This window comes from Novosphingobium sp. B1 (assembly GCF_900176395.1).
GTDB lineage: Bacteria > Pseudomonadota > Alphaproteobacteria > Sphingomonadales > Sphingomonadaceae > Novosphingobium.
This window is the reverse complement of record NZ_FWXL01000005.1, coordinates 172855-282554: the sequence shown is the minus strand read 5'-3', so window position 1 is coordinate 282554 and position 109700 is coordinate 172855. Positions and strand designations below refer to the sequence as shown.

Below are 109700 nucleotides of genomic sequence, written 5' to 3'. Positions count from 1 at the left end.
CGGGGACTGCGCCTGAGGTTCGCGCGGCGAGGACCGTGGCGTGAGCGAAGGCAAGCGGCTGATCGGACATTGGAAAACTCCTTCGCCCAATCGTATAATGTAAATCTAATATAAGGCAATAGCGATCTAAACGGCGCGCCGGTCTTGTGCGTCGCGCTTTCGGCGCTATCTCGTTCGCACCATGAAGCCTGCCAGCCTTGCCGACCTCAAGTCGAACGCCGCCGCAATGGCGGGCCGGATGCGCTCGTTGAGCCATCCCGAACGTCTGCTCATGCTTTGCCGCATGGACGAAGGCGAGGTTTCGGTGACGGAACTGATCGAGCTGACCGGCCTCTCGCAATCGGCTGTCTCGCAACATCTCGCCCGTCTGCGCGACGAGGGAGTGGTCGACAGCCGGGTCGCGGCACAAGTGCGCTTCTACAGCCTCAAGGACGAGGTCGTCCGGGCGATCATTCACGCCCTTTGCGAAATCTGCGAAAAGCGCTAGATTAAACACTGCTCAATAAAAAGTCGTGCCAGCCTGAAGCCTCTTGCGCCCGGCTTTCAAATTAGAGTATTTATTCTATATTGAGTGCGCGCGAAGCAATCGCACGCAGGGAGAGCGGGTTTTCGATGCAGCAAAGTCCTCAGCGCGGCTGGAATCGCCGCGAATTCCTCAGTGCAACCGCGCTCGTCGCGCTTGCGTTGGGCGTGCCTGCCGCAGCTGTCAGCCTGACCAGCCTTGAATCGGAAGACGCGCCGACCGACCGGCAGCGCTTCGTGATGAAGGACGTAAGCCAGCTCGTGATCCCGCGTTCGGCAACGCCCGGGGGGGGTGACGTCGGCGCGGGCGACTTCGCCATCCTTGCACTTGCCCACGGGCTCGATGGGTCGCGTTCGCTGCTCAAGGACGCCGCCGCCTATGCCCGCTTTGCCCGCAACGATGGCTCGATCCGCCATGTCGCGTGGCTCGAGAAGGAACTCGATACCCGCGCCGGCGGCGATTTCCTCAAGGCTCCTGCGGGGCAGCGCCTCGCCGCCCTCAAGGCGCTCGATGCCGAGGCATTTGCCAGCCGCGAGAGCGAAAGTCCGTGGAAGGCGATCAAGGGCCTGATCCTCACCGGATATTACACCAGCGAAGTCGGCGGCAGCCAGGAGCTTCGCTACGAGCCGGTGCCGGGGCGCTTCGATCCCGACCTGCCGCTGACCCCCGATTTCCGCGCCATTTCCAACGACTGGACCGCCGTCGATTTCGGCTGAGACACAGGGACTGACTGACATGCAATTCGACGCAATCGTGGTCGGCTCCGGGATCACCGGCGGCTGGGCGGCCAAGGAACTGACGCAGGCGGGCCTCAAGGTCCTGATGATCGAGCGCGGGCGCGAGATCGTCCACGGCGAATACGAGACCGAGAACAAGGCGCCGTGGGAAATGCCGTTCCGCGGGCTTGGCGATACCGCACACTACGTGCGCGAATATCAGGTCCAGATGAAGAACAGGCACTTCAACGAGTTCACCCAGGGGCACTTCGTCAACGACAAGGAAAACCCGTACTCGACCGGCCCGGATACCGATTTCACGTGGTTCCGCTCCTATCAGCTGGGCGGCCGCTCGCTGACCTGGGGGCGCCAGTCCTATCGCTGGTCGGACTATGATTTCGGCGCGAACAAGCGCGACGGCCACGGCACCGACTGGCCGATCCGCTATGCCGATATCGCCCCGTGGTACGACAAGGTCGAGGAGTTCATCGGCGTTTCGGGCAGTCCCGAAGGCCTGGCCCAGCTGCCCGACGGCAAGTTCCAGCCCGGCATGAAGCTGAACGTCGTCGAAGAGCATGTGCGCAAGGTCGTGGCCGACAAGTACGGCCGCTGCCTCACCATCGGGCGTACCGCCAACATGACCGTGGCCAAGCCCGAAGAGGGCCGCTCGGAATGCCAGAACCGCTCGATCTGCGCCCGCGGCTGCTCGTTCGGAGCCTACTTCTCAACCCAATCGAGCACGCTTCCCGCCGCCAGGGCGACCGGCAACCTGACCGTGGTGACCGACGCCATCGTCGAAGGTGTCGACTACGATCCGAAGACGAAACGCGTCACGGGCGTGCGTTATGTCAACACGAAGGACGGAACGCAGGCGGCTGCTACGGCGCGGCTGGTGTTCCTCAATGCAGGAGCCTTCAACTCGGTCCATCTCCTGCTCAAATCGCGCAGCGAGGCGATGCCGACCGGCCTTGCCAATTCGAGCGGCGTGCTCGGCACCCAGATCATGGATCACGCCAACACGCTGTCCACCATCGCGCTGTTCCCGCAGTTCAACGATCGTACCACCTTCGGCAACCGGCCCACCGGCGCTATCATCGCGCGCTATCGCAACATGGATGCGATGGACGGCTCCGGCCACACCCGCGGCTATTCATTTCAGGGTGGTGCGCTGCAGAGCAACTGGGGCGCGGGCAAGCGCGAGGCCGGGATCGGCGCAGAGCTCAAGGACAGGCTGCACCAGCCCGGCATGTGGCGCTTCGTTCTGGTCGCCTTTGCCGATTGCGTCCCGCGTGACAGCAACCGCCTGACGCTCGACCGGACGAAGACCGACCGTTTCGGGATCCCGCAGCTTCACGTCGATTTCGCCTTCGGCAAGGAAGAGCAGGCCGCGCTCGCACAGGCCAAGGCCGATGCTGCCGAAATGATGACGGCGGCGGGCGGCACGGTGATCATGGGCCTCGACCAGCCGGGCGCTGGCGGCACCGCGATTCACGAGATGGGCGGCGCGCGCATGGGCAACGATCCGAAGTCTTCGGTGCTCAACAAGTGGAGCCAGGCGCACGATATTCCCAACCTGTTCGTCACCGATGGCGCGCAGATGGCATCGTCAGCCTGCCAGAACCCGTCGCTGACCTACATGGCGCTGACGGCGCGGGCCTGCGATGCAGCAGTGAAGATGCTCCGCGAAGGCGTCATCTGAGGTGACGACAATTGCCGGCATGACCGAGAGGCAGAAGAGCCTCGCCTTCTTCACCCTGATCACCGCACTGGTGCTCGAGATCGTGGATGTCACGATCATCAACACCGCGCTCCCCGCAATGCAGGCAGACTTTGCCGCAAGGGGGCAGGACCTCGGCGGGAGTGCGGCGCAGTGGATCGCGGCAGGCTATTCGCTCGCGTTCGGCCTGCTGCTCATCCTCGGCGGGCGGCTGGGCGATATCTTTGGCGGGCGGGCGATGTTCCTTGCCGGGGTGGCGGGCTTCACCGCCGCTTCGCTGCTGTGCGGCGCTGCGGCGGACCCGCACCTGCTGATCGCGGCGCGCGTGCTGCAAGGCGCTGCCGGCGCCATCATGGCACCGCAGGTCATGGCGGTCATCCAGATCCTCTACGATCCGGTCGAGCGCATCGGGCGGCTCGCCTGGTTCGGCGTGATCGGCGGCCTTGCCGGCATTGCCGGGCCGATCATCGGCGGGTTGCTGATCTCGGCGGATATCGCAGGGCTTGGCTGGCGCACCGTGTTCCTGATCAACCTGCCGATAGGTCTCGCGGCGCTGGCGGCCGGATGGCGATACCTGCCGCGCGAGGTTGCGCACAAGGGTGCCAAGATCGACGTGATCGGAACGCTCGCCTTCGGTGCGGCACTGGCGGCGATGCTGTTTCCGCTCGTGCGTGGCGAACACGCCGGGCTGGACGCAGGCAGCATGGCGCTGCTCGCCGCTTCGCCGCTGCTGATGTGGGCTGCGTGGGCAGGCCTCAACCGGCGGGCAAGGGCGGGCCGACCGACAATCTTCGACCCTGAATTGCTGCACAACCGCCTGTTCCGCACAGGCGCGCTGATTGGTCTCATCTTCTCTGCGGCCAATACCGGCTTCCTGTTCGTCTTCGCCCACGCGCTGCAATCGCGGCTCGGCTATTCTCCGTTGCAGACCGGCCTCGTCCACATCCCGTTCAGCGCGGGCGTGATGCTGGGCATGGGATTTCTCGGTCGCCGTTATCTTGCCCGCTACGGCAAGTGGGTGATGGTCAGCGCCGCGATTGCCCTGATTGTGGCGGACAGCGCGGCGCTCGGATGGCTGGCGCTGGGCAATCTCGCCCTGCCGCTCCTGCTTCCGGCGCTGTTGCTGGCGGGCGTCGGTATGGGCTGTCTTTCCGGCCCTGTCTCGCCCGTCGCCCTGGCGCGGGTCGACCGGAGCCACGCCGGCGCTGCCAGCGGCATTCTCAAGACCGTGCTGCAGACGGGCAGTGCGTTCGGCATCGCCCTTGTTGGCAGCGCCTATTTCGCGCTGGGCGGTCCCGATGCTCATGCCGGCGCCGCGGGCCTCTACGCCGCATTGGCCGTGATGCTGTTGCTGCTGCTGGGCTGTCTTGCGCTCGCGCTTTCGCTGCCCGGTCAGATCTTTGCGCCGCAAGCCTCTTCCCAACCGGCGTAATCGCGATACACTCTCCGGCAATGACAGCGCCGAACAGGCGCGCGGGAGAGGATCAGCGCAATGGAAGACCTGCCAACCGCCAAGTTCCACAGCATGACCGAAGGCACCCAGCAGGATTGGGACGCGATCATGACTCATCTCGTACCCCATTCCCGCAACGGCGGCGCGCGCGTTCTGGCGCATCTGCGCCTGCTTGAAGGCGATTGCGGCGGCTTTGCGGTGGATCGGCTGACCCACTGCCTGCAGACAGCGACCCGCGCCCACCGCGACGGGCGGGACGAAGCCTATGTCGTCATGGCCCTGCTGCACGACATCGGCGATACGCTCGGCGCCTACAACCACCCCGATATCGCCGCCGCCATCCTCAAGCCGTTCGTCTCGGAAGAACTGCTATGGATCGTGCAGCATCACGGCATCTTCCAGGGGTACAACTTCTTCCACTTCATCGGCCTCGATCGCAACATGCGCGACAATTTCGCCGACCACCCTTACGCTGCGGCAACAGCGGAGTTCATCGAGAAGTACGATTGCCCGGCCTTCGATCCCGAATACGACACGCTGCCACTGGAATTCTTCGAACCCATGGTCATGCGCCTGTTCGAAATGCCGATGAACAGCGTCTACAAGAAAGCCATGGCCGAGGCTTGATCGCCGCCTCGCCACAAGGCGGGCCCAAGCGATACACTCTGTCACGATTGCCGGGCTTGCATCTTCTCTTAATTGCGTGATTAATTCGGTCAAACGCTTGGGAGAGCAAGCCATGGCCGAAGTAGCCGTCAAGCAGAGCACCGCCGAGCGTACCGCCGACCTGTTCACTTTCGACGAGTTCCTGCGCTTCTGGGCAGGTGACCGCCCGCAGTGCGTGGCGCTGGATGGGCCGGACCGTTTGCTCACCTACGGCGCCCTGGCCGATACCACGGCGCAGGTCATCGCCGGCCTTGCCGACCTCGGCATCGGCAAGGGCGATCGCATTGCGTGGTTCGGCAAGAACAGCACCCTCTACTTCACCCTGTTCTTTGCCGCCGCAAGGCTCGGCGCAGTGACGGTGCCGATCGGCTGGCGCCTCGCTCCGGCAGAGGCGACCTGGATCGCAGGCGACGCGCAGGCAAAGGCCGTCTTTCTGGGTGCCGGCTTCGAAGGGCTCGCCAGCACCTTTGCCGACTTGCCGAGCGTGCACATGGCGCTGACGCAAGCCGAAGCCTGGCGCTGGATCGATGCGCAGCAGCCCGCCGCCTTCGCGCCCGCCGGGCCGGACGATGCCGTGCTGCAGCTCTATACTTCGGGCACCACCGGCAATCCCAAGGGGGCGGTCCTGTCCAACCGCAACCTGTTCGGTTTGCGCAAGCAGTCGCTGGGAGCGCCGCAACCCTATACGCAGATGACCGACGACGAGGCGATCCTCGTCGCCATGCCCTGCGCCCACATCGGTGGTACGGGCCTTGGCGTCATGGCCATCGGGGCGGGGTTGCCGGGCATAATTCTCGCCGAGTTCGAGCCGCGCGCCGTCTTTGACGCGGTCGAGCAAAAGGGTGTCACCCGTTTCTTCATCGTCCCTGCGGCGCTGCAGATGCTGCTCAACCATCCCGATTGCGCCAGCGTCGATTTTTCCCGCGTGAAGTACATCATCTATGGCGCATCGCCGATCCCGCTGGTGCTGCTGCGCGAATGCATTGCCATGTTCAGGGCCGAGTTCATCCAGGCCTATGGCATGACCGAGACGACCGGCACCATCTGCATGCTTCCCCCGGAAGACCATTGCGTCGAGGGCAACCAGCGCATGCGCTCGGCCGGAAAGCCGCTTCCCGGCGTCGAGGTGCGCGTGGTGGGAGAGAATGGCGAGGACCTCGGGCCCAACGAGATCGGCGAGATCCAGACGCGCTCGTCCAACAACATGCTCGGGTACTGGAACCTGCCCGATGCCACGGCGAAGACGATGACCGCGGACGGCTGGATCGCCACCGGCGATGCCGGCTATCTCGACGATGATGGCTACGTCTACATGCACGACCGCATCAAGGACATGATCATCTCAGGGGGAGAGAACGTCTATCCCGCACAGGTCGAAAGCGCGATCTATGGCCATCCGGATGTGCTCGAAGTCGCCGTGATCGGCGTGCCAGACGCCACCTGGGGCGAAGCGGTCAAGGCCGTCTGCGTGCCCAAGCCGGGGCACGGTATCGACCCGCAATCGATCATCGACTGGACGCGCGAACGGCTCGCCGGCTTCAAGGTGCCCAAGTCGGTCGACGTGATCGCAGCCCTGCCGCGCAACCCCTCTGGCAAGATCCTGCGCCGCACCTTGCGCGAACCCTACTGGGCAGGTCTCGAGCGCCAGGTGAATTGAGGAGCGCGCGCAGGCAGTTGCGTTGACAGCACGGATTGGCCTGCTCATAACGGCCCAAATCCGAGAGTTGTGGCGAGCATGGCGGTGCCTGAAACGAATATGCGCCAGACAAGGCTTGCGCGCTTGGCAATCATCTCGCTCGCCACTGTAGTGCTGAGCTGTGCGTTATACGTAGCTCTCAATATCCAGAAGCTGGCAGAAAAGTTCTTCTGGGATTTTTTCGTGTATTCCGGCGCGTTGCGAGCGGCGTCCGCTGGAATGAACCCCTATCAACCGGGGGCCATCCAGACGTTTGGCGTACCTGCCCACTTCAACTTCACATCGCCCCCTGTGTTCATCTGGACAATGCAGGGTCTCGATCACTGGCTTGGGAGCGCTGTTCTGGCGGGTGGTTATGTGGCGTTGTTCTGTGTCGCGTTCTTCGGGACATTCTGGACGCAATTGAAGCTGCTTGCTGACGGAGCTCATGGAAAATCCATGATCTCTTACGTCGTGGCGGCGTTTGCAGTGTTCAATATCGCGGGTCTAACGTCGCTTATCTCGGGCAACATAGGAATAATTCTGAATTTCCTCATCGCCACGGGGATCTGGTATGGAGCAAGGAAGAGCAACTGGATTCCGCTTTTTCTTGCCGTTTCCATAGCGGCGACGCTGAAGCCGTTTTATCTCGAGTTCCTGATCCTGCCGGTTTTCCTCTCCGCCGACTGGCGTAGAATGATCGCTCTCAGCGCTTTGTGCGTATTATTCGTCGCCGGCGTCTATGCGCTCAGCTGGAACATTTCACCAGACACGTTCCTTGATTGGCGAGAAAGCCTGGCCGATCAATCCATCACGCGCGGCGATGCCGGATCGAACCTTTTCGCCTTCGTCATGAGCTCGGCTGTTTTTGGCAGTAACGCCATGATCGCAGCTGCAGTCCAGGTTGGATTGTCCTGCGTTCTCTTGCTCATCGTCCATCACGGCCTGCCGTGCCATGACGAACGCAGGTTGGCTGCGTTGTGGGTGGTCGCCATTTTCGCCAACCCGAGGTTGATGGCTTATGACGCCGCGCTTGCGGCATTGCCTGTGCTGAGCCTGTTGGCAGGATGGGCTGCGCAGCGCTTCGACCTTCCGCGCTTTGCCAGCAGCGCCTTCGTCTCCGCATCGCTTTACAGCCTTGGCGTCCTGTCGCTGGCAAATCCGCTGATACCCCGGAGCATCGTCTTTCCGCTGGTCGCGGTGGTATCGATCGTGCTCGCTTGCCGCGCCGCCAGAATTGCCGGGACAGGGCGCATCGAGGCGGTGAGGCTGAACCGCAATGCCGGACCGGGCTAGCACTCCACTTCAGCGCTCAATTGTACTGCACCGTGACCGTCAGGGTGCCCGTCAGCGTTCCCAGCGCGCTCGCGCCTGTCAGCGGCACCGTGCCGCCCACGTTCACCTGCACCGTCCCCGCCGATCCCGTTGATCCGCTCAGCACCTGCGCGCCGCTGCCCGTCGCCGAAAGCGTTGCCGACACCGAACCGCTGCTGCCCGAAAGCGTCATCGTCGTCGGCACCGATACCGTCACCGCCTGACCGCCTTCGCCGCTGACGGTGAACTGCGCCGGCGTTGCAGCGGGCGTGGGAAAGCGGCGGACGTTCGTGCCCGTCACCGAAGCCACGCCGCCGGGCGTCAGCGTCAGCGAACCCGATCCGCTGCTTGGCCGGGTCACGCTGCCAAACTGCAGGTCCTGTGTCTTGGCGATGTTCACCGGACGGATCACTTTCGCCAGGATATTGCCGACCAGCGAGTCCGATCCCCCGCCGAACTGACGCTGCGCGGTGATCAGGTAAGATGTCACGGCGTTGCCTGTCGGGTCGGCAGAATCGTTGCCGTCCACAGTCAGGTCGAAGCCGATCAGGAACGTGCGCGCCGAATTGCGCGGGATCGGGGCAAGGTTGATCACGATATAGCTGCCCGCGCTGTAGGCCGAATTGATCGTGGCGCTGCCGTTGGCAAGGTTGATCGAGGTGATGTAGCTGAGCCGCCCCGTCGGTGTCCCGGCCAGCGACAGTTGCGCCTGCACGTTCGTGGAATTGCAGGCATTGGTGTTGCTGCACGATATCGTCACAACGGCATTGGCCGAACTGGCCGAAAGCCGCACCGCGCTTCCCGATTGCAGGGTTACCGAACCCGACGAGGCGTTCGAACGGAACACCGACTGGCCGCTGGCAGCAGAAACGATGTCACCGAAATTCGCATCGGTGATCGTGTCGACAGAGTAGCTCTGGGCCCGCGCCACGTTGCAGCCCACCAAAGCCAGCAGGATCACAAGAACCGCGCGCATCATCAGCGTGTCACCATCTGCACAGGATCCCTGAACGCCACTTCACCCGCCGCGTCAATGCTGCGCCCATCGGCGCCCACGGCGACGAAGATCGGCTCGACCAGCCGCATGCCCAGCCTTGCCGCCTGATCGGGGTCGATCTCGATCGCATACTTGCCCGGCTTGACCTCGTCGAACACCACCGTGCCATCGAACTCGGTCATGCCGTGCGCCACTTCGCCGCCTGGAGATACGAGCCGCACCTTCACGGCGGAAAGACCGCTCATCCCCCCGTCCTTGCGGCGGAAGCGCAGGCGCGCAACCAGTTCCGAGGTCGGCACCAGCGGGTAGGCGATCGTCGTCATCCCGCCCGCACGTGCGGCGAAGACGATATTCTGCGGCGGCGGCGCAACGAACACGGTGTCAGTGCCGGCAATGTCGGCGCGCAGCGCCGCGTTGTTGCCATCGCCAAGGCCGGTGATGAAGGCACGGCCCTGTGCGTCGGTCACGCTCCTGATGCCGCCGCCGGTGACGACCACGCCGGGCACAGCTTCTTCCCCTGCGTCCTGGCGCCCGTTGGCATTGGCATCGATGAAGGCGAGCAGGGCCGCGCTGGCGCCGTTGGCCGGTCCGGGAGGCGTCATGCGGTATCGACCCTTCAGCGGGTCCCGCGCGAGGCCGAAGTTCAGTTGCAGGCCCACGCGCCAGCGGTTCTGGCTGGTCGACCAGTCCCCGCCCAGCGTGGCCGAAGCGAAGGGCAGGCGTGCGGTGACCGCTGCCTGCAAGGCGGTGTCGCTTGCCGAAAAGTTGCGTGTGGCGCCAAGGCGCAGGCTGTAGCGTTCGCCGATCACGCGGTCGGCAGCAAGGCCGAGCGTTTCAAGGCGCGCGGCCGGCTTGAGGGCAACGTCAGCCGTGGCGCGCAACTGCCACTTGTAATCGATCAACCGCATCGCCGCAAAGTTGGCGTTCACCCGCGTGTCCCTGAACCCGGGCTGCGTGCGCCGGCTGTAGTCCGCGCCAATCGCCACCAGCGTGTCGCCGACATTCGCAGTGGTTCGCGCCCGTGCAGTCATGGTCGAGCCGCCATCGAGGTATTTGGCCCGGTCGAACCGCCCGGACAGCGGCAGGCCGAGCGAGCCGGGCAGCGGAACTGCCAGATCGAACACCAGTTCGCTGTAGCGGCGCAGCGGCCGGCTCGCGTCGAATGCGGTGTTGGCCTCGTCGGCAAAGCGCCCGCCGTATTCGACATGGCGGCCAAGGAAGCTGATGCCGCCGATGCGTCCGGCAAGGCCGAGCGAGGCCGCGATGCCGCCGCCGAAATCGGAAGCGAGATCGCTCTGCACGGCCATTCCCAGCAGCGAACTGCGCGTGCCCACGCTACCGACGGTATGCGCCACGCCGCCAAAGTCGGTAAAGCGCGAAAGACCGCCTGCCAGCGTCAGCCCTTCGGTCAGCCCGTGGGCCACGCTGAGGACAGCGCGCAGATCGCCCTTGGCCTTGCCGAAGCCGCTGAGGTTGGCATCCGAAAGGTTGATCAGCGTGCGGTCCTGCGCAACGATGCCAAGATCGACGGTGGTCTTGCCCGCTGCCAGTTGTCCGCCGCCAACATTGACGACCCGCGTCCGTTCGATCCGCTCGCCGCGCGGTCCGTAAAGCACGATGCGGATCGCATTGCGCCCACGCACCAGCGGAATGTCGTTGAATTCATAGCGGCCTTGCGCCGTCGCCCCGCGCTGCGCCGAGCGCAGGATGTCGTTGATGTATAATTCGGCGTCGTAGCCCAGCGGCAGTTCGCCGCGAAGGTTGATGCGCTGGAACACGCTCGCCTCGTCGATGCGCGACGAGGTGACGACCAGTCCGGCCCCGCCAACGCTCCTTGCGCCGATCACTTGCGGCGGCGTGAACACGTCGCCGGCCGAGGCCATCGAGCCGCCAAGATCGCCAAGCAGGCGGCCATCTTCCGAACGCCGCGTGAATGCGACCCGTGCCGATACCGGATCGCCGCTGTCATCGGTCGCCATCCAGGCAGAAAGCCCGGTCTTGAGCAGGTCGCCAGCAACGCGCCCCTCGAACCGCGTGATCGAACGTCCGCGGCCGGCAGTGCTGCCCTCGCTGTTGTATCCCAGTTCGCTGGTGAAATCGAAGGCCGGCGCGCTGATCCAGCGGTAGGGCGTGGCCACGCGCAGCGCATCGTCCTGCTGCTGCGGCTCGCCGGCCAGCCCGGCCATCCGCGCCAGACGTTCGCGCTGGGCCTGCACCGGCAGCTTCTCGGTCGCCTCCAGCGTCAGCACCATCTCGTCGCTGGCAGCGGTGATGTGCAGCGGCAGCAGCTTGGCGATCAGCGACGCGCGCAGGTAAATGTCTGTTTCGGTGATCAGGCTGTCGGGCGGGATCAGCGCCACGACCTTGCCGCCGATCAGGGCCTGCCCGGATTTCAGGTCGATGGTGATCGGGCGCTGGCTCTCGCCCATCCGGCCCGAGGCGACGCCGTTGGCCACGTCGAGATCGAGCGGCAGTTCAAGCAGCCGCGAAAGTTCGCCCAGCGGCAGCAGCGGATCGGCCGGATCGCCATATCCGGTCAGCGCCTCGCTGATGGTCGCTCCGTCAAGCTGCACGGAAAAAAGCAGCAGATCGTCGCGGTTGGCTGAAACGCCGTTGCCAGGCGAGCCGATGGCCTCGGCCGCCATGGGTTGCGATGGCGCAACCGGTCCTTCTGGCGCGCCGTGCAATCCGGCGGCCAGGGCCATCAGGGCCTGCAGTAGGGCCATGTCAGGGCGCGGTGTAAGTCCCGCTCGCGATCGGCGCGCTCTTTCGAACGTCGTCTGATGTGTAGAGGGCAGTCACGGTCTCTCCCTTACGCAGAGGGCGCAGCAACGGCACCACGGCGGTGCGCTCATCGGTTTCGGCATAGACCGCCACGCCGCGCACGATGCCGACGACTTCCTTGGCCGTGCGCAGCTCGATGTTGCCGTAAAGCGAGGTGGATCCCTTGCGCTGCAGCGGCACCAGCAGGGCAGGGCCCTCGCGCGAGGTGGTTGCGCTGATGGTGCCGATGCTGCCGGTGGCGTTCGGTTCGCCGCCCCGCACGATCAGCGGGATGGAAATGCCGAAGACCGACTGGATCCGCAATACGAGTTCGCCCTTCTCAGCCGCCGCTGCCTGTTCGGCGGTCAGGCCTGAATCGGCAGCGGGAATGGTCGTCACGGTCAGGTGCGATCGATATTCGGCCGCATTCCCGCCGTCGGGCAAGGTCGCCCGAACCCGCACCGTCCTGCCCTGGCCCGGCGGCAGCGTCAGCCGGCTAGGCGCGGCAAGCAGCCAGGGGCGTGCCGACTGCACTCTTGCCGCAAGCGCCTGCGCACCGCGTTCGCCAAGACGCGCGACGGGCACGATCTCACCCGACGGCAGCATGGCGTTGTCGACCAGCGCTACGTCGACCGTGACCGGTGTCGTTCCCTGGTTGAAGACATATACGGCTTCAGTGCGCTTGGTCCGGTCAAAGATCACGCGGCGCGGCGTGATGTTGATGTTGGCGCCCACAGCCTGCACCGGAAGGCTGGCCTGCGTCTCGGTCCTGGGCGGCGTGATCGCGAGCGTCGCTTGTTGTGCGGCAGCGGCCTGACCGTACGCCAGCGTCCCGACCAGCAGGGGCAAGGCCAACCTGGCAATGGTGGAATTTCGTTTCATGGCCGTTCCAGCTTTCATCGTTTGCACCGTGCCCTGCCGCTCAGTTGAACTGGGCAAGGAACAGGATCGAACCGCCGCCGGGCACCGAAGCGCGCATGAGCGGTGGCAGCGGCCGGCGCAGTTCGCTGCTGACCGGCGTAAGCAGATCGATGCGATAGACGCCGCTCGCCATGACGATTACGCCGCTGGCAATGCGGGTGTTGGGTGCCGCCTCGGTAGGGGCGGGCTTGCGGCGCGACAGCAGCATCGATGCCGAATCCCCATTGTCACCCACCAGGAAAACGGCCGAAACCGCATCGTTGGCGATGTCGTAGGAAAAGCCGGCGCCCACCGGTTCGACGATCGCCAGCGAGGCCGAAGCGTCGCTGGTCGCGATCTCATCGGCAGCAGCACTGACCGGTGCAAGGCTGAAGAATGCGAATGCTCCAAAACTTGCGGCAAGGTGTTTCCGCAGGCGTCCGGTCAGCGCTTCGTGCAATTCCACAGGTCCCCTCCATGCACCGGTCATGCCGTCCCGCCCGAAGAACCCCCCGTCCTCCGGGCAATCCCATCATGTCACTGATAGGCGACAGTGACGGTGAAGTTGCCGGTATAGGCGCCCGAGGCCTGCGTGTCGGGCAGGCTGAACGAGCCGCCGACGTTGAGCGTCGAGGAGCCGGCAGCCGCCAGCGCGCCCGAAAGCGTCACCGTGCCACCGAAATCGGGCAGCAGGTTGACGGTGAGGGTGTTGGTGCCGCTGCTCAGCGTTGCCGTCGACGGGATCGAGGTCGTGACGACCTGGCCGCCTTCGCCATCGACGGTGAACTGCGCGCGGCTGGTCGTGCTGGCCAGCGCGACCGCACCGGCCGAGGCGACCACCGAGTTGCCGCTGTTGGCGAGGGTTACGGTGCCCGTGCCACCGGTACGAGGGCGCACGATGCGGCCGAAGGCAAGGTCTGTGTTCTTGGTGATGGTCAGCGGGCGGACGATCGTGACCGATCCCGACGCCGTGGCATTGCTGGTATTGGCGGCGGTCTGGGCGAAGGCAGATCCTCCGGCCAGAAGCCCGGCGGCAATGGCCGCACTGGCAAGCAACTTCTTCATCTCGGTTCCCCTTTCCAAGTTCCCTGCGGCTAGACAGGGCATCCCGAACCGGACGAAATCCTTGGAAATTCCGCCCGGACCGCCCGGCACGAAGGCTGGACTAGGGTTTCCTCTAAGTGCGGACACCTAAGCAGTGGTTAACGCTGTTTGCGGGCGACAGTGACGGCCTTGCACTGACCACTTCGCGGTCGCTAGTATCAAGATACTGATAAAGCGAAGTATTATGGCCCAAGATCCAGTATTCGATCAGCCAATATTCAACCCATTTTAATGCAGATTTCCCGCAGCGCCGGCTTAACATATTAACCAAAGTTGGTGGCGATCCTTGCCGTAAGGCGTCGTCGTTGCGATGCCAAAGCGGAATGCCGTGACCACTTGCGTTATAGCTGTGCCAGCCGGCGCGCTTTGCGTCGGGGCGGAAGGCGGGGCAGAGCGAGCTGCGGCAAAGTCGGCAGGCAACAAAAAAGGCCCCGAAGGACCTGCACTGCAAAACAGCCTCATCGTGCCGACATCGCCGGGGGGTGCGATTCACCCGGTTGGCGTGGCGCGGATCGCGTGAACCGGCGCCTGCGCATGGGCAGGCGCCGTGCCACGAACGGATCAACCGTTGAGCTTGTCCTTGACGGCCTTGGCGGCAGCGAAGGTGAGCTTGTTCGAGGCGGCGATCTGGATGGTCGCGCCGGTCGAGGGGTTGCGGCCTTCACGGGCCGGGGAGTTCTTCACCTTGAACTTGCCGAAGCCGTTCAGCGAGACTTCTTCGCCCTTTGCGGCTGCTTCGGCGATCGCGTCGAACACGCTGTCGACAGCCTTGCGGGCGTCGGCCTTGGTCAAGCCATGGTTGGCGGCGATTACGTCGGCGAGGTCGCTGTTGTTCATTGTACTCTTGTCCTCTGCTGGAAAGGGATGGAACGGCTAACGCAACGCTGGCGGCGAAAGCCATGGGGCCAGACCGACTTTCCACCGTTATTCCGCACGGACCAGCGTTTTTGCGTCGATTTTGGGGTTGCGTGGCCACGAATCAGCGCAATCGGCAAGTCCGGCAGCATTTGTAACTTTGTGTCGCAGCCTTGAAACTGGGCCATCAAGGAAGGTGCGCAGGTGCAGCAATCTGCTAGAGACGCGCGAACACGATTGCCCGAAGGGGCACGGATCGCGCGTGACGCTCAGGCGTTCAGGCATCCGGCTTCTTCGTCGACGAACGTAAATGCCCAGTCCTTGCAGCGAGAATACCCTTGCCGATCAGCAGCCGCCAAATCCTGCCAATTGCCTTTCTGGTCACCACCTCGCTCAGCATTGCCGCCTGCGGATCTGCCGATGCCGAAAAGGCCAAGCCCGTACCCGTCGTCGGCGTCATCATCGCCAAGGAACAACCTGTCGAGGTTACGACCGAACTGTCCGGCCGCACCGAAGCCTCCGAAATCGCTGAGGTGCGCCCGCAAGTTGCCGGCATCGTCATGTCGCGTCTGTTCCAGGAAGGCACCTACGTTCGCGCGGGGCAGCCGCTCTACCGGATCGACTCGCGCATCTATGCAGCCAGCCAGGCGCAGGCCGCAGCGTCACTCGCCTCGGCCCAGGCAACCGTCGAGGCCAACCGCCTCAAGGCCGAACGGTTTGCCCTGCTGGCCGAACAGGGCGGCGTCAGCCGGCAGGACGCCGCCGATGCCCGTGCAGCCTATAACCAGTCGCGTGCCCAGGTCGGGCAGGCTCGCGCCGCGCTTTCGGCGGCCCAGGTCAATCTCGGTTTCACGCGCGTCAGTTCGCCGATCAGCGGCCGGATCGGGATTTCGATGGTGACCAAGGGCGCGCTCGTCACCAATGCGCAGGCCACCCCGATGGCCAAGGTGCAGCGGCTTGACCCGATGTACGTCAACATCCAGCAGTCGGGCAGCGATTTCATCGGCCTGCGCCGTGCGATCGAAAGCGGCAAGCTCGCCCGTGCCGAAGCGCCTGTCACGATCATTCTTCCCGATGGCAGCTCCTATCCGATTTCCGGCAAGCTCAATCCGGCCGACATCGACGTGAATCCGGAAACCGGCACGATCACCGTGCGCGCTGTGGTCCCCAATCCGCGAGGCGAGTTGCTTCCGGGCCTCTTCGTGCGCGCTCGCGTCGGGCAGGGCGTCGTGCCCAACGGCATCCTTGTCCCGCAGATCGCGGTTGCCCGCGATCCGCGTGGCCGCGCCAGCGTTCTGGTCGCCAATGCCAAGGATGAACTCGAAAAGCGCGATATCGTCGCCGACAACCCCTATGGACAGAGCTGGCTCGTCACCTCAGGCCTGAAGCCCGGCGATCGGGTCGTCGTCGAAGGGCTCAACAATGCGCGCGAAGGCCAGAAGGCCAAGGTCGTGCCGGCGGGCAGCAAGCCTGCTGCGCAAAAGTCGCCTGCGGCCCCGCGCGGGAACTGACCGGCAATGATCTCGCGCTTCTTTGCCTATCGTCCCATCTTCGCCTGGGTTCTGGCCATCGTTATCATGGCCGGCGGCCTCTTTGCCGTCAGCACCATGGGCGTGGAGCAGTACCCGGACATTGCCCCGCCAACCGTCTCGATCAACGCCAACTACGGCGGTGCCGACGCATCGACCGTGGAGAATTCGGTCACCCAGGTCCTCGAGCAGCAGCTCAAGGGCCTCGACGGGATGCTCTATTTCAATTCGAACTCGTCGAACGGTTCGGCCAGCATCACGGTCACCTTCGACAAGGGAACCGATCCCGATACGGCGCAGGTCCAGGTCCAGAACGCCATCTCGCGCGCGATCAGCCGCCTGCCTGCTGTGGTCCAGCAGCAGGGCGTAAACGTCAACAAGGCGCAGTCGGATCAGTTGATGGTGGTCGGCATTTACGACAAGACCGGCCGCGCCACCAATTCCGACATCTCCGATTACCTAACCACCCACTTCCAGGATCCACTTTCCCGCGTGGAAGGCGTGGGTAACACGCAAGTGTTCGGCGGCTCATTTGCCATGCGCATCTGGCTCGATCCGGCGCGGCTGGCTGCTGTGCAGCTCATGCCGTCAGACGTGACTGCGGCGCTTCAGGCGCAGAACACGCAAGTCGCTGCGGGCGAGATCGGTGGCAATCCATCGCCCGCCGGGCAGCGCCTCAATGCCACGGTTACCGCGCGCTCGCGTCTTGAAAGGCCCGAGCAGTTCGAGAACATCGTTGTGAAGACCAACGTCGATGGCTCGGTGGTTAAGCTCAAGGATGTCGCGCGCGTCGAACTCGGCGAGGAAAGCTACGGCTCGCTCAGCCGCTTCAACGGCATGCCAGCCACTGGCCTGTCGATAAACCTCGCCTCAGGGGCAAATGCCACCCGCACTGCCGATCTCGTCAAGGAAAAGGTCGAGGAGCTATCGGCCGATTTGCCCGCCGGCTACGCGATTGCCTATCCCCGAGACAGCTCGATCTTCGTGAAGCTTTCGATCGAGGAAGTCGTCTGGTCGCTGTTCGAAGCTATCGTGCTGGTCGTCATCGTGATGTTCCTGTTCCTGCAAAGCTGGCGCGCCACGCTGATCCCCGCAATCGCTGTGCCGGTCGTGCTGCTCGGCACCTTCGGCGTGCTGCTGCTGTTCGGCTACACGATCAACACGTTGACGATGTTCGGCCTTGTTCTGGCTATCGGCCTTCTGGTGGACGACGCCATCGTCGTGGTCGAGAATGTCGAGCGCGTGATGCACGAGGAGCGCCTTGGCCCGCTCGAGGCAACGGTCAAGTCAATGGAGGAGATCACCTCCGCCCTTATCGGCATCACCCTCGTGCTGACGGCCGTGTTCGTGCCGATGGCTTTCTTCGGCGGCTCGACCGGCGCAATCTATCGCCAGTTCTCGGTTACCATCGTCTCGGCAATGGCTCTGTCGGTTCTCGTGGCTCTCGTCTTTACGCCCGCCTTGTGCGCCACGTTGCTTCGCCCTGTCGGCGATCACGAGAAGCCCAAGGGTCGCTTCTTCAGCAAGTTCAACAGTACCTACGCTTCGCTCGAAGACCGCTACCGTTCGCGCCTTGCGCGCACCGTCGGTCGCCCCACGCCGTGGATGATCGCCTTTGGCGCGATTACCGTGGCCATGGTCCTGCTTTATATGCGCCTGCCCACCAGCTTCCTCCCCGACGAGGACCAGGGCAACATCTCGATCAGCTACCAGCTCCCCGTCGGCGCCACCTCCGAGCAGACCCGTGCGGTTGCCACCGAGATCTCGGACTACATCCAGAAGACCGAGGCAGATAACATTCAGGCCGTCTTTGCGGTCATGGGACGTGGCCAATCAGGCTCGGCGCAGAATGCAGGCCAAGGGTTCATCCTTCTCAAGGATTGGTCCGAACGCAAGGGCAAGGACCGCTCTGCCGCTGCCATTGTCGAGCGGCTCAACGCGCACTTCCGCCAATCGCGCGAGGCGCAGATATTCATCCTCAACCCGCCGCCCATCCGTGGCCTCGGCAGTTCGTCGGGCTTCGAGATGTGGCTGCAGGATTCGGGCGGCGCCGGTCGTGAGGCACTGACAGCTGCGCGCCGTCAGTTGACCAAGGCTGCGACGGAAAATCCCAAGCTTGCCCAGGTCCGCCTGAGCGGTCTCGAGGACACGAACCAGCTCAAGGTCGATATCGACGACGATGCGCTGACCGCCTTCCAGATCGCGCCGGCCAGCGCCAACTCCACCCTGTCCATCGCATGGGGCGGCCTATACGTGAACGACTTCGTCGATCGTGGCCGCGTCAAGCGCGTCTATGTCCAGGGCGATGCGCCCTATCGCGCCAAGCCCTCCGACCTCGGTCAATGGTTCGTGCGCACGGCGAGCGGGCAGATGGCGCCATTCTCGGCCTTCGCCTCCACGCGCTGGACCCAAGGGCCGGTCAGGCTCGATCGCTTCAACGGCATCGCCGCGCAGCAGCTCAATGGCAGCGGCGCGGAAGGCGTGAGTTCGGGCGATGCCATGAACATCATGGAAGACGCTGCCGGCCAGCTCGGCAAGGACTACACCGTCGCCTGGTCTGGCCTGTCCTACCAGGAACGCGCCGCCTCCAGCCAGTCGGGCCTGCTCTATGGCGCGTCGATGTTCTTCATCTTCCTGTGCCTCGCCGCCCTTTATGAAAGCTGGTCCGTGCCGGTCGCTGTGCTGCTCGTGGTTCCCCTGGGCATCATCGGCGCGGTCCTTGCCGTCACCCTGCGCGGGTATGATAACGACATCTATTTCCAGGTCGCCCTGCTCACCACGATCGGCCTTTCTGCAAAGAACGCGATTCTCATCGTCGAGTTTGCCGAGTTCGCGATGGCGCGCGGGGCGGACCCGGTAGCGGCTGCGCTCGAGGGCGCGCGCCTGCGCCTGCGTCCGATCATCATGACCAGTGTCGCCTTCATCGCCGGCGTCATTCCGCTCGTCATCGCCAGCGGTGCAGGGGCCAATGGCCGCCGCGCCATCGGCACCGGCGTCATGGGCGGGATGCTGTCTGCAACTTTCCTCGCCATCTTCCTCGTGCCGGTGTTCTTCGTCGTGGTCAAAGGCCTCGTCAGCAAGCTGCGGCGCAAGCAAGCCACGCCCGAGATGCCGCAGGGAGAACCGGCATGAACAGCCGCGCCCTTCTCGCCACGCTTCCCGCGCTTGCGCTGAGCGCCTGCAACTTTGCGCCGAAGTACGTTCAGCCCACCGCGCCGGTACCACAGTCGCTGCCTCAGGGCGGGGCCTACGCCGCACTGCCATCGGGCGAAACGACGGCGGACGCGCTGGGGTGGCGCGATTTCTTCACCGATGCGCGCCTGCAGCAGGTGATCGAACGTGCGCTTGCTGGCAATCGCAACCTGCGCGCTACGCTCGCCAACGTCGAACGCGCCCGCGCACTCTATCGCGTCAATCGCGCTGCGCTGTTCCCCATCGTCAACGCGTCGGCCACGCTTTCGGCAGTGCAGGGCACGCAAGGCCGCGTGACCGACAATTTCCTCGTCCAGGCCGGCTCCAGCGCCTACGAGATCGATCTGTGGGGGCGTCTGCGCAACCAGAGCGAAAGCGCGCTGCAAAGCTATCTCGCTACCGACGAGGGCCGCAAGTCAACGCAGATCGCGCTCGTCGCCGAAGCTGCCAGCGCCTGGCTCAGCTATGCTGCGACGTCCGATGCCCTGCGCATTGCCGAGGAAACTCTTGCCACCCGCCGCCAGACCCTGACGGTCAACCAGCGGCGCGAGGCCAACGGCATCGGCACGAAGCTGGATGTGGCCACCGCCACCGCCGCGCTCAACACCGCAGAGGCCAACGTCGCCGACCTGCGCACCAACCTTGCGCAGTCGCGCAACGCGCTCGATCTCATCGTCGGCAGCACCGTCGCGGATGATTTGCTTCCGGCCACGCTGGGGCAGGGCGACCAATTGCGCGATGCCCTGCCGATCGGATTGTCCTCCCAAGTCCTGCTGCGCCGTCCCGACGTGCTGGCTGCCGAACATGATCTGCGTGCAACTTATGCCGATATCGGTGCAGCCCGCGCAGCGTTTTTCCCCGCGCTGTCGCTGACCGGGCTGCTCGGCTTTGCCAGCGCCGGGCTGACCAGCATCTTTTCCGATGGCACCTTCCAGAAGACCGCCAATGCGGCCGTGCGCCAACGCCTGTTCGATGGCGGCGCCACTGCCGGGAACCTTGCCGCCGCCAAAGCCTCGCGCGAGGCGGCGCTGGCCACTTACGAGCGCACCATCCAGACGGCCTTCCGCGAAGTCGCGGATGCGCTCGCCCGCCGTGGCACAATCGATGAAAGCATCCGCGCCCAGACCTCGCTCGAAGCCAATGCCGCCACCGCCTACCGCCTCAGCCAGTTGCGTTACGATTTAGGTGTGGCGACCTATCTCGAACCCCTCGATGCACAGCGCACGCTTTACAATGCCCGCCAGTCGCTCGTCTCGGCACGCCTGACCAAGGCCAGCAACATGGTCGAACTCTATCGCGCCCTTGGCGGCGGTTTGGTGGAGAACACCGGGCAGCCGCCACGCTGACGCCAGCGGGCGTACGCTGACCGCACCCCCCGCAAGGCTCAATAGCTGCGCGGCAGCCCCAGCACATGCTCTGCGAGGAACGACAGGATCAGGTTCGTGCTGATCGGCGCAACCTGATAGAGCCGCGTCTCGCGCAGCTTGCGCTCCACGTCGTATTCCTCGGCAAAGCCGAAGCCGCCGTGCGTCTGGACGCAAGCGTTGCCCGCCTCCCACGAGGCATCGGCGGCGAGCATCTTGGCCATGTTGGCCTCCGCGCCCATCGGCAGCCCCGCCTCGTACATCCGCGCTGCCTCGCGCATCATCAGCTCGGCAGCACGCATGTTTGCGTAAGCCTTGGCGATGGGGAAGGCGACGCCTTGGTTCGCCCCGATGGCGCGGCCAAACACCTGCCGCTCCCCGGCGTAGTTCACCGAAGCCCGCGTGAACCACTTGGCATCGCCCACGCACTCCGCCGCGATCAGCACGCGCTCGGCGTTCATGCCGGAGAGGATATAGCGGAAGCCCTTGCCCTCTTCGCCCAGCAGGTTCGCTACCGGGATACGCATGTTGTCGAAGAACACTTCGGTCGTCGCGTGGTTCATCATCGTACGGATCGGCCGGATGGTGAGCGATTTGCCCACCACTTCGCGCATGTCGACGATGAACACCGAAAGCCCGTCGGTCTTCTTCGCCACCTCATCGCGCGGGGTAGTGCGCGCCAGCAGCAGCATGAGGTCGGAATGCTCGGCCCGGCTGGTCCAGATCTTCTGGCCGTTGACCACGTACTCGTCGCCCTCGCGCCGCGCGAAGGTGCGCAAGCTGGTCGTATCGGTCCCGCTGGTCGGCTCCGTCACCCCGAAGGCCTGCAGGCGCAATTCGCCACTCGCGATCTTCGGCAGGTACTGGCGCTTCTGCTCCTCCGAGCCGTGCCGAAGGATCGTGCCCATGATGTACATCTGCGCGTGGCAGGCGCCGCCGTTGCCCCCCTCGGATTGGATCGTCTCGAGGATCGCTGCCGCTGCCGAAAGGCCAAGGCCCGATCCGCCGTATTCCTCCGGGATCAGCACCGAAAGCCAGCCCGCCTCCGTCAGCCCATTGACGAACTCCGTCGGATATTCGCGTTTCTCGTCCAGCTTGCGCCAGTATTCGCCGGGAAACTTCGCACACAGCTTGCGCACGCCCTCACGGATCTCGCCATGGTCTTCGGAGTCGTAGGGCGAGAGGATCATCAGGCGGCCTCAAACACGGCTGCGATGCCCTGGCCGCCGCCTATGCACATCGTCTCCAGCCCATAGCGACCACCGCGCCGCTGCAATTCGCGCGTCAGGTTGGCAAGGATGCGCCCGCCGGTCGCGCCGATGGGGTGGCCCAGCGAAATCCCCGATCCGTTGACGTTGAGCATTTCGTGTCGGCTGTCGTCGTCCGACCAGCCCCAACCCTTCAGGCAGGCAAGCACTTGTGGCGCAAAGGCCTCGTTCAGTTCGATCAGGTCGATATCGCCCCATGAAAGGCCGTTGCGCGCAAACAGCCGCTGGGTTGCGGGCACCGGGCCATAGCCCATGCGGCTGGGATCGCAGCCCGCCGCGGCCCACGAATGGAACCACGCGATCGGCTCCAGCCCCAGTTCGTCCAGCTTGTCCTCGGCCACGACCAGACAGGCCGCAGCCGCATCGTTCTGCTGGCTGGCATTGCCTGCGGTGACAACGCCCTTCTCCAAAGGTTTCAGCTTGGCCAGCGTCTCCATCGTCGCATCGGCGCGATAGCCCTCGTCATGCGCGAAGGTCACAGGATCGCCCTTCTTCTGCGGAATGCTCACCGGCACCAGCTCATCGTCGAACAGGCCTCCGGCCCATGCTGCCGCCGCGCGCTGGTGGCTGCGCACGGCGTAGGCATCGCAAGCCTCGCGGCTGATGCCGAAGTCCTTCGCCAGATTCTCCGCCGTCTCGATCATGCCGGATATCACGCCATAGCGCTCGATCGGCTGACTCATCACGCGCCCGCGCGTCAGCCGGTCATGCAGGGTCAGCGAGCCTGCGCGCACCCCCTTGCGTACGTCGGTCGTGTAGTGCTCGACGTTGGACATCGATTCCACGCCGCCCGCCACGACCACGTCGGAGACCCCGGTCTGCACCATCATCGCCGCATTGACGATGGCCTGCAGGCCGGAGCCGCAACGCCGGTCGAGCTGGTAGCCGGGCACTTCCTCGGGCAGTCCCGCCAGAAGCCACGACCAGTGCGAGATGCACGGTGCCTCGCCGTTGCCATACCCTTGCGCAAAGATCACATCGTCCACGCGGGCAGGATCGATCTTCGTCCGCTCCATCAGCGCGGTCAGGATCGTGGCGCCAAGCTGCCCTGCTGTAAGCGAGGACAGCGAGCCACCGAACTTGCCAACGGCGGTACGGATCGGGGCGACGATGGCGGCTCTACGAAGAGTCATGCGGATTCCTTGTCTGAAGTGGCGACAACGCCCTTGTCGATCAGTGCGGCAATCTCGCCGGAGGCCATGCCCAGCCGCTCGGCCAGCACTTCCTCGCTATGCTCGCCAAGATAGGGTGCTGGCTGCGGATCGCCCGCCTCGCTTTGCGGAATGTTGGCAAAGCTGCGCGGCGCGGGATATTCGAAGCCGCTCGGGTTGGCGGGCGAGGGGCCGAACAGCGGGTTGTTCGTGACCAGGTCGGGATCGTGCGCCATTTCGTACATCGTGCGATAGCGCTCGAATGTCGCGCCCGCCCGGGTCAGCCGTGCAGCAAGATCGGCATAGCTGAACCGCTCCGCCGCCTCCTGGAACATCGAGAACAGCCGGTGGCGATGGACGAAGCGGTAGTGGTCACTTGCCGCAAAATCCACGCCCAGTTCGGCCTCGACTGCCGAAAGGTCGTCGGTCAGCCCGAAAGCCTCGACAGTCGCCTTCCATTGTTTCGGCGTCAGCGCGGCGACCATGAAGCGCTGGCCGTCGCCGCTGCGGAAATCTCGCCCGAACGCACCCCAGATGGCATTGCCGATGCGTTCGCGGTCATCCCCGCGATAGAGCATTTCCGCTGCCGCCCCGGCATTGAACGCCGTGCCGATGGCCACGTCGCCCAGCGGCACGCGCAATTCGCTGCCCTGCCCGGTGGCATCGCGGTGTCTCAGGCCTGCCAGCAGGGCAAAGGCGCAATAGGCCCCGGTGATGAAATCCCACGCCGGCAGGATCTGGTTCACCGGCGGTGCGGTGCGAGCGTCCCATTCCTCTGGCCCCGTCATCAACGGATAACCTGCCGCGGCGTTGACCGTGAAGTCCATCGCCTGCCGCCCGTCATGCCAACCCATGATCCGTACAGAGACAAGATCGGGCCTTCCGGCGGCGATCCGGTCATGCGCCATGAAGCTTTCCAGTGGCAGGTTGGTGATGACCTGCCCGGTCTTGCGGGCCAGTTCCACCGCCAGTTCGCGCCCTTCGCCCGTCTGCAGGTCGAGCGCCACGCTCTTCTTCGCGCGGTTCAGGTTCTCCCATGACAGCGAGCGCCCCTCGCGCGTCATCATGTAGCGCTTGTAGTCCAGCCCTCCGCGCCGATCGTCGATGCGGATCACCTCTGCGCCCATCTGCGCGCAATAGAGTCCCGCCGTCGGCGAGGCGACGAACGAGGAAACCTCGACGATCGATAGCCCGGAAAGCAGCTGGTACATCGGCTTACCAGACCGAACCTTCGGCGGCGAACTCGCGCAGCAGGTGCTTGGCGATCTGCAACTGCATGATCTGGCTGGTGCCTTCGTAGATGCGCAGGATGCGTGCATCGCGGAAGAAGCGCTCAGCCGGATATTCGGCAAGGTAGCCCGCTCCGCCGAACACCTGCACGCAGCGGTCGACCACGCGCCCGCAGGCCTCGGACGAGAACAGTTTGGCCGCTGCTGCCTTGCGCTGGATATTCTCGCCGCGGTCGGCCCGCGCACAGGCATCGGCGATCATGCATTCGGCGGCGTAAAGCTCGGCCTCGCTGTCGGCCAGCATTGCCTGGATCAACTGGAAGTTGGCGATCGGCTCACCGAAGGCCTTGCGCTCGTTGGCATAGCGGATCGCGGTATCGAGCGCGCGCCGCCCCATGCCGACGCCCATGCCCGCCACCGAAAGCCGCCCGTTGTCCAGGCTCTGCATCGCGATCTGGAAGCCGCGCCCTTCCTCGCCGCCGACCAGCGCCGAGCCGGGAATGTGCACGTCCTCCATGATCACGTCGGCAATGTGTGCGCCAGATTGACCCATCTTCTTGTCGGGCTTGCCCACAGTGATCCCGGGCGTGCTCATATCGACGATGAACGCCGATACGTGTGCGTTTTTGGGCAGGGCCTCCTTTGAAGTGCGCGCCATGATCAGCCCGATCTTCGCCCATGGGCTGTTGGTGATGTAACGCTTGGTGCCGTTGAGCCTGTAGCCATTGCCATCGCGCACCGCCGTCGTCTGCATGGCGGCACTGTCCGATCCCGAACCCGGCTCGGTCAGGCCGAAGCAGGCGATCTCGCCGCTGGCGATGCGCGGCAGCCATTCGGCCTTCTGTTCGGCCGTGCCGTAGTTCTTGATCGCGCTGCCAGTCATGCCGATGTTGATCGACACGGTGGAGCGGTAGGCGGGCGAGGCATAGGCCATGTGCATCACCGTGGTAATGTATTGGCTGATGTTCATGCCGGCGCCGCCGAACTCCTCGGGGATGGTGATGCCGAACAGGCCCATCTCGCGCATCTCGTCGAGGATCTCGTCCGGAATGCGGTCATTGGCGATGACCTCCTCTTCCGCCGGGATCAGCCGCTCGCGCACATAGCGGCGCAATTGCTCAAGAAACTGCTCGAAGATTTCGGGGTCCATACCGGGGTTCACGCTGGCCATGTCGGAAATTCCTCAAACAGGATCATAAGGGAATACGTGCGCCGAAACCTCGTCGGCACGCGCAAAAGCGGGTCTGAACGCCGGGATCAGCTCTTCGGCGATGGCGGCGGGTGTCCAGCCCTCCAGCTTGACCATCGAGCGCACCGGGCGCGGCTTGTCGAACAGCAGGATCTCGTTCTTGCGCACCGAGAAGATCTGGTTGGTGACGTCCTTCGAAAGGTCCGAGGCCAGATAGGCCACCAGCGGCGCGATCTTGTCCGCGCTCATCGTCTGCAGGCGCTCCACCCGCTCCTTCTGCTCGGGCGTTTCCGCCGGGATCGAGGCGGTCATGCGGCTCCACGCAAATGGCGCGATGCAGTTCGAACGCACGCCCCAGCGCGCCATGTCGAGCGCGATCGACTGCGACATCGCGACAAGGCCCAGCTTCGCCGCGGAATAATTCGCCTGGCCGATGTTGCCGATCAGTCCCGAGGTCGAGGTGAAGTGGATGAAGCTGCCCGAGGACTGCTCGCGGAAGTAGGGCGTCGCCGCCTTCGAGACATTGAACGCGCCGGTCAGGTTGACGTCGATCACGCTGGTCCAGTCCTCGTAGGACATCTTGTGCCAGATCGTGTCGCGCAGGATGCCGGCATTGTTGACCACTGCATCGATCCGCCCGAACCGCTGCACGGCATCCTCGACGATGCTCGCCGCACCTAGCGGGTCGGCCACGCTCGCAAGATTGGCCCAGGCCTTGCCGCCCGCAGCCACGATGTCGTTTACCGTCGTCTGCGCAGGGCCTGCATCCCCGCCATCGCCGCCTTGCGCCACGCCCGGATCGTTGACGACCACCGCAGCGCCTTCGCGCGCGCACAGCAGTGCGATCTCGCGCCCGATACCGCGCCCGGCGCCGGTCACGGCCACAACCCTTCCATCCAGCACGCCGGCCATCCGAATCTCCCAAAGGCGTCTTGTTGACACCGTTGTTAAGCGACCGGTTAAACCATTTCAACCGCTACCGCCACTCCTGTCCAAACAGGCTTTCCTATTACCGCCAATTGTGGTCTGGACGCTTTACCAATCACCGCGCGATTGATCAGGAGAGGGCAGGGCGATGCGCTTCAAGGGGCTGGATCTTAACCTGCTCGTCGTGTTCGACGCGCTGATGGAAACCCGCAGCGTCACCCGCGCTGCCGAGCGGATCGGACTGACCCAGCCGGCGACCAGCGCCGCGCTGCGCCGGTTGCGCGATTACTTCGATAACGAGATCGTTGTCGCCGTGGGCAAGCGCATGCACCCCACGCCGTTCGCAGAAGGCCTGCACCCGCAGATCCAGCTGGCCCTGCGTGGCGTGGAACGGGCAATCTCCACGCCCACCGCGTTCGATCCGGCAACCTCGAGCCGGCGCTTCCGCATCATCGGCTCGGACTACATCATGGTCGCGGTCCTGGTGCCGCTGATCGAGCGTTTTTCCCGCACCGCGCCCGGCATCCGCCTGGAAATCATGCAGCCCACCGAACACAGTGCCAACGAGCTTGAGGCGGGCAAGGCCGATCTGCTCGTGACGCCAGAGCCGTTCCTTGCCACATGGCACCCCCACGAGGTGCTGTTCGAGGAAGAGCAGGTCGTCGTCGGGTGGGCGGAGAATCCCATTTTCTCCAAGGGTCTGACGGTCGAGGACTTCTACGCCGCCGGACATGTCACCGTGGCCTTCGGCGCAAACCGGACCCCGGCATTTGCGGATTCTGCGCTTTCCCGCATGGGCCGCAAACGTCTGGTCGAGGTAACCGTATCGAGCTTCGCGTCTGCGCCCTGGTTCATCGAGGGCACCCCGCGCCTGGCCGTCCTTCACGAGCGCCTCGTCCGGCAGATCGCCCGTCGCTTCAATCTCGCATGGGCACGTTTGCCCTTCGCGTTTCCGCGCATGCAGGAAATGATGCAATTTCATGAATCCCGCGCCGACGATGCAGGACTGACATGGCTGCGCCAACAGATGCAGGAAATAGCAGCAGAAGCGGCATAAGGCGCAGTTTTCTGCCATTTACAAATGCTCGCGGACTGTCGGCACGCCGTGTGTCCAAGTGTTGCCCAGCGTCCAATTCAAGGTGGCAGGAAATAATACCTGCCCTCTAATTGTCACTTATGTTAATTAACGTACATTAAACTTCACAATACTTGCGATGAGCTTGGAACCGTTTGGCGCAACTTGCGTTGTGTTGGCGGGTGGTCACGGTCAAATGCGCGCGCTTGCGTTCTTGCAGTTCTCGATAAGGGCGCTGTGACGAGCGGAACGGGGCATTCTGGCCAATCAGATGCAGACAGGCAATTTGCGTGAGGGGACAAGAGTGTTCACCAAGGCAGAAGCAGAACAGGCGCTGGCACGCTATCTCAGTCTCAGGAAATCGCTCGACGCGGCCTTGAGCGAAGCCGAATCCCTGGCGATGGGCGCCGTTGCCGATCAGATCGCTGCTGCAAAGACTGCGCTGCTGGAAAGCACGACACAGTTGGGCCCGGTCGATTTCGGCCCTGCAAGGACAACCAGTGACTGAAGCCGGCTTGTTCCGGCCTTAGTGAGACGTCCGCCGGGCGCGCTTGATCGTGCCGGAAAAACTGAGCACGGGCTGCTCGCCGCCTTCCGTGCTTCGCAATACCGTGCCGCGCGCAAATACCAGGCTTCCGCCGGCCCGCACGCACTCGCCCCGCGCCGTCAGCACATCGCCAGCCTCGGCAGCGCTGATGAATTCGCAATTCATGGTCACCGTCACCCCGGTCACTTCGTCGCCGTTCGAGGCTGCGACCATGAACAGCGAGAAGTCCGCGAAGGTCATCAGCGATCCGCCGTGGACGATGCCGTGTCCGTTGAGGTTCTTTGCCTCAGGCTTGAATCCGGTAACAATGCCCCGCTCGTCACGCCTGACGTAGAACGGACCGGTTCCGTCCTCGAACGGATCCTTGCCCGACCATTTCCACCAACCGGCCCAGGTACCATCGGTCACCTGCTCGAAATTGCCGCGGATGGGCGACGTGCTGCGCGATGCGTCCGATGAAGTCATGGCCGCCCTCTTAGTCGCAGGTGCGAAGCGGGTCTAGGCCACTTCCTCGCGCTCGTAGGCCATCATCTGCGTTGCCAGTCTGCGCCCCGAGATCCACGCATTCTCGACCCTTGGCCCCAGCAGCCAATCGCCGCACACGCCGATTTTCGATTGCGTGCTCCACAGTGCACCAAGATTGCTCCCGGTCGACATGGCATAGCGCCAGCGGTGCGCTGATGCGACGACGGGTTCGGGCAGATCCTGTCGGAGCGCTTCGCCAAGAGCGGCCAGCAGGGCGGCTGAAACCTGCTCTGACGTGTCGTCGATATGCTGCATCGACCAGTGCGGGCTCGCCTGGACAACCCACGTTTCCGGGCCCTTGCGCCCCGGCTTTGCGCCGTTGCGCGCGGCCCAGCTTATCAGGCCGGATTCGCGGACGGTATCGGCCTTCGCCGGCAGGCGCTCGGCAAAGGCAAACATGCCCGTCCAGCACGGCTGCGATCGCGCAGCAAGCGCCGTCGCCGCCAGTGACAGATCGTGCAGAGCCACGATGGCCGAGGCCTGTTCAGGCGGGATAGACACTACGACTGCATCGAACGGCCCTTCCTGCATGCGCTCGCCGGCCGCGCTTTCTCCGGTCAGGAACCAGCGGCTATCGCGCCGCACCAGTCCGCGCACGTGCCAGCCGAATGTAACGTCGTGCTGGTCGGCCATTTCCTTGATCACCGCATTCATCGTCGGCACGCCTACCCATGCGCCCGTTCCGGCTGCAGGCCAGGGTGCCGCGACGCCGCTGGCGGACCAGCGCGCCACCTGCGCCATGAAGGCAGGATCGCGCACGGTAAAATATTGGGCGCCGTGATCGAAGTGGGCATCGCCCAGCGGCGTTGTCATGCGGCGGGTCGACATTCGCCCCCCGGGGCCGCGACCCTTGTCATAGAGCGCGACGGTGTGGCCGGAGCGGACCAGTTGAGAGGCGCAGGAAAGCCCGGACATTCCTGCGCCGACAATGGCAACATGCATTTTCATCGGTTTCTGCGCGGGCTCAGCCACGTCCCATCAACGCCAGGACTTCCTTGCGACTGCTGGCGTCGTCAAGGAAGCAGCCGAGCATCCTGCTCGTCACCATCCCCACACCATGCGTCCTGACGCCCCGTCCCGTCATGCAGCCATGCTGCGCCTCGATTACCACCGCGACCCCTTGCGGCTGAAGATTGTCCCAGATGCACTTGGCGACTTCCGCCGTCAGGCGCTCTTGCACCTGCAGGCGGCTGGCAAAGCCATGCAGCACGCGCGCCAGCTTCGAGATGCCGACCACCCGGTCCTTCGGGAGATAGGCGATGGAGGCCGTGCCGGTGATCGGCGCCATGTGGTGCTCGCAATGGCTCTGGAACGGGATATCGCGCAACAGCACGACCTCGTCGTAGCCGCCCACTTCCTCGAACGTGCGCGAGAGGTGCAGGCCGGGGTCCTCGGCATAGCCACGGCAATATTCGCGCCAGGCCCGCGCCACGCGCTTGGGCGTATCGATAAGCCCCTCGCGTTCCGGCTCGTCGCCCGACCAGCGGATCAGCGTGCGGATGGCATCTTCGACTTCGGCCGGAACGACGATCTTGCCGTCCTCGCCAATAACGTCCGCCATGCCCGAAGAGGCGGCAAGGGAAGGAGACAACACGTTCATCGGCAAAGGCTCCGATCCGGCGCGAAAAAAGGGTGGCTGGATGGTTTCCGGATGCGCCCCGACCCCCTCGGGAACAACACGGACCAAAGGGCACGGGCTGGCAAAGCGCGCAAAGGGGCGTATATGTGCACACATGTCCATAGCCGAGATGATCGCCTCCAGCCCGACGGCCGCCGTCATCAGCAATCCGCGTTTGCCGGACAACCCGATCATTGCCTGCAATGACGCGTTCGTCGAACTGACCGGATATAGCCGCGAGGAGATCATCGGCCGCAATTGCCGCTTCCTTCGCGGACCGACGACGGAGGACGACAAGGCGCGGGTTCTGCGCGACGGTATCCATCGCAAGCAGCCGGTGATGGTCGAGATCATCAACTACAAGAAGGACGGAACCCGCTTCCGCAATGCCGTGATGGTCGCGCCGATCTTCGATGCCGAGGGCGAGGTCGAATATTTCCTCGGAAGTCAGGTCGAACTGGCTGAGGAACAGGGTGCGGCCAACGACGTCCGCCGAAATGGCGCAGCCGAACGCGTGGAACGCCTCAGCCGCCGCCAGAAGGAAATCCTGGTGCTGATGGCGGCGGGCAAGCTCAACAAGCAGATCGCCTACGAACTGGGCTTGAGCGAGCGCACCGTGAAGATGCACCGATCGGCGGTGTTGAAGGGTCTGGACGTGAAGACCAGCGCCGATGCCATTCGCGTGGCGATCGAGGCCGGCTTCTGATCATCGGTGCTCGGGCCGCCGGCAAGATTATCCCGTAATCGCCTGTGCGCCATTGATGCGCATTTCGCACCACACGCCATCCGGGTCGAAGTTCAGCTCAAGCCCCTCGATACCGGGTTGCGGCATGAGCAGCCGCGTTCCCAGGCCCTCGCGCGCCGGTGGCAGCACCCGGGGGCCGCCGCGCTCTGTCCATAACAGGTAGAGCGTCTGTCCTTCTGCGCCGATGAACCAGTTGACCTCGACGTGCCCGCCGTCATTCGACAGCGCGCCGTGCTTGACCGCATTCGTGCAGAGTTCGTGCAGCGCCATGATCAGGGGAATGCAACTGCCGGTCGGTAACCGGCAGGGTTCTCCGGTCAGCCGGATACGCCCATTGCTGTCAAACGGCGCGGTCGTGCTCCTCACCAGTTCGGGCAACCTGCCTTCCGCTTCGGCACCGATCTGCAGAAGGTCGCTTGCTGCGGCCAGTCCGTCGATGCGCTGGCTGAACTCCTTGTAGAAATCCATCGGCGAAGCGGCCCGCGGGCCGCGCGATGCCAAGGCCTGGATCAGGGTGAGCATATTGCGCACGCGGTGGCGCAATTCGCGGTTGTAATGCTCCTGTTGGGCATTGATCGAACTCACAGCCCGCATCGCGCCGCGAAGGGTCGCTCCCGTGGCGATGATCAGTCCACCCGAAAGGGCAAACAGGACGAAGAAGACCACGCGCCCTGCAGTTACCGCTTCGAACCAGGCACCGCCACCAAAGAGCCGTTGCGCCGTAATCGCGGCGACCACGGCAAAGACGACCGCATAGCGCGCTTCCAAGGCAAGCGAACAGATCAGCAGGCTTGGCCAGTAGGTGATGAAAGGCAAGCCAAGCGCGCCGGTGTCGACAGAGGCGCGAATCGCGGTTGGTACGATCAGCAGCCCACCGAGCCATGCAAATGATTCACTTACAGATCGGTCGGGCTCGACCAGCCGACGCACCAGTCCTGTGCCTCGCAGTTCCCCTGCTTTCACGTACCGCATCTCCCACGGCATCCGCACCGGCGACCAGGTGCGTCACGCCGTTGAACGGCTTATGACCGTTTCGGACCTAAGTGCAAGATTTATGGTCAGTTTTGCGCCCGATATGGTGAGACCGGGTTCAGTCCTGTGCAGAGCCGTCGGAGATGGTGATCGGTGTCCGGGGCGCCAGGCGCAGCACATCGGACAGGAGCACGATGTCGGCAACTGCGCGCGCTTCGTCGATGGTCAGGCCTTCGAATCCCGGCAGGAACGCCCGGCACGTCTGGACAAGATTGGCGGGCGAGCGCTCAAGCTCGGAACGATACTCGCCCAGCGTCCTGCATCCGTCGATCTCGCTCCAGGCAAGGCCGGTGGGGGAGGGGCGCTCATGGTAGGCCCACAGGGCATGGATCGCGCGCTCTACCGCGAGTTCGACCTGATCGACCACGGCGGCACCGGAAGCTTTCGCTCTGAGACGTTGCCGGTATCGGCGCTGGCGTTCTGCGTTGGAGAGGGCCATCGCGCCGACCTAGCCGAGCCGGTCTGTCGGCGACACTCCGTTACGTTACTTATCTATTCTTAACGTGTTTGATCCTGATCAAGGCACGATTGTATGTGTTGCATATGAATGTCTGCGGTCGGTGCCCAGCCCGGCCGGGAGATTCGAACCATGCCTGAAGATACCGAACCGTCGGACACCGCACTGCGCAAGGCCATCCCGCTGTTTGACGGCGACCTTGCAACGCGCGGCTACGCCCTGAACGCCATGTGCTTTTCCTTCAACGAAGAGGCCAACCGCATGGCCTTCCTCGCCGACGAGGAGGCCTACTGCGCCCGGTTCCATCTCACGGCCGAGCAGCGCAAGGCCGTTGCCGACCGCGATGTCCTCGCCATGCTCGAGGCTGGCGGCAACGTCTATTACCTCGCCAAGCTCGCCGGCATCTTCGGACTCGGCGTGCAGGATCTGGGCGCACTGCAGACCGGCATGTCGGTCGATGCCTTCAAGGCCATGCTCGCAGGCTGGGCCAGCCACGTTCCGCACAAGGAGAATGCATGATGGCCCGGATCGTCGGCGGCTATTTCACCAGTCATGTGCCCGGCATCGGCGGCGCCATCGTGCGCGGCGATCAGGACACGCCCTATTGGAAGCCCTTCTTCGACGGATTTCCTCCCATCCGGCAATGGCTCGCTGCCGAAAAGCCCGATGTCGCGGTGGTCTTCTCGAACGATCACGGCCTCAACTTCTTTCTCGACAAGATGCCGACCTTCGCCGTCGGCGCAGCCCCGTCCTACGACAACGCCGACGAGGGCTGGGGCTTGCCCGTCTACAAGAGCTTTGCCGGCCATCCGGCGCTGTCCTGGCACCTCATCGACAGCCTCGTGCGCGACGAGTTCGATATCACCACCTGCCAGACCATGCTCGTCGACCATGCCGTCTCGATACCATTCGAACTTGCCTGGCCGGATGCGCCAAGCTGGCCGATCAAGCTCGTGCCGATCTCGATCAACACCGTGCAGTATCCGCTGCCCAGTCCGAAGCGCTGCCTTGCATTGGGGCGCGCCGTGCATCGCGCGCTGCAGACCTGGAGCGGGGCCGAACGCATCCTCATCTGCGGCACCGGCGGTCTGTCGCACCAGCTCGACGGCCCGCGCGCGGGCTTCATGAATCCCGAGTACGATCTGTTCTGCCTCGATAATCTCGCTGCCAATCCCGAGGCGCTGACCAATCATACACCCGAACAGGTTGCCCAGCTTGCCGGCACGCAGGGCGTCGAAATCCTGAACTGGATCGCCGCGCGTGGTGCCATGGGTGAGGGCCGCTGCCGACAGGTCAGCCGCAACTACCACATTCCCATCAGCAATACGGCTGCGGCGACCGTGCTGTTGCAGCCGGCCTGATCGCGCGCCGGGGCGTCAGTTGCGACGGCGCGTCCGGGCCTTTGTCCTGGTCGAAGGACGCGCCTTGGCCTTGGCTGGCGCGGCCTTGGGCTGCAGTTCCGGCCACTTGGCAACAACCGCGGCCTTGACCAGCTCGCGGCCCTCCAGCGCCAGCTTTTCGGGATTTTCGGCGATATATGCGGCGACAACATCGCGCACTTGCCCTGCCGTTGCGTCGGCCGGGGTGCGCACCGGCTGGGCGCGTTCGCGATAGCCGTCCAGCACGCCCATGACATAGGCCACGCACATCGCCCGGTCGACGGCGACACCGGTGGCGCAAGTCTCGGCGAGTTGCCTGCCGCTCATCCACTCCGCGCGCGCTGCGGTTCCGGGCAGGAACGCGCACGCGCCGATCAGTACAAGTCGGGCCAATATCCGGCTGGAACTAAGGCGCGGGCAGGGGAGCTTGGTGGCTAGAAGATCCATGCCGCCATCAACAAGGCAGCCTGCATTTTGATCCGTGCAGGCGTCAGGTGTCCTGTTCGTTCACGGCCATGAGCGCAAGTTCGGTGCGATTTTCGATGCCGAGCTTCTGGTAGATGGTGTGGAGGTAGACCTTGACGGTCCCTTCGCCGATGCCAAGCTCGGCACCGATGTCGCGGTTGCGCAAGCCTCGGGCCACAAGCGCGGCAATCTTGCGCTCGCGCGGATTCAGCTTGGCCAAGGGGCCCATCGCTTCGGGCTTGAGCGAGAGATCGAGCGCTCTTTGCAGAAAGCTCGGTGCAATTGCCCTGTGCCCCTGATGCACCTTTTCCAGCACGTCGATCAGGCCATCCTCGGCGCCGTCCTTCGAGACGATGCCCTCCACCCCCGCGCGCATGACCTTGATCAGCTGGCGGTCGTTGATTTCGGCGGTCAGCAACACGACGGGCCGCATGTCGCCGCGGCTGCGCAGCACTTCAAGTGTCTGAACGCCGTTCATGCCCGGCATGTTGATGTCGAGCAGCACGATCGCCGGATCGTGGGTCTTGATTGCGTCGAGCGTTTCCTCGCCGCTCGCGGTTGCGGCGACGACGGAGAATTGCGTCCCCCGCAGCACCGCTTCCACACCGGCGCGGATGAAGCCGTGGTCGTCTGCCACCAGTACTGGGATCATGCGTGTTCTCCGGACCTTAGGGCAATTTCCAGCCTTGCCCCTCGACTGTTGCTGTGAAGTTGAAAGCTCCCGCCCAGTGCTTCGACGCGCTCGCTGATTGAGCGTGGGCGCGAAGGGCTTCGGGTCGGCGGGAACCCGATACCGTCGTCGGCAATGCTCAGGCGCAACAGGGCCCCTTCATCCTCCAGCTGCACCAGGACCTTCTGGCACTTGCCGTGGCGCGCGGCGTTGGCAATGGCTTCGCGGACGAGCTGGCGGATCTCGTGGCTCAATTGCACGGAAATTGGCAGCGGATGTTCCGGCAGGTCCAGTTCGGTATCGATGTGCCAGTGCGCGCCTGCTTCTGCGAGCAGGTCGCGAAGTTCCTCGGCAATCTCGGTCTGGCGATCGCCGTCCTCACCTCGGCGCAGCCGCTCGATCAGCAGGCGCAACTGCCCCTGTTCGCGGCGCAGCGCGTTCTTGATCGAATCAATCTCGCCCTCGGGGTCGTTCCCTTCGCGGATCCACCTGCGCAGCGCCTCGAGCCGGAAAAGTGTCCCGGCAAGAAATTGGGCAACGCTGTCGTGCAGGTCTCGTGCAAGGGCATGTCGCACACCGGCCTCCGCCGCGTTGCGGGCAAGGCTGGCCATTTCCTCGCGGTCGAGGGCACGCCCCACTTCCTCGGCAAACAGGCCGATCTGGCCAACATCGTCAAAGCCAACGGCCTTGATGTTCCACACCATGATCTGGCCACTGCCACTGACACTGCGCACCGGTGCAATCAGGCCTTCGACGACGTCGAGATGCTTGGCCAGTTCGGACTCCAGCATGTCGGGAACCGCGCGAATGACCCCATCATCTGACAGTTCGAGCCGACGGTTTCGATTGGCAGAAAACAGCGCCGTGGCGTCAAGTTCCAGCAGTTCCTCGGCAAATTGCTGTGGCGAGAGCCGCTGCGACGTGATTTCACCCTTGCACAGCATGCGCAGGTCGATCCACGGCTCTTCACCCTTCGCGAACGCCAGGGCAACGCATTCTGCATCAATCGATGTGGCAATCTCGCGAAGGGCCGCATCTACAAGAAGGTCCCGTCGCTCGCCCGGAATGCCTGGTGGCTCGGGAACGTTTGCAGCCTTGCCTGACCCGCGCGACATGCTCAGCCAGATGAGCAGGGACGACAGGAGGATGATGTAGATGGTCCGACGCGAAAAGCGGACAAGGTCGATATCGATCCCGAACTCGCTTAGCGCAAACCCGAACGTGAGATTGGCGACCAGCAGGACCACGGCTGTCGCGGCGGTCGCGCGCCAGTTCCAACGCACCATGGCAGCCACCAGCAGAAAGGCGGCAAACGCCAGGAACGGGGACTGGAACTCTGAAAAGGGACTCTCGGTGAAATAAACCGCCGCCAGGAACATCAGGATGTCGATGCCTTGAGCGGGGATCGCCAGTCTGAAGTCCAGCCACCAGCTGCGCCAGGCGATGACCATCAGCAAGGCTGACCAGAGCACGTAGATCAACAGCAGGAAATAGCCGAACGGCGCCGAGCGCACCGGCATGGACGGATCCAGAAACAGCGCAAGGATGAAGGTCAGGGCAAGTATGGCTCGCCCTGTTGCAATGACCCTGCCGGTCTTGCGCATTAATGTTAGGCCGCCCTGCAAATCGCCCTCGATTCGACTCCCCGCCGAACATGTGCCCGATCCGGTGAAATGTGCATACCTTATCAAAGGTTATATGTCAGATGCTTGCGCATGCATTGCGTGCCGAAACGAACCGATTCCTGTGGTCGCGTTAACGAATGAACGATTGGAAATTGTTCATCCTTGCTGCACAATACTTAATACTCGCGTTTACCTAATCTTGCAGCGCGGGGGACACCAGGGTGCTACTGCAATGACAATCGCCGGCGATGTGTTCGAAAACCCCCTTGTCGAGTTGACTGGAAAGCAGCGCGAGGTTCTTGACCTGCTTATCCAGCACAAGACTTCCAAGGAGATTTCGCGCCTGCTCGGTATTTCCCCTCACACCGTCGATCAGCGGATCATGCTGGCCCGGGCGAAGCTTGGCGTTGCCACGCGAGGGGAAGTGGCACAGGCCTATCGCCGCCTGATCGAGACATACGAACAACCCGTATATGAAATTTCCCATGTAGGATTTCCGCCGCTTCCCGTCGCATCACCAAGGCAGGAAGACAAGGATGGCCAAGCGGCTGAAACCTGGTTTCCGGCGCAGGTGCACCAGGCACCAGAGGTCGGCGCCGGAGATCACGTTGCCCACAAGGAACAGGTCTCTGACCTGTCCGGCAGGGATCAGCCCGAAGCCTTTTACCATGTCCTCCCGGAGATGTTCGACGGGCCTAACGGCACCCTTCTGCGGCTGGGTTACATTGGCGGCATAACGGTGTTCCTGATCCTGATCGTGCTTGGTGGCTTGAGCATGTTTGCCCAATTGTCCGTCATGCTCGATCGCTGATCGCAAGGCGGGCCGCGAAGACCTTCTCCTTCCAGGAAACGGGTGACCGGCGCGGGGGCGCCGCCACCCTTTGTCAAAGGGTCCTTCGGCGCAAGCCGGGGGTGGGAGCAAAGATGAACACCAATCAGGACAATGTGGCGACGATTGCCACTCGCAATGCCATCTCGGTTCACGGTATGCGCATCCAGCGTGATCTCCACGAGGCCGAGGCTGCCTTGGACGAAGCGCTGATCCGGCAGGCCAACCTGCTCGCCACCATGGTCCGTGCCCGTCGTGAAGCACAGGTGGGTGCCTTCACCGGGCAGGAGGCTATCCTGCGTCTTGCTGCCAGCCAGCGCGCCGTACTCGATGCCAGCGGGGAACTTGCTCGCGTCCATGGCAAGTTGACCGACGTTGGTCGCGAGGTCCACTCCACTCTCGCCGATGACTGTCCGCCCACTGGGCAGGTCGCCGAGGCAACGCCAGCCGCCATCTCTGTCGCGGCCTGAAACACCGCTGTTTTTTTCCGATCTTCCGTGAGTGATACCCCGGAATGCTGATGATTTGGCTCTACAGGATCGCGATTGCCGCCATCTTTCTCTTCGCTCTTCGCAAGGGCGAAGAGCCGGAGCGGCTGGTTGTCGCGATCATTGTGGGGGCTGCAGTGCTTGATGGCGCAAACCACGCCATGTTCGGTGATCCCGTGTTCTTCTCGGTCAATCCCGGACACCTGGTGATCGATACGTGGGCCATGCTGTCCATGTTGTGGATTGCGCTCAAAGCCAACCGCGGCTGGCCCATGTGGGCCTGCTCCGCGCAGATCATCGTCGTTCTCGGACACGTATCGAAGCTGATCGATCTTTCGGTCGTGCGATATGGGTACTTCGCGATGATGCAACTGCCTATCAGCATACAGGCAGGTGCGATCCTTGCAGGCACCCTTGCCCATGTCCGCCGGGTCGAACGGATCGGCCGTTATAACGCCTGGCGGCTCGCGCACTGAATCGCCTGTCGGCGTGGAACCTTGGGGAAGGTTCCTGGCCCAGATCCATCGGCACATTCTCGCTGGAAGACCGGGATGCCTGCATCCGGGGAGCATTCTTCATGACCATACGTTCCATGCGCGCCACGCTTGCCGACGGCCGCACCTTGTCGATCGGCCGCCGCAGCAGCGGTGCCGAGCCCGATAACCACACGCACTCGCCTGCCCTGTCCGACAGGGAACCGCTGGATCCCGAAGCGCTCGTCCGCCTTACAGCGGTTGCGCGCGAGCTCTACGCCAGCCGCCGCCGCCGCCACAAGTTCCTGCCGGCCGATCTGTTTGGCGAGCCCACGTGGGACATCCTGCTCGATCTCTATATCTCCACGCGGGAGAATCGCCGCGTGCCGACCACCAGCGCCTGCATCGGCGCGCACGTTCCGCCGACGACCGCCTTGCGCTGGTTGCGCATCCTCGAAGCGCGTGGCCTGGTCGAACGCGAAGATGATGGCCGCGACGGCCGCCGCACCTTCGTCCGCCTCAGCCCCTCGGGCCTCGCCGCCATGGACCAGACGCTGGCGGCGCTTGGTCACAGCTTCCTCAAGCTGACCTCCAGTCTCCTGCCCCCGCGTGACGGCGAGGACCTGCTCGGCCAGGGGTAAAAGCTTGTCCGGCCAAGTCCTCGCCTGCCGTCAGGCCAACGCGTGACCCGTTCCCCGGAAGGCCGGGCGGAATTGCACCCCCCGCCCGGCCGACCGGTGGCAAGAGTCTTGCCTTACGGCAGCACCCACCGGATCGCGCCCGCATAGGTGCCGCTCGCCGGCATCCCGTCCGAGCCCAGCGCCGGCACGAACCGCGCCCGCGCGCTCACCTTGGCGCACGTGGCTGCATCGAGATCGGCCGATCCGCTCTATCCGGTCACCTCGCACGAGGTCACCCGCCCGTCCGGCCCGATGCGCAAGGCGAACCGGGTGACGCCCTGCCGTTCCTCGCGGATCGCCGCCGTGGGATAGTCGCGGTTCGATACCCATGCCCCCGGCGCCCCCTTGGGCACCGCCGCCCGCGCGATGAACGATGGCGAAGGCCGGGGCGAGGGCGATGGCGTCACCTCCACGTCCCTGATCACCTCACCCTCGAACGGCAGCACCGGTCCCGGATCGGCCGGCTTGATCACGAAGCCCTCGTCCGCCGTCGCCAGCCTGATCGTGCTGTCGGGCGCGGTCGCTTCCGCCTGCTTCGAAGCCTTCGCCTTTTCGCGCTGGGGCGGGGGAGGGGCGACCGGCGTGATCTTCACCTCGTCCTTCCACTGCTGCGCCACCAGGCTGTCGCGCACCACGTTCATCACGCCGCCCGCAAAGCCCGAGACGATCGCCCAGATCGCCACGCCATGAAGCGCACCCACTGCCACCAGTGCCTGCGCCCGTCTCTTGCCGGAATGTTCGACTGCATATGCCATTGGCAACACCTCTCACCTTTCCGACGCCCCAGTTGCTGGCGGGCCGTCCCGATAGAGGGCGCCCCGCACGGGGGGCATTCGGTAACCATGGAAACTACATCATGGCGACTAACCCCGCCACAAGAATCTCAATCAAAATGATAGATACTGGCCATAGCAATAGCCCCTGCCCGCACATGAAAAAGGCGAGGCCCCCCGGGAACGAAGGGAGCCTCGCCTTGGATGCCGGGCGCGCCCGAAGGCGTCGGCCCGGCTGCCAGACCGTGCGCGCTAGGTGCCGCCCCACGCAACAGTCCGGCCATTAGCCTGTATCACCCTCAACCGCAGCAGCGCCGCCCGGTTCCCTGCCGAGTTCAGATTCTTGCATGAAATCATCAGCTTGGCTCCCATCGCCCGAGCCCGCCCCGCGCCGCGCCAGCATCTCGTCGCGGATCGCCAGCAGCTTGGCATGGAGCGAGCGCCGCACCGCCTCGACATTCCCCGGCGAATGGGCCTCCGCCTCATACTCCGCCCGCCACGCCGCCCGCAGCCGGTCATAGACCGGATGCCCCGGCCGCAAGTCCGCCAAACGCACCGCGCCATACTTGTCCGGCCGCCGCGCGCGCAGCAGGAACATCAGCAGCCCGGTGTTGTGATGCGTCCATGTCGCCACGACCTTCCCGCGCGAGACCACCGGCCGCTCCTCTCCGGCAATCGCCCGCTCCAGCGCGCAGTCCTCCAGCCGCGAATAGCCCCGCTCCACTGCGAGGTCCCACGCCCGCGCAAAGTCCTCCGCGCCCGCCCGGTGCCGCAACTTGTACAGCGCCTCCACCGAAGCCCCGATGGAGAGCGCCGCCTGGGAGACGATCCCCATCGCCGCCAGCGTGGCAATGAACCGCCGCTGCTTGTCCGGCGTGATCGAATTGCGCCGGGCCGCCACATGCACGAACGGCGCGAAGTCAAGCGCCGCGTCATCGACCGCATCCATCCGCGCAACCCGGGAAGTCCGCCCCCGCGCCGCCATACCACCTCCGCTAACCAAAACTTGCCGAAAGGCCGCAATTAACCCATACGGTTAAATGTAGGAAAGCGGAAAACATGGAAGGATCAGAAGGAAGGCCAGATGTGAGGGTCATAACCCTCGCGCTCCCGGGAGTCGGAGCCGATCGTGCCCAAGCGCCCGCTTCGCCCCTCTCGCGGGCTGGAGACGGCAGGCCCAAATTAAGGCGCGACAGCGCAGCGTCATTATCGGGCGAAGCCGCCCCTCACAAAACTACACGCGTGTAGGTGACAAGCTGTCAGCCGGCGAAACAATCGCAGGCGCGCTGTGCGTCCGTGAGCCGCTCGCCACCCGAAGCGGCTCTCGACAAAGTATCGCCATTCACCTTTGGTGGCGCGAAGGGCTGGAGCTGACGAAACCGGCCGAGCGCGCGTCTAGACTCGCCAGACAGCAGCGGATCCACATTGCCGTTAAGTCAATCACCACGGGTTTTTAAAACCGGCAACTCAAGGATTGCGGACAGTCCCGTTTTTTCCATCTCCAATGCGCAATTTCGGGAAAGCCCAGCCTGTCATCCTCGTGCCTATGCGCTGTCACTGCGCGTCTCGCAAAAAATTCCAATTGGGAAGGTGTACGGGCTGCGCAGCTTGATCAAGGACGTTCACGGTTTCGGTGCGTCGCGGGAAACGATGCGACCGCCCTGCATGACCCAGACGATCGACCGGGTGTTTGAGATAGACTTGCGAGGATCGGCGGAAAGCAGCACGAGATCCGCGCGCCGGCCTGCCTCAACGATCCCCACGTCGCTTCGATGGAGGGCCTCAGCCGCGTTTGCTCCGGTCATGCGCAGGATCTGATTTGGCGTCAGGCCAGCTTCCGCGAGCAGTTCGAACTCCTGATGCAGCCCTTCGCCGGGTGCGATCCACTCGTTCGTCAGGTCGGTGCCGCTCACCAGCAGCACGCCCCCGTCGCTCATCCGCTTAATCCAAGCCCAGAGCTTGGGCTTTGCTCCCTGCCAACGTCGATAATCATCAGCGGTCCAGTCCGCGGTGGCATCGCCGCATCGTTCCCAGTCGCTGCGAAGTTCGGGGAACGCGCGCAGGAAGGGGTTTCGACGGAAACGGCCATCTGCAGGTTTCGAGAATTTGCCCTCATAGGCGATCAGCGTGACGTCGACCGACACCCGTTTGTGTGCCAGCGCTGCGACGAGTTGGCGTTGCTCAATCCCGTTCGGGTCAAATGCTTCAAGCCAGTCGATGCGAGAACGAAAGCTGCCGTCCCCCTTGATGGCGGCGGTGTAGGCGGCTCGCCGGTTCGCTGGCAGGTCGTCGATTGACCAGTCGACGCTATGCGCCAGATGATCGACACCGAGTTCAACGCCCTGCGCCCAAGTCGTTCGTTGCAGATGCCCGATGACCGGGATGCGATGGCGGTGGGCCTCATCAACGACGACGGCCACCTGCTCCGGTTTCAGCCGAGCATAGACCTTGAAGTAATCCGGTCGAGACGGAAGCGCATCACGCACGACTTGGCGTAACTGCGGGGCCGTCAACGATGCATCGTTTATGAGTTCGGCGGACGCGATCGCGCGCGGTCCCCGCACGATGCCAGCGTTCAGATCGTCGCGTAGCTTCAAGCCCTCAACCGTCGGTGTCGCAGGGCTGCGAACCATCGTGATGCCGAAGTCGATCTGCCTGGACAGAGCCTTTTCCGACAAGGCGCGGTCGAACTGCGGTGCCGCGTCTCCCGACGAGCATCTTGGAAACAGGAGATGGGCGTGCATGTCGATGAAGCCCGGCAACAGGAATCTGCCCTGTCCGTTTGTAACCGCCGCATTTCGCGGAAGCGGAGCGATTGAACGGCCAACACTGACGATGCGCCCATCTCTCACGAGCACGCGCGCATCTGTTAGCGCATTACTTCCACGGCCATCGAGGACAGTCACATGGTCGATGACGGTGCTGCCGTCGCCAGTCTCTGCCTCCCCGGTCGCACATGACGCCAGCGCCAGACCGAGCAATGCAGCGATACAGCGACGTCGAAGCATGGTTCCCGTGGATATTGGCAGTGAGCGATACCGATCCATGGCAGTCAAACGCCAGCCTTGTCCATGCTTCAGGTGCCAATGATTTTCCCAAAACACCATACTTTTCAGGTCAATTGCAAATGGCGACTTTCAGATGAACCCACCGTTCGGCGAGGCGGCTGCGGATGGAAGATTCGTCCCAGTTGCAGTCGGAATCGGCTGCTCAGAAGCCCGGCCCCTTGACCACACCCCCAAACCCGCGTAGGGGGGCGCACTTCCACAGGTGCGGCCCATCCAAACGATTGGGCCGTGTCCGTGGCTTGAGCTGAACATTGCCGGTGCGTCTGGGTTTCCCCAGGTCATCCGTCAAAGTAACCCGGTGACGAAAGTTGCGGGTGGAGCGTTTCGGTTCGTGATTGCGTGTGGGGAAGGGGTCATCCGGCCAGCTTCCCTGGTTTTGCGCATTTGCGGGTCCCGCATTCCTTCACCTTCCGCCTCGTCGCAAGCCGGTCCCGGCCTTTCCTGACGTGGCGCGCGCAAGCCGAGCCGTTTCAGGAAAAGTGGGAACCGGTTTTCCGCCCGGAAGGGGCGACCCCAGCATGGCAATTCCGCCATGCTGGCAAAGCAGGTGAAGAGTACTTCATGCCCACTATCAATCAGCTGGTCCGCAAGGGCCGCGAACCGCAGAAGGCCAAGTCCAAGGTCCCTGCGATGGAGCAGAACCCGCAGAAGCGCGGCGTCTGCACCCGCGTCTACACGACCACCCCGAAGAAGCCGAACTCGGCTCTCCGCAAGGTCGCCAAGATCCGCCTGACCAACAGCCGCGAAGTCATTTCGTACATCCCGGGTGAAGGCCACAACCTGCAGGAGCACTCGGTCGTGCTCATCCGCGGCGGCCGCGTTCGCGACCTTCCTGGCGTTCGTTACCACGTCCTGCGCGGCGTGCTCGATACGCAGGGCGTCAAGGACCGCAAGCAGTCCCGCTCGAAGTACGGCGCCAAGCGTCCGAAGTAAGGTTTAGCGAGGCCCGGCTGCGGACCGCTCCCCCTCCCGGCTACCCTGCGAAGGTAGCATCTGGGTGGCCGGGAGGGGGAGTGGGTCGGAGCCGCAAGGTGGACCCGGATGGGGCCACCGCACTCCGAAGGAGTATAGAGTATGTCACGTCGTCGTCGTCCGGAAAAGCGGGTCATCCTGCCCGATCCGAAGTTCGGTGATCAGGTTCTGTCGAAGTTCATGAACAACCTCATGCTCGATGGTAAGAAGTCGGTTGCCGAAAGCATCGTCTATGGTGCTCTCGAAACCATGCAGGTGCGTGCGAAGGCGGACCCGGTCCAGCTCTTCCACGATGCGCTGAACAATGTCCGCCCGCAGATCGAAGTGCGCTCGCGCCGCGTCGGTGGTGCGACCTACCAGGTCCCGGTCGAGGTTCGCCCCGAGCGCGCCCAGGCTCTCGCCATCCGCTGGCTGATCACGGCTGCACGCAACCGTTCGGAAACCACGATGGCTGCGCGCCTCTCGGCCGAACTGCTTGATGCTGCCAACAACCGTGGCAACGCCGTCAAGAAGCGTGAAGACACCCACCGCATGGCCGACGCCAACCGCGCGTTCAGCCACTACCGCTGGTAAGTCTTTAAACGGTCACATCCGTAACCATATGGGCGGGGCCTCCCCGGCTCCCCCATAGACCCAAGGAATAGCACCATGGCACGCAGCCATCCGCTCGAGCGCTATCGCAATTTCGGCATCATGGCGCACATCGACGCCGGCAAGACGACGACGACCGAGCGCATCCTCTACTACACCGGCAAGTCCTACAAGATCGGCGAAGTCCATGACGGCGCTGCGACCATGGACTGGATGGAGCAGGAGCAGGAGCGCGGCATCACGATCACGTCGGCCGCCACCACCTGCTTCTGGAACGACCACCGCCTGAACATCATCGACACCCCCGGCCACGTCGACTTCACCATCGAAGTCGAACGTTCGCTGCGCGTGTTGGACGGCGCTGTCGCCGCCTTTGACGGCGTCGCCGGCGTCGAGCCCCAGTCGGAAACCGTCTGGCGCCAGGCCGACAAGTACAACGTCCCCCGCATGTGCTTCATTAACAAGCTCGACCGCACCGGCGCGAACTTCAAGTACTGCGTCCAGACGATCATCGACCGCCTCGGCGCGAAGCCGGCGGTGCTGTATCTCCCGATCGGCGCCGAAAGCGACTTCAAGGGTCTCGTCGACCTCGTCGAACAGCGCGCGATCATCTGGAAGGATGAATCGCTCGGTGCCGAATTCTTCTATGAAGAAATTCCGGCCGACATGGCTGACGAAGCCGCGGAATACCGCAACAACCTCGTCGAACTCGCCGTCGAACAGGACGACGAGGCGATGGAAGCTTACCTCGAGGGCAACGAACCCGACGTGGCGACGCTGAAGAAGCTGATCCGCAAGGGTACGCTTGGCCAGGCCTTCGTGCCCGTGCTGTGCGGTTCCGCGTTCAAGAACAAGGGCGTCCAGTGCCTGCTCGACGCGGTCGTGGACTACCTGCCTTCGCCGCTCGACATCGAGGACGTGCAGGGCATCAACCCCGACACCGAAGAGCCCGACAGCCGCCCGACGGCTGACGATGCACCGTTCTCGGCGCTGGCGTTCAAGATCATGAACGACCCGTTCGTCGGCTCGCTGACCTTCACCCGCATCTATTCGGGCACGCTGACCAAGGGCAGCTACCTGAATTCGGTGAAGGACAAGAAGGAGAAAGTCGGCCGCATGCTGCTGATGCACTCCAACAACCGCGAAGACATCGATGCTGCCTATGCAGGCGACATCGTGGCGATCGCCGGCCTGAAGGAAACGACCACGGGCGACACCCTGTGCTCGGAAAAGGCTCCGATCATCCTCGAGCGCATGGAATTCCCCGAGCCGGTCATCGAGCTCTCGGTGGAACCCAAGACCAAGGCCGACCAGGAGAAGATGGGCATCGCGCTCAACCGTCTCTCGGCCGAAGACCCCTCGTTCCGCGTCTCGACCGATCACGAATCGGGCCAGACGATCATCAAGGGGATGGGCGAACTTCACCTCGAAATCCTTGTCGACCGCATGAAGCGCGAGTTCAAGGTCGAGGCGAACGTCGGTGCGCCGCAGGTGGCCTATCGCGAATACCTCGCCAAGGCGATCGATCTTGACCACACCCACAAGAAGCAGTCGGGTGGCACCGGCCAGTTCGGCCGCGTCAAGGTCAAGGTGACGCCGGGCGAGCGTGGTTCGGGCTTCGTCTTCAAGGACGAGATCAAGGGCGGTAACATTCCGAAGGAATACATCCCCGCGATCGAAAAGGGCTTCCGCGAAACCGCAACCACGGGCTCGCTGATCGGCTTCCCGATCATCGACTTCGAAGTCCTGCTTTATGACGGTGCGTACCACGACGTCGACTCGTCGGCCCTGGCCTTCGAAATCTGCGCCCGCGGTGCCATGCGCGAAGCCGCCCAGAAGGCCGGCATCAAGCTGCTTGAGCCGATCATGAAGGTCGAGGTGATCACGCCCGAGGAATACCTCGGCGACGTGATCGGCGACATCAACTCGCGTCGTGGCCAGATCCAGGGCACCGACAGCCGCGGCAACGCCCAGGCAGTTGTCGCCATGGTCCCGCTGGCGAACATGTTCGGCTACGTGAACCAGCTCCGCTCGTTCACTCAGGGCCGTGCAAACTACTCGATGTTCTTCGACCACTACGACGAGGTCCCGGCGAACGTCGCGACCGAGCTCAAGGCGAAGCTTGCATAAGAGCACGGATAGCATTAGGGGCGGCGCTCGATTCAGCGGGTGCCGTCCATTTCCCGCAGTATCTGCACACATACGAAAAGAAGGTTTGAACAATGGCCAAGGCTAAGTTTGAGCGGACCAAGCCGCACTGCAATATCGGCACCATCGGTCACGTCGACCACGGCAAGACCACGCTGACCGCTGCCATCACCAAGGTTCTCGCTGAGACCGGTGGCGCAACGTTCACCGACTACGCGAACATCGACAAGGCTCCGGAAGAGCGCGAGCGCGGCATCACCATCTCGACCGCACACGTCGAGTACGAAACCGCCAACCGTCACTACGCGCACGTCGACTGCCCGGGTCACGCTGACTACGTCAAGAACATGATCACCGGTGCCGCCCAGATGGACGGCGCGATCCTGGTCGTGAACGCTGCTGACGGCCCGATGCCGCAGACCCGCGAGCACATCCTGCTTGCCCGCCAGGTCGGCGTGCCGGCTCTGGTCGTGTACATGAACAAGGTTGACCAGGTCGACGACGAGGAAATCCTCGAGCTCGTCGAACTCGAAGTTCGCGAACTGCTGTCGTCGTACGACTTCCCGGGCGACGATATTCCTATCGTCAAGGGTTCGGCTCTCGCCGCTCTCGAAGGCCGTGACGACAACATCGGTCGCGACTCGATCAACGCGCTGATGGAAGCTGTCGACAGCTACATCCCGCAGCCGCCGCGCCCGACCGACAAGCCGTTCCTGATGCCGGTCGAAGACGTGTTCTCGATCTCGGGTCGTGGTACGGTTGTGACCGGCCGCGTCGAGACCGGCATCGTCAAGGTTGGTGAAGAAGTCGAGATCGTCGGCCTCAAGGACACCACCAAGACCACCGTCACCGGCGTCGAAATGTTCCGCAAGCTGCTCGACCAGGGCGAAGCTGGCGACAACATCGGTGCACTGGTTCGCGGCGTGAAGCGTGAAGACGTCGAGCGCGGCCAGGTTCTCTGCAAGCCCGGTTCGGTCAAGCCGCACACCGAGTTCTCGGCAGAGGTCTACGTGCTGTCGAAGGATGAAGGTGGCCGTCACACGCCGTTCTTCGCCAACTACCGCCCGCAGTTCTACTTCCGCACCACCGACGTGACCGGCGAAGTGATCCTCCCCGAGGGCACCGAAATGGTCATGCCGGGCGACAACGTTACCCTGGCTGTCAAGCTGATCGCTCCGATCGCTATGGACGAAGGTCTCCGCTTCGCAATTCGCGAAGGCGGCCGCACCGTCGGTTCGGGGGTTGTCAGCAAGATCACGAAGTAATATAGGCCGCGCATCGGCGGGGAGATTCGCTCTTCCCGCCGGTCGGTTTCTTACTGACTGATCGCTATTGGACAGTCGGCCCGCTCTCCCCGAGCTTCGTAAAAGGGGTGGGGTAGAGGGCAGGTCGACTGGCTTTTTTGTTTTGCTCTTTCGCATCGGTAAACGGACATGGACGCCCAGAATATCCGCATTCGCCTCAAGGCCTTTGATCATCGTGTGCTCGACCAGGCCACTGGAGAAATTGCAGATACCGCCCGCCGCACCGGCGCGCTGATCCGGGGCCCCATTCCGCTCCCGACGCGCATCGAGAAGTTCACCGTGAACCGCGGTCCTCACATCGACAAGAAGTCGCGTGAGCAGTTCGAAGTTCGCACCTACAAGCGCCTGCTCGACATCGTGCAGCCCAATGCGGCCACGGTCGACGCGCTGATGAAGCTGGACCTCGCGGCCGGCGTCAACGTCGAGATCAAGCTGGCCTGAGGCCGCTGATCGAGCGAGCTGCCAGAGGCAGTGTCCGCTCCGGCCGGGTCGTCCGCATCGACCCAAGGTTTCTGGTCGGACCCGTTTCGGCCAAGACTTTCGCCCGGGATTGCGATCCTGAGTGAAAAGGCCAGAGTTTCCGGGGTAACAAAAGCTCCGTTGACAATGGGATACCTCCGGCACCGTCCTTCTCGGACCTTGCCGGGCAAGCGTCCCCCGATTGCTGCCATTACGGTGGTGGCATTCAGCCCGGTCGGGGGCGCGCTTCACATACGGGCTGAACACGCATGTCGGGATGGGCCCGGCATGCCTCTGTTATGGAGTATGGATCATGCGCACCGGCGTGATCGCGAAGAAGGTGGGGATGACCCGCCTTTTCCAGGAAGATGGTCGGCACGTGCCGGTCACTGTCCTGTCGCTAGAAAATTGCCAGGTGGTTTCGGTTCGCACTGAAGATCGTGACGGTTACGTCGCGGTTCAGCTCGGTGCTGGCGAAGCCAAGCAGAAGAACGTTGCTAAGCCGCAGCGCGAGCACTTTGCTAAGGCAGAGGTTTCGCTGAAGATGGAAGTCGCCGAGTTCCGCGTCGCCGATGACGCCCTGCTCGACGTCGGCTCGACCATCGCTGCTTCGCACTTCGTTCCTGGCCAGTATGTCGACATCACCGGCAACACCCAGGGCAAGGGCTTCCAGGGCGCCATGAAGCGCTGGGGCTTTGGCGGTATGCGCGCCACCCACGGTGTTTCGATCTCGCACCGTGCCCACGGTTCGACCGGTAACCGTCAGGATCCGGGTCGCGTCTTCAAGAACAAGAAGATGGCCGGTCACATGGGCGATCGTCAGCGCACCCAGCAGAACCTCGAAGTCGTCCGCACCGACGACGAGCGCGGTCTGATCTTCGTCAAGGGCTCGGTGCCCGGTTCGAAGAACGCATGGCTGCTCGTTCGCGACGCCGTCAAGGTTTCGCGCCACGCTGAAGCGCCCTATCCCGCAGGCCTCAAGCAGGCCGCCAACAGCAATGACTCGGCAGCTGCCGACACCCCCGCAGAAGTTGCGGCTGTCGAAGCCACCGAAGGTCAGGAGGGCTAAGTCGTGAAGGTTCAGGTCCTCAATCTCGACGGCACTGCCGGCAAGGGCGAAGTGGAACTGTCGGACGACGTGTTCGGTCTCGAACCGCGCGCCGACATCCTGCACCGCGTCGTCACGTGGCAGCTCGAAAACCGTCGTGGCATCGCCCGCAAGGCGCGCGAGCGTTCGGACGTTGCCCGCACCGGCAAGAAGTTCGGTCGCCAGAAGGGCGGCGGTACGGCTCGTCACGGTGACCGTGCAGCTCCGATCTTCATCGGCGGCGGCAAGGCCCATGGTCCCCGCGTTCGCGAGTTCAACATCTCGCTGAACAAGAAGGTCCGTGCGCTCGGTCTGAAGATGGCTCTCTCGAGCAAGGCCAAGGCTGGTCTGGTGATCGTCGACACGCTCGACATCGATGCCAAGACCAAGGCGCTCGTCGGTCAGCTGTCGAAGGCCAACTGGGGCAAGAAGGTTCTCGTGATCGACGGTGACGCCGTGAACGACAACTTCGCCAAGGCCGCTCGCAACATCGTCGGCGTGAACGTGCTGCCTGCCATCGGCGCCAACGTCTACGACATCCTGAAGCATGACACGCTGGTGCTGACGCGCTCTGCTGTCGAAAAGCTGGAGGCGCGTTTCAATGGCTAACGCAATCGACACGCGTCACTACGACGTGATCGTGGCTCCCCACATCACGGAAAAGGCGACGCTGCTCAGCGAGCACAACGCCGTGGTCTTCAAGGTTGCCGACAAGGCGACCAAGCCGGAGATCAAGGCAGCGGTCGAAGCCCTGTTCAACGTCAAGGTCACCAAGGTGAACACCCTGACGCAGAAGGGCAAGACCAAGCGCTGGAAGGGCAAGCCCTACAAGCGCACCGACGTCAAGAAGGCTGTCGTGACCCTGGCTGCTGGCCAGTCGATCGACGTCACCAGCGGGATCTGAGGCTAGACCATGGCACTCAAGAGCTACAATCCGACCAGCCCCGCCCGGCGCGGCCTGATCCTCGTCGACAAGTCGTCGCTGTGGAAGGGCAAGCCGGTCAAGGCGCTGACCGAAGGCAAGAACAAGACCGGCGGTCGCAACAACAAGGGTCATGTCACCTCGCGCGGCATTGCCGGTGGTCACAAGCAGAAGTACCGCTACATCGACTTCAAGCGTCGCAAGTGGGACATGCCGGCTACCGTCGAGCGTCTGGAATACGACCCGAACCGCACGGCCTTCATCGCTCTCATCAAGTATGAGGACGGCGAGCAGACCTACATCATCGCTCCGCAGCGTCTGGCCGTTGGCGACACCGTCGTCGCCGGCGAAAAGACCGACGTGAAGCCTGGCAACGCAATGCTTCTGTCGCAGATGCCGGTCGGCACCATCATCCACAACGTGGAGATGAAGCCGGGCAAGGGCGCGCAGATTGCACGTTCGGCAGGCACCTATGTCCAGCTCGTCGGTCGTGACCGCGGCATGGTCATCGTTCGCCTGAACTCGGGCGAGCAGCGCTACCTGCGTGGTGACTGCATGGGCACCGTCGGTGCTGTGTCGAACCCCGACAACGCCAACACGAACCTTGCCAAGGCCGGTCGCAACCGCTGGCTGGGCAAGCGTCCGCTGACCCGCGGCGTTGCCAAGAACCCGGTCGACCACCCGCACGGTGGTGGTGAAGGCCGTACTTCGGGTGGCCGTCATCCTGTGACTCCGTGGGGTAAGCCGACCAAGGGCGCCCGCACCCGTCACAACAAGTCGACGGACAAGATGATCATCCGTTCGCGCCACGCGAAGAAGAAGAGGTAAGACCACATGGCACGTTCCGTCTGGAAGGGCCCCTTCGTCGACCTGCATCTGCTGAAGAAGGCGGAAGCCGCTCACGATGCTGGTTCGCGCGCTGGCGCCATCAAGACCTGGTCGCGTCGTTCGACCATCATTCCGCAGTTCGTTGGTCTGACGTTCAACGTCTACAACGGTCACAAGTTCATCCCGGTTTCCGTCTCCGAAGAGATGGTCGGCCACAAGCTTGGTGAATTTGCGCCCACGCGCACGTTCCCCGGCCACGCCGCGGACAAGAAGGGCAAGCGCTGATGAGCAAGCCTAAGGCACCCCGTCGCGTTAGCGACAAGGAAGCGCTGTCGGTCGGCACGCAGATCCGCGGTTCGGCGCAGAAGCTGAACCTCGTCGCTGCTCTGATCCGCGGGCACAAGGCCGAAGACGCGATGAACATCCTCGCGTTCTCGAAGAAGGCCATGGCGGTTGATGCCCGCAAGGTGCTCGCCTCGGCGATCGCCAACGCGGAAAACAACCACAACCTCGACGTCGACGCTCTGGTCGTGGCGGAAGCCTCGGTTGGCAAGTCGATCACGATGAAGCGCTTCCACACCCGTGGTCGCGGCAAGTCGACCCGCATCCTGAAGCCGTTCTCGCGGCTCCGGATCGTGGTCCGCGAAGTTGAGGAGGCCTGATCATGGGTCACAAGTCGAACCCCATCGGTCTGCGCCTGCAGATCAACCGCACCTGGGACAGCCGCTGGTACGCGGAAGGTCGCAACTATGCGCAGATGCTCAAGGAAGACCTTGAGATCCGCAAGTTCATCGTCAAGACCCTGCCGCAGGCAGCGATCTCGAAGGTGGTGATCGAGCGTCCTGCCAAGCTGTGCCGCGTGTCGATCTATGCTGCCCGTCCGGGCGTCATCATCGGCAAGAAGGGTGCGGACATCGAGAAGCTTCGCTCGAAGCTTGCCACGATGACCGGCAGCGACGTGAAGTTGAACATCGTCGAGATCCGCAAGCCGGAAATCGATTCGAAGCTCGTTGCCCAGGGCATCGCCGACCAGCTGGTTCGCCGCGTTGCCTTCCGCCGCGCGATGAAGCGCGCCGTGCAGTCCGCCCTGCGTCTTGGTGCCGAAGGCATCAAGATCACCTGCGGCGGCCGTCTCGGTGGTGCTGAAATCGCCCGCGTCGAATGGTATCGCGAAGGTCGCGTTCCGCTGCACACGCTGCGCGCGAACATCGACTACGCTGAGGCCGAGGCGCTGACCGCTTATGGCATCATCGGCATCAAGACCTGGATCTTCAAGGGTGAGATCCTCGGTCACGATCCGATGGCGCAGGACCGACTGATGATGGAAGCGCAGACTTCCGGCGTCCGTCCGGCACGCTGAGCCTAGAGGGTAGAGAAGCACCATGTTGCAACCGAAGAAGACCAAGTTCCGCAAGGCCTTCAAGGGCCGCATCCACGGCGTCGCCAAGGGTGGTACGGACCTGAACTTCGGCTCCTACGGCCTCAAGGCCCTTGAGCCGGAGCGTGTCACCGCTCGCCAGATCGAAGCGGCCCGTCGTGCGATCACGCGCCACATCCGCCGTCAGGGCCGTCTGTGGATCCGCGTGTTCCCGGACGTGCCGGTCTCGAAGAAGCCTGCCGAAGTCCGTCAGGGCAAGGGCAAGGGCTCGATCGAATACTGGGCAGCCCGCGTTAAGCCGGGTCGCATCCTGTTCGAACTGGACGGCGTCCCCGGCCCGCTCGCGGCCGAGGCATTCAGCCGCGCCGCGATGAAGCTGCCGATCAAGACGAAGGTCGTTGCCCGCCTGGGTGACACTTCGCACCTTGGCGGCGAGTGATTGGGAGTCGAATGATGGCCAAGATCGAAGACCTTCGCGCCAAGAGCGACGACCAGCTGAACGCTGAACTCGCCGAACTCAAGCGCGAGCAGTTCAACCTGCGTTTCCAGGGCGCGACGAACCAGCTTGAGCGCCCCGCGCGCATCAAGGAAGTCCGTCGCGACATCGCGCGCATCAAGACGCTGCAGACTGAGCGTTCTCAGTCGGCCCAGGCGTAAGGAAGCCAATATGCCCAAGCGTATTCTGATCGGCACCGTGGTGTCCGACAAGACCGACAAGACCGTGGTCGTGAAGGTCGAGCGCAAGGTGAAGCACCCGCTCTACGGGAAGATCATCCGCCGCTCGAAGAAGTATCACGCCCACGACGAGGCGAATGCCTACAAGACCGGCGAGACCGTGCGCATCGAAGAGACCGCGCCGATCTCGAAGCTGAAGACGTGGAAGGTTGTCGACCGCGTCCAGGCCGGCAAGGGCACCGCCATCGAAGCGGACGTCTGATAAGGTCGTCAGCCAAAGTTTGGGGTTGCTTCACGGCCAAAGTCGTGTAGCGGCCCCCGACTACTGTTTTGGAACTGCCGGACTGGTTCCGGCAAGCCAGTGAGAAGGAACCGGATCAATGATCCAGATGCAATCCAATCTCGACGTGGCGGACAACAGCGGCGCGAAGCGCGTCCAGTGCATCAAGGTGCTGGGTGGCTCGAAGCGTCGGTTCGCAAGCGTCGGCGACATCATCGTGGTGTCGGTCAAGGAAGCTCAGCCGCGTGCCCGCGTCAAGAAGGGCGACGTTCACCGTGCGGTGATCGTGCGCACCAAGAAGGACGTCCGTCGTGCAGACGGTTCGGTCATCCGTTTTGACGGCAATGCTGCCGTGCTCGTCGGCAAGAACGAAGAGCCGATCGGCACGCGTATCTTCGGCCCTGTGGTCCGCGAACTCCGCGGCAAGGGCTTCATGAAGATCATCTCGCTCGCGCCGGAGGTGCTGTAATGGCTGCCGCTAAGATCAAGAAGGGCGACACCGTCGTCGTTCGGTCGGGCAAGGACAAGGGCCGTACCGGCACTGTCCTCCAGGTCCTTCCGAAGGACGAGAAGGTCGTGGTTCAGGGCGTGAACATCGCAGCCCGTCACCGCAAGCCGAGCCAGCAGAACCCCCAGGGCGGCATCGATCGCTTTGAGGCGCCGATGCACATCTCGAAGGTCTCGGTCGCTGACAAGGATGGCAAGGCCACCCGCGTCCGCTTCGAGGAACGTGATGGCAAGAAGGTCCGTGTGGCCGTCAAGTCCGGGGAGGCCATCGATGGCTGACAAGTACACGCCGCGTCTGCGGTCGAAGTATGACGCCGAGATCGCAGCAGCGATGCAGGCGAAGTTCGGCTACTCGAACGCGATGGAAATCCCGCGCATCGAGAAGATCACGCTCAACATGGGCGTGGGCGAGGCGAGCCAGGACAAGAAGAAGGTCACGACTGCCGCTGCCGAAATGGAGCGCATCGCTGGCCAGAAGCCCGTCATCACCAAGGCGAAGAAGTCGATCGCGCAGTTCAAGCTGCGTGAAGGCATGCCGATCGGTTGCAAGGTCACCCTGCGCCGTGAACGCATGTACGAATTCCTCGACCGCCTCATCACCATCGCAATGCCTCGCATCCGCGACTTCCGTGGTCTGAACCCGAAGTCGTTCGACGGTCGTGGCAACTACGCGATGGGTCTGAAGGAGCAGATCATCTTCCCAGAGATCAGCTACGACCAGATCGAGAAGGTGCGTGGCATGGACATCATCGTCACCACGACCGCGAAGACGGACGAGGAAGCCCGTGAGCTTCTCCGCCTGTTCGGTTTCCCGTTCCCGCAGGAAGCTGCTGAAGAGCAGCAGGCCGCGTGATCCAGAATTGAAGAAGAGAGCTTAAGTCCATGGCGAAACTGAGTTCCATCAACAAGAACGAGAAGCGCAAGAAGCTCGTTCAGAAGTACGCGGCAAAGTTCGCTGCGCTGAAGGCCACCGCTGACGATGAGTCGCTCGACGAAACCGAGCGCCTGATCGCCCGCCTCAAGATGGCTGAACTTCCGCGCAACGCAAATCCGACCCGGGTGCGCAACCGCTGTGCAACCACCGGCCGCCCGCGTGGCTACTATCGCAAGTTCGGCCTTTGCCGCATCGAGCTGCGGGACAAGGGCAACAAGGGCCTTATCCCCGGTCTGACGAAGTCGAGCTGGTAAGGATCATCCGATGGCTATGACCGACCCCCTGGGTGATATGCTCACCCGCATCCGCAACGGCCAGCAGGCGAAGAAGGACTCGGTCCTCTCGCCCGCATCCAAGCTGCGTGCGCACGTGCTCGAAGTCCTTCAGCGTGAAGGCTACATCCGCGGTTTCTCGGAGGACGCCACCGGCGCGCATCCGCAGCTGCGCATCGAGCTCAAGTATTTCGAAGGCCAGCCTGCGATCAAGCATGTTGCCCGTGTCTCCAAGCCTGGCCGCCGCGTCTATTCGGGTTCCAAGGAACTTCCGGTGATTCGCAATGGCCTGGGCATCACCATCGTCTCGACGCCCAAGGGTGTGCTCTCGGATGCCGAAGCACGCGCTGCGAACGTCGGCGGCGAAGTGCTTGCGGAGGTGTTCTGATGAGCCGCATCGGCAAGAAGCCGGTGACGATCCCGAGTGGCGTCACCGCGAACATCGCGGACGGCATGCTGACCGTGAAGGGCCCGAAGGGCACGCTCACGCTCACGCTCCGTGACGAGATCAGCTACACCGTCGATGGCGACACGATCCTCGTGAAGCCTGCCAACGACACCAAGGGCGCTCGCGCGTTCTGGGGCATGCAGCGCACGCTCGTTGACAACCTGGTGACCGGCGTGACGCAGGGCTACACCAAGGTCCTCGAGATCACCGGTGTCGGCTACCGCGCCAATGCTCAGGGCAAGAACCTGAAGCTGCAGCTCGGCTACAGCCATGACGTCGATTTCCCGGTGCCGGAAGGCATCGAGATCAAGACCCCTGACAACACTACGGTGGAAATCTCGGGCATCGACAAGCAGAAGGTCGGCCAGGTTGCCGCCGAGATCCGTCGCTGGCGCAAGCCTGAGCCGTACAAGGGCAAGGGCATCAAGTACCGCGGCGAGTTTATCTTCCGCAAGGAAGGGAAGAAGAAGTAATGGCAAAGCTGTCTCTCTTCGAACGCCGCCGCCGTCGCGTCCGCACTGCGCTCAAGGCGCGCTCGGGTGGCCGTCCTCGTCTGTCGGTGCATCGCTCCGGCCGTCACATCTACGCCCAGATCATCGACGATGCCGCCGGCAAGACCATTGCCGCCGCATCGACCCTGGTGAAGGGCGAGAAGTCGATCGGCGCGAACGTCGACGCTGCGACCAAGGTTGGCACCGAAATTGCCGAGAAGGCCAAGGCTGCAGGCATCACCACTGTCGTGTTCGATCGCGGCGGGTTCCTTTTCCATGGCCGCGTCAAGGCGCTGGCTGACGCTGCCCGCGAAGGCGGGCTGGAGTTCTGACAATGGCTGACGAAACCAACCTGGAAGGCGCAGCCCCGGTCGAAGCGACCGGCGGTGAGCCGCAGCGTGAAGGTCGTGGCCGTGGCCGTGGCCGTGGCGGAAACGATCGCGGTGGCGAGCGTGGTGGCCGTGGCCGTCGCGACGACCGTCGTGGCCGTGGCAACAACGACGAGGAAGGTGGCGAGGAGCTGATCGAAAAGCTCGTCCACATCAACCGCGTGTCGAAGACCGTGAAGGGCGGCAAGCGCTTCGGCTTTGCAGCGCTCGTCGTGGTCGGCGATGGCAAGGGCCGCGTCGGCTTCGGCAAGGGCAAGGCTCGCGAAGTGCCTGAGGCGATCACCAAGGCTACTGCCGCAGCAAAGCGCGCAATGGTCCGCGTGGCGCTCAAGGAAGGCCGCACCCTGCACCATGACGGCAAGGGCCGTTTCGGCGCTGGCAAGGTCAACGTTCGTTCGGCTCCCGCCGGTACCGGCATCATCGCCGGTGGTCCGATGCGCGCCGTGTTCGAAAGCCTTGGCGTTGCCGACGTGGTGACCAAGTCGGTCGGCACTTCGAACCCCTACAACATGATCCGCGCAACGTTCGACGCGCTGACTGACCAGACTTCGCCGAAGTCGGTCGCCCAGCGTCGTGGCAAGAAGGTTGCCGATCTCCTCGGCCGTGGTGGCGCTTCGCAGGTCGAAGCCGAAGCCGCTGCCGAAGCCATCACGGAGTAATCGGTCATGGCAACGATCAAGATCAAGCAGATCGGTTCGCCGATCCGTCGCCCGGAAAGCCAGAAAAAGATCCTGGTCGGTCTGGGTCTGGGCAAGATGCACCGCGTGGTCGAGTTGGAAGACACGGCCGAAGTGCGTGGCGCCATCGCCAAGCTTCCTCATATGGTGGCCGTGGTCGACTGACCACTGCTCCCATGATGGGAAAACGGGATGCCCCGGCCCAGTGCCGGGGTTTTCCTTTGGGGCTCGGGGCGCAGGTGCTCCCGATCCCGTGAGGGGGTGACAAGCCTTGCCCGATGGGCTAGGCGGCGCCCTTTCCAAAGCGCGTCTCAAAGCGAAAGCGAGTGCAGAACATGAAGCTTAACGAACTCAACGACAACTATGGCGCCCGCAAGGGTCGCATGCGCGTGGGCCGCGGTATCGGCTCGGGCAAGGGCAAGACCGCCGGTCGCGGCCAGAAGGGTGCCAAGGCGCGCTCGGGCGTCAGCATCAACGGCTTCGAGGGTGGTCAGATGCCGCTCCACATGCGCATCCCGAAGCGCGGCTTCAACAACATCTTCGCCAAGGATCACGCCGAAGTGAACCTGGGCATGATCCAGAAGGCGATCGACGCCGGCAAGCTCGACATCTCGGGCACTGTCGACCACGCATCGCTCAAGGCTGCTGGCCTGGCTCGTGGTGGCAAGGATGGCGTCCGCCTGCTCGGCAAGGGTGAACTGACCGCGAAGGTTGCGTTCTCGGTTGCCGGCGCATCGAAGGGTGCAGTCGCGGCGGTCGAAAAGGCTGGCGGTTCGGTCTCGGTGATCGAGAAGGGCCCTAGCGAAGCCGAGAAGAAGGCAGCCCGCGCTGCGGCCAACAAGGCCAAGTAAGCACATTTCCGGTCCCCGCCCGGCAGCCGGGCGGGGATTTCGGCATTGCAGGGGTTCGACATTCGTCGCCCCACACTATATGGGCTAGCTCAAGACGTCCGAAACGCCCGCGGCCCACGGCCCGGTTTCGCAGCAAGGCTTAGAACCCCGAAATGGCATCACGCGCCGACAACATCGCCAGCAACCTCAATCTGGCCAACTTCTCCAAGGCAACCGAGCTCAAGAAGCGCATCTGGTTCACGGTGGGCGCGCTCATCGTATTCCGGTTCCTCAGCTTCGTTCCGCTGCCAGGCGTCAACCCGCTGATCATGGAGACGCTGTACGACCAGACCCGTGGTGGCGTGCTCGACATCTTCAACGCTTTTTCGGGCGGTTCGCTCGAGCGTATGAGCCTGATCGCGCTGGGCGTCATGCCGTACATCACGGCATCGATCGTGGTGCAGCTGGCTGCCTCGCTTCATCCGGCACTGGCCGCGATGAAGAAGGAAGGCGAAAGCGGACGCAAGAAGCTGAACCAGTACACACGGTATGGTGCGGTTCTGCTCACTGCGATCCAGGGCTGGGTGCTCGCATCGGGCCTCGAGGCTTACGGTGCTTCGAGCGGGCTTCAGGCTGTGGTCAATCCGGGGCTTCTTTTCCGCGTCGGCGCTGTCATCTCGCTCATCGGCGGCACGATGTTCCTGCTGTGGCTGGGTGAGCAGATCACCTCGCGCGGGATCGGTAATGGCGTTTCGCTGATCATCATGGCCGGTATCGTCGCGCAGTTGCCCAAGTTCTTCGGCAATCTGTTCGAGGGCGGTCGCACCGGCTCGATCTCGCCGTTCCTGATCGTCGGCATCGTCGTCATGCTCGTCGGCCTCGTCCTGGCCATCTGCTTCTTCGAGCGCGCAACCCGCCGTTTGCTGATCCAGTATCCCAAGCGAGCGACGCAGCGCGGCATGATGAATGCTGATCGCAGCCACTTGCCGCTCAAGCTCAATACCGCCGGCGTCATTCCGCCGATCTTCGCAAGCTCGCTGCTTCTGCTGCCGCTGACTATCACGCAGTTCGCCGGCAATTCGATCTCGCCAGACACGACGGCCGGACAGGTCATCGTGACGCTGAACCAGTACCTCGGCCACGGCAAGCCGCTGTACATGCTGTTCTACGCGCTGGGCATCATCTTCTTCTCGTTCTTCTACACCGCTGTCGTGTTCAATCCGGAAGAGACGGCCGAGAACCTCAAGAAGAACGGGGGCTTCATCCCCGGCATTCGTCCCGGCAAGAACACCCAGAACTACTTGGACTATGTGCTAACTCGCATCACGGTGCTGGGTGCGGCATACATCACGCTGGTCTGCGTGGTTCCGGAGTTCATCATGGCTGAAACGGGCATGGGAACGCTGTTCTTCGGCGGCACCAGCCTGCTGATCGTGGTCAACGTCACGGTCGACACCATCACGCAGATCCAGTCGCACCTGCTGGCCCACCAGTATGGCGACCTGATCAAGAAGGCGAAACTGAAGGGACGGCTGCGCTAGGGAGCAGCGGCCGCATGAGGGGGACGATCTCGTGAACATCATCCTGTTGGGGCCTCCGGGCGCGGGCAAGGGCACGCAGGCTCAGCGCCTGGTCGAACGCCATGGCATGAAGCAGCTTTCCACGGGCGACATGCTGCGCGCTGCGGTCAAGGCAGGTACGCCCGTCGGGCTGAAGGCCAAGGCGGTAATGGAAGCGGGTCAGCTCGTTTCGGACGAGATCGTATCAGCGCTGATCGGTGATGAACTCGATGCGCTGGCCGCTGGACAGGGCGCCATCTTCGATGGCTATCCGCGCACGGCGCCGCAAGCCGAATCGCTGGGCGAGATCCTTGCCTCACGCGGCAAGGTGCTGGATCACGTGATCGAGCTCGACGTGAACGAAGATGCCCTGGTCGAGCGCATTACCGGGCGTTACACCTGTGCAACCTGCGGCAAGGGCTATCACGACACGTTCGAGAAGCCGGCTGTCGAAGGCACCTGCGACAAGTGCGGCGGGCACGAGTTCAAGCGTCGCCCTGACGATAACGAAGAAACCGTGCGCACGCGCATGGCGGAATATCGCGCGAAGACCGCGCCGATCCTGCCGATCTACGAGGCACAGGGTATCGTCAGCCGGGTCAATGGCATGGCAGACATGGACGACGTGACGGCAGCCATTGAGGCCATCCTCGGCAAGCGCTAACAGGAGGAAGTGATCCGTCCGTTTTGGGGCGGGCAGGGACTTCCGACATGCGCAAACTTCATAAATTTCTGGCGGCGGGACTTGGCGGTCTCGCCGCTTTTGCTTCATCGGCCGCTTTTGCCGAGGTGACAGCGCGGACTGACGCGGGTTTCGTGGTCCGCGTGACCGGAGAGGTCGCCGCATCGCCGGCAGAGGCATGGCAGGCGTTCACAACCCCATCCAAATGGTGGCACGCGCAACACACATACTCGGGTGATGCGGCTAATCTGGTGATGGACCCAATCGCGAACGGGTGTTTCTGCGAGAAGCTGCCGGTGCCAAAGGGCGCGCCCGCTTCGCAGAAGGCAGGCTCGGTCATGCACATGCGTGTGGTCTATGCCGAGCCTTATCGTGCGCTCCGTCTTGTCGGCGGGTTGGGACCTCTGCAGTCCGAAGCGGTAAACGGCACGATGACCGTGACATTCAAGTCGGTGGACGGCAGCGGCGGCAAGGCGACACGGATCCTGTGGGAGTACGTCGTCGGCGGCTTCATGCGCTACAAGACAGAGGCCATCTCCACGGCGGTGGACAAGGTTCTCGGCGAACAGATAGCGGGGCTGACGAGGCTTCTGGGACCTGCATCGCCTTCGGCTGCGCTCCTTTCGCCGGTCCTGCCCGAAAACGGTGCAGAGCCTGAGTCGGTGGTGGCAGGCAACGCCGGATCCGTTGAAAATGCGGATCCCGCCGAGGTTGGCCCAAGCTATACCCCGGACCCGACAAAGGACGACGCAGCAGCTGGCGAATCCGTGAAGTCGGCACTCGACGGGCTCTTCAAGAAGATTGATGCCCGGCTTCCTCCCGGACGCTGACAGGAATATCAATCGCTTTCGCGCCGCGCAAAACGCGTTAATCTTGCTTTGAAGAACAGCGCGACTCGGAAGTAATGCCGAAGTCGCCGTCACGGGCCGCAACCTTCGTTCTGCCGGGTTCATTCCGGGAGACGTTACGGGGGCCGCAACAGGCTCCCATTTGGGGGAGACTACCGTGGCTGTATCCGATCATGTTGACCTGCCAACCTTCATGGAAGGCGTGAAGAAGCGTAACCCCCACCAGCCGGAATTCGTTCAGGCGGTTCAGGAGGTCGCTGAAGATATCTTCGAGTTCATTCAGGACAATGAAGATTACCACGCGCAGCAGATACTGCGCCGCATTGCCGAGCCGGACCGCGTGGTCAGCTTTCGGGTGTGCTGGGAGGACGACAATGGCAACGTCCGCGTGCAGCGAGGCTGGCGCGTGCAGAACAATAACGCGATCGGGCCGTACAAGGGCGGCATCCGCTTTCACCCTTCGGTGACGGAATCGGTGCTCAAGTTCCTCGCTTTCGAACAGACCTTCAAGAATGCGCTGACCGGCCTGCCGATGGGCGGCGGCAAGGGTGGGTCGAACTTCAATCCCAAGGGCAAGAGCGTGCGCGAGATCATGCGCTTCTGCCAAAGCTTCATGACCGAGCTCTATCGCCATATCGGCGCCGATATCGACGTGCCGGCGGGTGACATCGGCGTGGGTGGGCGCGAGATCGGCTTCATGTTCGGCCAGTACAAGCGCATCACGAACAACTTTACCGGAGTGCTGACGGGCAAGGGCCTGGAATGGGGCGGTTCGCTGATCCGCACCGAGGCGACCGGATATGGCGCGGTCTATTTCCTGGCAAACATGCTGGCGACCAGAGGCGAGGACCTGACCGGCAAGACCGCGGTAATTTCCGGATCAGGCAACGTGGCGACCCACGCGGCGGAGAAGATCGTCCAGCTTGGCGGCAAGGTGCTGACCCTTTCGGATTCGGGCGGATACATTCACGATCCGGACGGCATCGATCAGGAAAAGATCGACTGGGTAAAGACCCACAAGACTCACCGGCGTGGCCGGATAGAGGAATATGTGGCAGCCTATCCCAAGGCGACATTCGTTGCCGGGAAGACCCCATGGAGCGTGCCTTGCGATGTGGCGCTGCCCTGTGCGACCCAGAACGAGCTGCTCGGCGATGATGCGCGGACGCTGATCGCCAATGGCTGTCAGGCAGTGGCGGAGGGCGCGAACATGCCGACCGATCTGGAAGGCGTGCACGTGTTCAAGGCTGCGAGGATCCTTTATGCCCCCGGCAAGGCGTCGAACGCCGGCGGCGTGGCCGTTTCCGGCCTGGAGATGAGCCAGAATTCCGAACGGCGTTCGTGGAAGGAAGACGAACTGCAGCAGATGCTGAAGGACATCATGGCCGGCATCCACAAGTCCTGCCTGACATTTGGCGACCAGGGCGGCGGTTACATCGATTATGTGAAAGGCGCGAACATCGCCGGGTTCAAGAAAGTGGCAGACGCAATGCTGGCTTTCGGCGTGGTTTGAGCATTTCGGAACAAACTGCAGACGGCAGGCCGGCAGGGGGGCGCAACAATCGCCGCCCCTGCCGGTCTTTTCATTTTCGCAGCAGTTCCGGCGTTGTGGGCAAGTGCCCAAGCCTGCGTTTTCCACCGCCACAACTGCACGCGGCATGACGGAAAAGACATTAGCCGGTAAGGACTTTGCAGGAGTCCGCTCCACATCGGAGATTTATTTTCGTTCCCCTCTTGTTCCCTTGGAACATAGAGGGTACATAACCCCTGTTGACGGTTCGTGTGAGCCAACTCTAGCAAGGGGATCGATGCCATGGCGGCTCAGCTCAAGCTCATCGAGGAAGGTAAGATCAAGGACATGGATCGTCAGAAGGCGCTAGACGCAGCCCTCGCACAGATTGACCGTGCGTTTGGCAAGGGCTCGGCGATGAAGCTGGGTTCGAAGGAAGCGATGCAGGTGGAGGCCATTTCCACCGGTTCGCTCGGTCTCGACATTGCGCTGGGTGTGGGCGGCCTGCCGCGCGGGCGCGTGATCGAGGTCTATGGTCCGGAAAGCTCGGGCAAGACCACGCTGGCCCTGCACGTTATTGCCGAGGCGCAGAAGAGCGGCGGTACTGCGGCGTTCATCGACGCCGAGCATGCGCTTGACCCGGTCTATGCCCGCAAGCTTGGCGTGAACATCGACGAGCTCATCGTATCGCAGCCCGATACTGGCGAGCAGGCGCTCGAGATCACCGACACGCTGGTGCGTTCGAACGCGATCGACGTGCTCGTGGTGGACTCGGTTGCCGCGCTGGTCCCCCGCGCTGAAATCGAAGGCGAGATGGGTGACAGCCATGTCGGTCTGCAGGCCCGTCTGATGAGCCAGTCGCTGCGCAAGCTGACCGGGTCGATCAGCCGCTCGCGCTGCATGGTGATCTTCATCAACCAGCTGCGCATGAAGATCGGCGTGATGTACGGCAATCCCGAGACGACGACGGGTGGCAATGCGCTGAAGTTCTATGCCTCCGTCCGCCTCGATATCCGCCGCACCGGGCAGATCAAGGACCGCGACGAGATCGTCGGCAACGCCACGCGCGTGAAGGTGGTCAAGAACAAGGTTGCGCCGCCGTTCAAGCAGGTCGAGTTCGACATCATGTACGGTGAAGGCATTTCCAAGATCGGCGAGATTCTCGATCTTGGGGTCAAGGCCGGTGTGGTCGAAAAGTCGGGCGCATGGTTCAGCTATGACTCGATCCGCATCGGGCAAGGCCGCGAGAACGCGAAGAACTTCCTGCGCGATAATCCCGAGATTTGCGACCGGTTGGAAGCCGCGATCCGCGGCCGCACCGATCAGGTTGCCGAAGGTCTGATGGTTGGTCCGGACGCGGACGACGGCTGATCTTCAAGGTGCAGAGCAGTCCAACGGGCTGCCGGCCAGACAAAGAGCCCGCGCGTTCCCCGGCAGGATCGCGCGGGCTTCTTGTTGCAGGGCACCGCCCGCCAGTTTCCACTTCGTGCGATGCCGTTTGCAATCAACGGGCTGGTCGTTAACCTTCCGCTTAAACCAATCGGAGAATCGCCATGGGCATCGTCGTTCACCATCTCAACAACAGCCGCTCGCAGCGCGTCCTCTGGCTGCTCGAGGAACTGGGCGTCGACTACGAGATCCGACATTATCAGCGCGACGCCGTCACCAATCTGGCGCCGCCGGAACTCAAGGCCATTCACCCCCTCGGCAAGTCGCCCCTGCTTGAGATCGACGGGCGGATGATCGAGGAATCAGGGGCCATCGTGCAGGTCTTGTGCGAACGCTATGGCGCGGGCAACTGGCTTCCAGCCAATGGCACGGACGACGCCGTGCGTCACCTTGAACTCATGCATTTTGCCGAGGGTTCGGCGATGACTCCGATCCTGCTGCAGCTCTATACCTCTCGTCTTGGCGATTCCGCAGCGCCGCTCAAGCCGCGCATCGACGAGCAGCTGGCGGCGCACTTCGGATACATGGAGCAGATCCTGCGGCCGTCCGGCCACTTCATTGGCGATGACTGGACCGGCGCGGACGTGATGATGAGCTTCCCGGCTGAAATTGCGGTCATGCAGGGTGCAGGGTCGCAACTGCCGAAGTTGGCGGCCTTTGTCGCTGCCATTCGGGCGCGGCCAGCGTGGCAGCGCGCGCGAGAGAAGGGCGGCGAGTACTTCGGGCAGTAAGGGGTTGCAGGGTGACCAACGCGGCGGACTGGCAGGGCACGGTTGGCAAGAACTGGGCGCAGGAGTGGCAGAGGACAGACACCAGTTTCAGCGAACTGACCCCCCAGTTGCTTGCGGCCATATCTCGTGAGCCGGGCCACCGTGTTGTCGATGTGGGTTGCGGGGCTGGGGAACTTTCGCTGGCCATAGGCCATGCCCGTCCTGATGCGCTCGTCACCGGCATCGATATCTCACGGGACTTGATCGAGACAGCGCGATCACGATCGGGGCCGCCGAATGTCACATTCGAGGAAGCTGACGCATCAGTCTGGCGGCCGGGACCGGGAGATGCTGCGCCTGATCTTCTGGTGTCGCGGCATGGGGTAATGTTCTTTCCAGATCCGCCCAAGGCGTTCGGCCACCTTGCATCGGTCGCCGCGCCGCGAGCGCGCCTTGTGTTTTCCTGTTTTCGCACGGCTGCAGAGAATGCCTGGGCGTCTGGCATTGCTGGGTTGTTGCCACCGACGCCGCCGGTGCGGGCACAACGCTTCGCGCCAGGGCCATTCGCCTTCGCCGACCCGGATCATGTCGCCGCTTGCCTTTCCGGATGGCGGGACCTTGAGTTCATGCCCATCGACTTCGGCTATATTGCAGGCACGGGTGCAGACCCGGTTGGCGAGGCCATGGCGCTGTTTCGGCGAATCGGTCCGGCGGCGTCGGCCCTTCGCACCCTGCCGCAGGAGCAGCGTGATGAGGTGGAAACACGGCTGCGGGAACTTGTGGAAGCGCATCTGGCCGATGGCAGGGTCCGCTTTCCCGCCGCCGCCTGGCTGGTAACCGCCACGTTCGATCACCGTGATGGATGAAACGTGCTTGTAGCGCGCCGAACGCTCGCCTAATCGGCCTTTCATGACTTCGACGAACGAAATCCGCCGCTCCTTCCTCGAATACTTCGGCTCGAACGGGCACGACGTGGTGCAGTCTGCACCGCTGGTGCCCTATAACGACCCGACGCTGATGTTCACGAACGCCGGCATGGTGCCGTTCAAGAACGTGTTCACCGGCCTGGAGACGCGCGCGACCCCGCGCGCGACGTCATCGCAGAAGTGTGTGCGTGCGGGCGGAAAGCACAACGATCTGGACAATGTGGGCTACACCGCGCGCCATCACACGTTCTTCGAGATGCTCGGCAACTTCTCGTTCGGCGATTACTTCAAGGAGCAGGCGATCACCCACGCGTGGACGCTGCTGACGCGCGAATGGGGACTGCCCAAGGACAAGCTGCTCGCCACCGTCTATCACACCGACGACGAGGCGTTCGAGCTGTGGAAGAAGATTGCAGGTCTCCCCGAAGACCGCATCATCCGTATTGCCACCAAGGACAATTTCTGGGCGATGGGCGATGATGGCCCGTGCGGGCCGTGCTCGGAGATCTTCTTCGATCACGGCGACCACATCTGGGGTGGCCCTCCGGGATCGCCGGAAGAAGACGGTGACCGTTTCATCGAGATCTGGAACCTCGTGTTCATGCAGTTCGAGCAGACTGCGGGCGAGATCACCGGCAGCCTGCCCAAGCCGAGCATCGACACTGGCATGGGTCTCGAGCGCATCGCCGCCGTGCTGCAGGGCGAGCACGACAACTACGACACCGACACGTTCAAGGCGCTGATCGCGGCGTCCGAAAGCCTGACTTCGGTCAAGGCCGAAGGCGAGCAGCGCGCCAGCCATCGCGTGATTGCCGACCACCTGCGCTCGACCAGCTTCCTGCTGGCCGATGGCGTGCTGCCGTCGAACGAAGGGCGCGGCTACGTTCTTCGCCGGATCATGCGCCGTGCGATGCGCCATGCCCACCTGCTCGGCGCGAAGGACCCGCTGATGCACCGCTTGGTGCCCGCGCTGGTCGCCGAGATGGGCGCTGCCTATCCCGAGCTTGGCCGTGCGCAGCCGCTGATCGAGGAAACCCTGCTGCGCGAGGAAGTGCAGTTCCGCCGTACGCTGTCGAACGGCATCAAGCTGCTCGACGAGGCGACCGCCGCGCTGGGCGAAGGCGATGCGCTGCCGGGGGAAACCGCGTTCAAGCTCTATGACACCTATGGCTTCCCCTATGACCTGACCGAAGACGCCCTGCGCGCTCGTGGCATCGCCGTTGACCGTGAGGGTTTCGACGCCGCGATGGCCCAGCAGAAGGCGGCAGCGCGCGCGGCATGGAAGGGTTCAGGCCAGGCCGCGGACAGCGAAGTGTGGTTCGACATTGCCGAGCGCGTCGGCGCGACCGAGTTCACGGGCTACACTGCAACCACCGGCGAAGCGCAAGTCGTCGCACTGGTGAAGGACGGCAAGGAAGTCGAGAGTGCTGCTGCGGGTGATGACGTGATCGTCATCGTCAACCAGACGCCGTTCTACGGCGAAAGCGGTGGCCAGACCGGCGATGCGGGCACGATCACCGGTGGCGATGGCCTGAAGCTGGCGGTGAGCGATACGGCCAAGCCCTTGGGCCGTCTGCACGCACACAACGCGAAGGTGGAAGCCGGCGCGGTCAAGGTCGGCGATGTGGTGAAGCTCGACATCGACGTCGAACGTCGCGACGCGATCCGCGCCAACCACTCGGCCACGCACTTGCTTCACGCGGCACTCCGCAACCGGCTTGGCGGGCATGTGACGCAGAAGGGTTCGCTGGTTGCGGCAGATCGCCTGCGTTTCGACTTCTCGCAGCCGACGGCGCTGACAGCTGATGACATCGCTGCGATCGAGGCTGAAGTGAACGCCGAGATCCGTGCCAACGAGCCGGTGACAACGCGCCTGATGAGCCCTGACGACGCAATCGAGGCGGGAGCGATGGCGCTGTTTGGCGAAAAGTATGGCGATGAAGTGCGCGTACTTTCGATGGGCCGCGCAACTGACAAGCATTTCTCGGTGGAACTGTGCGGCGGCACGCACGTGCGTGCTCTGGGCGACATTGGCGTGTTCCGCATCGTGAGCGAGAGTGCTGTCTCATCGGGTGTGCGGCGTATCGAGGCGCTCACCGGTGAAGGCGCGCGGCAATGGTTCGTGGCGCGCGAAGAGTCGCTCAAGCACACCGCATCGATCCTGCGCACGACCCCGGAAGACGTGGAGGCGCGTGTTTCCGCGCTGATGGAAGAGCGCAAGAAGCTCGAACGCGAATTGGCCGAGGCCAAGAAGGCGCTGGCGCTGGGCGGCGGTTCGGCCAAGGCGGAAAATGCCGACGAAGAAATCGGCGGCGTGAAGTTCTCTGGCCAGGTGCTTGATGGCCTTGATCCCAAGGAATTGCGCGGGCTGCTTGATCAGGCCAAGCAGCGCCTGGGTTCAGGCGTGGCAGTGATCGTGGCGGTGAACGAGGGCAAGGCCTCCATCGCGGCAGCGGTGACCGAGGATCTGGCCGGGAAGGTCAGCGCGGTCGATCTGGTGCGCGCGGGCGTCGAAGCGCTTGGCGGCAAGGGCGGCGGTGGCCGCCCGGACATGGCGCAAGGTGGCGGTCCGGACGGTTCGAAGGCCGCAGATGCCATTGCTGCGGCCATGGCGGTTCTCGCGCAGTAATCGACAGGCAGCGCTGCAGCGTGGGATATGATCCGGGCCTGGCCTTTGCCTGGGTCAGGGGGCGGTCGCTCGCGCGCGGCCTGCCCGATCCGGTGCCGGAACATGGTGGCTTGCGGGTCGACACCCGATCTGAAAGCGAGCAGGCCCGCTGGGTCTTCGCAGAACCATGCACGGGGATTTGCGAACTGGGTGAGGCGATCACCGAGCCCGGCTATTTGCTGAAGCTGTTCGGGACATCTTCCGATCTGATGGCGCTTCTGCCAGCGCGGTGGCAAGCGCAGCCGGAGCGCTGGTTCATGCACAAGCTCGGCGTGCGAGAGGCTGTCGGCCTGCCCGAAGGCTATATCGGCCGCGTGACACGAGCGGGGGTGGTGAGCCATGTGGAGATCATCGCCTCCGACGGCACGCTCGCGGCAGAGGGATATGCGGCCGAGACTCACGATGCCTTTGTCTATGATCGCATCGTGACGAGTGACCTGCATCAGCGACGCGGGCTGGGCAGCTTTGTCATGCAAACGCTGGGTGAGCAGTGCTCTGATCCGGCGGTGCCGCACGTGCTGGTAGCAACGGCGCCGGGGCGGGCGCTTTACGAGCGACGTGGATGGATGGTGCTTTGCCGCTATGCCACTGCGGGTGTAGTTCTGTCGGCATGAGTTCCATCGCCGCCATCGTTGCCGAAATTGCCGAGGAGATGCGGGGCGAGACGGAACGGGGAGCGGTGGCTTCCTACATTCCGCCGCTTGCGTGCATTTCGCCCGACAAGTTCGGCATCGCGGTGGTGATGGTGGACGGGACGGTGCACGCCGCCGGCGATGCGCAAGAGCCGTTCTCCATCCAGTCGATCTCGAAGGTCTTTGCACTGACGCTGGCTTTGGGGGCGGTGGGCGACCAGTTGTGGCGGCGCGTCGGGCGAGAGCCTTCGGGCAGTGCGTTCAATTCGATCGTGCAACTGGAAAGCGAGCAGGGCATCCCGCGCAATCCGTTCATCAACGCCGGCGCGATTGTGCTGTGCGATGTGCTGCTGGGGCGAAGCGAGCCGCGAGAGGCAATCGGGCAGATGGTCCGTTTCGTGCGGACGTTGGCAGGGGATGACGAAGGATCGATCAGGATCGACGAAGCCGTGGCGCTGGCTGAACAGGATACGGGCTTTCGCAATATGGCGCTGGCCAATTACATGCGCGCGTTCGGAAACATCCATGCACCAGTCGAGCGGGTGCTGGGTGTCTATTTCCACTTCTGTGCGCTGGCGATGACCTGCTGCGAGCTTGCCATGGCGGGCCGCTACCTGATGAACGGCGGACGGGTGGACGGTCACTCGATCATCACGCCGAGCCGAGCACGCCGCATCAACGCGCTGATGATGTCCTGCGGTCATTACGACAATTCCGGGGACTTCGCATTCCGGGTCGGTCTGCCGGGCAAATCGGGCGTGGGCGGGGGGATACTCTCGATCGTGCCGGGAGTGGCGAGCATAGCAGTCTGGTCGCCCGGCCTGAACGGCAGCGGCAATTCGCAGCTTGGCACCCTGGCGCTGGAGCGTCTGGTCCAGCGCACAGGGTGGAGCGTGTTTGAACCGCGCGCCTAATCGAGCGCTGATATTCCGTCATCGCCGTCCTGAGGTGCCGCGTGTCTCAGGTTCGGAACCACGCGGCAGATTCTTCTCGCGCATGGTGGCGTCGGTCTGCTGCGGCTGTTCGATCGGGCCCTTGTCCGGCTGATCCCCCTGTGTGGCGGGGTTGAGATCGGGCCGGTTGCCGGGGGTGTTGCGGTGGGTCATCCTGTTTCTCCTCGCATAATGAATGCGCGGAGAACCCGGCGGTTGCAGGCCGTCAGGCAGAGCGTTCCCGCAACGAGGCAGACTTCAGGCGCGGCAGCGAGTTGAGTTCGCCTTCCTCCTTGATCTTCTGACGGAATTCATCGCGCTTTTCGTGGATCGAGGCGATGACCGGGCCCATCGGGAAGCCGAGATCGACCAGCACTGCTTCGGACAATTGCAGCGAGCTTTCCAAAGTTTCGGGCACGGCATGGCTGGCACCGGCCTTGTAAAGCGCGGCGGCGTGGGCAGCGTCGCGGGCACGGACGATGATCGGCAGATCGGGGTGGACGCTGCGCAGGCGCTTGACCATGCGCAGGATCAGCACCGGCTCGTCCATGGTGAGGATCATCGCCTTGGCATCGTCGAGCCCGAGACGGGCGATGGCGGCCTCGCTGTCGATATTGCCGAACAGCACGGGCAAGCCATCCTTGCGGGCGTTGCGCACGATCACGGGATCGGAATCAATGCCGAGCCAGGCCGCCTTGTGGACCGTCAGCATCTCGGCAATCAGGCGCCCGACACGGCCGAAGCCCATGACAACGACGCGCTCGCCTTCCGGTTCTTCGACGAAAGTGGCTTGCCCGACATCGGCTGTGCCTTGCGCGAGGCGCCGGCCCCAGGATTCGCCCAACTTGGCGAGAAGCGGTGTGATGGTCAGGCCGATCGCGGTGACGATCTGCCAGAACTGTGCGGTCTCGCGGTCGATCAGGGCGGCTTCGGCGGCTGTCGTCAGAACGATCAGCGTGGTCTCGGAAGGGCTGGCCATGAGAATGCCGGCTTCGAGCGCGGTGGCACGCTCCTTGCCCATGAAGCGCAAGGCAAACATGGTGACAAGCGCCTTGAGCACGACCACGCCGACAACTGCCAGCGTCAAGGGGCCGATATTGGCCCAGACCACGCGCAAGTCGATCCCCATTCCGATGGTGATCAGGAATACGCCAAGCGCCAGGCCCTTGAATGGCTTGGTGATGGCTTCGACTTCGGTGTGATATTCGGTTTCGGCAATCAGCAGGCCCGCGAGCAGCGCGCCCATGATCGGTGAGAGACCGACCATCGAAGTCGACAGGGCCGCCGCGATCACCACCAGCATCGTGGCGGCAAGGAACAGTTCCGGACTCTTGGTCTGCGCGGCTTGCGCGAAGAGGCGCGGCAGGAGCAGTCGTCCACCGACGAGCAGGACAGCGACGACGATGCCGCCGTAGAGCAGGGTCTCTCCGAGCGTTGGGCCATCCGAATGCGCGGCGACTGGACCCATTGCGCCCAGAATGAAGATGATCGGCACGAGCGCGATATCCTCGAACAGCAGCATGGACAGAGCGGCGCGGCCGACAGGGCCGTGTGTCCCGGCGATGGGCAGGACAAGTGCCGTCGACGATAACGCGAGCGCGAGGCCCAGGCCGAAGGCGCCGGTGATCTGCAAGCCAGTGGCGAGCAGGACTCCCGAGAGCAGGAAGGCAGAAACGCCGAGTTCGATCGCGCCAAGGCCGAAAACCAGGCGGCGCATGTCCCAAAGACGATTAAAGGAAAGTTCAAGCCCGATCTCGAACAGCAGCAGGATGATACCGAATTCTGCAAAGGGCGTTATCGCTGCCGGATCGGATATTGTGACATGGTAGAGCCACGGGAACTGCGGCACGAGCGCGCCGAGACCGAACGGGCCGACAAGCAGGCCCACGACGATGAAGCCGATGATCGGGGTGATACGGAACCTGGCGAAGGCCGGGATGACGATGCCTGCGGCACCAAGGATTACGAGTGCGTCGGAAAGTGCGGTCGTCGGTTCGAGATTGCCTGCCATTCTGAGAGGTTAGGGCAGGGGGCAGGTGCTGTCACCCGTAAAGGTCTACCGCATCGGTTGAATGCACAAACGAAAGGGCCCCGGCGCGAACCGGGACCCTTTGCTGTTTCCATGAAGGAACCGGTGCTTACGCCCAGTTCTTCATTTCGGTCTCGAGGTTCTCGACGATGGCTTCGAAGAACTTCTCGGTGGTCATCCACGCCTGATCGGGGCCGATCAGCAGAGCAAGGTCCTTGGTCATCTTGCCGCTTTCGACGGTTTCGATGCAGACGCGCTCGAGCGTTTCGGCGAACTTCACGACTTCCGGGGTCTCGTCGAACTTGCCGCGGTACATCAGGCCACGAGTCCAGGCGAAGATCGAGGCGATCGGGTTGGTCGAGGTCTGCTTGCCTTGCTGGTGCTGGCGGTAGTGACGGGTCACGGTGCCGTGGGCAGCTTCGGCCTCGATGGTCTTGCCGTCAGGCGACATCAGGACCGAGGTCATCAAGCCGAGCGAGCCGAAGCCCTGTGCGACGGTGTCGGACTGCACGTCACCGTCGTAGTTCTTGCAGGCCCAGACGAACTTGCCCGACCACTTGAGCGCCGAGGCGACCATGTCGTCGATCAGGCGGTGTTCGTAGCTGATGCCGGCGGCGGCGAACTTTTCCTTGAAGCCTTCGCTATCGAACACTTCCTGGAACAGATCCTTGAAGCGGCCATCGTATGCCTTCAGGATGGTGTTCTTGGTTGAGAGGTAGACCGGCCAGCCCAGCGACAGGCCATAGTTGAACGAGGCGCGCGCGAAGTCGCGGATCGAATCGTCGAGGTTGTACATCGCCATGGCGACGCCGCCCGAGGGGTAGTTGAACACCTCGCGATCGATCGTCTCGCCGTTGTCGCCTTCCCAGACGAGGCGCAGCTTGCCGGGGCCGGGCACGACGAAATCGGTGGCGCGATACTGGTCACCGAAGGCGTGACGACCGACGACGATCGGGTCGGTCCAGCCCGGAACCAGGCGCGGCACGTTCTGGATCACGATTGGTTCGCGGAAGACAACGCCGCCAAGGATGTTGCGGATCGTGCCGTTGGGCGACTTCCACATCGACTTGAGGTTGAATTCCTCGACGCGCTGCTCGTCAGGCGTGATCGTGGCGCACTTCACGCCGACGCCATACTGCTTGATCGCGTTGGCGGAATCGATGGTGATCTGATCGTCCGTCTCGTCGCGCTTCTGGACCGAGAGGTCATAGTACTTCAGGTCGATGTCGAGGTAGGGAAGGATCAGGCGTTCGCGGATCCATTCCCAGATGATCCGGGTCATTTCGTCGCCGTCGAGTTCGACGACCGGGTTCTTCACCTTGATCTTCGCCATGTCCGTCCTGTCTTTCAAGCTGGGGAGAGAAATTGCGCCTTCCCTTAGCAGAGGCTTGTCGGTGCGCAAGGCGATGGGGCGATTCGCGCAATTTTTCGGGCTTTGCGCTGGACATCGGCGGGTGGGCAATGCAGATGTTTAAGTGACCGGTTAAAGCGCCGGGCGGAATTGCAGTTGGAGAGATGCTATGAGCGAGGCGGAAGTCTTTACCGAAGTCGACGGCAACGTGCTGATCGTCACGATCAACCGGCCCGATGCGAAGAACGCAATGAACAAGGCTGCGGCCGAGGGCATCTCGGCAGCGATGGACCGGCTGGACGCCGAAGCCGACCTGCGCTGTGCGATCCTGACCGGCGCGGGCGGCACGTTCTGTTCGGGTATGGATCTCAAGGGCTTCCTGCGCGGTGAATCGCCTTCGGTTCCTGGGCGTGGGTTCGGCGCGCTTTCCGAATGGACGCCGAAAAAGCCGATCATTGCCGCGGTCGATGGCTATGCGCTGGCAGGCGGCATGGAACTGGCGCTGTCGTGCGACCTGATCGTGGCGAGCGCTTCGTCGAAATTCGGCATTCCCGAGGCCAAGCGTGGTCTTGCCGCAGCAGCCGGCGGCCTGATCAAGCTGCCGCGCCAGATCCCGCCGCGCATCGCGATGGAACTGGCGCTGACCGGTGACTTCATTACTGCGCAACGTGCCTATGAACTGGGTTTCATCAACCAGATCGTCGAGGGCCCGTCGCTCGATGCGGCCAAGGCGCTGGCAGCCAAGGTTGCCGAAAACGGTCCGCTCGCACTGATTGCGTCCAAGGGGATCATCCGCGATTCGCATGAGTGGAGCGAGGCGGAGATGTGGCAGAAGCAGCAGGCCTACATCGCACCGGTATTCACATCGAGCGATGCGCGTGAAGGCGCGGCGGCCTTTGCCGAAAAGCGCAAGCCCAACTGGCAGGGCAAGTAAGGCACCAAGGCGATGGACAGACCTGACCCCTTGCGGCACATCTCGTGCCCATGGGGACGGGGCAAGGTTCAAAAAACGGGGTATGGGACACGATGCGGAGTGGGGCATGGCTCCATCCGCACCGCGTCCGTGCCTATCTCTGGGCGCTGGCGATCGCCAATGCGGCCTCTCTTGCGTGGCTGCTGCTGACTTCGCATGGCGGCCTCGATCCGCAAGGCCGACTGCTAGGCACCGATTTCGTCAGTTTCTGGGCGGCAGGACAGGTCGTGCATGCGGGGGGCAATCCGTATGACATGGCACTGCATCGCGCGGCCGAGAGTGCGGTCTGGCCGCAGCAGACGGGCTATACCGCCTTTTTCTATCCACCGGTGTTCCTGTTGTGGTGCCTGCCCTTGGGGCTTGCCGGTTATTTCACAGCCCTGGTGGGATGGCTTATCGCGACAGCCGGCGCATGGCTCCTTGCGGTGCGCGCGTGGGCCGGGCGGATCGATGGACTGATTCTTGCGGCATTTCCGCCGCTGCTCATCTCGATAACCCACGGCCAGACTTCACTTTTGCTGGCAGCTTTGCTGGGTGGCGGCTTCCTTTGCGCGGCGCGTGGACAGTCAGTTCTGGCTGGTGTGCTGTTTGGCCTTGCTGCGTTCAAGCCGCAGTTTGGCGTGGCTGTTCCATTGGTGTTGATTGCCGCGCAGCAGTGGCGCGTCGTTGCCTGGGCGGCGGTGACGGTCCTGACGACGGCAGCAATGGCGACGCTCGCCTTCGGCTTCGACATCTGGGGGCAATGGCTGGCAGCGGCAGGTCCAGCGCAGGCAGCCATGGCCGAAGGCGCAGTCGGCTTTGGCAAGATGCAGAGCCTGTTCTCGGCGCTGCGGCTGCTCGGGCTGCCTGTAGGCGCGGCCTACACTGCACAAATCGTCCTTTCTGTCGCCGTGGTCGTGCTGCTGGTACGCTTGGCCTGGCGCAAGGGCATGACGCTGGACGTCGGCGCGGCGAGCATGACGGGGGCCTTGCTGGCAACGCCGTTCGTGCTCGACTACGATTTTGCCCTTCTGGCCTTTCCGCTGATCTTCCTGGCACGGCAGGAAAGCTTGCCATGGGAGCGCATGGCAGTGGCATCGGCGTTTGCGGTCGGAGCCTTTGCGCGCCCCCTGGGCGTGGCAACCGGCATTCCGGTGGGAGCGCTGGTCATCGCTGGCCTGTTCTGGGTGCTGCTCCGCCGCGCCGAGGCCACCGTGGCCTCGTAAGGGAAGGCCTGAATGCAGAAAGGGCGGCGCCGCAGCGCCGCCCTTCAGGCTATCCGATGGTGGGCGTAGCAAGGATTGAACTTGCGACCCCTACGATGTCAACATAGTGCTCTACCACTGAGCTATACGCCCGCACCATCAAGCTTCCCGAGGCCTTCAGCAGAGCTTCAAGCTGCCGGGAAGCGGCCCATTAGCCTTGGGTCCCCAGCATGGCAAGGGGGAAATTTCAGCTTTCTGCGATCAGGGCTGGCGAGTGCCGGTAAATGCGGCATCCTCGAAAACGCGCTCGACTTCGAGGACCAGATCCTTGAGGTGAAATGGTTTGGACAGCACGCGCGCCTGGGGCGCTTCGCGATTGGCCTTGAGCGTAACGGCAGCGAATCCGGTGATGAACATGACCTTGGTCGCCGGGCTGATCTCGGCGCAACGCTGTGCCAGTTCGATGCCGTCCATCTCGGGCATGACAATGTCGGACAGCAAGAGGTCGAAGTGCTCACGCTCGAGCAAGGGGATGGCGGCGGTGCCGCGGTCGACTGCGGCCACCGAATAGCCCGCGTTCTCGAGTGCACGGCAGAGATAGGTGCGCATCGCCTCTTCATCTTCGGCGAGCAGGATCCGGATCATGGCCATCCTTTTGTGCTTGATGTGCGTTTGGCGCGGCCTGACCATGTCGCCATTGCCGCGTCCGGGACTTTAGTCGCGAGGAGTTAACATTCTGCCGTTGAAGTTGCAGGCCAATTCACGATGACCCCTGTCGGAAACCGGACCAGACAGGGTTTTGACACAGGAAGGAATCGGTTGCACGGTCAAGGCATGGAGCCAGCGCCCGAGACCAATGGCGATTCGACCGTGAGCAGCGGCCTGAAAGCGGGCGTGACCACCGGTGGATCGGTGCCCGGAACCCCCGGAATTCACGCTTTCTCGCTCAGCATTTCCGAGCCATCGCCCATTCCGGTGGTAATAGCTGTACCCCACGCGGGCAGGGCCTATGCGAAGTCGCTCCTCGACAGGATGCGCCATCCCGCTTTTGCTGCGCCGCGGCTCGAGGATCGGTATGTCGATCTCCTTGGCAACGCAGTTTCGGCCGAGACGGGGGCGGCGCTGCTCGTTGCTCATGCTCCGCGGGCCATGCTGGACCTCAACCGTTCGTGCGATGATGTCGACTGGGAAATGCTGGGTGGGGCGCCAGCAGACGCATCGGCGGGCCCATCCCCGTTCGGACGCCGTGCTCGCAGCGGCCTCGGCCTGGTGCCGCGGCGCCTGCCGGGGCTGGGCGAGTTGTGGAAGCGCAGGCTCGATCACAGCGAACTGCAAGAGCGGATCGCCGGAATCCACGTGCCTTATCATGCCGCACTGGCCGATACTCTCATGGCGATCCGCGATCGATGGGGAGCCGTGCTGCTGATCGACCTTCATTCGATGCCACCGCTCGCCGCCCGGTCGCCTGGAGAAGCCGCACCCGAATTCGTCATCGGGGACCGGTTTGGAGCATCCTGCGATGGCGGGACGGTCGCCTCGGCGTTCAGCTATTTCCATGAAGCAGGTCGGCGCGTGTCACATAATCGGCCCTACGCGGGAGGGTACGTTCTCGAGCGCCACGCCCGTCGTCACGAAGGAATCCATTGCCTGCAACTGGAGATCGATCGGACCTGCTACCTCGATTCGCGCATGGCTGAGCCGGGACCAGGGTTTGAAGCGATGATCCAGCTGTTGGTCGGACTGGTGCGGCGCCTGGCTTTGGACGTGGCGGAACTGGGCCGCGTGCCCGGCCGCGGCAGATGGCGTGCCGCTGCGGAGTAAACTTGCGGGAAATGGCTGGGATTGCTGACCAAGAAAAAACCACCTGGAGCGAAGCTCCAGGTGGCCAAGGTTCAGGGAGGAGGTGCACGTGAGTGCACCAGTTGCTCTGGGCCATGAGGGGAGCCGCAGGGCAACGTTCTCAAGATAGGCAAGCTGCCTCGGCCTCGCAAGGGCGTTTTCGGTATTTTTGCAACACCCCAAGAAAAAACGCGACGAACCGAGTGGTCGTCGCGCTTTTTGATATTGGTGTTGCCCCTGTGTTGCAGCCGGTTTCGGCTGCAACCGGAAGCATCATGCCGGCAGGGTGATTGCAGGAATCGGCCCCTTGCCGAGCTGAACCTGCGCGCCGAAGATCGAGCTGATCAGTTCGAGCGAGAACAGGTGGGCATAGAGCAGCGGGAGAAGGCCGCTCTGCGCCCAGCCACGCAACACGTCGCCGCGCATTTCGCGCAGCTTTTCCTGATTGATCATCTGGAAGCCGCGGTAGATGAAAGGCTGTTCGTTGCCTTCCTGCTGGATGGCCACTTCGCCTTCCATAAGCAGGTCGTGCTTCTTCAGCTCGTCGATGAAGGCCTGCGTACGCTGACCCGCCTGCTCGAACTGTTCACAGAAGCCGAGCGCGGCCTTGGTCGCTTCGGAAGGCTGACCGTCGACGAACAGCTCCTGCCCATCGACCGATTCGCCAAGCAGGTCGGCCGAAGGATCGAAGCACAGCGACAGTTCCTCGCTGCTGGGGTTCAGCTTCGCGAGAAGGAACGGGTAGCGGCGAACGTAAGCCGGGATGTAGATCGGCTGCGTCACCTTGCCGTCGGCATCGACGAAAACATTGACGCCTTCGTTCAGGCCCATGAGCGCAAGCGGCACGGGGTTGTCGCCCGAGGCGAAGATGATCGGATAGTGCCGGGCTGCCTGCGGAAATTCCTCTGCGGTCAGGGGAATGGCATGCTGGCCGATCAGCCAAGGCGCTGCGTCCGCATTCTTCGCCTTCCATGTCGCGTGATCGCGGCTGTTGAGCGGCATGAGATCATTATAGAACATCGGCAGGTTGGCTTGCGGCGCGCTGGCCATTTTGCATCTCTCCAAGAATCAAAACAACTGCGCGGGCAAAAACCTTCTGGCCGCGACTGGCGGGAGTGGCGGTCTTAGGGATTGTGAAAAGCCCGCGCAAGCCGCGTCAGACAAGCTTTCCGGGGTTTAGCAGGCCGTCCGGGTCAAGCGCATGCTTTATGGCGCGCATTGTCGCCAGCATAGCCGGATCGGCGAGTCGTGCCAGCTCATCACGCTTCAAACGACCAATGCCATGCTCGGCCGAGATCGAGCCGCCCCAGGCGGACACCATGTCATGCACTTGCGCGCTGATGGCCTTGCCATCCGAAGCTTCCCAGGTGGCGCGATCGCTTCCTGCGGGGGCAATGACGTGGAAATGGACATTGCCGTCGCCAAGGTGGCCGAAGCAGACGGCTCGTGTGCCCGGCCAGTCGGCCTCAAGGCGGGGCACGGCGGCTTCGACAAATGCCGGCATCTTTTCGACAGGCACCGAAATATCGTGCTGCATCGCCGGACCGATCGCGCGTTCGGCCGGAGAGATCGTTTCGCGGATCAGCCAGAGGCGCTCGGCCTGGTCCTCGCTGGCGGCGATCGTGGCGTCTGCAATCAGTCCGCGCTCGAAAGCGGTGGCCAGCAGGTTCTCCGACAGGCCAGCAAGACGTTCCGAAGTTTCGGGATCGGTCGCGACCAGTTCGATCAGCACATGCCATGGGTGCGCACCTGCCAGAGGCGCGCGCAGGTCAGGCATGTAGGCAAGGACCGCCTCCAGGCTGTGCTGCGGCAAGACTTCAAAGCCCTCAACAAGGCCCGAGGCCATGTCCTGCGCCAGCAGCAGAAGTTCGCGCGCATCGTGGAGGGATGCCGCGCCTGCCCACATCACGCTGCGTCCGCAGATCGCCGGTTCCAGCTTGAGCGTGGCTGCCGTGACAATGCCCAGCGTCCCTTCCGAACCGATCATGAGCTGCTTGAGATCGAAGCCGCGATTGTCCTTCTTCAATGGGGTCAGCAGATCCAGCACTGAGCCATCGGCCATGACGGCTTCAAGCCCCATGACGAGTGCGCGCATCGAGCCATGGCGGAGCACCTGCGTGCCGCCGGCATTGGTCGAGATCAGCCCGCCGATCGTTGCCGACCCCTTGCCGCCCAACGACAACGGGAAGCGCAAGCCCTTGGCATGAGAGGCTTCGCGAAGGGTCTGCAGGATTACCCCTGCCTCGCACGTCGCCGTGCGCGCGGCTGGATCCAGCGCGGTGATCCGGTTCATCCGCCGCAGCGACAGCAGCAGTTCGTTTCCCGTGCCCATGGGCGTTGCCCCGCCGGACATGCCACTGTTGCCCCCCTGCGGCACGATGGCAACGCGATGGCTTGAGCAGAGCCGCACGAGGCTGCTGACCTCTGCTGTGGTCGCCGGGGCCGCGATGGCGAGCGCATGGCCGGTATAACGGCCGCGCCAGTCGGTCAGCCAGGGCGCCATGTCGCCAGCGTCTGTGGTCAGCCCCTTGGGCCCCAGCAGGAAGGCCGCTTCCTTTAGAAACGCATCGGTCATGTCTGGTCGGCTATTGGCACGAGCGCGCAAGGGCAATTCATTTTTGATTGCCGCGAAGTTAAGCAAGCGTTCAAGCCGTTCGGCTATGGCTTTTGAACCTGCGAAAACAGGCTTTCGATTGGGAGGAGCACAGCGCGTGCCATTACCGGTTGCCACTGGGCCGTCTCCAGGCCGAACAGAGTAATTCTGCCGAGATGTTCAGCCTGATCGCCACCTTGGCGCCGATGGGACTTATGCTGTTGTCGCTTCCGGCGGCGCAACCCGTCATGACGCCCTTCCCGTTTGTGCAGGTCTCTGACGAGTGGGTCGGGGCGATGATTCCGGTCGGTTCGCCGCTGATCGATGATCGCTCCGGCTTTGAAGCGCAAGGCGCGGCGGATCTTCGGCTTGGCGATGATCGGTGGAATCAGGTTCGGATCGAGCAGCGGATGATCATCCGGATCGCCCCCCGCATGCCTGGCCAGATGTTCGCGATGCCGCCGGGCCCGCCGCAGCAGCAACTCCGATTTTACGAGCGCAAGACCGACAAGTGCCTGCCCGTTGCAAACATTGCGGGAGTGCAGATCGAATCGCAGGGGCGACTCATACTGGTTACACGCAGTCGCAAGCTGATCGGTGCCAGCCTGGACAAGTCTTGCCATGCCAGGGATTTCTATTCGGGCTTCTACGTGGAGCGCAGCACTGACGGGCAGCTTTGCGCGGGGCGCGATACCATTCATTCCCGTGCAGGTGCGAACTGCGCCATCACCAGGATGCGCGAACTTGTCCCGGATGATGACTGAAGTTCGCGTTTCATCGCGGATTTCTTGACTTTTCGGGCCATATCGTCTTAGCGCGCAATCAGTGTTGGCGGTATCTTGCGCTGCAAGCCGTCCAGCAGGTGCATTTGCTTGCGCCGTCTCTTGTTTTCGGAAAATTGCCTGCATGAAGTTTGCCGACCTCGGCCTCTCGGATGAATTGCTCCAGTCGGTGCTCGATGCCGGCTATGATGAGCCCACTCCGATCCAGGCGCAGGCAATTCCCGCCGTCCTCATGATGAAGGACATCATCGGCATCGCCCAGACCGGCACCGGCAAGACGGCCGGGTTCGTGCTGCCGATGATCGACATTCTGGCCCACGGCCGCCGCCGCGCGCTGATGCCGCGCTCGCTGATTCTCGAACCAACACGCGAACTCGCCGCGCAGGTGGCCGAGAACTTCGAGAAGTATGGCAAGAATCACGATCTCAAGATGGCGCTGCTTATCGGTGGTGTGCAGATGGGCGATCAGGTGAAGGCGCTGCAGGACGGCGTCGACGTGCTGATCGCCACGCCCGGTCGCCTGATGGACCTGTTCGAACGCGGCAAGATCCTGCTCACGGGCTGCGATCTGCTGGTGATCGACGAGGCGGACCGCATGCTCGACATGGGCTTCATCCCCGATATCGAGAATATCTGCACCAAACTGCCGACCCAGCGCCAGACGCTGCTGTTCTCGGCCACGATGCCGCCGCCGATCAAGAAGCTGGCCGACAAGTTCCTGTCGAATCCGAAGATGATCGAAGTGGCGCGTCCGGCGTCGACCAACACCAGCATTGCCCAGTTCAAGGTGCGCTGCACCTCGCGCCAGAAGCGCGAAGTGCTGCGCCAACTGCTGCGTACCGACAATGTCACCACCGCCATCGTCTTTGCCAACCGCAAGACCACCGTGCGCGAACTGGCCAAGTCGCTGCAGCGCCACGGCTTTGCCGCGGGCGAAATCCACGGCGACATGGACCAGAGCGCGCGCAACGCCGAACTGCAGAAGTTCAAGGACGGCGACATCTCGATCCTCTGCGCGTCCGACGTCGCTGCGCGCGGGCTTGACGTGAAGGGCGTGAGCCACGTCTTCAACTTCGACACGCCGTGGCACCCGGACGACTACGTCCACCGCATCGGTCGCACCGGCCGCGGCGGCGCGACGGGCCGCGCCTTCACGCTGGTGGCATCGGAAGATGCCGAGGCGATCGACAACGTCGAGAAGCTGCAGGGAACCAAGATCCCCGAGTTCAAGCTCGAGATCGCCGAGAAGGAAGAGCGCAAGCCGCGCGAAGCCGAGCGCCGCGAGGAAGAGCCCAAGCGCGAGAGCCGCCGCGAACGTCCCGCACGCGAGGAACGCAAACCCCGGACCGAACGCGAACCGCGTGCAGAGGCCCGCCCGGAACGCGCCCCGCGCCGCGAACAGCACAGCTACCGCGACCACTCCGAACCGCCGTCAAAGCCCGGCGAGTGGAATGGGCCGATCCCGGAATTTCTGGCAGTTTCGGCGCTCTGACGCCTTAGCCCTCTCTTCTTCAGGGGAGAGCGAGGGTGCTGGGCGCAGGGTAACAATCCATTCCATCGTCGGCCCGGACTTGATCCGGGCCTTGGCTTTTCTCTTCAGGCGGGGCGCTGGAAGAAAAGCCCAAACCCGTGTCAAGCCGGGGGGCGGTAGGAAGGTCAAGGCAAGAATGGGCAGCGAATGATGGTTTCCTGCCGTTGTCACTTTCGAAAGCTATTGATATCTTGATGAAATGCTGTGGAACATCATCGACAAGCGAACTCGGCCTTATCGTTGGCGGGAAGTCAACGCCATCGTCGAAGCTACCGAACACGATAACAGCTGCAAGGATTCCGATCAGGCGCCTGAGAGCGATCCTCGCCTCACCGTTGATTATGAGGCACTTGAGGCAGTCTCTGTAGCCGAAGCCGTGCAATGGGCTGAGGATAGGCCGTGCCCTGTTACGCTCTATCTGTACGACCTAGGCCAAGGCTTCGCGGACGAGGGGCATTTCACGAATGTCGCGGTTCGCTTCAGCAACGAAGACTAATTCAGTCCGCGACCCATTTGGGGCCGAATTCAGTCGCCCAACAACAGCGAGCGACAAAGCCAACGCCCTCAAGCCACCTTCACAAAGCTGTCGATCACCCGCTTCCTTCCACCGCCCTCGAAATCGATCTCCAGCTTGTTGCCTTCCTGCTCGGCCACGGTGCCATAGCCGAACTTTTCGTGGAAGACGCGCGCGCCCACGCCGATGTCGCCGCGCGGTTTGGCGGCGAAGCTGGCGGCGCTGCGGGTGGGTTCGGCGATGCGGCGCGGCGCCGGGTTGAAGGGCTGCGCGGCGGCGCGTTGCCAACCGGGGCCGCGTGAGGCCGCGCGGTTGGCGCTGGCCTGAGCCACGTGGGCGAAGGGATCGTCCCGCTCGCTCCAGTTGGCGCGCCACATCGATGCGCCGCCTGACAGCGTGGTTTCCTCCTCGATATGTTCGGCTGGCAGTTCGCCGATGAAGCGCGAGGGGATCGAGCTGGTCCACTGGCCATATATCTGGCGATTGGCGGCGTGGAGGATCGTGCAGCGGCGGCGCGCGCGGGTGATCGCAACATAGGCGAGGCGGCGCTCTTCCTCCAGCGAGGCAAGGCCGCCTTCATCGAGCGAGCGCTGCGAGGGGAACACGCCTTCCTCCCACCCCGGCAGGAACACATTGTCGAATTCAAGGCCCTTGGCGGCGTGGATGGTCATGATCGTGACCTTGTCCTCATCGGCGGTGTTCTCGTTGTCCATGACGAGGCTGACGTGTTCAAGGAAATCCCCCAGCGTCTCGTATTCTTCCATCGCGCGGGCGAGTTCGGTGAGGTTTTCGAGGCGTCCGGCGGCTTCGGCGGTCTTCTCCGCCTGTAGCGCCGCAGTGTAGCCGCTTTCGTCAAGGATGGTGCGGGCGAGTTCGGCGGGCACCAGCTGCTTGGCCGCATCGCGCCACCGGGCAAAGTCCCGCATCAACGCGGCGAGCGTGTTGCGCGCGCGTGCGGGCAGTTCGTCGGTGTCGAGGATTTCGACCGCCGCCAGCGAAAGCGGAATGCTCCGCGCCCGCGCATGGCGGTGGAGCTTTTCCAGCGTCTTGTCGCCAAGGCCGCGCTTGGGGGTGTTGTAGATCCGCTCGAAGGCAAGGTCGTCCTGCGGGCTGGCGATCTGGCGCAGGTATGCCAGCGCATCGCGGATCTCGGCGCGTTCGTAGAAGCGGAAGCCGCCGACGATGCGATAGCCCATGCCGATCTGGATGAAGCGGTCTTCAATCGTGCGCGTCTGGAACTGCGCGCGGACGAGGATGGCAATGCGATCGAGCGGTGCGCCCTCGCGCTCCAGTCGTTCGATTTCCTCGCCAATCCGCCGCGCTTCTTCGGGAGCGTCCCACACGCCGATCACGCGCACCTTGTCGCCGCCGTCGACCTCGGTCCACAGCGTCTTGCCGAGGCGCTCGGAGTTCTCCGCGATCAGGCCCGAAGCCGCGCCGAGGATGTGCGGGGTCGAGCGGTAGTTCTGTTCGAGGCGGATCACCTTCGCGCCGGGGAAATCCTTCTCGAACCGCAGGATATTGGCGACTTCCGCGCCGCGCCATGAATAGATCGACTGGTCGTCGTCACCCACCACGCAGATGTTCTTGCGGTTCTGGGCAAGCAGCCGCAGCCACAGGTACTGGACGGCGTTGGTGTCTTGGTATTCGTCCACCATCACGTACTTGAAGCGCTGCTGCCAGGATTCCAGCACGTCGCGTTCGCGCCGGAAGATGTTGAGCATGTGCATCAGCAGGTCGCCGAAATCGCAGGCGTTCAGCTCGCGCAACCGGTTCTGGTAGAGCGCGTAGAAACGCTGGCCCTTGCCATTGGCATAGGCCTCGTTCTCCAGCGCATCGAGATCGCCGGGATTGAGCCCGCGGTTCTTCCACTTGTCGATCAGGCCGGCAAGCTGCTTGGCCGGCCAGCGCTTGTCATCGACGCCCTCGGCCACGATCAGCTGCTTGAGCAGGCGCAACTGGTCATCGGTGTCGATGATCGTGAAGTTGCTCTGCAGGCCGACAAGCTCGGCATGGCGGCGCAGCATCTTGGCGGCGATGGAGTGGAAGGTACCGAGCCACGGCATGCCTTCCACCGCCGGGCCGATCAGGTGCCCGACACGTTCGCGCATTTCGCGCGCAGCCTTGTTGGTGAAGGTGACGCAGAGGATCTCGCTCGGCCAGGCAAGCCGCTGGCGCAGCAGGTTGGCAAGGCGTGCGGTGAGCGCGGCGGTCTTTCCGGTACCTGCACCCGCCAGCATCAGCACCGGCCCTTCTGTAGTCTTTACAGCCTCTTGCTGGGGCGGATTGAGGCCATCGAGCCAGGCATCGGCCTGGCCGGGATTTGCGGGAACGGAAGCGGACATGGGTGAACAGATAGGGACCAAAGACCGCACCGGCAATCGCATTTGCCGGAAATGTCGCAGCATCGCTTCGTCGCAGGAGTCCATGCAGGCCGTCGCACAGTCGGGAACTGCGGGAACTGCGGCAGCTTGCCTGTTCACACTTCGGGAATAAACAGAACAGGAGCATAGCCAATGCGTAACCTTTTTGCTGCGAGCGCGCTTGCGATCGCTTCGACCCCGGTCATGGTCATCGCCCAGGACACCACGGCGACGACGACCACGACCACGGGCACCTCGACCAGCATGCCGGACAGCACTTCGCCGATGGGCACGCAGGACACGACCGCGCCGACCACTGCAACGACTGGCGGCACATTCTCTCCGGCGCCCGACCAGCAGTCGCAGATCGACGCATGGCCGGCTGAACAGAAGACCAAGTATGCCGCCTGGCCTGCGACGTACCAGGAGTATTTCTGGGATCTTGATGCAGACCAGCAGAAGGGCTGGTGGGCACTGACCGACGAACAGAAGGCGCAGATCTATGCGATGACGCCGCAACAGCGCACGCAGGTGTGGCCTTCGATCATCGCGCAGGTAAACGGCACCGCCACGCCTTCGACCGGCGCAACGCCGGCAACGCCCGCACAGCCGAACCCGGGCATGGGGACCGGCGCCACGCCCGCAACTCCGGCTATGCCTGCTGAGCCAGCAACCCCGGCATCGGGCGGAATGAGCGCCGGGATGGCCATGGGCAACAGCACCACGGGGAACATGGCTCCACCGCCCGCTGAAGCCATGAACAAGAAGTACCCGGTCTGCAGCAAGACCGTGACCGACAGCTGCCGTAATCGTGGCGGCGTCTAACATCGGCGTTTGAAATGTTTGGGGGCGGATGCGGACATGCATCCGCCCCTTTTTAGTGCGTAGCGCACCTGCAAAGCCGATTTCCAACCCCCTCGAGACAATTGCACGGCAACGATTGCCGATGAGGCGAAGGCCAACTATCGCTGCGGAGGTTGGACGGAAGGGGTAGCGATTTTGGTGCATCCACTGAGGCAGAATGCGCGGGTGCTGACGGCAAGCCTCGTTGGTACGGCGGTCGAATTCTACGACTTCTATATATACGCCACTGCAGCCGCGTTGGTCATCGGCCCACTGTTCTTTCCAACCGAGTCCGACACAGCGCAGACGCTGCTGGCGTTCATGACATTCGGTCTGGCATTCTTCGCCCGGCCCATCGGCGCGATCGCGTTTGGTCACTTTGGCGACCGCATCGGGCGCAAGTCGACTCTCGTCGCGTCGCTGATGCTCATGGGGGGATCGACCTTCCTGATCGCCTTCTTGCCCACTTATGCGATGGTCGGCGGGGTTGCACCCGCGCTGCTTTGCCTATTGCGCTTCGGGCAAGGCTTCGGCCTTGGCGGGGAGTGGGGAGGGGCCTCGCTGCTCGCGGTCGAAAACGCGCCCAAGGGATGGGAAGCGCGCTTCGGCAGCGCGCCTCAGCTTGGTGCACCACTTGGCTTCCTGTTCGCGAATGGCCTTTTCCTGCTGCTTGGCAAGGGGCTGTCGGATTCAGACTTCGCCGCCTGGGGTTGGCGCGTGCCATTTCTGGCCAGTGCGTTGCTGGTAGGTCTGGGGCTGTGGGTACGGCTGAAGATCGGCGAGACACCTGCATTTCGGGAAGCGCTGGAAAAGGCGCCGCCGCCGCAAGTGCCTGTCGGCGTGCTGTTCCGCCATCATCTGGGCGCGGTGCTGGCGGGGATCGCAGGCGTCGTTGCCTGCTTTGCGATCTTCTATCTGGCGACCACCTTTGCGCTTTCCTTTGCGACCACCAAGCTCGGCTACGCCAAACAGGATTTCCTGAGCGTGCAACTTGGCGCAAACACCTTTCTTGCCCTTGGCATTCTCGTCGCCGGTTACTGGGCGGACAAGACCTCGGCACGCCGGGTTCTAGGAACGGGCGCTGCGCTGACGGTCATTGTCGGGCTGGTGTTCGGCTCGGGCCTTGGTTCGGCATCCTTGCCAGTGGTCTTTGCCACGCTTGCAGGCGCACTGTTCGTCATGGGCCTTGCCTACGGCCCGCTCGGGGCATGGCTTCCGACGTTGTATCCCGTCGAAGTGCGCTACACCGGCATTTCGCTGGCGTTCAACGTGGGCGGGATCATCGGCGGTGCACTTGCGCCATTTGCGGCAGCATGGCTCGCAGGGGTGGGTGGCACGGCCTATGTCGGTTTGTTCCTGACGCTGGCCGGGGCGATGACTCTGGCTGGCGTGCAGTTCTCGCCCCGGCGGGCGGCTTAGGACTTCAGCCGCATCAGCGTGATCAACGCCTTGCCCACCTTGCGCTCGGCGTCGACTTCGCAGACGCGAACGTCGGGCACTTCCTTCGCAGCCGTTTCAAGGCAAATCCAAGTCGCCTCGCCGATCCAGCCAAGCCGGGAGAGCCGGTCGATCGCGACCGCGCCTGCGCCGGTGCCATAAGGCGGATCGAGCATCACGAGATCGAGCGGCTGCTTGACTGCGCCGAGGCTGAGCACCGACGAGGCGCGCACGTCGCACTGCGGGGCACAGCGCAGCGCCGCAATGTTGGCGCGGATGGTGCGGACCGCAGACGGGTCCTGCTCGACGAAGATAGCCGAAGCAGCCCCACGCGACAGCGCTTCAAGGCCGAGCGCGCCGGAGCCTGCGAACAGGTCGGCCACGGTCAGGTCTTCAAAGCTGCCGAGGCGGCTGGCGAGCATCGAGAACAGCGTCTCGCGCGTGCGATCTGCGGTGGGGCGGGTCGTGTCACCCTCGGGTGCACGCAACGGGCGGCCGCGCCATTGTCCGGCGATGATTCGCATTATGCCTTCTTCAGCGTCTTGCGGAAGCGTTCGACCATGACCTGCGGGATCTCCTCGACAGAGCCGCGCTGCAGATCAGCGAGTTCGAACGGACCATAGCTGATGCGCAGCAGGCGAGACACTTCAAGGCCGAGATGTTCGAGCACGCGGCGTACTTCGCGGTTCTTGCCCTCGGTAAGGGTCAGTTCGATCCACTTGTTGCGGTTGGCGCTGCGTTCGAGATTGGCATTGATCGGACCATAGCGGACCCCGTCAATCTCGACGCCTTCCATGAGCTCTTCAAGCCGTGCCTGGGTGATGTCGCCAAAGGTACGGGCGCGGTAGGTGCGCGGGATGCCGGTGGAGGGCAGTTCAAGCGCGCGCTTCAACTCGCCATCGTTGGTCATCAGCAGCAGCCCCTCGGTGTTCACGTCGAGGCGGCCGACCGGCATGACGCGCGGCGCGTCCTTGGGCATGGCATTGCGCAGGGCGGTGTAGATGGTGGGCCGACCTGTGGGATCGCGCTCGGCGGTTATCAGGCCGGCGGGCTTGTGGAAGCGGAACAGGCGCGGCGCGGCAATCGGACCGACCATCTTGCCATCGACGCTCACACCCTTGAGGCTTGTGAGCAACGTGGCGGGCGTGGTGACGATCTCGTCGCCGATCTTGACCCGGCCTTCCTCGATCATGCGCTCCACCTCGCGGCGGCTGGCGATTCCGGCGCGGGCGAGCAGCTTGGCAATGCGGTCGCCCTCGCGTTCGGAGCCGTCTTCGTTCAGCGCACGCTTTGCAGGCACGACAGGCTGCGAAGTGCGTGGCGCTCCGCTGCGCATCGAGAAAGGCTTCTTCTCAGGTGTGCCGGGCCGGGGACTGAACCGCTTCGGCCGATCGCCACCGTTTCTTGGGGGAAAAGTCATGGCGCAGCCCTTACGCGAGAACGCGCTATCCGTCACCCCTAGCGCCTGATGAATTGGCCGCTAGTCTGCCAGCAACAATCGAGGGAGCGAATTCAGAGATGAGCACCGAGGCCAGTGACCGTAATCTGTGGGACTCGGTGCGCCCCTATCTCGAGAAGGAATCGCTTGCCGCATTCTTCCTGGGCGTCTCCTCGGGCTTTCCCTATGCAATGATCGGCGCGACCTTGACGACCCGATTGGCGCAGGACGGGATCGACAAGAAGACGGTCACCGCGTTCACGCTGGCGTTTCTGGTCTACAACCTGAAGGTGTTCTGGGCCTGGCTCGTCGATGGCGTGCATCTGCCCCTGCTCGGACGGCTGGGGCAACGTGTCTCGTGGATGCTCTTGGCGGGCTCGCTGGTCATGGCGGCTGTTGCCAATCTCGCACTCGTCGACCCATCGGTAGATCTGGGGGCGACGGTATTGGCCGCCGTGCTGGTGGGCGTGGCCGGAGCAACCTTTGACATCGTGATCGACGCCTACCGAATAGAGACGCTAAAGCCATACCAGCTCGGCACCGGTTCGGGCATGAGCCAGTATGGCTGGCGCATCGGCTCGGCCGGCGCTGGTGCGCTGGCGCTGGTGGTATCGGCCCGTTCTGGCTGGAGCGCAGCCTATCTTGCCTGTGCCCTATTCGCGCTTCCTGCTATGCTGACGGCGCTGGTCCTTGGGGAGCCAGAGCGTCACCGCGAACCGACCGCGCGCAAGGGCCTGGGCGAAGTCGTAGCCTCGATCATCGGGCCGTTCGGAGAGTTCTTCCGCCGTCACGGTGCCTGGCTGGTGCTGCTGTTCATCCTCGTCCACAAGGTTGGCGACACGCTCGCGAACCTCACTTTCCGCCTGCTGTTCGACGATCTCGGTTTTACCAACGATGAGATCGCGCTGTGGGATGTCGGCGTCGGCTTCTGGGCCTATCTGATCGGTGTTTTCATCGGTGGCGTCGCCTATGCGAAGATGGGCCTCAAGCGTTCGGTCCTGCTGGCTCTCGTGCTGATGGCGGTTTCGAACCTGTCGTTTGCCGCACTTGCGGCAGCGGGGCATTCCAATCTGGGCATGGCCGGCGCGATAGGCTTCGAGAACATCGCCTCGGGCTATGGTGGCGTCGTCGTGGTCGCCTACTTCTCGGCGCTGTGCGACTTGCGGTACACGGCGGCCCAGTATGCCCTGATTTCGGCAGCGGCGAGCATTGTCGGTCGCTTCGCCACCGGAACCACGGCAGGCGCGCTGATCGAGAGCATGGGCTACGTCAACTTCTACCTGCTCACCACCGTACTGGCGCTGCCGGGCATCGTGCTGTTCTGGTGGATGAGCCGCAGCGGCCTTGTCGACGCGGCCATGGGCACGGCGGGGGGCACGGCGGGGGAGGAAGAGGGTTAGTCCGGAATTTCTTCGTTGAGCCGCAGAACTTCGCCTGCGAGGTAGAGAGAGCCAGCGATCAGGACATCACCCTCGGGGGGCAGCGCCGCAATCGCTTCGGGCACCGTCGCGAAACTGCCTACCGGAAGGCTGGTGAAGGGCGCGAAGTCTTCGGGCTTGTGCGCATCGTGGCCTGGCGCAGGCACCACCGAAATAGACAATGCCCGATCCGCCAGCGGTGCAAGAATGGCTGACGGATCCTTGTTCGCCAGCATCCCCATGATCAGGTGCACCGGGGGCTGGTGTTCGAGATGCCGCGCAATGGCACGCCCTGCATCGGGGTTGTGCCCACCATCGAGCCAGACAGTTCGACCACCCGCCAGAGCCGTCAGCGGCCCGACCCCGAGACGCTGGAGCCGCGCGGGCCAGCGCGCGTCGACGATGCCCTTGCCGACTGCACCCAGGGTTACCTGCACGGCGCGCTGGTGGCGAATCATCGCCACAGCGAGCGCCGCATTCTCTGCCTGATGCGTGCCAGGCAAGGCGGGGAGGGGCAGCGTGATTTCACCAAACTCATCGCGGTAGAGAATCGAGCCTGCAATGTCGGCATCCCAATCGCGCCCGCGCATGACCAGCGGCGCACCGATCCGAGCCGCCGTCTCGGCTACCGAATCGGCTGCGATCTGCGCATAGGCCATCGTCACGAGAGGCACGCCGGGCTTGGCGATGCTTGCCTTCTCGAACGCGATTCGTGCCAGCGGATCAACGGGGACGCCCTCTTCAGGCGCAAGCAGGAATGCCTCGTGATCCATCCCCAGCGTCGCGATCCCGCACACCGCAGCGGTTGGCATGACGTTTGTCGCATCGAGCCTGCCGCCAAGACCGGTTTCGATCACGCAGGCGTCCGCTGGTGTACGCGCGTAGGCAAGGAACGTGGCGACGGTCGTCACCTCGAAGAAGCTCGGCTCCAGCCCTTCGTTTGCATCAAGCACTTCCTTGAGCAGCGCGGCAAGAAGTTCGTCCTCGATCAGCTTGCCTGCAATGCGGATGCGTTCGTTGTAGCGGACGAGGTGAGGCTTGGTCGCGGAATGGACAGTCAGTCCTTGAGCCTCGAGGATGTAGCGCAGGTAGGCGCAGGTCGAACCCTTGCCGTTGGTGCCGGCGACATGAAAAACCGGCGGCAAGCGATCTTGTGGATCACCGAGCCGTGCGCAGAGTTCGCGCACGGTATCAAGGCCCAAACGCCCCGATGGCAGCGAAAGCGCACCGAGGCGGTCAAGCTGCGCCTGCACCGCCTGGTTCTCGGAAATCGCGATGTCCTTCATCGAAGGCTCCGATCAGGCCGCCGCCTTGCCCGCCATCAGGTAGTCGATCACCTGAGCCAGCGTGACCTTCAGGTCACGGCGGTGGGTGACCATGTCCACCATGCCGTGAGCGTGGAGGTACTCCGCGCGCTGGAAGCCTTCGGGCAGCTTCTCGCGGATCGTGTCCTGGATGACGCGCTGTCCGGCAAAGCCGATCAGCGCACCCGGTTCGGCAATCTGCACGTCGCCCAGCATCGCGTAGGATGCGGTCACGCCGCCGGTCGTCGGATCGGTCAGCACGACGATATAGGGCAGGCCCGCAGCCCGCAGGCGCGAGATTGCCACGGTAGAACGCGGCATCTGCATCAGCGACAGGATGCCCTCCTGCATGCGCGCGCCGCCAGCGGCCGTCACGGCGATGTAAGGGCACGTCTCCCTGATCGCACGCTCGGTCCCGGCGATGAACGCATTGCCCACGGCCATGCCCATCGAGCCGCCCATGAACGCGAACTCCTGAACGCCGACAACCGCCTTCTGGCCCTCTATCTTGCCGAAGGCGTTGGTCAGCGCATCGGGGTGCGGATTGCTGGCGCGGGCAGCCTTGATACGGTCAACGTACTTCTTGCTGTCGCGGAACTTGAGCGGGTCTTCCTTGACCTTTGGTGCGGGCAGCAATTCGTAGCCAGCATCCAGCAACTGGTCGAACCGAGCGTCCGCTCCGATGCGGCCGTGGTGGTCGCAATGCGGGCAGACCGAGAGGTTCTCTTCGTACTCCTTGGTGAACAGCATTTCGCTGCACGAAGGGCACTTGATCCACAGGTTGTCCGGCGTGTCCCGCTTCGGCGTGAAGGGGAGGGCGTTACGGACCTTGTTGAGCCAGCTCATGCGATTTCCCTACGAGCGGAGTGGACGGCAGCGGCCAATGCGGCGGTGAGTTCCTTGATCGGACCTGCGGCATCCGCGCCATGCTTTTCGACCAGATCGATAAAGGCCGAACCGACCACGACGCCATCGGCAACCTTGGCAATGGCCCCGGCCTGTTCGGGCGTGCGGACGCCGAAGCCGACCGCAACCGGGATCGTTGCCGAAGCCTTGATCCGCGCCACGGCTTCATCAATCGAGGCCTGCGCCGCCTGCTGCATGCCGGTGATGCCGGCGACCGAGACGTAATAGAGAAAGCCCGAAGAGCCATCCAGCACGGCAGGAAGCCGGGCAGCGTCAGTCGTGGGCGTGGCGAGGCGGATCAGCGAGACGCCCGCCGCGCGCAGGGCCGGACCCAGTTCCGGGTCCTCCTCGGGCGGAATGTCGACGCAGATGACGCCATCGACGCCCGCCTTGACGCACTCGGCGGCGAACCACTCGCTCCCGCGAATGGTCATTGGATTGGCATAGCCCATCAGCACCAGCGGCACTTCGGGGTGACGTGCTCGGAACTCGGTAGCGATGCGCAGGATGTCGGCAGTCTTGGTGCCAGCGCCGAGCGAACGCAGGTTCGCCAGCTGGATCGCCGGACCATCGGCCATCGGATCGGTGAAGGGCATGCCCAGTTCGATCACGTCCGCGCCACCTTCGACGAGCGCGTCGAGGATGGAGGCAGTGGCGTCAGGCGTCGGATCACCGCCAGTGACGAAAGTTACGAGGGCAGGGCGGCCCTTGGCGAAGGCGGAGGAGAGGCGGGTCATACGCGGTCATTCTTCAAGGATTTGAATAGCTGGGTTCGCGGGAGATACATTCCTATCAGTACGCCCGTGAGGCTAACCAAAAATGATTTGCTGTCGGAGTCGAAACCAATCGCCGCCGCAAGCCGACCGACCGCAAGGCTTGCCGCCGCTGCGCCAATCAGCAAAACCGTCCATCTCAAAGCGAAACCCCCAAGTGCTCCGCGACCGAGAAGATATCCTTGTCCCCCCGTCCGCACAGGTTGGCGAGGATGATCTGGTCCTTGCCCATGGTTGGGGCGATCTTCTTCACTGCCGCAATCGCGTGGGCGGGCTCAAGCGCGGGGATGATGCCTTCGGTGCGGCAGAGCAGCTGGAAGCCGTCCAATGCCTCAACGTCGGTGACCGAGGTATAGTCCACGCGGCCGATTTCCTTGAGCCACGAATGCTCAGGGCCAATGCCGGGATAGTCGAGGCCCGCCGAGATCGAGTGGCCTTCGGTAATCTGGCCGTCCTCGTCCTGCAGCAGATAGGTCTTGTTGCCGTGGAGGATGCCGGGGCGTCCGCCTGCAAGGCTCGCGGCGTGCTCCTTGTCCAGCCCATGCCCTGCCGCCTCAACGCCCAGCATCTTGACGCTGGCATCGTCGAGGAACGGGTGGAACAGACCGATGGCGTTCGATCCGCCACCGATCGCGGCGACCAGCAGGTCGGGCAGGCGGCCGATGCGGCTCAGCATCTGCGCGCGCGCTTCCTTGCCGATCACGCTCTGGAAATCGCGAACCAGCTCAGGGTACGGGTGAGGGCCAGCGGCGGTGCCGATGATGTAGAACGTGTTGTGGACGTTCGCCACCCAGTCGCGCAGCGCCTCGTTCATCGCGTCCTTCAGCGTGCCTGCGCCCGCCGTGACCGGCACGACTTCCGCGCCGAGCAGCTTCATGCGGAACACGTTGGGCTTCTGGCGTTCAACGTCGGTTGCGCCCATGAAGATCACGCAAGGCAGGCCGAAGCGCGCACATACCGTGGCCGTGGCCACGCCGTGCTGGCCCGCGCCGGTCTCGGCGATGATCCGCGTCTTGCCCATGCGCATGGCGAGCAGGATCTGGCCGATGCAGTTGTTGATCTTGTGCGCACCGGTGTGGTTCAGCTCGTCGCGCTTGAACCAGACTTGCGCGCCGCCAAGCTCTTCCGTCAGCCGGGGCGCGAAATAGAGCGGGCTTGGCCGGCCTACGTAATGTTCGAGCAGGTCGTCGAACTCTGCCTGGAACGCCGGGTCAGCCTTGGCCTTGCGGTATTCCTGCTCGAGATCGAGGATCAGCGGCATCAGCGTTTCAGCGACATAGCGGCCGCCGAACTGGCCGAAGTGGCCGCGTTCATCGGGCTGGTTGCGGAAGCTGTTCGGTGTTTGCACGGTCATGGCGCTGCGCTTGGCAGAGCCTTTGCGGAAAGTCCAGATTGGCAAAGGTGGTGACTTTGGGGCAGGCCACAGCAAGATTGCAAGATCCTGCACGCGCCGTTCATCCAGGATCAATATAAAACAATCTAGCTGGGGTTCGCAACGTCGTGAAGGCGGCTCCGAAAGGGGTCGCCTTTTCGTGTTATAATAATGGTCAAGTAAATATCAAAAGTAACGATCTTTGTTAGCGGGCCTAATGTTGCAGTGATGTCACATTATTATTCGATCTGACTCTCCTGTGATTTTTTGCATTGTCTCCGAAACGGTCGCAACCTACCTGACGCCTCGCCACCTTCACAGAAGGGGCCAAAAAGTCAGGAGTACAATTATGCGTCTGGTTCTTATCTCTCTCGCCGCCTCGCTTGTTGCGGCTACCCCGGCTCTTGCCAACGAAACCCGCGTCGAAGCACGCGGCGGCGCTGTCTGGAATGACAGCAACACCGAAGCGCTTGCTGGCGTTGCCGCCGGCTACGACTATGACCTCGGTCAGGCTGCCTTCGTCGGTGCCGAAGTTTCGGCCGACAAGGTTCTGGCATCGGGCTACAAGGTGTCGTTCGGCTTCAACGGCCGCATTGGCGCGAAGGTCATGGACAACGGCAAGCTCTATGCCGTCGGTGGCTACAACACCGAAATCGCTGACAACGCAGAAGGCGCCTGGTCGCTGGGCGCTGGCTATCAGCACTCGTTCGGCAAGTTCTATGGCAAGGTCGAGTACCGCCACTTCTTCGCCGACAACGCCCTGCTGACCGACACCGACGCGGCTGTCGTCGGCCTCGGCGTGAAGTTCTGATCGAACTTCGCGACAAGCGAAATGAAGCGGGCGGCCTTGCAGGAGGTCGCCCGTTTTCACATGTTCTCAAGCCGTGCGAGCGTTGAAGCAGAAGGTGCGGATGCGGTCGGCGTCCTTCACGCCGGGCGCGCTTTCAACGCCCGAGGACACATCGACGAGGGTGGTGCCAGTTTCGCGCACGGCATCAGCGACGTTCGTTGGCGAAAGCCCACCGGCCAGCCCCCAGGGCAGTGGCCCCTTGTAGGCGCGCAACAGGTTCCAGTCGAAGGCGAGGCCGAGGCCGCCGGGCAGGGCTGCGCCCTTGGGCGTCTTGGCATCGAACAGGATGAAGTCGGCAACGCCTGCGTAGGCATCGGCCTTGGCAACATCTCCGGGGCCGGCGACCGAGATTACCTTCCACACCGGCTTGCCAAAGCGGGTGCGGATGGCAGCGGCCCGCGCTGCGTCTTCGTGCCCATGCAACTGGATGGCGTCGAGGCGGGCGCAAGCAACCGCCTCGCCCAGCAACCGATCGTCGGCATCGACGAAAACGCCCACGCGGGTCAGACGGCCTTCAGCCTGTGCCGCCAGCGCCGGCGCATCTTTCAGTGCGAGAAAGCGCGGAGATGGTGGAAAGAAATTGAAGCCGACATGGCTTGCCCGCGCCTCGATGGTGGCGGCGAGCGCGTCGCGGGTAGTGATCCCGCAGATTTTGATCGATGGTCCGGGCATTGGCGGCGCGTTACGTTCAACGCGCCGCCTCTGTCAATTACGGCTCAGGGGGCGAGTTCGTAGCTCACGTTGACCGTCACGGTCATTTCCAGCTCCCCCGCGGCTACTGGCGACGATTTGGGGGCAGAGGACATCGCTTCCCGCGCGAACATGATCGGGGGCTGCGGAGGCGGCGCGAAGCCGCCATTCTCGCTGATCGAAAGCACACGCACCACCCGCAGGCCGGCGGCCTTGGCATAGAGATCGGCCCGCGCACGAGCCTTGCTCATGGCCGCAATCCGCGCCTCGTCGAGCGCGCCTTCGGGGCTGTCGATCTGGAAAGACGGACCGTTGACCTGATTGGCGCCAGCAGAAACCAGCGTGTCGATCACCTTGCCGTACTGGTCGATCTTGCGCTGGCGGACAGATACCTGGTTTGTCGCCTGGTAGCCGACGATGACCGGGTCCGTCTGCTCGAACGATCCATCGGGCAAGCGCTTGGGCTGCCCATAGACCGGGTTTACCGAGAGATTGCTGGTCTGGATATCACGCTCGGCAATGCCGGCCTTCTTCAGTGCGGCGATGACCGCGGTCATGCGCTGCGCATTCTCGGTCAGCGCTTCACCTGCAGTCTTGCCTTGCGTGGTAACTCCAGCGCTGAACAGCGCCAGGTCGGGTGTGCGGGCGACCTTGCCCTCAACCGCAATGTTGAGCAGCGTATTGCCGGCAGCGACGACCGGACCTGCCGAAACTGTCTGCGCACTGGCGCTCTGGGCAATGCCAAGCCCTGCCATCGCGACAAGAGGCAGCGCGGCAAGAACGGTAGCGGATTTGAAGAACTTCACGGGGCTTGTCTCCTGCTTGTTGCGACAAGATTTGCCCAATTCAACTGTCGCGCACCTGAATTGGTGCCCGCTTTAACGTTCGAACCTGCATTAATCCTTCGTCATTAATGCCTGATGTTTTCGCATCTCTTTAGGATAACAGTGTTTTCTCCAGCACCACCATCCGGAATGGCACTGCATCGCCATTGGGAAACGGACGTGTTTCGCCGCTGTTCGCGTAACCACGCCGCTCGTACCAGGCGATGAGTTCAGGGCGCGCGTCGATCACGGTCATCTCCATGCTTTGCGCACCGAATTGCTCTGCGGCCATGTCCTCGGCATCGGCAATCAGCGCGCGGCCCAGTCCTTCGGCCTGCATGTCCGGATCTACGCACAGCATGCCAAGATAGGCACGGCCGTTGCCGAGATTCGTGATCGTGACCGTCCCGGCAAGCGATCCTTCGATTTCGGCAAGCAGCACGAGCGAGGAATCTGCAGCGATCGTTGCGGTCAGCTCGGCATCGCTGGTGCGTTCGTCATGAAGCAGGTCCGCCTCATGCGTCCACCCCCGTTTGGCGCTTTGCCCGCGATAGGCTTTCTCGACCAGCGCCCGCAGCGCCGGAACATCTCCCGCTCTGGCCAACCGGAACCGGATCATGGAGTCAAAGCGTGGCTTCGATCGCGCGCGCGGCGGCGACAGGGTCTTCCGCGCGGCTGATCGGGCGGCCGATGACCAGCACGCTTGCCCCTGCATCGCGCGCGGCTCGCGGGGTCACGGCGCGCTTCTGGTCACCCAGCTTGCCGTCGGCGGGGCGCAGGCCGGGAACGACGAAGTAGCCATTCTTCCAGCGCTTGTGAATTGCCCCGACCTCATGGCCCGAGCAGACGATGCCATCGAGCCCGGCTTCCTGCGCCAGATCGGCGAGCCGCAGCGCCTGGTCATAGGCCGATCCACCGACGCCCATGGCCGCCATGTCCCCGTCATCGAGGCTGGTCAGCACCGTGACCGCGACAACCTTGGTATGCTCGCCAGCTGCCGCCTTGGCGTCTTCCATCATGGCGCGCCCTCCGCCGGCGTGGATCGTGACGATGGCAGGTTCAAGCACGTGAATTGATTGCATCGCGCCCGCCACCGTGTTCGGGATATCGTGCAGCTTGAGGTCGAGGAAGATCGGCAAGCCTACCTTGGCCACTTCGTGCACGCCGTGGTGGCCGTGCGCGCAGAAGAACTCGAGGCCCAGCTTGAGCCCACCGACATGGCCCTTGACCTTCTGGGCAAGCGCAACGGCGGCATCGAGCCGGGGCAGGTCGAGGGCAAGGTAGATCGGATTGCTCACAAGGTCTCGCTTCTGTTTTCCGCAGCGGCGGCTTCGAGGTTGGTGGAGGAAAGCGAGGGCGCGGTCTTCACGTTCAGCTGCGCCTCGAGATTGGCAATGCGCCGCAGCAGGCGCCAGCGCGTGGCGCGATAGATCAACCAGGTCGGCACCAGTCCAAGCAGGAAGGCAAGGATGACCAGCGCTGGAAGCCGGGTTTCGAGCAGCAGCCCTTCCCAGATGCGGACTTCAACCGGCTGCCAGTTGGCGGCCGTGAACGCGGCGAGCACCGCAATGACGAGAACCCAGAAAATCGTGCGCAGCATTCCCATGCCTTTCGCTCCGTGAGCCACCCGTCCGAACCCGCCCTGATTAAGGCAGGTTAAGCCTCTTGGCGAGTCCCTGCTGCCTTGCCCTGGTGTGCGTGCAGCGTCCCCGCCCGCACGGGGACGCAAGGGGGCCTCGTCAGGCTTCTCCGAACACCCGCGCGAAGATCGTGTCGATCGCCTTGAAATGGTAGTCGAGGTTGAACTTCTCCTCGATCTGCTCTGCGCTCAGAACGGCGGCGACTTCGGGATCAGCCTTGAGCAGTTCCAGCAACGAAAGCTGACCGTCGGATTCCCAGACCTTCATCGCGTTGCGCTGCACGAGGCGGTAGGAGGCATCGCGTTCCAGACCGGCCTGGGTCAGCGCCAGCAGGACGCGCTGCGAGTGAACAAGCCCGCCCATCTTGTCGAGGTTCTTCTGCATCCGCTCGGGATAGATCACCAGCTTGTCGACCACCGAGGTCAGGCGGGCTAGGGCGAAATCCAACGTGATCGTGGCGTCCGGCCCGATGAAGCGTTCAACTGAGGAGTGCGAGATGTCGCGCTCGTGCCACAGCGCCACGTTCTCGAGCGCAGGCGTGACGGCCGAGCGGACCATACGGGCCAATCCGGTCAGGTTCTCGGTCAGCACGGGATTGCGCTTGTGCGGCATCGCCGACGAGCCCTTCTGGCCGGGCGAGAAGTATTCCTCGGCTTCCAGAACTTCGGTGCGCTGCAGGTGGCGAATTTCCACGGCAAGGCGCTCGATCGACGAGGCAATCACGCCCAGCGTCGCAAAGAACATTGCATGGCGATCGCGCGGGATGACCTGCGTCGACACTGGCTCGACAGCAAGGCCGAGCTTGTCGGCCACGTATTCCTCGACGGCAGGATCGATGTTGGCGAAGGTCCCGACCGCGCCCGAGATCGCGCAAGTCGCCACTTCGGCGCGCGCCGCAACAAGGCGCGCCCGGCAGCGGGTGAACTCGGCATAGGCTTCTGCAAGCTTCTTGCCGAAAGTGGTGGGCTCGGCATGGATGCCGTGGCTGCGGCCGATGGTCGGCGTGTACTTGTGCTCGAAGGCGCGGCGCTTGATCGCCTCAAGCAGGGCATCAAGGTCGGCAAGAAGCAGGTCCGAGGCACGAGCGAGTTGCACGCTGAGCGTGGTGTCGAGCACGTCCGAGCTGGTCATGCCCTGGTGCATGAAACGCGCCTCGGGGCCGACCTGCTGCGCCACCCAGTCAAGGAACGCGATCACGTCGTGCTTGGTCACGGCTTCGATCGCGTCAATCGCGGCAACGTCGATCGTCGGGTTGGTCGCCCACCAGTCCCACAATGCCTTGGCACCGGATGGCGGCACCACGCCCAGTTCGCCCAGCTTCTCGGTGGCGTGCGCCTCGATCTCGAACCAGATGCGATAGCGGGCTTCCGGCTCCCAGATCGCGGTCATCGTTGGGCGGGCGTAGCGGGGGACCATGTTCGACTCCGTGCAAATCGTAATCTCGGGCTTGCCGGGGCCGCTAGGCGCAGAGCGCGGCGATGGCAAGGGGCCGCGCCAAGCTCGGCGTCACGGTTCAGGGAACAGTGCCGCTACGGCATTGGCATAGTCGGGCGTCAGATGGGTAGCATCGGCGTAGACCGGGCCTCGGGGACCGCGCAGCAGGCAGTCCGTGGCGTTGCACAGCACGTCCGACGGATCGACGTAGGCAATGCGAGGATTGCCAAGAGCAAAGGCCTTGAGGGCGGCATTGACTGCACGCGCCTCAGCTTCCCGTGCCGGGTAGCTGCTTGGGCAGGTGACATTGACGTAGCGTTTGCAGCGCTCGGGTCCGCCCGCCATCTCGGGACCGGCCGCTGCGGCGGTGGGAATGCTGCCAATCAGGACCAGACGGGTGCCGACGGGCAATTCCGCAGCAACTTCGCCAATGCCGGTGAGGAGAGCGGGAAGACCCGTGCCATTGGTCCAGCCCAGATTCTTGCCGCTGCTGGCGGCGTAGATATCCCGCTCCCAGCGCTGCGCCCAGAACACGGTGCGGGGGCGGGTGCGCCTTGCATAAGTCACCAGTTCGTCGACCAGCGCCCGGCAGGCCACGGCCGTGGACGTTTGCTCGGGAGAATTGCTGGCGTGGGGCAGCGACATGCAGCCATTGGCGGTAAGCAGCGCGCCGTCAGGCCACCGCCGGCTCGCCGCCTGCATGTACTGGCGCGCATGGCTGTCACCATAGAGCACGAAGGCTACGCCCGAGTCGGGAAGGACCGTTTCCGGCACAAGCGCCGCAGCGTTCGCCGGTTCAACGGTTGGCAGTCGGTCGAAATGAGCGGCTGCTCCAAACCCTGCAGGCAGCCCGACAGTCGCTGCGGCGAAGGCCCAGAGGGATGTGGGGTGCCTCAAGAGGCGCCGTTCCCGCACAGGAGTTTCGATCAGGCGAAGCGATGAAAAGCCCAGAGCGCAGGCGATGAGCAGGGCTGCCAGCCTGAGCCAGAGCGGCACCTCGCCCAGCCAGCTGTAATGAATGAAGGCAAGAAGCGGCACATGCCAGAGGTAAAGCCCGTACGACGCTCCTCCGATGGCAACGAGGGGCCTCGTGCTCAACAGTCGGTGCGCCGCCGATTGCGTATTGCCATGGACGAGAACAAGGCAGGTCCCGATCACCGAGAGGAGCAAGACGGGCCCCGGCAAGGTCATGGCGGGCCTCGCCACCGCGATCCCTGCCAGAACCATTGCCAGACCAGCAAGGGCAAGTTCCGGCCGCTGTCGCCGGGCAAGGGTTGCACTTGCCGCCCCTGCGAGCAGTTCCCAGGTCCGGGTCTGGGGCAGGTAGAACGCGGCCTGCGGCGTTTGCAACGCGGCTGTCATTGCATAGGCAAATCCGGCAATCGTCCCGGCCGCCAGCAACGGGACCAGCATCGACCTTCGCCAGCGGCATAGCGCCGCAAGGCACAGCGGGAACAGCAGGTAGAACTGCTCCTCTACCGCGAGGCTCCACATGTGCAGCAGCGGCGCATATCCTTCGGTGTCATCGAAGTAGCCAACCTTGCGTGCGAACAGGAGATTGGCCGCGAAAATCCCGGTCGCGCCGAGCGCTTGGCCGAACTTTCGCAGATCGTCCCGCACGAAGATGGCGCATGCCATTGCGGTGCTGGCGAAAAGCATGACCGAAAGAGCGGGCAAAAGCCGGCGTGCACGACGCGCGTAGAAATTCAAAATATTGAAATTGCTGGAATTAGTCTCTGATCGGATGATGCGTGTAATGAGATAGCCGCTGATGACGAAGAATATGTCGACGCCGACAAAGCCGCCTTCAAATCCCGTTATTCCGGCGTGGAACAGCATGACAGGGACCACGGCGACTGCGCGCAATCCTTCTATTTCAGCCCTTCGCCTGCTGCCTGGAGACACTGTCTTCCCACCCCAAGGGAAGGGATTGCAGAGTCACTTTGGTTTATCAAGTTTGCGTCATCGGTTTATTGAGGATTTGCCAAGCGAGTAGTTCCGGTTTTCTTCAAGATCCAGCGCCACCGGAATCCTTGATGCGCTAGATCAGGCCCTGGGCCTTGAGCGAGACATGGCCCTCCCGTCCGATCACGATATGGTCGTGCACCGTCATCCCCATGAGCCGCGAAGCTTCCATGATCTTCTGCGTGACCTGGATATCGGCACGGCTGGGCTTGGGTGAGCCTGACGGGTGGTTGTGGACGAGGATCATCGCGGCTGCGCCCACATCGAGACCCTTCTTGACCACCTCGCGCGTGTAGATCGGACTTTCGTCGAGCGTGCCATCGCCCACGAGATGGTCGAGGATCAGCATGTTCTGCGTGTTGAGATAAAGAACGCGCACACGCTCCACGTTGAGATGCGCCATGTCGATGTGCAGGTAATCAAGCAGCGCTTGCCAGTTCGACAGGACCGGCTGTTCGCGCACCACTGTCCGGGCGAGACGGCGCGCTGCCAGGCCAACGATGCGCAGTGCTGCCGCGCTCGTATCTCCCATGTTGGGATGGAGTGCCAACGCTTGGGGATCAGCATTGAGCACGCCGGCAAGACTGCCGAAACGCTGGATCAGCGAGCGGGCAATGGGCTTGGTATCGATCCGCGGCCGTGCCACCATCAGCAGATATTCGATAACCTCGTGATCGGCGAGGGCGTCTTCGCCGCCCTGCATCAGGCGCTTGCGCAATCGGCCGCGGTGTCCGCTCGCATCGCCACCGTCAAACGATGTCCGATTGCTGCGGTGAGCATCCCGTTCAGGAAAGAGTCGGCCTTGTTCCGCCATTTATCCCGCGCTGGCACCGTTTGAACGCTTGCACGTTCTACGCGGTGCATTGCCCAAGCCATGGGTATGCGTAAGAAGGGGGCAGATGGCAGATAGTTTCGAATTGGCGGAAAGCGACCCGCCGCCAGAGCCGGTCCGCGTCCGGCGGTGGCGTCGGCGCGTGGGCATTTCTGCGCTCGCCGTCGCTACTGTAGGGCTGGGTGGCGTCTGGCTGGCGCGCAATGCCATTGCCGACCGAATCATCGTGGGGCAGTTGAAAAGCTACGGCCTGCCAGCGACTTACCAGATCGAGAGCATCGGGCCTGGCACCGAAGTGCTGCGCAATGTCGTAGTCGGTGATCCACGCAATCCCGATCTGACGATCGAGCGGATGGAAGTGGGCATCCGCTACGGGCTTGGGGTGCCTTATGTCGGGTCGGTGCGGCTGATCGCGCCGCGGTTTTACGGGCGTTTTCAGGACGGCAGGCTGAGCTTCGGCAGTCTCGACAAGGTTCTCTACGCGCCCAAGACCGACGACAGCCCGTTTGCCCTGCCTCGGCTTGACCTTCGCATCGATGACGGGCGCGGGTTGCTGTTGACGCCGGCGGGCAAGGTCGGCCTGGCTATCGAGGGCCGCGGCAGGCTCGACGATGGCTTTGCAGGCACGCTTGCAGCCGTTGCGCCGCGTGTATCCGGCAATGGCTGCAGCGTCGACGGAGCGCGTTTTTATGGGCGGCTCTCGGTGAGTAGCCAACGTCCCGCCTTGTCCGGGCCGCTGAAGCTTGCCCGGCTTTCGTGTGGCAGTGGCGCAAGCAGTGGCGCCATCTTGGCAGACATCGATGCGAGGGCGGACAAGGGGCTGGCCGGACTCGCCGGAAATGCCATCGTTCGTGCGAGCAAGCTGGCGCTTCCCGGCGCTACGGCTCAAACGCTCGCGCTCGATACCCGGCTCGCCTTCCGCGATGGCGCGCTGACCGGTCGTGTCGATGCCAATGCCGGTGGAGTAAGCAGCGGCGGGGTGAGGTTCGGTCTGCTTGGGCTTGAAGGATCGGTTCGGGCGCGAGACTCTTTCCGGAAGGCAGAATTTCGCGGCACGATCGATGGCGAGGGTTTGCGTCAGGGCAATGCACTCGATCGCGCACTGTCGTCTGCTTCGCGCAAATCGGCCGATACGTTGCTTGGGCCCATGCTTGAGCAGTTGCGCGACAGCTTGCGCCGCGAGGAACGGGGCAGCCGCATTTCGGGCGAAATCGCGCTGCGCCGGAATGGCGATGCCTTTTCCGCGGTCGTCCCCCAGGCAAGGTTGAACGGGGGCAGCGGGCAGGCGCTGCTGACCCTTTCACGCTTCCAGATCGCCAGCGGCACCAGGGGCGGACCGCCCTTGCTTGCCGGGAATTTCGTGACCGGGGGTGCGGGCATCCCCCGCATTGTCGGCCGAATGGAGCGGGGCAAGGCTGGGCAGGCGCTGTTCCGCTTGACCATGGCGCCCTGGCGCGCTTCGGGAGGCGTGTTGGCCATACCCGACATGATGGTAGCGCAAGTGCGCGACGGATCGCTCGGCTTCTCCGGCATGGTCCAGGTTTCCGGCGCGATTCCGGGAGGATCGGTCAGCAACCTCGCTCTGCCCGTCAACGGCGCCTATGGCGCAAGCGGGGAGCTTGCGCTGTGGAAGCGTTGCGTGACCGCGCGGTTCGAGCGGCTGGACCTGGGCAAGATGGCGGTCGACGGCAACGCGTTGCAGTTCTGCCCCCCAGGTGGAAGCGCGATCGTTCGCAATGGCGGTGCGGGCCTCAGGATCGCGGCAGGGACGCCCGCGCTCGACCTCACCGGTTCACTGGGCGGGACCCAGGTTGCGGTTCGGACAGGCCCGGTCGGTTTCTCCTGGCCGGGCGTGCTAAAGGCATCGGCCGTGGAGGTCGATCTGGGGCCGCCTGCTACCGCAACAAGGCTCAGACTTGCTGATCTGGATGCCAGACTTGGTCCCGACCTTACCGGAACTTATGCCGGAGTTGAGGCGCGGCTCGCAGCAGTTCCGCTCGACGTTACCAATGCTGCCGGTCAATGGCGCTATGCCGATGGCGTTCTGGCGCTGTCAGGCGTCGACTTCGACCTGACTGACCGGCTTGATCCACCCCGCTTCGAAAAGCTCCACGCCAGCGGGGCGACCCTTTCGCTCGCCGACAATCGCATAACCGCCAATGCCCTGCTGCGCGAAGCGAAGACTGCGCGCGAGGTTGGGGCGGTGGCGATCCGGCACGACCTTGCCACTGCCAGCGGGCGCGCGGACCTGACCGTCGATAATCTTGTTTTCGACAAGGGTTTCCAGCCTGCGCAATTGACGCGGCTGGCGCTGGGCGTCGTTGCCAACGTCAATGGCAAGGTGACTGGCAGCGGGGTGATCGACTGGAATGCGCGAGGCGTGACCAGCTCGGGCAAGTTCGGCAGCGAAGGGCTTGATCTTGCCGCAGCTTTCGGTCCGGTGAAGGGGCTGAAAGGATCGCTGGAGTTCACCGATCTGCTGGGCATGGTCACTGCGCCACACCAGAAGCTGACCGTGGCCTCGATCAATCCGGGCATCGAGGTGAGCGAAGGCGTGGTGGACATCAGCCTTCTGCCCGATCAGGTCCTGCGCCTGCACGAAGGACGCTGGCCGTTTCTTGGCGGTACGCTGGTGCTGGAGCCGACGGACTTGCGCCTCGGCGTTGCCGAGGCGCGGCGCTACACCCTGACCGTCATCGGCATCGAAGCAGCGAAGTTCATCGAGAAGATGGAACTTGGAAACCTTGCCGCAACAGGCACTTTCGACGGACAGTTCCCGCTCATCTTCGATGCCGACGGCGGGCGGATCGAGGAAGGCAAGCTCGTTTCCCGCGCGCCCGGCGGCAATGTGTCCTACATCGGCGCGCTGACCTACGAGAACATGGGCGCGATGGCCAACTTCGCGTTCGACGCCCTCAAATCGCTTGATTATTCGACTATGACCATCGCCATGCGGGGTGACCTTGAAGGCGACATCGTGACCAACGTGAAGTTCGATGGGGTCAAGCAAGGCGCTGGCACGAAAAGAAACTTCATCACCAGACAGGTGGCCAAGCTGCCGATCCAGTTCAACGTCAACATCCGCGCACCGTTCTACCAGCTCATCACATCGTTCAAGGCGATGTACGATCCCGCCTTCGTCAAGGATCCGCGCACGCTGGGTCTGGTCGATGCGCAAGGAAGACCGCTCTACCGGTCAGCCAATGGCGTACGCCCCGACGGCGCGCCGGTGATCGTGCTGCCTGGGAGCGCAAACAACATTCAGCCTGCAGAAAGCGGAAAAATGCCATGAGGAACCCGGAATTGACCCGATCCGCGAACCCTGCGACCAAGAGAGCCATGGGGAAAGACGGATTTCAGTTCTGGCTGCGCCACCTGCGGGTGCTGCCATTGATGGGGGGCCTTGCACTGGCCGGCTGCATTTCGGTGAAGGCACCGGACAAGCCGATCGTGATCGAGCTCAACATCAATATCAAGCAGGAGGTCGTGTACCGGCTCGCGCAGGATGCGAACAACACGATCGAAAGCAACCCTGACATCTTCTGATGTCCGGTGCGTTCTGGGGACGACGACGATGACCAAGGTTTCTATGCGCAAGACCCTCTCGACGCTGGCCGCAACCGGCTTGCTGCTCGGAGCGGCTGGTTCGCCGGGATTCGCGCAAAGTCGCGATCCGGCCTATGCCGCTGCGCGCGCTGCGGGCCAGGTGGGGGAGAAGATGGATGGCTATCTCGGCTACGTGACGCCGCCGGCACCGGCGCTGCGCGCGGTGGTCGAGGACATCAACATCAAGCGCAAGGCTGTTTATGCCGAGAAGGCCCAGGCCAACAAGGCGACTGTGGAAGAATACGCGCTCACGTCGGGTTGTCTGCTGATCGCGCAGACCAAGCCGGGCGAGAAGTACCAGGCGCCAGACGGCTCGTGGCAGACCCGCGGTGCAGGTGCTCCGATGCGTGATTCGCGCTGCCCGTAAGCGGAAATTCCGCATACGAATCACCGCCCGGTTTTCGCCACTTTCGCGCCCTTCCTCGCATCTGCGGGGGAGGGCGTTCGCATTTGCGATCATACCTTGGGTCAGACGGAGGATCAGACCCGGTTCGTGACGGTTGACTCAAGAATACCCCCCGCCTAAGGGGGCGGCGCTCTCGGCGGTCATCCGTCGTTTGTGCTGCACTTTCGGTCGGGCGACTGATCAGGGGAACAAGCATGAATGACGAACCATCCGGGACGGAGCCAATCGGCGAGGATGCGCGGATCGACGCGCTCGACAAGCGGCTGAAAGCCCTTCGCGAGCGTGAAGAAGAGCGCAACCGGCCAAAGGCGGGCGGGGAAACCGATGTGAATTATCGCATGGGCAACCGCGTGCTGGCGGAACTGATCGGCGGCCTCGTTGGCGGCGCGTTCATCGGCTGGGTCATTGACCAGTTTGCCGGAACGAGCCCCTGGGGCCTGTTGGTGATGTTGTTCATGGGGGTCGTCGTGGCATTCCGGAACATCATCCGAATTTCGAGCCGGCGCCCCCAATAGGGCGCTGTTGTTGTATTCGAGTGATACGGGGTTAAGCGCGTGGCCGAAGGCAAGGTCGATCCGGTTCACCAGTTCACGATCGAGACCCTTTTTGGGACCGATCACTGGTCTATTGGTGGTTACAACATCGCGTTCACCAACTCGTCGCTGTGGATGGCGATCACCACGGTGGTGCTGGTTGCGTTCGTTGCCGGTGGCGCCAAGCGCGAGCTGGTCCCAGGCCGCTGGCAGATGGCCGTCGAAGGCCTGACCGGCTTTGTCGACAACCTGCTTCAGGCGAACATCGGCAAGGCTGGCCGCAAGTACCTGCCTTACGTGTTCTCGCTGTTCGGCTTCATCCTGTTCGCCAACATGCTCGGCCTGCTGCCGCTGGCGCTGGTCGGCGTGCACCCGTTCACGGCAACCAGCCACTTCACCGTCACCGGCGTGCTCGCGATCATGAGCTTTGCCATCGTGCTCGGCGTCGGATTTGCCAAGCACGGCCTTCACTTCTTCTCCCTTTTCGTGCCGCACGGCACGCCTGTTCCGATGATCCCGATCATTTTCCCGATCGAGCTGATCTCGTTCATGGTGCGTCCGTTCAGCCTTGGCCTGCGTCTCTTCGTGGCGATGATGGCCGGGCACGTGCTGCTCGAAGTGCTCTCGGGCTTCGTCATCTCTGGCACCAATGCCGGGGTGGGGACCTTCTTCCTCGCCGCCGTTCCCAGCTTCGTGCTGATGATCGGCATTTGCGCGCTGGAACTCCTGGTGGCTGGCATTCAGGCTTACGTCTTTGCCCTGCTCACCTGCGTCTACCTGAACGACGCCGAGAACCTTCACTGATACCCGCAACATTTTCCCATACGGAATTGATAAAAGGAGTTTTTGACATGGACGCAGAAAGCGCAAAGCTGCTCGGTGCTGGTCTCGCCGCCGTTGGCGCCGGTCTCGCCTCGCTCGGCGTGGGCAACGTGTTTGCCAAGTTCCTCGAAGGTGCGCTGCGCAACCCCGGCGCCGCTGACGGCCAGCAGGGCCGCCTGTTCATCGGCTTCGCCGCCGCCGAACTTCTGGGCCTGCTTTCGTTCGTCGTCGCGATGATCCTGATCTTCGTTGCCTAAGGCACACGAAGCTCACTGATTGTTGAAATGCTGGCCGGGGTCCGCCCCGGCCGCCTGACGCCCGGACACCCGCGATGCCTCAGATTGAACAGCTTGCCACCACCTACTCCAGCCAGGTCTTCTGGCTGCTGGTGTTCTTCGGCATTGTCTTCTTCGTGATCGGCCGGGGCATGCTGCCCAAGGTCGTTTCCACGATGGACGGCCGCGACAAGCAGATCGCCGACGACCTTGCCGCTGCCGAAGCCGCCCGGGCCGCCGCCGATGCCGAGGAAGAGGCATGGCGCGTTCAGGCGAACAAGCAGCGCGCCGAAGCCCAGGCCGTGATCGCCGCTGCCAAGGCGGACGCGGCCAAGGCTACCGACGCTCGGCTTTCTGCCGCCTCGGCTCGCATTGACGAGACCGTGACGGCTGCCGAAGCCCGCATTGCCACTGCCCGCGCTGCCGCGCTGGGGGAAGTGGAAGGCGTTGCTGCCGAAGCCGCGCAGGACATCGCAAGCCGCCTGGCCGGCCTGTCGATCCCCGCTGCCGAGGCGCAGGCCGCCGTGAAGGGAGTTCTCGCAAATGGCTAACGCTGTAGAGACGACCGCTGTCGTCGAGCACGAAGCTGCTGGCGGCGAACACCACGTCGAACCTTCGGCACTCGGTCTCGGGCCTGGTGCATGGGTTGCCCTGTCGATGGCCATCTTCCTCGCGATTCTCGTTGCGAAGAAGGTCCCCGGCGCGATTGTGGGCGGTCTGGACAAGCAGATCGGCGCGATCCGCAAGCAGCTCGATGAAGCCAAGGTGCTCCGCGCCGAGGCCGAAAAGTTGCGCGCCGAGTACGCTTCGAAGATTGCGAACGCCGAAAAGGACGCGGCGGCCATGGTCGAGCACGCCAAGACCGAAGCGGCAGCCATTGTCGCCAAGGCCGAGGCCGACACCGCCGCTGTCATCGCCCGCCGCGAGAAGATGGCGTCGGACAAGATTGCCGCTGCCGAGCGCGCTGCGGTTGACGACCTGCGCGCCAAGGCCGCCGAGGCAGCTACGGCTGCCGCGCGTGACCTGATCGCGAAGAACCACTCCGCAGTTGCCGACAAGGCGCTGGTGGATGGCGCAATCGCCG

At 63.4% G+C, this 109700-nt stretch carries 116 protein-coding genes and 1 tRNA gene (2 of these 117 only partly in view); 72 read left to right on the top strand and 45 right to left on the bottom strand.

Going from position 1 to position 109700, the window contains the following annotated elements:
- Nucleotides 1-70, bottom strand: partial view of an MBL fold metallo-hydrolase gene (locus tag B9A23_RS11305; protein WP_084279049.1) — the start only. 854 nt of this gene lie to the left of the window's left edge; 70 of the gene's 924 nt are visible here — the first part of the coding sequence; it begins with the start codon at nt 68-70; its stop codon lies off the left edge, out of view.
- Nucleotides 71-181: 111 nt separating this feature from the next.
- On the opposite strand from B9A23_RS11305, the gene B9A23_RS11300 reads away from it, so the two are divergent.
- From B9A23_RS11300 to B9A23_RS11270, 7 genes are all read left to right on the top strand, one after another.
- On the top strand, nt 182-487 hold the full coding sequence (locus B9A23_RS11300; RefSeq protein WP_084279047.1) for an ArsR/SmtB family transcription factor: 306 nt from the start codon (nt 182-184) through the stop codon (nt 485-487).
- 125 nt (nt 488-612) lie between these two features.
- Nucleotides 613-1239 (top strand): gluconate 2-dehydrogenase subunit 3 family protein, encoded by a 627-nt coding sequence (locus B9A23_RS11295; protein ID WP_084279046.1) that lies wholly within the window; start codon nt 613-615, stop codon nt 1237-1239.
- 19 nt (nt 1240-1258) lie between these two features.
- Nucleotides 1259-2938, top strand: coding sequence for a GMC oxidoreductase (locus B9A23_RS11290; RefSeq protein ID WP_084279044.1), 1680 nt, complete (start codon nt 1259-1261; stop codon nt 2936-2938).
- A 1-nt stretch (nt 2939) separates the two neighbouring features.
- A complete protein-coding gene (locus B9A23_RS11285) occupies nt 2940-4388 on the top strand; it encodes an MFS transporter (RefSeq protein ID WP_254895079.1) in 1449 nt (482 codons plus the stop codon).
- A gap of 60 nt (nt 4389-4448) precedes the next feature.
- Complete coding sequence (locus B9A23_RS11280; protein ID WP_084279042.1) at nt 4449-5036, top strand: HD domain-containing protein; 588 nt, start codon at nt 4449-4451, stop codon at nt 5034-5036.
- A 112-nt stretch (nt 5037-5148) separates the two neighbouring features.
- Nucleotides 5149-6732 (top strand): fatty acid--CoA ligase, encoded by a 1584-nt coding sequence (locus tag B9A23_RS11275; protein WP_084279040.1) that lies wholly within the window; start codon nt 5149-5151, stop codon nt 6730-6732.
- A gap of 78 nt (nt 6733-6810) precedes the next feature.
- Nucleotides 6811-8046, top strand: a complete 1236-nt coding sequence (locus tag B9A23_RS11270) for a hypothetical protein (RefSeq protein ID WP_084279039.1) — start codon at nt 6811-6813, stop codon at nt 8044-8046.
- A gap of 16 nt (nt 8047-8062) precedes the next feature.
- On the opposite strand, the gene B9A23_RS11265 is transcribed toward B9A23_RS11270, so the two are convergent.
- The 6 genes from B9A23_RS11265 to B9A23_RS11240 form a co-directional block, all read right to left on the bottom strand.
- Nucleotides 8063-9043, bottom strand: coding sequence for a DUF4402 domain-containing protein (locus B9A23_RS11265; RefSeq protein ID WP_084279037.1), 981 nt, complete (start codon nt 9041-9043; stop codon nt 8063-8065).
- On the bottom strand, nt 9043-11787 hold the full coding sequence (locus tag B9A23_RS11260; RefSeq protein WP_084279034.1) for a hypothetical protein: 2745 nt from the start codon (nt 11785-11787) through the stop codon (nt 9043-9045). The genes B9A23_RS11265 and B9A23_RS11260 overlap by 1 nt, the downstream gene beginning before the upstream one ends.
- Nucleotide 11788: 1 nt before the next feature.
- Nucleotides 11789-12706: a fimbrial biogenesis chaperone gene (locus B9A23_RS11255; RefSeq protein ID WP_139797428.1), complete on the bottom strand. Its 918-nt coding sequence runs from the start codon at nt 12704-12706 to the stop codon at nt 11789-11791.
- 40 nt (nt 12707-12746) lie between these two features.
- A complete protein-coding gene (locus B9A23_RS11250; protein WP_084279032.1) occupies nt 12747-13214 on the bottom strand; it encodes a hypothetical protein in 468 nt (155 codons plus the stop codon).
- Nucleotides 13215-13261: 47 nt separating this feature from the next.
- Nucleotides 13262-13789, bottom strand: coding sequence for a DUF4402 domain-containing protein (locus B9A23_RS11245; RefSeq protein WP_176217964.1), 528 nt, complete (start codon nt 13787-13789; stop codon nt 13262-13264).
- A gap of 600 nt (nt 13790-14389) precedes the next feature.
- Nucleotides 14390-14665, bottom strand: a complete 276-nt coding sequence (locus B9A23_RS11240; RefSeq protein ID WP_084279028.1) for an HU family DNA-binding protein — start codon at nt 14663-14665, stop codon at nt 14390-14392.
- A gap of 356 nt (nt 14666-15021) precedes the next feature.
- On the opposite strand from B9A23_RS11240, the gene B9A23_RS11235 reads away from it, so the two are divergent.
- From B9A23_RS11235 to B9A23_RS11225, 3 genes are read left to right on the top strand one after another with little or no spacing between them, the layout of a single operon-like run.
- Nucleotides 15022-16194, top strand: coding sequence for an efflux RND transporter periplasmic adaptor subunit (locus B9A23_RS11235; RefSeq protein ID WP_254895078.1), 1173 nt, complete (start codon nt 15022-15024; stop codon nt 16192-16194).
- 6 nt (nt 16195-16200) lie between these two features.
- Complete coding sequence (locus tag B9A23_RS11230; protein ID WP_084279026.1) at nt 16201-19344, top strand: efflux RND transporter permease subunit; 3144 nt, start codon at nt 16201-16203, stop codon at nt 19342-19344.
- Nucleotides 19341-20750 carry an efflux transporter outer membrane subunit gene (locus B9A23_RS11225; RefSeq protein WP_084279025.1) on the top strand — a complete coding sequence of 470 codons (1410 nt, stop codon included), beginning with the start codon at nt 19341-19343 and terminating at the stop codon, nt 20748-20750. The genes B9A23_RS11230 and B9A23_RS11225 overlap by 4 nt, the downstream gene beginning before the upstream one ends.
- 38 nt (nt 20751-20788) lie before the next feature.
- On the opposite strand, the gene B9A23_RS11220 is transcribed toward B9A23_RS11225, so the two are convergent.
- The 5 genes from B9A23_RS11220 to B9A23_RS11200 are packed head-to-tail and all read right to left on the bottom strand — an operon-like array spanning nt 20789 to nt 26517.
- A complete protein-coding gene (locus B9A23_RS11220) occupies nt 20789-21958 on the bottom strand; it encodes an acyl-CoA dehydrogenase family protein (protein WP_084279023.1) in 1170 nt (389 codons plus the stop codon).
- The gene (locus tag B9A23_RS11215) at nt 21958-23169 is read right to left on the bottom strand and encodes an acetyl-CoA C-acetyltransferase (protein WP_084279021.1); all 1212 of its coding nucleotides are present in this window, start codon (nt 23167-23169) and stop codon (nt 21958-21960) included. The genes B9A23_RS11220 and B9A23_RS11215 overlap by 1 nt, the downstream gene beginning before the upstream one ends.
- Nucleotides 23166-24398, bottom strand: a complete 1233-nt coding sequence (locus B9A23_RS11210; protein WP_084279020.1) for a CoA transferase — start codon at nt 24396-24398, stop codon at nt 23166-23168. The genes B9A23_RS11215 and B9A23_RS11210 overlap by 4 nt, the downstream gene beginning before the upstream one ends.
- 4 nt (nt 24399-24402) lie before the next feature.
- On the bottom strand, nt 24403-25587 hold the full coding sequence (locus B9A23_RS11205; protein WP_084279019.1) for an acyl-CoA dehydrogenase family protein: 1185 nt from the start codon (nt 25585-25587) through the stop codon (nt 24403-24405).
- Between the two features lie 12 nt (nt 25588-25599).
- Nucleotides 25600-26517, bottom strand: coding sequence for an SDR family NAD(P)-dependent oxidoreductase (locus B9A23_RS11200; protein ID WP_084279017.1), 918 nt, complete (start codon nt 26515-26517; stop codon nt 25600-25602).
- Nucleotides 26518-26680: 163 nt separating this feature from the next.
- Here B9A23_RS11200 and B9A23_RS11195 point away from each other — a divergent pair, with 163 nt between their 5' ends.
- The gene (locus tag B9A23_RS11195) at nt 26681-27589 is read left to right on the top strand and encodes a LysR family transcriptional regulator (protein WP_084279016.1); all 909 of its coding nucleotides are present in this window, start codon (nt 26681-26683) and stop codon (nt 27587-27589) included.
- A gap of 322 nt (nt 27590-27911) precedes the next feature.
- Nucleotides 27912-28115 (top strand): hypothetical protein, encoded by a 204-nt coding sequence (locus B9A23_RS11190; RefSeq protein WP_084279014.1) that lies wholly within the window; start codon nt 27912-27914, stop codon nt 28113-28115.
- A gap of 18 nt (nt 28116-28133) precedes the next feature.
- On the opposite strand, the gene B9A23_RS11185 is transcribed toward B9A23_RS11190, so the two are convergent.
- Genes B9A23_RS11185 through folE form a run of 3 tightly spaced genes read right to left on the bottom strand, consistent with a single transcriptional unit; the run spans nt 28134 to nt 30240 of the window.
- Complete coding sequence (locus B9A23_RS11185; protein WP_084279012.1) at nt 28134-28619, bottom strand: PaaI family thioesterase; 486 nt, start codon at nt 28617-28619, stop codon at nt 28134-28136.
- A 33-nt stretch (nt 28620-28652) separates the two neighbouring features.
- Nucleotides 28653-29621: an NAD(P)/FAD-dependent oxidoreductase gene (locus B9A23_RS11180; protein WP_176217971.1), complete on the bottom strand. Its 969-nt coding sequence runs from the start codon at nt 29619-29621 to the stop codon at nt 28653-28655.
- 22 nt (nt 29622-29643) lie between these two features.
- On the bottom strand, nt 29644-30240 hold the full coding sequence (gene folE / locus B9A23_RS11175) for a GTP cyclohydrolase I FolE (RefSeq protein ID WP_084279010.1): 597 nt from the start codon (nt 30238-30240) through the stop codon (nt 29644-29646).
- 172 nt (nt 30241-30412) lie between these two features.
- On the opposite strand from folE, the gene B9A23_RS11170 reads away from it, so the two are divergent.
- A complete protein-coding gene (locus B9A23_RS11170) occupies nt 30413-31003 on the top strand; it encodes a PAS domain-containing protein (RefSeq protein ID WP_084279007.1) in 591 nt (196 codons plus the stop codon).
- Between the two features lie 27 nt (nt 31004-31030).
- On the opposite strand, the gene B9A23_RS11165 is transcribed toward B9A23_RS11170, so the two are convergent.
- Both B9A23_RS11165 and B9A23_RS11160 read right to left on the bottom strand, forming a co-directional pair.
- Nucleotides 31031-32005, bottom strand: a complete 975-nt coding sequence (locus tag B9A23_RS11165) for a sensor histidine kinase (RefSeq protein WP_176217963.1) — start codon at nt 32003-32005, stop codon at nt 31031-31033.
- Nucleotides 32006-32132: 127 nt separating this feature from the next.
- Nucleotides 32133-32513 (bottom strand): hypothetical protein, encoded by a 381-nt coding sequence (locus tag B9A23_RS11160; protein ID WP_084279004.1) that lies wholly within the window; start codon nt 32511-32513, stop codon nt 32133-32135.
- A gap of 150 nt (nt 32514-32663) precedes the next feature.
- On the opposite strand from B9A23_RS11160, the gene B9A23_RS11155 reads away from it, so the two are divergent.
- Nucleotides 32664-33050 (top strand): protocatechuate 4,5-dioxygenase subunit alpha, encoded by a 387-nt coding sequence (locus B9A23_RS11155; RefSeq protein ID WP_084279238.1) that lies wholly within the window; start codon nt 32664-32666, stop codon nt 33048-33050.
- Complete coding sequence (locus B9A23_RS11150; protein WP_084279002.1) at nt 33050-33892, top strand: class III extradiol dioxygenase family protein; 843 nt, start codon at nt 33050-33052, stop codon at nt 33890-33892. Before B9A23_RS11155 ends, B9A23_RS11150 begins: the two co-directional genes overlap by 1 nt.
- Nucleotides 33893-33907: 15 nt before the next feature.
- Here the strand turns inward: B9A23_RS11150 and B9A23_RS11145 are convergent, their stop codons facing one another.
- From B9A23_RS11145 to B9A23_RS11135, 3 genes are all read right to left on the bottom strand, one after another.
- On the bottom strand, nt 33908-34303 hold the full coding sequence (locus B9A23_RS11145; protein WP_139797426.1) for a Rap1a/Tai family immunity protein: 396 nt from the start codon (nt 34301-34303) through the stop codon (nt 33908-33910).
- Nucleotides 34304-34400: 97 nt separating this feature from the next.
- Nucleotides 34401-35027 carry a response regulator gene (locus B9A23_RS11140; RefSeq protein ID WP_084278997.1) on the bottom strand — a complete coding sequence of 209 codons (627 nt, stop codon included), beginning with the start codon at nt 35025-35027 and terminating at the stop codon, nt 34401-34403.
- On the bottom strand, nt 35024-36649 hold the full coding sequence (locus tag B9A23_RS11135; RefSeq protein ID WP_084278996.1) for a sensor histidine kinase: 1626 nt from the start codon (nt 36647-36649) through the stop codon (nt 35024-35026). The genes B9A23_RS11140 and B9A23_RS11135 overlap by 4 nt, the downstream gene beginning before the upstream one ends.
- A gap of 253 nt (nt 36650-36902) precedes the next feature.
- Between B9A23_RS11135 and B9A23_RS11130 the strand changes: the two genes are divergently transcribed.
- From B9A23_RS11130 to B9A23_RS22255, 4 genes are all read left to right on the top strand, one after another.
- A complete protein-coding gene (locus tag B9A23_RS11130; protein ID WP_084278994.1) occupies nt 36903-37481 on the top strand; it encodes a helix-turn-helix transcriptional regulator in 579 nt (192 codons plus the stop codon).
- Between the two features lie 113 nt (nt 37482-37594).
- On the top strand, nt 37595-37969 hold the full coding sequence (locus B9A23_RS11125; protein ID WP_084278991.1) for a hypothetical protein: 375 nt from the start codon (nt 37595-37597) through the stop codon (nt 37967-37969).
- 50 nt (nt 37970-38019) lie between these two features.
- A complete protein-coding gene (locus B9A23_RS11120; protein WP_254895077.1) occupies nt 38020-38463 on the top strand; it encodes a hypothetical protein in 444 nt (147 codons plus the stop codon).
- Nucleotides 38464-38564: 101 nt separating this feature from the next.
- The gene (locus B9A23_RS22255) at nt 38565-39101 is read left to right on the top strand and encodes a winged helix DNA-binding protein (RefSeq protein ID WP_139797425.1); all 537 of its coding nucleotides are present in this window, start codon (nt 38565-38567) and stop codon (nt 39099-39101) included.
- 248 nt (nt 39102-39349) lie between these two features.
- Here B9A23_RS22255 and B9A23_RS11110 read toward each other — a convergent pair whose 3' ends face one another.
- The 3 genes from B9A23_RS11110 to B9A23_RS11100 form a co-directional block, all read right to left on the bottom strand.
- Nucleotides 39350-39895 carry an energy transducer TonB gene (locus tag B9A23_RS11110; protein ID WP_084278989.1) on the bottom strand — a complete coding sequence of 182 codons (546 nt, stop codon included), beginning with the start codon at nt 39893-39895 and terminating at the stop codon, nt 39350-39352.
- Between the two features lie 301 nt (nt 39896-40196).
- A complete protein-coding gene (locus tag B9A23_RS11105) occupies nt 40197-40862 on the bottom strand; it encodes a hypothetical protein (protein ID WP_176217962.1) in 666 nt (221 codons plus the stop codon).
- A gap of 673 nt (nt 40863-41535) precedes the next feature.
- On the bottom strand, nt 41536-43020 hold the full coding sequence (locus tag B9A23_RS11100) for an amidohydrolase family protein (RefSeq protein ID WP_084278988.1): 1485 nt from the start codon (nt 43018-43020) through the stop codon (nt 41536-41538).
- Nucleotides 43021-43542: 522 nt separating this feature from the next.
- Between B9A23_RS11100 and rpsL the strand changes: the two genes are divergently transcribed.
- The 35 genes from rpsL to B9A23_RS10925 all read left to right on the top strand — a co-directional run bounded on the left by rpsL (nt 43543) and on the right by B9A23_RS10925 (nt 70071).
- Nucleotides 43543-43914, top strand: a complete 372-nt coding sequence (gene rpsL, locus B9A23_RS11095; protein WP_011444902.1) for a 30S ribosomal protein S12 — start codon at nt 43543-43545, stop codon at nt 43912-43914.
- Between the two features lie 141 nt (nt 43915-44055).
- A complete protein-coding gene (gene rpsG / locus B9A23_RS11090) occupies nt 44056-44526 on the top strand; it encodes a 30S ribosomal protein S7 (RefSeq protein ID WP_084278987.1) in 471 nt (156 codons plus the stop codon).
- 75 nt (nt 44527-44601) lie between these two features.
- On the top strand, nt 44602-46674 hold the full coding sequence (fusA, locus tag B9A23_RS11085; RefSeq protein ID WP_084278986.1) for an elongation factor G: 2073 nt from the start codon (nt 44602-44604) through the stop codon (nt 46672-46674).
- A gap of 92 nt (nt 46675-46766) precedes the next feature.
- On the top strand, nt 46767-47957 hold the full coding sequence (gene tuf / locus B9A23_RS11080) for an elongation factor Tu (protein WP_084278985.1): 1191 nt from the start codon (nt 46767-46769) through the stop codon (nt 47955-47957).
- A gap of 168 nt (nt 47958-48125) precedes the next feature.
- Complete coding sequence (gene rpsJ, locus B9A23_RS11075; protein WP_039334374.1) at nt 48126-48437, top strand: 30S ribosomal protein S10; 312 nt, start codon at nt 48126-48128, stop codon at nt 48435-48437.
- Between the two features lie 331 nt (nt 48438-48768).
- Nucleotides 48769-49524 carry a 50S ribosomal protein L3 gene (gene rplC, locus B9A23_RS11070; RefSeq protein WP_084278983.1) on the top strand — a complete coding sequence of 252 codons (756 nt, stop codon included), beginning with the start codon at nt 48769-48771 and terminating at the stop codon, nt 49522-49524.
- A 3-nt stretch (nt 49525-49527) separates the two neighbouring features.
- Nucleotides 49528-50151 (top strand): 50S ribosomal protein L4, encoded by a 624-nt coding sequence (gene rplD, locus B9A23_RS11065; protein WP_084278982.1) that lies wholly within the window; start codon nt 49528-49530, stop codon nt 50149-50151.
- Complete coding sequence (locus tag B9A23_RS11060) at nt 50144-50446, top strand: 50S ribosomal protein L23 (RefSeq protein WP_084278980.1); 303 nt, start codon at nt 50144-50146, stop codon at nt 50444-50446. The genes rplD and B9A23_RS11060 overlap by 8 nt, the downstream gene beginning before the upstream one ends.
- Before the next feature lie 9 nt (nt 50447-50455).
- A complete protein-coding gene (rplB, locus tag B9A23_RS11055; RefSeq protein WP_084278978.1) occupies nt 50456-51292 on the top strand; it encodes a 50S ribosomal protein L2 in 837 nt (278 codons plus the stop codon).
- Between the two features lie 6 nt (nt 51293-51298).
- On the top strand, nt 51299-51577 hold the full coding sequence (gene rpsS / locus B9A23_RS11050; RefSeq protein WP_039334365.1) for a 30S ribosomal protein S19: 279 nt from the start codon (nt 51299-51301) through the stop codon (nt 51575-51577).
- The gene (rplV, locus tag B9A23_RS11045; RefSeq protein ID WP_084278975.1) at nt 51577-51954 is read left to right on the top strand and encodes a 50S ribosomal protein L22; all 378 of its coding nucleotides are present in this window, start codon (nt 51577-51579) and stop codon (nt 51952-51954) included. Before rpsS ends, rplV begins: the two co-directional genes overlap by 1 nt.
- Nucleotides 51955-51956: 2 nt before the next feature.
- Complete coding sequence (gene rpsC / locus B9A23_RS11040) at nt 51957-52652, top strand: 30S ribosomal protein S3 (RefSeq protein ID WP_084278974.1); 696 nt, start codon at nt 51957-51959, stop codon at nt 52650-52652.
- A 22-nt stretch (nt 52653-52674) separates the two neighbouring features.
- Nucleotides 52675-53109 carry a 50S ribosomal protein L16 gene (rplP, locus tag B9A23_RS11035; RefSeq protein ID WP_039334360.1) on the top strand — a complete coding sequence of 145 codons (435 nt, stop codon included), beginning with the start codon at nt 52675-52677 and terminating at the stop codon, nt 53107-53109.
- 11 nt (nt 53110-53120) lie between these two features.
- Nucleotides 53121-53327, top strand: a complete 207-nt coding sequence (rpmC, locus tag B9A23_RS11030) for a 50S ribosomal protein L29 (RefSeq protein WP_039334358.1) — start codon at nt 53121-53123, stop codon at nt 53325-53327.
- A gap of 10 nt (nt 53328-53337) precedes the next feature.
- On the top strand, nt 53338-53607 hold the full coding sequence (rpsQ, locus tag B9A23_RS11025) for a 30S ribosomal protein S17 (RefSeq protein WP_084278973.1): 270 nt from the start codon (nt 53338-53340) through the stop codon (nt 53605-53607).
- 118 nt (nt 53608-53725) lie between these two features.
- On the top strand, nt 53726-54094 hold the full coding sequence (rplN, locus tag B9A23_RS11020; RefSeq protein WP_084278971.1) for a 50S ribosomal protein L14: 369 nt from the start codon (nt 53726-53728) through the stop codon (nt 54092-54094).
- Nucleotides 54094-54411 carry a 50S ribosomal protein L24 gene (gene rplX, locus B9A23_RS11015; protein ID WP_084278969.1) on the top strand — a complete coding sequence of 106 codons (318 nt, stop codon included), beginning with the start codon at nt 54094-54096 and terminating at the stop codon, nt 54409-54411. Before rplN ends, rplX begins: the two co-directional genes overlap by 1 nt.
- Nucleotides 54404-54985, top strand: a complete 582-nt coding sequence (gene rplE / locus B9A23_RS11010) for a 50S ribosomal protein L5 (RefSeq protein WP_084278966.1) — start codon at nt 54404-54406, stop codon at nt 54983-54985. The genes rplX and rplE overlap by 8 nt, the downstream gene beginning before the upstream one ends.
- Nucleotides 54986-55014: 29 nt before the next feature.
- Nucleotides 55015-55320: a 30S ribosomal protein S14 gene (gene rpsN, locus B9A23_RS11005; protein ID WP_084278964.1), complete on the top strand. Its 306-nt coding sequence runs from the start codon at nt 55015-55017 to the stop codon at nt 55318-55320.
- Between the two features lie 10 nt (nt 55321-55330).
- Nucleotides 55331-55726, top strand: a complete 396-nt coding sequence (rpsH, locus tag B9A23_RS11000; RefSeq protein WP_039334346.1) for a 30S ribosomal protein S8 — start codon at nt 55331-55333, stop codon at nt 55724-55726.
- Entirely contained in the window at nt 55726-56259 is a 534-nt protein-coding gene (gene rplF, locus B9A23_RS10995) for a 50S ribosomal protein L6 (protein WP_084278961.1), read from the top strand. Before rpsH ends, rplF begins: the two co-directional genes overlap by 1 nt.
- Nucleotides 56259-56609, top strand: a complete 351-nt coding sequence (gene rplR, locus B9A23_RS10990; protein ID WP_084278959.1) for a 50S ribosomal protein L18 — start codon at nt 56259-56261, stop codon at nt 56607-56609. Before rplF ends, rplR begins: the two co-directional genes overlap by 1 nt.
- A 2-nt stretch (nt 56610-56611) precedes the next feature.
- The gene (gene rpsE / locus B9A23_RS10985; protein ID WP_084278956.1) at nt 56612-57325 is read left to right on the top strand and encodes a 30S ribosomal protein S5; all 714 of its coding nucleotides are present in this window, start codon (nt 56612-56614) and stop codon (nt 57323-57325) included.
- 6 nt (nt 57326-57331) lie between these two features.
- Nucleotides 57332-57508, top strand: a complete 177-nt coding sequence (gene rpmD / locus B9A23_RS10980) for a 50S ribosomal protein L30 (protein ID WP_084278955.1) — start codon at nt 57332-57334, stop codon at nt 57506-57508.
- Nucleotides 57509-57678: 170 nt separating this feature from the next.
- The gene (gene rplO / locus B9A23_RS10975; protein WP_084279237.1) at nt 57679-58194 is read left to right on the top strand and encodes a 50S ribosomal protein L15; all 516 of its coding nucleotides are present in this window, start codon (nt 57679-57681) and stop codon (nt 58192-58194) included.
- A 152-nt stretch (nt 58195-58346) separates the two neighbouring features.
- Nucleotides 58347-59714 carry a preprotein translocase subunit SecY gene (gene secY / locus B9A23_RS10970; RefSeq protein WP_084278953.1) on the top strand — a complete coding sequence of 456 codons (1368 nt, stop codon included), beginning with the start codon at nt 58347-58349 and terminating at the stop codon, nt 59712-59714.
- A gap of 31 nt (nt 59715-59745) precedes the next feature.
- Complete coding sequence (locus B9A23_RS10965; protein ID WP_084278952.1) at nt 59746-60396, top strand: adenylate kinase; 651 nt, start codon at nt 59746-59748, stop codon at nt 60394-60396.
- 47 nt (nt 60397-60443) lie between these two features.
- Nucleotides 60444-61244 carry an SRPBCC family protein gene (locus B9A23_RS10960; RefSeq protein WP_084278951.1) on the top strand — a complete coding sequence of 267 codons (801 nt, stop codon included), beginning with the start codon at nt 60444-60446 and terminating at the stop codon, nt 61242-61244.
- Between the two features lie 175 nt (nt 61245-61419).
- Complete coding sequence (gdhA, locus tag B9A23_RS10955; protein WP_084278949.1) at nt 61420-62775, top strand: NADP-specific glutamate dehydrogenase; 1356 nt, start codon at nt 61420-61422, stop codon at nt 62773-62775.
- Nucleotides 62776-63075: 300 nt separating this feature from the next.
- The gene (gene recA / locus B9A23_RS10950; protein ID WP_084278946.1) at nt 63076-64143 is read left to right on the top strand and encodes a recombinase RecA; all 1068 of its coding nucleotides are present in this window, start codon (nt 63076-63078) and stop codon (nt 64141-64143) included.
- 182 nt (nt 64144-64325) lie between these two features.
- Nucleotides 64326-64952 carry a glutathione S-transferase family protein gene (locus B9A23_RS10945; RefSeq protein WP_084278944.1) on the top strand — a complete coding sequence of 209 codons (627 nt, stop codon included), beginning with the start codon at nt 64326-64328 and terminating at the stop codon, nt 64950-64952.
- Nucleotides 64953-64963: 11 nt separating this feature from the next.
- The gene (locus B9A23_RS10940) at nt 64964-65797 is read left to right on the top strand and encodes a methyltransferase domain-containing protein (protein WP_084278943.1); all 834 of its coding nucleotides are present in this window, start codon (nt 64964-64966) and stop codon (nt 65795-65797) included.
- A gap of 43 nt (nt 65798-65840) precedes the next feature.
- Entirely contained in the window at nt 65841-68486 is a 2646-nt protein-coding gene (alaS, locus tag B9A23_RS10935) for an alanine--tRNA ligase (RefSeq protein ID WP_084278940.1), read from the top strand.
- 20 nt (nt 68487-68506) lie between these two features.
- Complete coding sequence (locus tag B9A23_RS10930) at nt 68507-69139, top strand: N-acetyltransferase (RefSeq protein ID WP_254895076.1); 633 nt, start codon at nt 68507-68509, stop codon at nt 69137-69139.
- Complete coding sequence (locus B9A23_RS10925) at nt 69136-70071, top strand: glutaminase (protein ID WP_084278936.1); 936 nt, start codon at nt 69136-69138, stop codon at nt 70069-70071. The genes B9A23_RS10930 and B9A23_RS10925 overlap by 4 nt, the downstream gene beginning before the upstream one ends.
- 18 nt (nt 70072-70089) lie before the next feature.
- On the opposite strand, the gene B9A23_RS22785 is transcribed toward B9A23_RS10925, so the two are convergent.
- The 3 genes from B9A23_RS22785 to B9A23_RS10915 form a co-directional block, all read right to left on the bottom strand.
- Nucleotides 70090-70263, bottom strand: a complete 174-nt coding sequence (locus B9A23_RS22785) for a hypothetical protein (protein ID WP_176217960.1) — start codon at nt 70261-70263, stop codon at nt 70090-70092.
- Nucleotides 70264-70315: 52 nt separating this feature from the next.
- Entirely contained in the window at nt 70316-72100 is a 1785-nt protein-coding gene (locus B9A23_RS10920; protein ID WP_084278934.1) for a cation:proton antiporter domain-containing protein, read from the bottom strand.
- A 127-nt stretch (nt 72101-72227) separates the two neighbouring features.
- Nucleotides 72228-73451: an NADP-dependent isocitrate dehydrogenase gene (locus B9A23_RS10915; protein WP_084278931.1), complete on the bottom strand. Its 1224-nt coding sequence runs from the start codon at nt 73449-73451 to the stop codon at nt 72228-72230.
- 187 nt (nt 73452-73638) lie between these two features.
- Here B9A23_RS10915 and B9A23_RS10910 point away from each other — a divergent pair, with 187 nt between their 5' ends.
- Both B9A23_RS10910 and B9A23_RS10905 read left to right on the top strand, forming a co-directional pair.
- Nucleotides 73639-74403 (top strand): crotonase/enoyl-CoA hydratase family protein, encoded by a 765-nt coding sequence (locus B9A23_RS10910; RefSeq protein WP_084278929.1) that lies wholly within the window; start codon nt 73639-73641, stop codon nt 74401-74403.
- 92 nt (nt 74404-74495) lie between these two features.
- Nucleotides 74496-75647 carry a glycosyltransferase family 87 protein gene (locus B9A23_RS10905; RefSeq protein ID WP_139797424.1) on the top strand — a complete coding sequence of 384 codons (1152 nt, stop codon included), beginning with the start codon at nt 74496-74498 and terminating at the stop codon, nt 75645-75647.
- A 57-nt stretch (nt 75648-75704) separates the two neighbouring features.
- Here the strand turns inward: B9A23_RS10905 and B9A23_RS10900 are convergent.
- Together B9A23_RS10900 and cpdR are read right to left on the bottom strand one after the other, a co-directional pair.
- Nucleotides 75705-75779 (bottom strand) — tRNA-Val (locus B9A23_RS10900).
- A 108-nt stretch (nt 75780-75887) separates the two neighbouring features.
- On the bottom strand, nt 75888-76271 hold the full coding sequence (cpdR, locus tag B9A23_RS10895; RefSeq protein ID WP_084279235.1) for a cell cycle two-component system response regulator CpdR: 384 nt from the start codon (nt 76269-76271) through the stop codon (nt 75888-75890).
- A 189-nt stretch (nt 76272-76460) separates the two neighbouring features.
- On the opposite strand from cpdR, the gene B9A23_RS10890 reads away from it, so the two are divergent.
- A complete protein-coding gene (locus B9A23_RS10890) occupies nt 76461-77447 on the top strand; it encodes an N-formylglutamate amidohydrolase (protein ID WP_084278926.1) in 987 nt (328 codons plus the stop codon).
- 291 nt (nt 77448-77738) lie between these two features.
- Here B9A23_RS10890 and B9A23_RS10885 read toward each other — a convergent pair whose 3' ends face one another.
- Together B9A23_RS10885 and B9A23_RS10880 are read right to left on the bottom strand one after the other, a co-directional pair.
- A complete protein-coding gene (locus B9A23_RS10885) occupies nt 77739-78515 on the bottom strand; it encodes a SapC family protein (protein ID WP_084278925.1) in 777 nt (258 codons plus the stop codon).
- A 106-nt stretch (nt 78516-78621) separates the two neighbouring features.
- Nucleotides 78622-80040 (bottom strand): FAD-binding oxidoreductase, encoded by a 1419-nt coding sequence (locus B9A23_RS10880; protein ID WP_084278923.1) that lies wholly within the window; start codon nt 80038-80040, stop codon nt 78622-78624.
- A gap of 149 nt (nt 80041-80189) precedes the next feature.
- Here B9A23_RS10880 and B9A23_RS10875 point away from each other — a divergent pair, with 149 nt between their 5' ends.
- From B9A23_RS10875 to B9A23_RS10865, 3 genes are all read left to right on the top strand, one after another.
- Entirely contained in the window at nt 80190-80822 is a 633-nt protein-coding gene (locus tag B9A23_RS10875; protein ID WP_084278922.1) for a hypothetical protein, read from the top strand.
- A gap of 142 nt (nt 80823-80964) precedes the next feature.
- On the top strand, nt 80965-82332 hold the full coding sequence (locus B9A23_RS10870; RefSeq protein WP_084278921.1) for a DEAD/DEAH box helicase: 1368 nt from the start codon (nt 80965-80967) through the stop codon (nt 82330-82332).
- A gap of 238 nt (nt 82333-82570) precedes the next feature.
- Entirely contained in the window at nt 82571-82867 is a 297-nt protein-coding gene (locus B9A23_RS10865; protein ID WP_084278919.1) for a hypothetical protein, read from the top strand.
- Between the two features lie 68 nt (nt 82868-82935).
- Here the strand turns inward: B9A23_RS10865 and B9A23_RS10860 are convergent, their stop codons facing one another.
- Nucleotides 82936-85230 (bottom strand): ATP-dependent helicase, encoded by a 2295-nt coding sequence (locus B9A23_RS10860; RefSeq protein WP_084278918.1) that lies wholly within the window; start codon nt 85228-85230, stop codon nt 82936-82938.
- A 171-nt stretch (nt 85231-85401) separates the two neighbouring features.
- Here B9A23_RS10860 and B9A23_RS10855 point away from each other — a divergent pair, with 171 nt between their 5' ends.
- Together B9A23_RS10855 and B9A23_RS10850 are read left to right on the top strand one after the other, a co-directional pair.
- Nucleotides 85402-86073 carry a hypothetical protein gene (locus B9A23_RS10855; RefSeq protein WP_084278917.1) on the top strand — a complete coding sequence of 224 codons (672 nt, stop codon included), beginning with the start codon at nt 85402-85404 and terminating at the stop codon, nt 86071-86073.
- Between the two features lie 177 nt (nt 86074-86250).
- On the top strand, nt 86251-87510 hold the full coding sequence (locus tag B9A23_RS10850; protein ID WP_084278916.1) for an MFS transporter: 1260 nt from the start codon (nt 86251-86253) through the stop codon (nt 87508-87510).
- Here the strand turns inward: B9A23_RS10850 and rsmD are convergent.
- Both rsmD and B9A23_RS10840 read right to left on the bottom strand, forming a co-directional pair.
- The gene (gene rsmD, locus B9A23_RS10845) at nt 87507-88052 is read right to left on the bottom strand and encodes a 16S rRNA (guanine(966)-N(2))-methyltransferase RsmD (RefSeq protein ID WP_084278915.1); all 546 of its coding nucleotides are present in this window, start codon (nt 88050-88052) and stop codon (nt 87507-87509) included. The two genes, B9A23_RS10850 and rsmD, sit on opposite strands and share 4 nt — an antisense overlap.
- Nucleotides 88052-88948: a pseudouridine synthase gene (locus B9A23_RS10840; RefSeq protein ID WP_084278913.1), complete on the bottom strand. Its 897-nt coding sequence runs from the start codon at nt 88946-88948 to the stop codon at nt 88052-88054. The genes rsmD and B9A23_RS10840 overlap by 1 nt, the downstream gene beginning before the upstream one ends.
- 98 nt (nt 88949-89046) lie before the next feature.
- Between B9A23_RS10840 and B9A23_RS10835 the strand changes: the two genes are divergently transcribed.
- Nucleotides 89047-90366, top strand: coding sequence for an AmpG family muropeptide MFS transporter (locus B9A23_RS10835; protein WP_084278911.1), 1320 nt, complete (start codon nt 89047-89049; stop codon nt 90364-90366).
- On the opposite strand, the gene B9A23_RS10830 is transcribed toward B9A23_RS10835, so the two are convergent.
- From B9A23_RS10830 to trpB, 4 genes are all read right to left on the bottom strand, one after another.
- Nucleotides 90363-91670 (bottom strand): bifunctional folylpolyglutamate synthase/dihydrofolate synthase, encoded by a 1308-nt coding sequence (locus tag B9A23_RS10830; protein WP_084278910.1) that lies wholly within the window; start codon nt 91668-91670, stop codon nt 90363-90365. The genes B9A23_RS10835 and B9A23_RS10830 overlap by 4 nt on opposite strands.
- 12 nt (nt 91671-91682) lie before the next feature.
- Nucleotides 91683-92534, bottom strand: coding sequence for an acetyl-CoA carboxylase, carboxyltransferase subunit beta (gene accD, locus B9A23_RS10825; RefSeq protein ID WP_084278909.1), 852 nt, complete (start codon nt 92532-92534; stop codon nt 91683-91685).
- Nucleotides 92531-93331 carry a tryptophan synthase subunit alpha gene (gene trpA, locus B9A23_RS10820; protein ID WP_084278907.1) on the bottom strand — a complete coding sequence of 267 codons (801 nt, stop codon included), beginning with the start codon at nt 93329-93331 and terminating at the stop codon, nt 92531-92533. The genes accD and trpA overlap by 4 nt, the downstream gene beginning before the upstream one ends.
- Nucleotides 93332-93506: 175 nt before the next feature.
- Complete coding sequence (trpB, locus tag B9A23_RS10815; RefSeq protein WP_084279234.1) at nt 93507-94721, bottom strand: tryptophan synthase subunit beta; 1215 nt, start codon at nt 94719-94721, stop codon at nt 93507-93509.
- Nucleotides 94722-95088: 367 nt separating this feature from the next.
- On the opposite strand from trpB, the gene B9A23_RS10810 reads away from it, so the two are divergent.
- Entirely contained in the window at nt 95089-95550 is a 462-nt protein-coding gene (locus tag B9A23_RS10810) for an outer membrane protein (protein WP_084278905.1), read from the top strand.
- A 66-nt stretch (nt 95551-95616) separates the two neighbouring features.
- Here the strand turns inward: B9A23_RS10810 and B9A23_RS10805 are convergent, their stop codons facing one another.
- The 8 genes from B9A23_RS10805 to radC form a co-directional block, all read right to left on the bottom strand.
- Nucleotides 95617-96261, bottom strand: a complete 645-nt coding sequence (locus tag B9A23_RS10805; RefSeq protein ID WP_084278903.1) for a phosphoribosylanthranilate isomerase — start codon at nt 96259-96261, stop codon at nt 95617-95619.
- A 44-nt stretch (nt 96262-96305) separates the two neighbouring features.
- Nucleotides 96306-97034 (bottom strand): SIMPL domain-containing protein, encoded by a 729-nt coding sequence (locus B9A23_RS10800; RefSeq protein ID WP_084279232.1) that lies wholly within the window; start codon nt 97032-97034, stop codon nt 96306-96308.
- A 181-nt stretch (nt 97035-97215) separates the two neighbouring features.
- Nucleotides 97216-97722 carry a GNAT family N-acetyltransferase gene (locus B9A23_RS10795; RefSeq protein WP_084278901.1) on the bottom strand — a complete coding sequence of 169 codons (507 nt, stop codon included), beginning with the start codon at nt 97720-97722 and terminating at the stop codon, nt 97216-97218.
- A gap of 4 nt (nt 97723-97726) precedes the next feature.
- Nucleotides 97727-98401 carry an orotidine-5'-phosphate decarboxylase gene (gene pyrF / locus B9A23_RS10790; RefSeq protein ID WP_084278900.1) on the bottom strand — a complete coding sequence of 225 codons (675 nt, stop codon included), beginning with the start codon at nt 98399-98401 and terminating at the stop codon, nt 97727-97729.
- Entirely contained in the window at nt 98398-98709 is a 312-nt protein-coding gene (locus B9A23_RS10785; protein ID WP_084278898.1) for a lipopolysaccharide assembly protein LapA domain-containing protein, read from the bottom strand. Before B9A23_RS10785 ends, pyrF begins: the two co-directional genes overlap by 4 nt.
- Before the next feature lie 133 nt (nt 98710-98842).
- Nucleotides 98843-100159: an adenylosuccinate lyase gene (gene purB / locus B9A23_RS10780; RefSeq protein WP_084278897.1), complete on the bottom strand. Its 1317-nt coding sequence runs from the start codon at nt 100157-100159 to the stop codon at nt 98843-98845.
- Nucleotides 100160-100249: 90 nt separating this feature from the next.
- Entirely contained in the window at nt 100250-102082 is a 1833-nt protein-coding gene (locus B9A23_RS10775) for an acyltransferase family protein (RefSeq protein ID WP_254895075.1), read from the bottom strand.
- A gap of 136 nt (nt 102083-102218) precedes the next feature.
- A complete protein-coding gene (gene radC, locus B9A23_RS10770) occupies nt 102219-102956 on the bottom strand; it encodes a RadC family protein (protein ID WP_084278893.1) in 738 nt (245 codons plus the stop codon).
- An 85-nt stretch (nt 102957-103041) separates the two neighbouring features.
- On the opposite strand from radC, the gene B9A23_RS10765 reads away from it, so the two are divergent.
- From B9A23_RS10765 to B9A23_RS10730, 8 genes are all read left to right on the top strand, one after another.
- On the top strand, nt 103042-106266 hold the full coding sequence (locus B9A23_RS10765; protein ID WP_084278892.1) for an intermembrane phospholipid transport YdbH family protein: 3225 nt from the start codon (nt 103042-103044) through the stop codon (nt 106264-106266).
- Nucleotides 106263-106520 carry a YnbE family lipoprotein gene (locus tag B9A23_RS23290; RefSeq protein ID WP_254895074.1) on the top strand — a complete coding sequence of 86 codons (258 nt, stop codon included), beginning with the start codon at nt 106263-106265 and terminating at the stop codon, nt 106518-106520. The genes B9A23_RS10765 and B9A23_RS23290 overlap by 4 nt, the downstream gene beginning before the upstream one ends.
- A 28-nt stretch (nt 106521-106548) precedes the next feature.
- Nucleotides 106549-106947, top strand: coding sequence for a YdbL family probable chaperone protein (locus B9A23_RS10755; RefSeq protein ID WP_084278891.1), 399 nt, complete (start codon nt 106549-106551; stop codon nt 106945-106947).
- Between the two features lie 233 nt (nt 106948-107180).
- Entirely contained in the window at nt 107181-107501 is a 321-nt protein-coding gene (locus B9A23_RS10750; RefSeq protein WP_084278889.1) for an AtpZ/AtpI family protein, read from the top strand.
- Nucleotides 107502-107540: 39 nt separating this feature from the next.
- Complete coding sequence (locus B9A23_RS10745; protein ID WP_039334268.1) at nt 107541-108323, top strand: F0F1 ATP synthase subunit A; 783 nt, start codon at nt 107541-107543, stop codon at nt 108321-108323.
- 47 nt (nt 108324-108370) lie between these two features.
- Nucleotides 108371-108598, top strand: a complete 228-nt coding sequence (locus B9A23_RS10740; RefSeq protein ID WP_011444975.1) for a F0F1 ATP synthase subunit C — start codon at nt 108371-108373, stop codon at nt 108596-108598.
- Between the two features lie 74 nt (nt 108599-108672).
- Nucleotides 108673-109167: a F0F1 ATP synthase subunit B family protein gene (locus B9A23_RS10735; RefSeq protein ID WP_084278888.1), complete on the top strand. Its 495-nt coding sequence runs from the start codon at nt 108673-108675 to the stop codon at nt 109165-109167.
- Nucleotides 109160-109700, top strand: the 5' portion of a protein-coding gene (locus tag B9A23_RS10730) for a F0F1 ATP synthase subunit B family protein (protein WP_084278887.1). Its footprint extends 14 nt past the window's final position; only the first 541 of its 555 coding nucleotides appear in the window; the start codon lies at nt 109160-109162; its stop codon lies beyond the right edge, outside the window. The genes B9A23_RS10735 and B9A23_RS10730 overlap by 8 nt, the downstream gene beginning before the upstream one ends.

What these genes read in the sequence shown, in the direction of transcription:
- B9A23_RS11300 (WP_084279047.1), top strand. Translation starts at nt 182, where the DNA reads ATGAAGCCTGCCAGCCTTGCCGACCTCAAGTCGAACGCCGCCGCAATG.
- B9A23_RS11295 (WP_084279046.1), top strand. Translation starts at nt 613, where the DNA reads ATGCAGCAAAGTCCTCAGCGCGGCTGGAATCGCCGCGAATTCCTCAGT.
- B9A23_RS11290 (WP_084279044.1), top strand. Translation starts at nt 1,259, where the DNA reads ATGCAATTCGACGCAATCGTGGTCGGCTCCGGGATCACCGGCGGCTGG.
- B9A23_RS11280 (WP_084279042.1), top strand. Translation starts at nt 4,449, where the DNA reads ATGGAAGACCTGCCAACCGCCAAGTTCCACAGCATGACCGAAGGCACC.
- B9A23_RS11275 (WP_084279040.1), top strand. Translation starts at nt 5,149, where the DNA reads ATGGCCGAAGTAGCCGTCAAGCAGAGCACCGCCGAGCGTACCGCCGAC.
- B9A23_RS11270 (WP_084279039.1), top strand. Translation starts at nt 6,811, where the DNA reads ATGGCGGTGCCTGAAACGAATATGCGCCAGACAAGGCTTGCGCGCTTG.
- B9A23_RS11265 (WP_084279037.1), bottom strand. Translation starts at nt 9,043, where the DNA reads ATGATGCGCGCGGTTCTTGTGATCCTGCTGGCTTTGGTGGGCTGCAAC.
- B9A23_RS11260 (WP_084279034.1), bottom strand. Translation starts at nt 11,787, where the DNA reads ATGGCCCTACTGCAGGCCCTGATGGCCCTGGCCGCCGGATTGCACGGC.
- B9A23_RS11255 (WP_139797428.1), bottom strand. Translation starts at nt 12,706, where the DNA reads ATGAAACGAAATTCCACCATTGCCAGGTTGGCCTTGCCCCTGCTGGTC.
- B9A23_RS11250 (WP_084279032.1), bottom strand. Translation starts at nt 13,214, where the DNA reads ATGACCGGTGCATGGAGGGGACCTGTGGAATTGCACGAAGCGCTGACC.
- B9A23_RS11245 (WP_176217964.1), bottom strand. Translation starts at nt 13,789, where the DNA reads ATGAAGAAGTTGCTTGCCAGTGCGGCCATTGCCGCCGGGCTTCTGGCC.
- B9A23_RS11240 (WP_084279028.1), bottom strand. Translation starts at nt 14,665, where the DNA reads ATGAACAACAGCGACCTCGCCGACGTAATCGCCGCCAACCATGGCTTG.
- B9A23_RS11230 (WP_084279026.1), top strand. Translation starts at nt 16,201, where the DNA reads ATGATCTCGCGCTTCTTTGCCTATCGTCCCATCTTCGCCTGGGTTCTG.
- B9A23_RS11225 (WP_084279025.1), top strand. Translation starts at nt 19,341, where the DNA reads ATGAACAGCCGCGCCCTTCTCGCCACGCTTCCCGCGCTTGCGCTGAGC.
- B9A23_RS11220 (WP_084279023.1), bottom strand. Translation starts at nt 21,958, where the DNA reads ATGATCCTCTCGCCCTACGACTCCGAAGACCATGGCGAGATCCGTGAG.
- B9A23_RS11215 (WP_084279021.1), bottom strand. Translation starts at nt 23,169, where the DNA reads ATGACTCTTCGTAGAGCCGCCATCGTCGCCCCGATCCGTACCGCCGTT.
- B9A23_RS11210 (WP_084279020.1), bottom strand. Translation starts at nt 24,398, where the DNA reads ATGTACCAGCTGCTTTCCGGGCTATCGATCGTCGAGGTTTCCTCGTTC.
- B9A23_RS11205 (WP_084279019.1), bottom strand. Translation starts at nt 25,587, where the DNA reads ATGGCCAGCGTGAACCCCGGTATGGACCCCGAAATCTTCGAGCAGTTT.
- B9A23_RS11200 (WP_084279017.1), bottom strand. Translation starts at nt 26,517, where the DNA reads ATGGCCGGCGTGCTGGATGGAAGGGTTGTGGCCGTGACCGGCGCCGGG.
- B9A23_RS11195 (WP_084279016.1), top strand. Translation starts at nt 26,681, where the DNA reads ATGCGCTTCAAGGGGCTGGATCTTAACCTGCTCGTCGTGTTCGACGCG.
- B9A23_RS11185 (WP_084279012.1), bottom strand. Translation starts at nt 28,619, where the DNA reads ATGACTTCATCGGACGCATCGCGCAGCACGTCGCCCATCCGCGGCAAT.
- B9A23_RS11180 (WP_176217971.1), bottom strand. Translation starts at nt 29,621, where the DNA reads ATGCATGTTGCCATTGTCGGCGCAGGAATGTCCGGGCTTTCCTGCGCC.
- folE (WP_084279010.1), bottom strand. Translation starts at nt 30,240, where the DNA reads ATGGCGGACGTTATTGGCGAGGACGGCAAGATCGTCGTTCCGGCCGAA.
- B9A23_RS11170 (WP_084279007.1), top strand. Translation starts at nt 30,413, where the DNA reads ATGTCCATAGCCGAGATGATCGCCTCCAGCCCGACGGCCGCCGTCATC.
- B9A23_RS11160 (WP_084279004.1), bottom strand. Translation starts at nt 32,513, where the DNA reads ATGGCCCTCTCCAACGCAGAACGCCAGCGCCGATACCGGCAACGTCTC.
- B9A23_RS11155 (WP_084279238.1), top strand. Translation starts at nt 32,664, where the DNA reads ATGCCTGAAGATACCGAACCGTCGGACACCGCACTGCGCAAGGCCATC.
- B9A23_RS11150 (WP_084279002.1), top strand. Translation starts at nt 33,050, where the DNA reads ATGGCCCGGATCGTCGGCGGCTATTTCACCAGTCATGTGCCCGGCATC.
- B9A23_RS11140 (WP_084278997.1), bottom strand. Translation starts at nt 35,027, where the DNA reads ATGATCCCAGTACTGGTGGCAGACGACCACGGCTTCATCCGCGCCGGT.
- B9A23_RS11135 (WP_084278996.1), bottom strand. Translation starts at nt 36,649, where the DNA reads ATGCGCAAGACCGGCAGGGTCATTGCAACAGGGCGAGCCATACTTGCC.
- B9A23_RS11130 (WP_084278994.1), top strand. Translation starts at nt 36,903, where the DNA reads ATGACAATCGCCGGCGATGTGTTCGAAAACCCCCTTGTCGAGTTGACT.
- B9A23_RS11125 (WP_084278991.1), top strand. Translation starts at nt 37,595, where the DNA reads ATGAACACCAATCAGGACAATGTGGCGACGATTGCCACTCGCAATGCC.
- B9A23_RS11120 (WP_254895077.1), top strand. Translation starts at nt 38,020, where the DNA reads ATGATTTGGCTCTACAGGATCGCGATTGCCGCCATCTTTCTCTTCGCT.
- B9A23_RS22255 (WP_139797425.1), top strand. Translation starts at nt 38,565, where the DNA reads ATGACCATACGTTCCATGCGCGCCACGCTTGCCGACGGCCGCACCTTG.
- B9A23_RS11110 (WP_084278989.1), bottom strand. Translation starts at nt 39,895, where the DNA reads ATGGCATATGCAGTCGAACATTCCGGCAAGAGACGGGCGCAGGCACTG.
- B9A23_RS11105 (WP_176217962.1), bottom strand. Translation starts at nt 40,862, where the DNA reads ATGGATGCGGTCGATGACGCGGCGCTTGACTTCGCGCCGTTCGTGCAT.
- B9A23_RS11100 (WP_084278988.1), bottom strand. Translation starts at nt 43,020, where the DNA reads ATGGTGTTTTGGGAAAATCATTGGCACCTGAAGCATGGACAAGGCTGG.
- rpsL (WP_011444902.1), top strand. Translation starts at nt 43,543, where the DNA reads ATGCCCACTATCAATCAGCTGGTCCGCAAGGGCCGCGAACCGCAGAAG.
- rpsG (WP_084278987.1), top strand. Translation starts at nt 44,056, where the DNA reads ATGTCACGTCGTCGTCGTCCGGAAAAGCGGGTCATCCTGCCCGATCCG.
- fusA (WP_084278986.1), top strand. Translation starts at nt 44,602, where the DNA reads ATGGCACGCAGCCATCCGCTCGAGCGCTATCGCAATTTCGGCATCATG.
- tuf (WP_084278985.1), top strand. Translation starts at nt 46,767, where the DNA reads ATGGCCAAGGCTAAGTTTGAGCGGACCAAGCCGCACTGCAATATCGGC.
- rpsJ (WP_039334374.1), top strand. Translation starts at nt 48,126, where the DNA reads ATGGACGCCCAGAATATCCGCATTCGCCTCAAGGCCTTTGATCATCGT.
- rplC (WP_084278983.1), top strand. Translation starts at nt 48,769, where the DNA reads ATGCGCACCGGCGTGATCGCGAAGAAGGTGGGGATGACCCGCCTTTTC.
- B9A23_RS11060 (WP_084278980.1), top strand. Translation starts at nt 50,144, where the DNA reads ATGGCTAACGCAATCGACACGCGTCACTACGACGTGATCGTGGCTCCC.
- rplB (WP_084278978.1), top strand. Translation starts at nt 50,456, where the DNA reads ATGGCACTCAAGAGCTACAATCCGACCAGCCCCGCCCGGCGCGGCCTG.
- rpsS (WP_039334365.1), top strand. Translation starts at nt 51,299, where the DNA reads ATGGCACGTTCCGTCTGGAAGGGCCCCTTCGTCGACCTGCATCTGCTG.
- rplV (WP_084278975.1), top strand. Translation starts at nt 51,577, where the DNA reads ATGAGCAAGCCTAAGGCACCCCGTCGCGTTAGCGACAAGGAAGCGCTG.
- rpsC (WP_084278974.1), top strand. Translation starts at nt 51,957, where the DNA reads ATGGGTCACAAGTCGAACCCCATCGGTCTGCGCCTGCAGATCAACCGC.
- rplP (WP_039334360.1), top strand. Translation starts at nt 52,675, where the DNA reads ATGTTGCAACCGAAGAAGACCAAGTTCCGCAAGGCCTTCAAGGGCCGC.
- rpmC (WP_039334358.1), top strand. Translation starts at nt 53,121, where the DNA reads ATGATGGCCAAGATCGAAGACCTTCGCGCCAAGAGCGACGACCAGCTG.
- rpsQ (WP_084278973.1), top strand. Translation starts at nt 53,338, where the DNA reads ATGCCCAAGCGTATTCTGATCGGCACCGTGGTGTCCGACAAGACCGAC.
- rplN (WP_084278971.1), top strand. Translation starts at nt 53,726, where the DNA reads ATGATCCAGATGCAATCCAATCTCGACGTGGCGGACAACAGCGGCGCG.
- rplX (WP_084278969.1), top strand. Translation starts at nt 54,094, where the DNA reads ATGGCTGCCGCTAAGATCAAGAAGGGCGACACCGTCGTCGTTCGGTCG.
- rplE (WP_084278966.1), top strand. Translation starts at nt 54,404, where the DNA reads ATGGCTGACAAGTACACGCCGCGTCTGCGGTCGAAGTATGACGCCGAG.
- rpsN (WP_084278964.1), top strand. Translation starts at nt 55,015, where the DNA reads ATGGCGAAACTGAGTTCCATCAACAAGAACGAGAAGCGCAAGAAGCTC.
- rpsH (WP_039334346.1), top strand. Translation starts at nt 55,331, where the DNA reads ATGGCTATGACCGACCCCCTGGGTGATATGCTCACCCGCATCCGCAAC.
- rplF (WP_084278961.1), top strand. Translation starts at nt 55,726, where the DNA reads ATGAGCCGCATCGGCAAGAAGCCGGTGACGATCCCGAGTGGCGTCACC.
- rplR (WP_084278959.1), top strand. Translation starts at nt 56,259, where the DNA reads ATGGCAAAGCTGTCTCTCTTCGAACGCCGCCGCCGTCGCGTCCGCACT.
- rpsE (WP_084278956.1), top strand. Translation starts at nt 56,612, where the DNA reads ATGGCTGACGAAACCAACCTGGAAGGCGCAGCCCCGGTCGAAGCGACC.
- rpmD (WP_084278955.1), top strand. Translation starts at nt 57,332, where the DNA reads ATGGCAACGATCAAGATCAAGCAGATCGGTTCGCCGATCCGTCGCCCG.
- rplO (WP_084279237.1), top strand. Translation starts at nt 57,679, where the DNA reads ATGAAGCTTAACGAACTCAACGACAACTATGGCGCCCGCAAGGGTCGC.
- secY (WP_084278953.1), top strand. Translation starts at nt 58,347, where the DNA reads ATGGCATCACGCGCCGACAACATCGCCAGCAACCTCAATCTGGCCAAC.
- B9A23_RS10960 (WP_084278951.1), top strand. Translation starts at nt 60,444, where the DNA reads ATGCGCAAACTTCATAAATTTCTGGCGGCGGGACTTGGCGGTCTCGCC.
- recA (WP_084278946.1), top strand. Translation starts at nt 63,076, where the DNA reads ATGGCGGCTCAGCTCAAGCTCATCGAGGAAGGTAAGATCAAGGACATG.
- B9A23_RS10945 (WP_084278944.1), top strand. Translation starts at nt 64,326, where the DNA reads ATGGGCATCGTCGTTCACCATCTCAACAACAGCCGCTCGCAGCGCGTC.
- alaS (WP_084278940.1), top strand. Translation starts at nt 65,841, where the DNA reads ATGACTTCGACGAACGAAATCCGCCGCTCCTTCCTCGAATACTTCGGC.
- B9A23_RS10925 (WP_084278936.1), top strand. Translation starts at nt 69,136, where the DNA reads ATGAGTTCCATCGCCGCCATCGTTGCCGAAATTGCCGAGGAGATGCGG.
- B9A23_RS22785 (WP_176217960.1), bottom strand. Translation starts at nt 70,263, where the DNA reads ATGACCCACCGCAACACCCCCGGCAACCGGCCCGATCTCAACCCCGCC.
- B9A23_RS10920 (WP_084278934.1), bottom strand. Translation starts at nt 72,100, where the DNA reads ATGGCAGGCAATCTCGAACCGACGACCGCACTTTCCGACGCACTCGTA.
- B9A23_RS10915 (WP_084278931.1), bottom strand. Translation starts at nt 73,451, where the DNA reads ATGGCGAAGATCAAGGTGAAGAACCCGGTCGTCGAACTCGACGGCGAC.
- B9A23_RS10910 (WP_084278929.1), top strand. Translation starts at nt 73,639, where the DNA reads ATGAGCGAGGCGGAAGTCTTTACCGAAGTCGACGGCAACGTGCTGATC.
- B9A23_RS10905 (WP_139797424.1), top strand. Translation starts at nt 74,496, where the DNA reads ATGCGGAGTGGGGCATGGCTCCATCCGCACCGCGTCCGTGCCTATCTC.
- cpdR (WP_084279235.1), bottom strand. Translation starts at nt 76,271, where the DNA reads ATGATCCGGATCCTGCTCGCCGAAGATGAAGAGGCGATGCGCACCTAT.
- B9A23_RS10890 (WP_084278926.1), top strand. Translation starts at nt 76,461, where the DNA reads ATGGAGCCAGCGCCCGAGACCAATGGCGATTCGACCGTGAGCAGCGGC.
- B9A23_RS10885 (WP_084278925.1), bottom strand. Translation starts at nt 78,515, where the DNA reads ATGGCCAGCGCGCCGCAAGCCAACCTGCCGATGTTCTATAATGATCTC.
- B9A23_RS10880 (WP_084278923.1), bottom strand. Translation starts at nt 80,040, where the DNA reads ATGACCGATGCGTTTCTAAAGGAAGCGGCCTTCCTGCTGGGGCCCAAG.
- B9A23_RS10870 (WP_084278921.1), top strand. Translation starts at nt 80,965, where the DNA reads ATGAAGTTTGCCGACCTCGGCCTCTCGGATGAATTGCTCCAGTCGGTG.
- B9A23_RS10865 (WP_084278919.1), top strand. Translation starts at nt 82,571, where the DNA reads ATGCTGTGGAACATCATCGACAAGCGAACTCGGCCTTATCGTTGGCGG.
- B9A23_RS10860 (WP_084278918.1), bottom strand. Translation starts at nt 85,230, where the DNA reads ATGTCCGCTTCCGTTCCCGCAAATCCCGGCCAGGCCGATGCCTGGCTC.
- B9A23_RS10855 (WP_084278917.1), top strand. Translation starts at nt 85,402, where the DNA reads ATGCGTAACCTTTTTGCTGCGAGCGCGCTTGCGATCGCTTCGACCCCG.
- rsmD (WP_084278915.1), bottom strand. Translation starts at nt 88,052, where the DNA reads ATGCGAATCATCGCCGGACAATGGCGCGGCCGCCCGTTGCGTGCACCC.
- B9A23_RS10840 (WP_084278913.1), bottom strand. Translation starts at nt 88,948, where the DNA reads ATGACTTTTCCCCCAAGAAACGGTGGCGATCGGCCGAAGCGGTTCAGT.
- B9A23_RS10835 (WP_084278911.1), top strand. Translation starts at nt 89,047, where the DNA reads ATGAGCACCGAGGCCAGTGACCGTAATCTGTGGGACTCGGTGCGCCCC.
- B9A23_RS10830 (WP_084278910.1), bottom strand. Translation starts at nt 91,670, where the DNA reads ATGAAGGACATCGCGATTTCCGAGAACCAGGCGGTGCAGGCGCAGCTT.
- accD (WP_084278909.1), bottom strand. Translation starts at nt 92,534, where the DNA reads ATGAGCTGGCTCAACAAGGTCCGTAACGCCCTCCCCTTCACGCCGAAG.
- trpA (WP_084278907.1), bottom strand. Translation starts at nt 93,331, where the DNA reads ATGACCCGCCTCTCCTCCGCCTTCGCCAAGGGCCGCCCTGCCCTCGTA.
- trpB (WP_084279234.1), bottom strand. Translation starts at nt 94,721, where the DNA reads ATGACCGTGCAAACACCGAACAGCTTCCGCAACCAGCCCGATGAACGC.
- B9A23_RS10810 (WP_084278905.1), top strand. Translation starts at nt 95,089, where the DNA reads ATGCGTCTGGTTCTTATCTCTCTCGCCGCCTCGCTTGTTGCGGCTACC.
- B9A23_RS10805 (WP_084278903.1), bottom strand. Translation starts at nt 96,261, where the DNA reads ATGCCCGGACCATCGATCAAAATCTGCGGGATCACTACCCGCGACGCG.
- B9A23_RS10800 (WP_084279232.1), bottom strand. Translation starts at nt 97,034, where the DNA reads ATGGCAGGGCTTGGCATTGCCCAGAGCGCCAGTGCGCAGACAGTTTCG.
- B9A23_RS10795 (WP_084278901.1), bottom strand. Translation starts at nt 97,722, where the DNA reads ATGATCCGGTTCCGGTTGGCCAGAGCGGGAGATGTTCCGGCGCTGCGG.
- B9A23_RS10785 (WP_084278898.1), bottom strand. Translation starts at nt 98,709, where the DNA reads ATGGGAATGCTGCGCACGATTTTCTGGGTTCTCGTCATTGCGGTGCTC.
- purB (WP_084278897.1), bottom strand. Translation starts at nt 100,159, where the DNA reads ATGGTCCCCCGCTACGCCCGCCCAACGATGACCGCGATCTGGGAGCCG.
- radC (WP_084278893.1), bottom strand. Translation starts at nt 102,956, where the DNA reads ATGGCGGAACAAGGCCGACTCTTTCCTGAACGGGATGCTCACCGCAGC.
- B9A23_RS10765 (WP_084278892.1), top strand. Translation starts at nt 103,042, where the DNA reads ATGGCAGATAGTTTCGAATTGGCGGAAAGCGACCCGCCGCCAGAGCCG.
- B9A23_RS23290 (WP_254895074.1), top strand. Translation starts at nt 106,263, where the DNA reads ATGAGGAACCCGGAATTGACCCGATCCGCGAACCCTGCGACCAAGAGA.
- B9A23_RS10755 (WP_084278891.1), top strand. Translation starts at nt 106,549, where the DNA reads ATGACCAAGGTTTCTATGCGCAAGACCCTCTCGACGCTGGCCGCAACC.
- B9A23_RS10750 (WP_084278889.1), top strand. Translation starts at nt 107,181, where the DNA reads ATGAATGACGAACCATCCGGGACGGAGCCAATCGGCGAGGATGCGCGG.
- B9A23_RS10740 (WP_011444975.1), top strand. Translation starts at nt 108,371, where the DNA reads ATGGACGCAGAAAGCGCAAAGCTGCTCGGTGCTGGTCTCGCCGCCGTT.
- B9A23_RS10735 (WP_084278888.1), top strand. Translation starts at nt 108,673, where the DNA reads ATGCCTCAGATTGAACAGCTTGCCACCACCTACTCCAGCCAGGTCTTC.